The sequence below is a fragment of the Nonomuraea sp. NPDC050556 genome (assembly GCF_044457355.1).
Taxonomy (GTDB): Bacteria; Actinomycetota; Actinomycetes; order Streptosporangiales; family Streptosporangiaceae; genus Nonomuraea.
The window spans coordinates 353,996-465,023 of record NZ_JBITGU010000003.1 but is presented as its reverse complement, the minus strand read 5'-3'; the positions used below and the strand labels follow the sequence as shown (position 1 = coordinate 465,023).

At 70.2% G+C, this 111,028-nt stretch carries 113 protein-coding genes and 1 tRNA gene (2 of these 114 cut by a window edge); 45 read left to right on the top strand and 69 right to left on the bottom strand.

Going from position 1 to position 111,028, the window contains the following annotated elements; translation table 11 throughout:
* The 6 genes in view from ACIBG8_RS31310 to ACIBG8_RS31285 are tightly spaced (at most 49 nt apart) and all read left to right on the top strand, a layout consistent with a single transcriptional unit that may run on beyond the window.
* A protein-coding gene (locus tag ACIBG8_RS31310; protein WP_397346620.1) for a proteasome assembly chaperone family protein crosses the window boundary here: on the top strand, nt 1-669 show its 3' portion. It extends 237 nt beyond the left edge of the window; the window shows 669 of its 906 coding nt (coding positions 238-906); its start codon lies beyond the left edge, outside the window; the stop codon is at nt 667-669.
* A gap of 1 nt (nt 670) precedes the next feature.
* The gene (locus ACIBG8_RS31305; protein WP_397346619.1) at nt 671-1,684 is read left to right on the top strand and encodes a Gfo/Idh/MocA family oxidoreductase; all 1,014 of its coding nucleotides are present in this window, start codon (nt 671-673) and stop codon (nt 1,682-1,684) included.
* On the top strand, nt 1,662-2,144 hold the full coding sequence (locus ACIBG8_RS31300; RefSeq protein WP_397346618.1) for an SET domain-containing protein: 483 nt from the start codon (nt 1,662-1,664) through the stop codon (nt 2,142-2,144). Before ACIBG8_RS31305 ends, ACIBG8_RS31300 begins: the two co-directional genes overlap by 23 nt.
* A gap of 44 nt (nt 2,145-2,188) precedes the next feature.
* Nucleotides 2,189-3,313: a serine hydrolase domain-containing protein gene (locus ACIBG8_RS31295; protein WP_397346617.1), complete on the top strand. Its 1,125-nt coding sequence runs from the start codon at nt 2,189-2,191 to the stop codon at nt 3,311-3,313.
* Nucleotides 3,310-4,470 carry an AAA family ATPase gene (locus ACIBG8_RS31290; RefSeq protein ID WP_397346615.1) on the top strand — a complete coding sequence of 387 codons (1,161 nt, stop codon included), beginning with the start codon at nt 3,310-3,312 and terminating at the stop codon, nt 4,468-4,470. Before ACIBG8_RS31295 ends, ACIBG8_RS31290 begins: the two co-directional genes overlap by 4 nt.
* 49 nt (nt 4,471-4,519) lie before the next feature.
* Nucleotides 4,520-4,903 carry a RidA family protein gene (locus ACIBG8_RS31285; RefSeq protein WP_397346614.1) on the top strand — a complete coding sequence of 128 codons (384 nt, stop codon included), beginning with the start codon at nt 4,520-4,522 and terminating at the stop codon, nt 4,901-4,903.
* Between the two features lie 2 nt (nt 4,904-4,905).
* Here the strand turns inward: ACIBG8_RS31285 and ACIBG8_RS31280 are convergent, their stop codons facing one another.
* Nucleotides 4,906-5,250, bottom strand: coding sequence for a winged helix-turn-helix transcriptional regulator (locus ACIBG8_RS31280; protein ID WP_397346613.1), 345 nt, complete (start codon nt 5,248-5,250; stop codon nt 4,906-4,908).
* A 74-nt stretch (nt 5,251-5,324) separates the two neighbouring features.
* Here ACIBG8_RS31280 and ACIBG8_RS31275 point away from each other — a divergent pair, with 74 nt between their 5' ends.
* On the top strand, nt 5,325-5,954 hold the full coding sequence (locus tag ACIBG8_RS31275; RefSeq protein ID WP_397346612.1) for an NAD(P)-dependent oxidoreductase: 630 nt from the start codon (nt 5,325-5,327) through the stop codon (nt 5,952-5,954).
* Here ACIBG8_RS31275 and ACIBG8_RS31270 read toward each other — a convergent pair.
* Nucleotides 5,930-7,153 (bottom strand): erythromycin esterase family protein, encoded by a 1,224-nt coding sequence (locus ACIBG8_RS31270; RefSeq protein WP_397346611.1) that lies wholly within the window; start codon nt 7,151-7,153, stop codon nt 5,930-5,932. The genes ACIBG8_RS31275 and ACIBG8_RS31270 overlap by 25 nt on opposite strands.
* A gap of 65 nt (nt 7,154-7,218) precedes the next feature.
* Here ACIBG8_RS31270 and ACIBG8_RS31265 point away from each other — a divergent pair, with 65 nt between their 5' ends.
* A complete protein-coding gene (locus tag ACIBG8_RS31265; RefSeq protein WP_397346610.1) occupies nt 7,219-7,749 on the top strand; it encodes a helix-turn-helix domain-containing protein in 531 nt (176 codons plus the stop codon).
* Here ACIBG8_RS31265 and ACIBG8_RS31260 read toward each other — a convergent pair.
* Entirely contained in the window at nt 7,746-8,528 is a 783-nt protein-coding gene (locus ACIBG8_RS31260; protein ID WP_397346609.1) for a tyrosine-protein phosphatase, read from the bottom strand. The genes ACIBG8_RS31265 and ACIBG8_RS31260 overlap by 4 nt on opposite strands.
* A gap of 88 nt (nt 8,529-8,616) precedes the next feature.
* On the opposite strand from ACIBG8_RS31260, the gene ACIBG8_RS31255 reads away from it, so the two are divergent.
* Complete coding sequence (locus tag ACIBG8_RS31255; RefSeq protein ID WP_397346608.1) at nt 8,617-9,489, top strand: GIY-YIG nuclease family protein; 873 nt, start codon at nt 8,617-8,619, stop codon at nt 9,487-9,489.
* Here ACIBG8_RS31255 and ACIBG8_RS31250 read toward each other — a convergent pair.
* Both ACIBG8_RS31250 and ACIBG8_RS31245 read right to left on the bottom strand, forming a co-directional pair.
* Nucleotides 9,470-12,004, bottom strand: coding sequence for an ATP-binding protein (locus tag ACIBG8_RS31250; RefSeq protein WP_397346607.1), 2,535 nt, complete (start codon nt 12,002-12,004; stop codon nt 9,470-9,472). The two genes, ACIBG8_RS31255 and ACIBG8_RS31250, sit on opposite strands and share 20 nt — an antisense overlap.
* Nucleotides 12,005-12,303: 299 nt before the next feature.
* Nucleotides 12,304-14,415 carry a peptidase M6 gene (locus tag ACIBG8_RS31245; RefSeq protein ID WP_397346606.1) on the bottom strand — a complete coding sequence of 704 codons (2,112 nt, stop codon included), beginning with the start codon at nt 14,413-14,415 and terminating at the stop codon, nt 12,304-12,306.
* A 106-nt stretch (nt 14,416-14,521) separates the two neighbouring features.
* Here ACIBG8_RS31245 and ACIBG8_RS31240 point away from each other — a divergent pair, with 106 nt between their 5' ends.
* Together ACIBG8_RS31240 and ACIBG8_RS31235 are read left to right on the top strand one after the other, a co-directional pair.
* Nucleotides 14,522-15,688, top strand: a complete 1,167-nt coding sequence (locus ACIBG8_RS31240) for a PucR family transcriptional regulator (protein ID WP_397346605.1) — start codon at nt 14,522-14,524, stop codon at nt 15,686-15,688.
* Between the two features lie 17 nt (nt 15,689-15,705).
* Complete coding sequence (locus ACIBG8_RS31235; RefSeq protein WP_397346604.1) at nt 15,706-16,659, top strand: imidazolonepropionase-like domain-containing protein; 954 nt, start codon at nt 15,706-15,708, stop codon at nt 16,657-16,659.
* Here the strand turns inward: ACIBG8_RS31235 and ACIBG8_RS31230 are convergent.
* Nucleotides 16,647-17,063 carry a MarR family winged helix-turn-helix transcriptional regulator gene (locus tag ACIBG8_RS31230; protein ID WP_397346603.1) on the bottom strand — a complete coding sequence of 139 codons (417 nt, stop codon included), beginning with the start codon at nt 17,061-17,063 and terminating at the stop codon, nt 16,647-16,649. The two genes, ACIBG8_RS31235 and ACIBG8_RS31230, sit on opposite strands and share 13 nt — an antisense overlap.
* Before the next feature lie 77 nt (nt 17,064-17,140).
* Between ACIBG8_RS31230 and ACIBG8_RS31225 the strand changes: the two genes are divergently transcribed.
* Nucleotides 17,141-18,877: an ABC transporter ATP-binding protein gene (locus ACIBG8_RS31225; protein WP_397346602.1), complete on the top strand. Its 1,737-nt coding sequence runs from the start codon at nt 17,141-17,143 to the stop codon at nt 18,875-18,877.
* Here the strand turns inward: ACIBG8_RS31225 and ACIBG8_RS31220 are convergent.
* A complete protein-coding gene (locus ACIBG8_RS31220; RefSeq protein ID WP_397346601.1) occupies nt 18,829-19,509 on the bottom strand; it encodes a cytochrome P450 in 681 nt (226 codons plus the stop codon). The genes ACIBG8_RS31225 and ACIBG8_RS31220 overlap by 49 nt on opposite strands.
* Nucleotides 19,510-19,606: 97 nt before the next feature.
* Between ACIBG8_RS31220 and ACIBG8_RS31215 the strand changes: the two genes are divergently transcribed.
* Both ACIBG8_RS31215 and ACIBG8_RS31210 read left to right on the top strand, forming a co-directional pair.
* Nucleotides 19,607-21,145, top strand: a complete 1,539-nt coding sequence (locus ACIBG8_RS31215) for a gamma-glutamyltransferase family protein (RefSeq protein WP_397346600.1) — start codon at nt 19,607-19,609, stop codon at nt 21,143-21,145.
* Nucleotides 21,146-21,181: 36 nt separating this feature from the next.
* Nucleotides 21,182-21,481, top strand: a complete 300-nt coding sequence (locus ACIBG8_RS31210; protein WP_397346599.1) for a DUF5709 domain-containing protein — start codon at nt 21,182-21,184, stop codon at nt 21,479-21,481.
* Between the two features lie 3 nt (nt 21,482-21,484).
* On the opposite strand, the gene ACIBG8_RS31205 is transcribed toward ACIBG8_RS31210, so the two are convergent.
* Complete coding sequence (locus ACIBG8_RS31205; RefSeq protein WP_397346598.1) at nt 21,485-22,132, bottom strand: HAD family hydrolase; 648 nt, start codon at nt 22,130-22,132, stop codon at nt 21,485-21,487.
* A gap of 48 nt (nt 22,133-22,180) precedes the next feature.
* On the opposite strand from ACIBG8_RS31205, the gene ACIBG8_RS31200 reads away from it, so the two are divergent.
* Nucleotides 22,181-22,834 carry a M50 family metallopeptidase gene (locus ACIBG8_RS31200; protein WP_397346597.1) on the top strand — a complete coding sequence of 218 codons (654 nt, stop codon included), beginning with the start codon at nt 22,181-22,183 and terminating at the stop codon, nt 22,832-22,834.
* Here the strand turns inward: ACIBG8_RS31200 and ACIBG8_RS31195 are convergent.
* The 4 genes from ACIBG8_RS31195 to ACIBG8_RS31180 are packed head-to-tail and all read right to left on the bottom strand — an operon-like array spanning nt 22,783 to nt 25,472.
* Entirely contained in the window at nt 22,783-23,193 is a 411-nt protein-coding gene (locus tag ACIBG8_RS31195; RefSeq protein WP_397346596.1) for a DUF5360 family protein, read from the bottom strand. The two genes, ACIBG8_RS31200 and ACIBG8_RS31195, sit on opposite strands and share 52 nt — an antisense overlap.
* Nucleotides 23,177-23,719, bottom strand: a complete 543-nt coding sequence (locus ACIBG8_RS31190; protein WP_397346595.1) for a TetR/AcrR family transcriptional regulator — start codon at nt 23,717-23,719, stop codon at nt 23,177-23,179. The genes ACIBG8_RS31195 and ACIBG8_RS31190 overlap by 17 nt, the downstream gene beginning before the upstream one ends.
* Before the next feature lie 26 nt (nt 23,720-23,745).
* Entirely contained in the window at nt 23,746-24,378 is a 633-nt protein-coding gene (locus tag ACIBG8_RS31185) for a response regulator (protein WP_397346594.1), read from the bottom strand.
* Nucleotides 24,375-25,472, bottom strand: a complete 1,098-nt coding sequence (locus tag ACIBG8_RS31180; protein ID WP_397346593.1) for a sensor histidine kinase — start codon at nt 25,470-25,472, stop codon at nt 24,375-24,377. The genes ACIBG8_RS31185 and ACIBG8_RS31180 overlap by 4 nt, the downstream gene beginning before the upstream one ends.
* Before the next feature lie 107 nt (nt 25,473-25,579).
* On the opposite strand from ACIBG8_RS31180, the gene ACIBG8_RS31175 reads away from it, so the two are divergent.
* Nucleotides 25,580-26,170, top strand: coding sequence for a DUF998 domain-containing protein (locus ACIBG8_RS31175; protein ID WP_397346592.1), 591 nt, complete (start codon nt 25,580-25,582; stop codon nt 26,168-26,170).
* 296 nt (nt 26,171-26,466) lie between these two features.
* Here ACIBG8_RS31175 and hrpA read toward each other — a convergent pair whose 3' ends face one another.
* On the bottom strand, nt 26,467-30,336 hold the full coding sequence (gene hrpA / locus ACIBG8_RS31170) for an ATP-dependent RNA helicase HrpA (protein WP_397346591.1): 3,870 nt from the start codon (nt 30,334-30,336) through the stop codon (nt 26,467-26,469).
* A 117-nt stretch (nt 30,337-30,453) separates the two neighbouring features.
* On the bottom strand, nt 30,454-30,900 hold the full coding sequence (locus ACIBG8_RS31165; protein ID WP_397346590.1) for a MarR family winged helix-turn-helix transcriptional regulator: 447 nt from the start codon (nt 30,898-30,900) through the stop codon (nt 30,454-30,456).
* Nucleotides 30,901-30,958: 58 nt separating this feature from the next.
* On the opposite strand from ACIBG8_RS31165, the gene ACIBG8_RS31160 reads away from it, so the two are divergent.
* A complete protein-coding gene (locus ACIBG8_RS31160; protein WP_397346589.1) occupies nt 30,959-31,507 on the top strand; it encodes an isochorismatase family protein in 549 nt (182 codons plus the stop codon).
* A 379-nt stretch (nt 31,508-31,886) separates the two neighbouring features.
* Here the strand turns inward: ACIBG8_RS31160 and ppgK are convergent, their stop codons facing one another.
* On the bottom strand, nt 31,887-32,603 hold the full coding sequence (gene ppgK, locus ACIBG8_RS31155; RefSeq protein WP_397346588.1) for a polyphosphate--glucose phosphotransferase: 717 nt from the start codon (nt 32,601-32,603) through the stop codon (nt 31,887-31,889).
* Nucleotides 32,604-32,641: 38 nt separating this feature from the next.
* On the bottom strand, nt 32,642-32,944 hold the full coding sequence (locus ACIBG8_RS31150; RefSeq protein ID WP_397346587.1) for a hypothetical protein: 303 nt from the start codon (nt 32,942-32,944) through the stop codon (nt 32,642-32,644).
* 74 nt (nt 32,945-33,018) lie between these two features.
* Here ACIBG8_RS31150 and ACIBG8_RS31145 point away from each other — a divergent pair, with 74 nt between their 5' ends.
* The 3 genes from ACIBG8_RS31145 to ACIBG8_RS31135 are packed head-to-tail and all read left to right on the top strand — an operon-like array spanning nt 33,019 to nt 36,136.
* The gene (locus ACIBG8_RS31145) at nt 33,019-34,131 is read left to right on the top strand and encodes a TIGR03118 family protein (protein ID WP_397346586.1); all 1,113 of its coding nucleotides are present in this window, start codon (nt 33,019-33,021) and stop codon (nt 34,129-34,131) included.
* Nucleotides 34,132-34,180: 49 nt separating this feature from the next.
* Nucleotides 34,181-34,780, top strand: a complete 600-nt coding sequence (locus ACIBG8_RS31140) for a TenA family protein (RefSeq protein ID WP_397346585.1) — start codon at nt 34,181-34,183, stop codon at nt 34,778-34,780.
* Nucleotides 34,781-34,816: 36 nt separating this feature from the next.
* Nucleotides 34,817-36,136, top strand: a complete 1,320-nt coding sequence (locus ACIBG8_RS31135; protein WP_397346584.1) for an ATP-binding protein — start codon at nt 34,817-34,819, stop codon at nt 36,134-36,136.
* 58 nt (nt 36,137-36,194) lie between these two features.
* On the opposite strand, the gene ACIBG8_RS31130 is transcribed toward ACIBG8_RS31135, so the two are convergent.
* Genes ACIBG8_RS31130 through ACIBG8_RS31120 form a run of 3 tightly spaced genes read right to left on the bottom strand, consistent with a single transcriptional unit; the run spans nt 36,195 to nt 38,882 of the window.
* Nucleotides 36,195-36,767 carry an HAD-IA family hydrolase gene (locus tag ACIBG8_RS31130; RefSeq protein WP_397346582.1) on the bottom strand — a complete coding sequence of 191 codons (573 nt, stop codon included), beginning with the start codon at nt 36,765-36,767 and terminating at the stop codon, nt 36,195-36,197.
* Nucleotides 36,764-37,372: a response regulator gene (locus ACIBG8_RS31125; protein ID WP_397346581.1), complete on the bottom strand. Its 609-nt coding sequence runs from the start codon at nt 37,370-37,372 to the stop codon at nt 36,764-36,766. Before ACIBG8_RS31125 ends, ACIBG8_RS31130 begins: the two co-directional genes overlap by 4 nt.
* Nucleotides 37,373-37,382: 10 nt before the next feature.
* Nucleotides 37,383-38,882 (bottom strand): carboxylesterase/lipase family protein, encoded by a 1,500-nt coding sequence (locus ACIBG8_RS31120; protein WP_397346580.1) that lies wholly within the window; start codon nt 38,880-38,882, stop codon nt 37,383-37,385.
* A gap of 119 nt (nt 38,883-39,001) precedes the next feature.
* Between ACIBG8_RS31120 and ACIBG8_RS31115 the strand changes: the two genes are divergently transcribed.
* Both ACIBG8_RS31115 and ACIBG8_RS31110 read left to right on the top strand, forming a co-directional pair.
* Nucleotides 39,002-39,781: a DUF4253 domain-containing protein gene (locus ACIBG8_RS31115; protein WP_397346579.1), complete on the top strand. Its 780-nt coding sequence runs from the start codon at nt 39,002-39,004 to the stop codon at nt 39,779-39,781.
* Nucleotides 39,772-41,244, top strand: a complete 1,473-nt coding sequence (locus ACIBG8_RS31110) for an MFS transporter (protein ID WP_397346578.1) — start codon at nt 39,772-39,774, stop codon at nt 41,242-41,244. Before ACIBG8_RS31115 ends, ACIBG8_RS31110 begins: the two co-directional genes overlap by 10 nt.
* On the opposite strand, the gene ACIBG8_RS31105 is transcribed toward ACIBG8_RS31110, so the two are convergent.
* Nucleotides 41,216-42,796, bottom strand: a complete 1,581-nt coding sequence (locus tag ACIBG8_RS31105) for a TROVE domain-containing protein (protein ID WP_397346577.1) — start codon at nt 42,794-42,796, stop codon at nt 41,216-41,218. The genes ACIBG8_RS31110 and ACIBG8_RS31105 overlap by 29 nt on opposite strands.
* Before the next feature lie 265 nt (nt 42,797-43,061).
* Nucleotides 43,062-44,975 (bottom strand): Xaa-Pro dipeptidyl-peptidase, encoded by a 1,914-nt coding sequence (locus ACIBG8_RS31100; RefSeq protein ID WP_397346576.1) that lies wholly within the window; start codon nt 44,973-44,975, stop codon nt 43,062-43,064.
* A gap of 93 nt (nt 44,976-45,068) precedes the next feature.
* On the opposite strand from ACIBG8_RS31100, the gene ACIBG8_RS31095 reads away from it, so the two are divergent.
* Nucleotides 45,069-46,436 carry an ADP-ribosylglycohydrolase family protein gene (locus tag ACIBG8_RS31095; RefSeq protein WP_397346575.1) on the top strand — a complete coding sequence of 456 codons (1,368 nt, stop codon included), beginning with the start codon at nt 45,069-45,071 and terminating at the stop codon, nt 46,434-46,436.
* Here ACIBG8_RS31095 and ACIBG8_RS31090 read toward each other — a convergent pair.
* A complete protein-coding gene (locus tag ACIBG8_RS31090; RefSeq protein ID WP_397346574.1) occupies nt 46,414-46,812 on the bottom strand; it encodes a carboxymuconolactone decarboxylase family protein in 399 nt (132 codons plus the stop codon). The two genes, ACIBG8_RS31095 and ACIBG8_RS31090, sit on opposite strands and share 23 nt — an antisense overlap.
* 733 nt (nt 46,813-47,545) lie before the next feature.
* Between ACIBG8_RS31090 and ACIBG8_RS31085 the strand changes: the two genes are divergently transcribed.
* Nucleotides 47,546-48,283, top strand: coding sequence for a thermonuclease family protein (locus ACIBG8_RS31085; RefSeq protein WP_397346573.1), 738 nt, complete (start codon nt 47,546-47,548; stop codon nt 48,281-48,283).
* Between the two features lie 560 nt (nt 48,284-48,843).
* On the top strand, nt 48,844-50,163 hold the full coding sequence (locus tag ACIBG8_RS31080) for a GH1 family beta-glucosidase (protein WP_397346572.1): 1,320 nt from the start codon (nt 48,844-48,846) through the stop codon (nt 50,161-50,163).
* Nucleotides 50,164-50,247: 84 nt separating this feature from the next.
* Here the strand turns inward: ACIBG8_RS31080 and ACIBG8_RS31075 are convergent, their stop codons facing one another.
* The 3 genes from ACIBG8_RS31075 to ACIBG8_RS31065 all read right to left on the bottom strand — a co-directional run bounded on the left by ACIBG8_RS31075 (nt 50,248) and on the right by ACIBG8_RS31065 (nt 53,870).
* On the bottom strand, nt 50,248-50,925 hold the full coding sequence (locus tag ACIBG8_RS31075) for a class F sortase (RefSeq protein ID WP_397346571.1): 678 nt from the start codon (nt 50,923-50,925) through the stop codon (nt 50,248-50,250).
* On the bottom strand, nt 50,918-51,436 hold the full coding sequence (locus tag ACIBG8_RS31070) for a hypothetical protein (RefSeq protein WP_397346570.1): 519 nt from the start codon (nt 51,434-51,436) through the stop codon (nt 50,918-50,920). Before ACIBG8_RS31070 ends, ACIBG8_RS31075 begins: the two co-directional genes overlap by 8 nt.
* Before the next feature lie 133 nt (nt 51,437-51,569).
* Nucleotides 51,570-53,870, bottom strand: a complete 2,301-nt coding sequence (locus ACIBG8_RS31065) for a glycoside hydrolase family 2 protein (protein WP_397346569.1) — start codon at nt 53,868-53,870, stop codon at nt 51,570-51,572.
* Between the two features lie 558 nt (nt 53,871-54,428).
* Here ACIBG8_RS31065 and ACIBG8_RS31060 point away from each other — a divergent pair.
* The 3 genes from ACIBG8_RS31060 (at nt 54,429) to ACIBG8_RS31050 (ending at nt 58,181) form a co-directional block, all read left to right on the top strand.
* Nucleotides 54,429-55,001, top strand: a complete 573-nt coding sequence (locus ACIBG8_RS31060) for a TetR/AcrR family transcriptional regulator (protein ID WP_397346568.1) — start codon at nt 54,429-54,431, stop codon at nt 54,999-55,001.
* The gene (locus ACIBG8_RS31055) at nt 54,994-55,755 is read left to right on the top strand and encodes a (2Fe-2S)-binding protein (protein WP_397346567.1); all 762 of its coding nucleotides are present in this window, start codon (nt 54,994-54,996) and stop codon (nt 55,753-55,755) included. Before ACIBG8_RS31060 ends, ACIBG8_RS31055 begins: the two co-directional genes overlap by 8 nt.
* A gap of 569 nt (nt 55,756-56,324) precedes the next feature.
* Complete coding sequence (locus tag ACIBG8_RS31050) at nt 56,325-58,181, top strand: MFS transporter (RefSeq protein WP_397346566.1); 1,857 nt, start codon at nt 56,325-56,327, stop codon at nt 58,179-58,181.
* A 381-nt stretch (nt 58,182-58,562) separates the two neighbouring features.
* Here the strand turns inward: ACIBG8_RS31050 and ACIBG8_RS31045 are convergent, their stop codons facing one another.
* The 5 genes from ACIBG8_RS31045 to ACIBG8_RS31025 all read right to left on the bottom strand — a co-directional run bounded on the left by ACIBG8_RS31045 (nt 58,563) and on the right by ACIBG8_RS31025 (nt 64,208).
* A complete protein-coding gene (locus ACIBG8_RS31045) occupies nt 58,563-59,087 on the bottom strand; it encodes an AAA family ATPase (protein WP_397346565.1) in 525 nt (174 codons plus the stop codon).
* A gap of 10 nt (nt 59,088-59,097) precedes the next feature.
* Nucleotides 59,098-62,022, bottom strand: a complete 2,925-nt coding sequence (locus tag ACIBG8_RS31040) for an FtsX-like permease family protein (RefSeq protein ID WP_397346564.1) — start codon at nt 62,020-62,022, stop codon at nt 59,098-59,100.
* Nucleotides 62,019-62,867, bottom strand: coding sequence for an ABC transporter ATP-binding protein (locus ACIBG8_RS31035; RefSeq protein ID WP_397346563.1), 849 nt, complete (start codon nt 62,865-62,867; stop codon nt 62,019-62,021). The genes ACIBG8_RS31040 and ACIBG8_RS31035 overlap by 4 nt, the downstream gene beginning before the upstream one ends.
* Complete coding sequence (locus ACIBG8_RS31030) at nt 62,825-63,457, bottom strand: ATP-binding cassette domain-containing protein (RefSeq protein ID WP_397346562.1); 633 nt, start codon at nt 63,455-63,457, stop codon at nt 62,825-62,827. Before ACIBG8_RS31030 ends, ACIBG8_RS31035 begins: the two co-directional genes overlap by 43 nt.
* Nucleotides 63,458-63,530: 73 nt before the next feature.
* Nucleotides 63,531-64,208, bottom strand: coding sequence for a FadR/GntR family transcriptional regulator (locus tag ACIBG8_RS31025; RefSeq protein WP_397346561.1), 678 nt, complete (start codon nt 64,206-64,208; stop codon nt 63,531-63,533).
* A 70-nt stretch (nt 64,209-64,278) separates the two neighbouring features.
* On the opposite strand from ACIBG8_RS31025, the gene ACIBG8_RS31020 reads away from it, so the two are divergent.
* A complete protein-coding gene (locus ACIBG8_RS31020; RefSeq protein ID WP_397346560.1) occupies nt 64,279-65,445 on the top strand; it encodes a DUF4437 domain-containing protein in 1,167 nt (388 codons plus the stop codon).
* Here ACIBG8_RS31020 and ACIBG8_RS31015 read toward each other — a convergent pair.
* Nucleotides 65,389-66,204, bottom strand: a complete 816-nt coding sequence (locus tag ACIBG8_RS31015; protein WP_397346559.1) for a helix-turn-helix transcriptional regulator — start codon at nt 66,202-66,204, stop codon at nt 65,389-65,391. The two genes, ACIBG8_RS31020 and ACIBG8_RS31015, sit on opposite strands and share 57 nt — an antisense overlap.
* A gap of 101 nt (nt 66,205-66,305) precedes the next feature.
* Between ACIBG8_RS31015 and ACIBG8_RS31010 the strand changes: the two genes are divergently transcribed.
* A complete protein-coding gene (locus tag ACIBG8_RS31010) occupies nt 66,306-67,001 on the top strand; it encodes an SDR family NAD(P)-dependent oxidoreductase (protein ID WP_397346558.1) in 696 nt (231 codons plus the stop codon).
* Here the strand turns inward: ACIBG8_RS31010 and ACIBG8_RS31005 are convergent.
* The 10 genes from ACIBG8_RS31005 to ACIBG8_RS30960 all read right to left on the bottom strand — a co-directional run bounded on the left by ACIBG8_RS31005 (nt 66,970) and on the right by ACIBG8_RS30960 (nt 75,799).
* Nucleotides 66,970-67,332 (bottom strand): hypothetical protein, encoded by a 363-nt coding sequence (locus tag ACIBG8_RS31005; protein ID WP_397346557.1) that lies wholly within the window; start codon nt 67,330-67,332, stop codon nt 66,970-66,972. The two genes, ACIBG8_RS31010 and ACIBG8_RS31005, sit on opposite strands and share 32 nt — an antisense overlap.
* On the bottom strand, nt 67,329-67,682 hold the full coding sequence (locus ACIBG8_RS31000; protein WP_397346556.1) for a hypothetical protein: 354 nt from the start codon (nt 67,680-67,682) through the stop codon (nt 67,329-67,331). Before ACIBG8_RS31000 ends, ACIBG8_RS31005 begins: the two co-directional genes overlap by 4 nt.
* On the bottom strand, nt 67,679-68,827 hold the full coding sequence (locus ACIBG8_RS30995) for an acyl-CoA dehydrogenase family protein (protein ID WP_397346555.1): 1,149 nt from the start codon (nt 68,825-68,827) through the stop codon (nt 67,679-67,681). Before ACIBG8_RS30995 ends, ACIBG8_RS31000 begins: the two co-directional genes overlap by 4 nt.
* Nucleotides 68,827-69,144, bottom strand: coding sequence for a Zn-ribbon domain-containing OB-fold protein (locus ACIBG8_RS30990; RefSeq protein ID WP_397346554.1), 318 nt, complete (start codon nt 69,142-69,144; stop codon nt 68,827-68,829). The genes ACIBG8_RS30995 and ACIBG8_RS30990 overlap by 1 nt, the downstream gene beginning before the upstream one ends.
* On the bottom strand, nt 69,138-70,265 hold the full coding sequence (locus ACIBG8_RS30985; RefSeq protein ID WP_397346553.1) for an acetyl-CoA acetyltransferase: 1,128 nt from the start codon (nt 70,263-70,265) through the stop codon (nt 69,138-69,140). Before ACIBG8_RS30985 ends, ACIBG8_RS30990 begins: the two co-directional genes overlap by 7 nt.
* Nucleotides 70,262-71,032, bottom strand: a complete 771-nt coding sequence (locus ACIBG8_RS30980; RefSeq protein WP_397346552.1) for a MaoC family dehydratase N-terminal domain-containing protein — start codon at nt 71,030-71,032, stop codon at nt 70,262-70,264. Before ACIBG8_RS30980 ends, ACIBG8_RS30985 begins: the two co-directional genes overlap by 4 nt.
* The gene (locus ACIBG8_RS30975) at nt 71,029-71,973 is read right to left on the bottom strand and encodes a RidA family protein (RefSeq protein WP_397346551.1); all 945 of its coding nucleotides are present in this window, start codon (nt 71,971-71,973) and stop codon (nt 71,029-71,031) included. Before ACIBG8_RS30975 ends, ACIBG8_RS30980 begins: the two co-directional genes overlap by 4 nt.
* Nucleotides 71,970-73,574, bottom strand: coding sequence for an MmgE/PrpD family protein (locus ACIBG8_RS30970; RefSeq protein ID WP_397346550.1), 1,605 nt, complete (start codon nt 73,572-73,574; stop codon nt 71,970-71,972). The genes ACIBG8_RS30975 and ACIBG8_RS30970 overlap by 4 nt, the downstream gene beginning before the upstream one ends.
* A complete protein-coding gene (locus ACIBG8_RS30965; RefSeq protein ID WP_397346549.1) occupies nt 73,571-74,773 on the bottom strand; it encodes a CaiB/BaiF CoA transferase family protein in 1,203 nt (400 codons plus the stop codon). Before ACIBG8_RS30965 ends, ACIBG8_RS30970 begins: the two co-directional genes overlap by 4 nt.
* Before the next feature lie 507 nt (nt 74,774-75,280).
* Nucleotides 75,281-75,799, bottom strand: coding sequence for a MaoC family dehydratase (locus ACIBG8_RS30960; protein ID WP_397346548.1), 519 nt, complete (start codon nt 75,797-75,799; stop codon nt 75,281-75,283).
* A gap of 74 nt (nt 75,800-75,873) precedes the next feature.
* On the opposite strand from ACIBG8_RS30960, the gene ACIBG8_RS30955 reads away from it, so the two are divergent.
* Nucleotides 75,874-76,317, top strand: a complete 444-nt coding sequence (locus tag ACIBG8_RS30955) for a DUF3598 family protein (protein WP_397346547.1) — start codon at nt 75,874-75,876, stop codon at nt 76,315-76,317.
* Between the two features lie 362 nt (nt 76,318-76,679).
* On the opposite strand, the gene ACIBG8_RS30950 is transcribed toward ACIBG8_RS30955, so the two are convergent.
* Together ACIBG8_RS30950 and ACIBG8_RS30945 are read right to left on the bottom strand one after the other, a co-directional pair.
* On the bottom strand, nt 76,680-77,054 hold the full coding sequence (locus tag ACIBG8_RS30950; protein WP_397347808.1) for an HPP family protein: 375 nt from the start codon (nt 77,052-77,054) through the stop codon (nt 76,680-76,682).
* Between the two features lie 574 nt (nt 77,055-77,628).
* Nucleotides 77,629-78,102, bottom strand: a complete 474-nt coding sequence (locus ACIBG8_RS30945) for a carboxymuconolactone decarboxylase family protein (protein ID WP_397346546.1) — start codon at nt 78,100-78,102, stop codon at nt 77,629-77,631.
* A gap of 86 nt (nt 78,103-78,188) precedes the next feature.
* Between ACIBG8_RS30945 and ACIBG8_RS30940 the strand changes: the two genes are divergently transcribed.
* On the top strand, nt 78,189-78,746 hold the full coding sequence (locus ACIBG8_RS30940; protein ID WP_397346545.1) for a CGNR zinc finger domain-containing protein: 558 nt from the start codon (nt 78,189-78,191) through the stop codon (nt 78,744-78,746).
* Here ACIBG8_RS30940 and ACIBG8_RS30935 read toward each other — a convergent pair.
* Entirely contained in the window at nt 78,743-79,489 is a 747-nt protein-coding gene (locus ACIBG8_RS30935) for a thioesterase family protein (protein WP_397346544.1), read from the bottom strand. The genes ACIBG8_RS30940 and ACIBG8_RS30935 overlap by 4 nt on opposite strands.
* A gap of 6 nt (nt 79,490-79,495) precedes the next feature.
* The gene (locus ACIBG8_RS30930; protein ID WP_397346543.1) at nt 79,496-80,095 is read right to left on the bottom strand and encodes a TetR/AcrR family transcriptional regulator; all 600 of its coding nucleotides are present in this window, start codon (nt 80,093-80,095) and stop codon (nt 79,496-79,498) included.
* A 38-nt stretch (nt 80,096-80,133) separates the two neighbouring features.
* On the opposite strand from ACIBG8_RS30930, the gene ACIBG8_RS30925 reads away from it, so the two are divergent.
* Nucleotides 80,134-81,540: a carboxylesterase/lipase family protein gene (locus ACIBG8_RS30925; RefSeq protein ID WP_397346542.1), complete on the top strand. Its 1,407-nt coding sequence runs from the start codon at nt 80,134-80,136 to the stop codon at nt 81,538-81,540.
* Between the two features lie 147 nt (nt 81,541-81,687).
* Nucleotides 81,688-82,149, top strand: a complete 462-nt coding sequence (locus ACIBG8_RS30920; protein WP_397346541.1) for a GNAT family N-acetyltransferase — start codon at nt 81,688-81,690, stop codon at nt 82,147-82,149.
* A gap of 237 nt (nt 82,150-82,386) precedes the next feature.
* Here ACIBG8_RS30920 and ACIBG8_RS30915 read toward each other — a convergent pair whose 3' ends face one another.
* Nucleotides 82,387-82,632 carry a response regulator transcription factor gene (locus ACIBG8_RS30915; protein ID WP_397346540.1) on the bottom strand — a complete coding sequence of 82 codons (246 nt, stop codon included), beginning with the start codon at nt 82,630-82,632 and terminating at the stop codon, nt 82,387-82,389.
* Nucleotides 82,633-82,761: 129 nt separating this feature from the next.
* On the opposite strand from ACIBG8_RS30915, the gene ACIBG8_RS30910 reads away from it, so the two are divergent.
* Genes ACIBG8_RS30910 through ACIBG8_RS30895 form a run of 4 tightly spaced genes read left to right on the top strand, consistent with a single transcriptional unit; the run spans nt 82,762 to nt 86,813 of the window.
* On the top strand, nt 82,762-83,511 hold the full coding sequence (locus ACIBG8_RS30910) for an enoyl-CoA hydratase/isomerase family protein (protein ID WP_397346539.1): 750 nt from the start codon (nt 82,762-82,764) through the stop codon (nt 83,509-83,511).
* Nucleotides 83,508-84,791 (top strand): amino acid permease, encoded by a 1,284-nt coding sequence (locus ACIBG8_RS30905; protein WP_397346538.1) that lies wholly within the window; start codon nt 83,508-83,510, stop codon nt 84,789-84,791. Before ACIBG8_RS30910 ends, ACIBG8_RS30905 begins: the two co-directional genes overlap by 4 nt.
* Before the next feature lie 13 nt (nt 84,792-84,804).
* Entirely contained in the window at nt 84,805-85,920 is a 1,116-nt protein-coding gene (locus tag ACIBG8_RS30900) for a serine hydrolase domain-containing protein (RefSeq protein WP_397346537.1), read from the top strand.
* A gap of 47 nt (nt 85,921-85,967) precedes the next feature.
* Complete coding sequence (locus ACIBG8_RS30895; RefSeq protein WP_397346536.1) at nt 85,968-86,813, top strand: DUF4429 domain-containing protein; 846 nt, start codon at nt 85,968-85,970, stop codon at nt 86,811-86,813.
* Here ACIBG8_RS30895 and ACIBG8_RS30890 read toward each other — a convergent pair.
* From ACIBG8_RS30890 to ACIBG8_RS30865, 6 genes are all read right to left on the bottom strand, one after another.
* Nucleotides 86,779-88,035 carry a M14 family zinc carboxypeptidase gene (locus ACIBG8_RS30890; RefSeq protein WP_397346535.1) on the bottom strand — a complete coding sequence of 419 codons (1,257 nt, stop codon included), beginning with the start codon at nt 88,033-88,035 and terminating at the stop codon, nt 86,779-86,781. The genes ACIBG8_RS30895 and ACIBG8_RS30890 overlap by 35 nt on opposite strands.
* 183 nt (nt 88,036-88,218) lie before the next feature.
* Nucleotides 88,219-88,980, bottom strand: a complete 762-nt coding sequence (locus tag ACIBG8_RS30885; protein ID WP_397346534.1) for an alpha/beta fold hydrolase — start codon at nt 88,978-88,980, stop codon at nt 88,219-88,221.
* The gene (locus ACIBG8_RS30880) at nt 88,977-89,360 is read right to left on the bottom strand and encodes a VOC family protein (protein ID WP_397346533.1); all 384 of its coding nucleotides are present in this window, start codon (nt 89,358-89,360) and stop codon (nt 88,977-88,979) included. Before ACIBG8_RS30880 ends, ACIBG8_RS30885 begins: the two co-directional genes overlap by 4 nt.
* A 4-nt stretch (nt 89,361-89,364) precedes the next feature.
* A complete protein-coding gene (locus ACIBG8_RS30875; RefSeq protein ID WP_397346532.1) occupies nt 89,365-90,348 on the bottom strand; it encodes a helix-turn-helix domain-containing protein in 984 nt (327 codons plus the stop codon).
* Complete coding sequence (locus ACIBG8_RS30870) at nt 90,299-91,051, bottom strand: PIG-L deacetylase family protein (RefSeq protein ID WP_397346531.1); 753 nt, start codon at nt 91,049-91,051, stop codon at nt 90,299-90,301. The genes ACIBG8_RS30875 and ACIBG8_RS30870 overlap by 50 nt, the downstream gene beginning before the upstream one ends.
* Nucleotides 91,052-91,077: 26 nt before the next feature.
* Complete coding sequence (locus tag ACIBG8_RS30865; RefSeq protein WP_397346530.1) at nt 91,078-91,464, bottom strand: VOC family protein; 387 nt, start codon at nt 91,462-91,464, stop codon at nt 91,078-91,080.
* A gap of 161 nt (nt 91,465-91,625) precedes the next feature.
* Here ACIBG8_RS30865 and ACIBG8_RS30860 point away from each other — a divergent pair, with 161 nt between their 5' ends.
* Both ACIBG8_RS30860 and ACIBG8_RS30855 read left to right on the top strand, forming a co-directional pair.
* Nucleotides 91,626-92,174 (top strand): OsmC family protein, encoded by a 549-nt coding sequence (locus tag ACIBG8_RS30860; protein WP_397346529.1) that lies wholly within the window; start codon nt 91,626-91,628, stop codon nt 92,172-92,174.
* Between the two features lie 7 nt (nt 92,175-92,181).
* Nucleotides 92,182-94,716 (top strand): ATP-binding protein, encoded by a 2,535-nt coding sequence (locus ACIBG8_RS30855; protein ID WP_397346528.1) that lies wholly within the window; start codon nt 92,182-92,184, stop codon nt 94,714-94,716.
* Here the strand turns inward: ACIBG8_RS30855 and ACIBG8_RS30850 are convergent.
* Nucleotides 94,713-95,147 (bottom strand): hypothetical protein, encoded by a 435-nt coding sequence (locus ACIBG8_RS30850; RefSeq protein WP_397346527.1) that lies wholly within the window; start codon nt 95,145-95,147, stop codon nt 94,713-94,715. The genes ACIBG8_RS30855 and ACIBG8_RS30850 overlap by 4 nt on opposite strands.
* A 9-nt stretch (nt 95,148-95,156) precedes the next feature.
* Nucleotides 95,157-95,717, bottom strand: coding sequence for an NADAR family protein (locus ACIBG8_RS30845; RefSeq protein ID WP_397347807.1), 561 nt, complete (start codon nt 95,715-95,717; stop codon nt 95,157-95,159).
* Nucleotides 95,718-95,834: 117 nt separating this feature from the next.
* Between ACIBG8_RS30845 and ACIBG8_RS30840 the strand changes: the two genes are divergently transcribed.
* Nucleotides 95,835-95,888, top strand: coding sequence for an excalibur calcium-binding domain-containing protein (locus ACIBG8_RS30840; RefSeq protein WP_397347806.1), 54 nt, complete (start codon nt 95,835-95,837; stop codon nt 95,886-95,888).
* Here ACIBG8_RS30840 and ACIBG8_RS30835 read toward each other — a convergent pair.
* On the bottom strand, nt 95,885-96,256 hold the full coding sequence (locus ACIBG8_RS30835; protein ID WP_397346526.1) for a DUF5997 family protein: 372 nt from the start codon (nt 96,254-96,256) through the stop codon (nt 95,885-95,887). The two genes, ACIBG8_RS30840 and ACIBG8_RS30835, sit on opposite strands and share 4 nt — an antisense overlap.
* 55 nt (nt 96,257-96,311) lie before the next feature.
* Here ACIBG8_RS30835 and ACIBG8_RS30830 point away from each other — a divergent pair, with 55 nt between their 5' ends.
* Nucleotides 96,312-96,962, top strand: coding sequence for a LysR family substrate-binding domain-containing protein (locus ACIBG8_RS30830; RefSeq protein ID WP_397346525.1), 651 nt, complete (start codon nt 96,312-96,314; stop codon nt 96,960-96,962).
* Between the two features lie 136 nt (nt 96,963-97,098).
* On the opposite strand, the gene ACIBG8_RS30825 is transcribed toward ACIBG8_RS30830, so the two are convergent.
* The 11 genes from ACIBG8_RS30825 to ACIBG8_RS30775 form a co-directional block, all read right to left on the bottom strand.
* The gene (locus ACIBG8_RS30825; RefSeq protein ID WP_397346523.1) at nt 97,099-97,317 is read right to left on the bottom strand and encodes a hypothetical protein; all 219 of its coding nucleotides are present in this window, start codon (nt 97,315-97,317) and stop codon (nt 97,099-97,101) included.
* Nucleotides 97,318-97,330: 13 nt separating this feature from the next.
* Nucleotides 97,331-98,008 (bottom strand): DUF4386 domain-containing protein, encoded by a 678-nt coding sequence (locus tag ACIBG8_RS30820; protein ID WP_397346522.1) that lies wholly within the window; start codon nt 98,006-98,008, stop codon nt 97,331-97,333.
* Nucleotides 98,009-98,011: 3 nt separating this feature from the next.
* Entirely contained in the window at nt 98,012-98,230 is a 219-nt protein-coding gene (locus tag ACIBG8_RS30815) for a helix-turn-helix transcriptional regulator (protein WP_397346521.1), read from the bottom strand.
* A gap of 2 nt (nt 98,231-98,232) precedes the next feature.
* The gene (locus ACIBG8_RS30810; protein ID WP_397346520.1) at nt 98,233-98,634 is read right to left on the bottom strand and encodes a hypothetical protein; all 402 of its coding nucleotides are present in this window, start codon (nt 98,632-98,634) and stop codon (nt 98,233-98,235) included.
* A gap of 371 nt (nt 98,635-99,005) precedes the next feature.
* Nucleotides 99,006-99,077 (bottom strand) — tRNA-Val (locus ACIBG8_RS30805).
* 17 nt (nt 99,078-99,094) lie between these two features.
* On the bottom strand, nt 99,095-100,036 hold the full coding sequence (locus tag ACIBG8_RS30800; RefSeq protein WP_397346519.1) for an ROK family protein: 942 nt from the start codon (nt 100,034-100,036) through the stop codon (nt 99,095-99,097).
* 61 nt (nt 100,037-100,097) lie between these two features.
* On the bottom strand, nt 100,098-100,409 hold the full coding sequence (locus tag ACIBG8_RS30795) for a hypothetical protein (protein ID WP_397346518.1): 312 nt from the start codon (nt 100,407-100,409) through the stop codon (nt 100,098-100,100).
* Nucleotides 100,410-100,420: 11 nt separating this feature from the next.
* The gene (locus ACIBG8_RS30790; RefSeq protein WP_397346517.1) at nt 100,421-100,855 is read right to left on the bottom strand and encodes a peroxiredoxin; all 435 of its coding nucleotides are present in this window, start codon (nt 100,853-100,855) and stop codon (nt 100,421-100,423) included.
* A 6-nt stretch (nt 100,856-100,861) separates the two neighbouring features.
* Entirely contained in the window at nt 100,862-101,290 is a 429-nt protein-coding gene (locus tag ACIBG8_RS30785) for a DUF3052 domain-containing protein (protein WP_397346516.1), read from the bottom strand.
* A gap of 100 nt (nt 101,291-101,390) precedes the next feature.
* Nucleotides 101,391-101,795 carry a YjbQ family protein gene (locus tag ACIBG8_RS30780; RefSeq protein ID WP_397346515.1) on the bottom strand — a complete coding sequence of 135 codons (405 nt, stop codon included), beginning with the start codon at nt 101,793-101,795 and terminating at the stop codon, nt 101,391-101,393.
* A 9-nt stretch (nt 101,796-101,804) separates the two neighbouring features.
* Nucleotides 101,805-101,987 (bottom strand): DUF1918 domain-containing protein, encoded by a 183-nt coding sequence (locus ACIBG8_RS30775; RefSeq protein WP_397346514.1) that lies wholly within the window; start codon nt 101,985-101,987, stop codon nt 101,805-101,807.
* Between the two features lie 413 nt (nt 101,988-102,400).
* Here ACIBG8_RS30775 and aceE point away from each other — a divergent pair, with 413 nt between their 5' ends.
* Together aceE and ACIBG8_RS30765 are read left to right on the top strand one after the other, a co-directional pair.
* Nucleotides 102,401-105,148: a pyruvate dehydrogenase (acetyl-transferring), homodimeric type gene (gene aceE / locus ACIBG8_RS30770; RefSeq protein ID WP_397346513.1), complete on the top strand. Its 2,748-nt coding sequence runs from the start codon at nt 102,401-102,403 to the stop codon at nt 105,146-105,148.
* Between the two features lie 416 nt (nt 105,149-105,564).
* Nucleotides 105,565-107,067, top strand: a complete 1,503-nt coding sequence (locus ACIBG8_RS30765) for an alpha/beta hydrolase (RefSeq protein ID WP_397346512.1) — start codon at nt 105,565-105,567, stop codon at nt 107,065-107,067.
* Here ACIBG8_RS30765 and ACIBG8_RS30760 read toward each other — a convergent pair.
* From ACIBG8_RS30760 to ACIBG8_RS30750, 3 genes are read right to left on the bottom strand one after another with little or no spacing between them, the layout of a single operon-like run.
* Nucleotides 107,064-107,396, bottom strand: a complete 333-nt coding sequence (locus ACIBG8_RS30760) for a hypothetical protein (protein ID WP_397346511.1) — start codon at nt 107,394-107,396, stop codon at nt 107,064-107,066. The two genes, ACIBG8_RS30765 and ACIBG8_RS30760, sit on opposite strands and share 4 nt — an antisense overlap.
* A gap of 39 nt (nt 107,397-107,435) precedes the next feature.
* Complete coding sequence (locus tag ACIBG8_RS30755; RefSeq protein WP_397346510.1) at nt 107,436-108,671, bottom strand: tetratricopeptide repeat protein; 1,236 nt, start codon at nt 108,669-108,671, stop codon at nt 107,436-107,438.
* A gap of 55 nt (nt 108,672-108,726) precedes the next feature.
* Nucleotides 108,727-110,160 carry a DUF4331 domain-containing protein gene (locus ACIBG8_RS30750; RefSeq protein WP_397346509.1) on the bottom strand — a complete coding sequence of 478 codons (1,434 nt, stop codon included), beginning with the start codon at nt 110,158-110,160 and terminating at the stop codon, nt 108,727-108,729.
* A 78-nt stretch (nt 110,161-110,238) separates the two neighbouring features.
* Between ACIBG8_RS30750 and ACIBG8_RS30745 the strand changes: the two genes are divergently transcribed.
* Nucleotides 110,239-111,028: the start of a GMC family oxidoreductase gene (locus ACIBG8_RS30745; protein WP_397346508.1), read on the top strand. The gene runs 1,037 nt beyond the window's last position; only the first 790 of its 1,827 coding nucleotides appear in the window; the start codon lies at nt 110,239-110,241; its stop codon lies off the right edge, out of view.

Sequence of the window (111,028 nt, the reverse complement as noted above, 5' to 3'; positions counted from 1 at the left end):
TGCGAGAGCCCCGAGCTCGCCGTCTACGCCACGGAGGACGCGACAGGCACGCCGTTCCTCATCATGAGCGGTCCCGAGCCCGACCGGGAGTGGGAGCTGTTCACCTCGGCCGTCGGCTCGCTGGTCGACAGGCTCGGCGTGAGCAAGCTGATCACCGTGCACGGCATCCCGATGGCGGTGCCGCACACCCGCCCGCTGGGCGTCACCGCGCACGCCAGCCGCCCCGAGCTGATCAACGCGCAGACGAGCGCCTTCAGCAGGGTGCAGGTGCCGGGCAGCGCCGCCGCGCTGATCGAGCTGCGGCTGGGCGCGCAGGGCAAGGACGCGCTCGGCTACGCCGTACACGTGCCCCATTACCTGTCGCAGGCGGAGTATCCGCACGCCGCGGTGACGGCGCTGGAGGCGGTCACCAAGGGGACCGGGCTGGTGTTCCCGATGGAGACGCTGCACGACGCCGCCGAGCGGACCACGGCGGAGATCGAGGAGCAGATCCAGGCGTCGGAGGAGCTGTCGACCGCGATCAGCGGGCTGGAGCAGCAGTACGACGCGTTCGCCGCCGGGGCGGAGCGGGAGAGCCTGATGGCCGAGTCCGCGCCGATGCCCACGGGCGACGAGCTGGCCGCGCAGTTCGAACAGTTCCTGGCGGAGCGGGACGAGCGGGACAACTAGCATGACCATCAGGGTCGGTCTCATCGGGTACGGCGTGGCCGGGCAGTTCTTCCACGCGCCGCTGATCCACGCCACCCCCGGCCTCCGCCTGGCCGCGGTCGTCACGAACAACCCGGAGCGCGCTGCCGAGGTCGAGCGCGAATACGGCGCGCGAGCCGTACCCGGCGACGTCGAGAGCCTGTGCGACCTGGTGGTCATCGCCTCGCCGAACCGCACCCACGTCCCGCTGGCGAAGCGGGCGCTGGAGGCGGGCAAGGCCGTGGTGGTCGACAAACCCCTGGCCCGTACGGCGGAGCAGGCCCAGGAGCTCGTCGACCTGGCCCGCGACAGGGACCTCATGCTCACCGTCTTCCAGAACCGGCGCTGGGACGGCGACTTCCTCACCCTGCGCAGGCTCGTGGCCGACGAGGCGCTGGGCGACGTGCTCCGTTTCGAGTCGCGGTTCGAACGGTGGCGCCCCGAGCCCAAGGGCGGCTGGCGCGAGTCCGGCGGCGCCGACGAGGTCGGCGGCCTGCTCTACGACCTGGGCAGCCACCTGGTCGACCAGGCCATCCAGCTGCTCGGCCCGGTCGCGCACGTGTACGCCGAAAGTGACGTCAGGCGCGCTGGGGTGGAGTCCGACGACGACTCGTTCATCGCGCTGACCCACGTCTCAGGCGCCCGCTCGCACCTGTGGGTGAGCGCGATGGCCGCCCAGCTCGGGCCGCGCTTCCGTGTGCTCGGCTCGCGGGCCGCCTACGTGAAGTACGGCCTGGACGTGCAGGAGGAGCAGCTCCGCGCGGGGATCGACCCTGCCGCGCCCGGCTTCGGCGACGACCCTGAGGAGCGCTGGGGCGTACTCGGGGACGACACCGTCGCCACGGAACGCGGCGCCTACCTGGACTTCTACCGAGCGATCGCCGAGGGACGCACCCCGGTGGATCCGAACTCGGTCGTCGAGGCGCTGACCGTCATCGAGGCGGCCCGCCGTTCAGCCGAGGAAGGGACAGTCCGTGTGGTTACACCCCGGCGTTGAGGTGCGCCACTCCCCCATCGCCGGTGAGGGGCTGTTCGCGACCGAGGCCATCGCCGAGGGCACGATCGTGTCGCGGCTGGGCGGGCGGGAGGTCACCACCGCCGAGCTGGAGGAGCTGTTCGCCACCTCCGACACCTACGTGGACACGATCACCGTCGGGCCCGACCGGCACCTGGTGCTGCCGCCCGGCACGCCCAACGGCAAGGGCAACCACAGCTGCGACCCCAACCTCTGGTGGACCGACGCCGTCACCCTGGTCGCCCGGCGGGACATCGCGCCCGGCGAGGAGGTCACCAACGACTACGGGACCAGCACGGCGACGGCGGACTTCGCCATGGCCTGTGCCTGCGGCACGTCGCTCTGCAGGGGGCGGGTGACCGGCGACGACTGGCGCCGGGCCGACCTGCGCGAACGCTACGGGGACCACTGGGTGCCCGCGCTGCTCCTACTCCTCGGGTAGGAGACTCCACCGGCCCGGCAGGGGCGCGCCCGGGGATCACCCCGATGTCCAGCGGGCCGCCGGAGGACACGCTGGGGATCATGACCTTCATCGCGGTGGCAGTGGCCACCTCCCTGGCGCTCACCGGCACGACCGGCGCAGCAACGAACGGCACGACCAGCGTGGCGACGAACCCGCTTCGCCCCTACCTGGACAGGATCGTGGCCGCCGGGACGGCCGCGGCGGTGGCCGAGGTGCGGCGGGACGGCAGGACCTACCGGGCCGCGTCCGGCCGGATCGAGCTCGGCAGGAACACGCCGGCGACCCCCGGCGCCAGGTTCCGCATCGGCAGCGTGACCAAGGCCTTCACCGCCACCGTCGTCCTCCAGCTCGTCGCGGAGGGCAAGCTCAAGCTGGACGACCCGCTGAGCGCCCACCTCCCCGGCGTCGTCGAGCAGGCGGACACCGTGACGATCAAGGACCTGCTCGGCCACACCAGCGGCGTCCCCGAGCACACCGACGACCTGTTCGACAAGTGGGGCAGGATCGCCGAGCCGGAGCGCACCTGGACCGGGCAGGACCTGGTCGACGTGGCCAACAAGCACCCGCGCCTGTTCCCGGCCGGCACCAGGTTCGCCTACACCAACACGAACTTCATCCTGCTCGGCATGGTGATCGAGGCCGTGACCGGCCGGCCGTACACACAGGAGATCACCGAGCGGATCGTCAGGCCGCTCGGCCTGACCAGCACCACCACCCCGACCTCCTCGACCGCGATCAGGGGGAAGCACCTGCACGGCTACGTCATGGTCGACGGCAAACCGTACGACGTGACCAGGATCAACCCCACGATCGCCGGGGCGGCCGGCGGGATCATCTCGACGACGGCCGACCTCGACACGTTCTTCCGCGCCCTGTTCAGCGGCAGGCTGCTGCGCCCCGCGGAGCTCAAGGCGATGACGACGGTGGGGAAGGGCGACTACGGGCTCGGGCTGGAGACGGCCAAGCTGTCGTGCGGCATGGTCTACGGCCACGGCGGCGGCGTGCCCGGCTACTCGACGGTCACCTTCCACAGCGCGGACGGCAGGCGCCAGCTCAGCCTCAACGTCACCGCGTACGAGGGCGATCCGACGCCGGCGGTGAAGGCGCTGGTGGAGCGGGCGCTGTGCCTTCCTAGCATGGAGGGGTGATCCGAACCCTGGCCGTCGAGAACTACCGGTCGCTGCGCCACCTCGTGGTGCCGCTGACGGGGCTGAACGTGGTGACCGGCGCCAACGGCAGCGGCAAGTCGAGCCTCTACCGCGCGCTCCACCTGCTGGCCGACTCCTCGCGCAACGGCGCGGTGGCCGCGCTGGCCAGGGAGGGCGGGCTGCGCTCCACCTTGTGGGCGGGGCCGGAGACGATCAGCCGGGCCATGCGCGACGGCACCCACCCGATCCAGGGCACCCGCAGGTCGGGTCCGGTCAGCCTCAAGCTGGGCTTCTCCGCCGACGACTTCGGGTACGCCATGGACCTGGGGCTGCCGATCCCGGCGCTGTCGGAGTTCAACCAGGACCCGGAGATCAAGCGCGAGGTGTCGTGGAGCGGGCCGGTGATGCGGCCCGCGACGCTCCTGGCGGACAGGGGCGGGCCCGCCGTACGGCTGCGCGAGCCGGACGGCGGGTGGTTCTGGGTGCCGCACGAGCTGCAGAGCTTCGACAGCATGCTGAGCGAGGTCGCCGAGCCGCAGCGGTGCCCGGACCTGATGGCGCTGCGGGAGCGGATGCGGTCATGGCGTTTCTACCATCATGTCAGGACCGACATGGACGCTCCCGCGCGAGCCGTACAGATCGGGACCAGGACCCCGGTGCTCAGCCATGACGGGTCGGACGTGGCTGCCGCGCTGCAGACGATCAGGGAGATCGGCGACGCCAAAGGCATGGACGAGGCGGTCGACCGGGCCTTCCCCGGCAGCCGGGTGGAGATCGTGAACGCCGACGGGCGGTTCGAGCTCACGCTGCGCCAGCACGGGCTGCTGCGCGCGCTGGGCGGGGCCGAGCTGTCCGACGGGACGCTGCGGTACCTGCTGTGGGTGGCCGCGCTGCTGACGCCGCGGCCGCCGGAGCTGCTGGTGCTCAACGAGCCCGAGACGAGCCTGCACCCCGACCTGATCGAGCCGCTGGCCGAGCTGATCGTCAAGGCGGCCGGGCACACCCAGGTCGTGGTCGTCACGCACGCCAAGCCGCTGGCGGTCGCGCTGGCCAGGCGGGACGCGCAGACCATCGAGCTGGTGAAGGAGTTCGGCGAGACCACGGTCGCCGGGCGCGAGCCGCTCGACCAGCCCGCGTGGGCGTGGCCCAAGCGCTGAGGTCCAATTGGCTCTGGGAACCCGCCGGGCCCGCCGCTTCGATGGACGGATGATCGTCACGCACGACCCCGCGACCGGGGTATACGCCAGCACCGAGGACTACGTCCACGCCATCGAGGTCCGCGACCCGCGCCGCCTGCTGTTCGTCGCCGGGACCATGGGCCTGGACGCGGACGGCGTCGCGGGCGCCACCCTGCAGGAGCAGCTCGACCTCGTGTGGTCCAACATCCGCGCGATCCTGGCGAGCGCCGGGATGACGGTGGACGACATCGTGCGGCTCACCAGCTACCTGCGCGACCCCTCGTACGCCGAGGCGAATGCCGCGGCCAGGGTGGCGGCGCTGGGCGGGCGCCCGGTGCCGACGACGGCGATCGTGGCGCGGACGCTGGCCGACGACTGGCTGGTGGAGATCGAGGTGATCGCCGCCGCGTGAGCCTAGTTCTTGGCGTCGATGAGCTGGTCCCAGTGGTCCTCCGCCCACTCGCACACGGCGCGCATCGGCTCCAGCATGCTGCGGCCGAGCGGGGTGAGGGCGTACTCGACGTGGCGGACCCGCTCGTCGAGGACGGTCCGCGAGACCAGGCCGTCGCGCTCGAGGGCGCGCAGCGACTGGGTGAGGACCTTGGCAGTGACCCCTCTGAGCGGGACGCGCAGCTCGGAGAAGCGACGGGGACCATCTTCCAGGCAACGGATGATCATCCCGGCCCACTTGTCGCCGATGCGGATGGGTGACAGGTCAGAGGGACACACCGGGTCGAACATATCGGGATCGAGGGTCACGCCCACCAAGGTACCCCGGAGGTAACCACCCCCTCGGTTAGCGTCGGGGCACCTTCCGAGTTGAGGAGCACGACATGAGCGAGATCATCGTTTTCGGCGCAGGCGGCAGGGCGGGGCGCGCAGCCGTACAAGAAGCTCTCCTGCGCGGTCACCGGCTGACCGCCGTGGTCAGGGACCCGGCGGCGCACGGCGACCTGGCCGCTGCAGGGGTGCGGGTCGTGGCCGGGGACGTCACGGACGCCGGTACGGTCGCCGCCCTGGCCACCGGCGCGGACGCCGTGGTGCACGCGGCGGCCGACCTGACCGCGCCCGACTTCTTCGCCACCGCCGCCCGCTCGCTGCTCGACGGGATGGCGGCGGCCGGGGTGTCGCGGCTGGTGTCCGTCGGGCTGGCCTCGGTGCTGGAGACCGCGTCCGGCGCGCTGCTCATGGACACCGACGGGTACCCGCAGGAGTACCGCGGCTTCTACCTGAGCCACGCGGCGGGCACCGAGGTGCTGCGCGCGGCCGACCCGGCCGTGGACTGGGTGGTGGTCAGCCCGTCAGGCGACTTCGACCACGGCGGCCCGCGCACCGGCGGCTACGGCCTGGCCGCGGCCGACGCGGCGAGCCGCATCTCCTACGCCGACTTCGCGATCGCCCTGCTGGACGAGGTGGACACCCCCAAGCATCACCGCGATCACGTCGGCGTGAAGGCGGTCTGAACCTCGGCCGGAGCGCAGGCGAGCGCGCCCGCGTCGGGATCGGCCGCCGTCACGTGCGGGAGGTGGACGAGGACGTCGTAGGCGTCCAGCGCGCGCACCGGGCTGGTGACCGCGCCCAGCCGCTGCCGGTCGGCCGCCTCCACGAGCTTGGCGTCGGCGGGCGGCAACCGGCGCAGGTCGGTGGCGAAGGCGCCGTCGCGGCTCGCGGCCATCAGCGCGTCGAGCGTCCCCTCCTCCGGCGGCCCCAGCTCGGTGAAGAGCTTGCCGGTGTAGAAGTCAGGCCCGGTGTTGAGCGTCTCGCCCTCACCCGTGGTGGTGCCGATGACCACGTAGTCCGCGCCGAGGCGCTCGGCCAGGTGCATGCCGAGCGTCGTGGCGGGCGCGGTGCCCGGCATGGTGATGGGCCAGCGCTGCACATGCCCGTTGTGCGCGGCGAGCACGATGCGGCCCTCCTGGCGCAGGATCCACTCGACGCTGTCGGCCATGGCGACCTCGCGGATGCCGAACACCGCCCCGTCGGGGTTGCCGCGCACCATCTCGCGGATCATCGCGTCCAGGCTGGCGGTGAGGCGCAGCGACTGCACGGCGGGCTCGTCCTTCTGGTCGGCGGTCCGCTCGACCAGCTCGGCGAGCATCGCCGTCACCGCGTCCCTGCGCTCCTCCGGCAGCTCGGCGTAGTCGCCGATGGCCTGCATCACGGAGAACGGCGAAGCTGCCGCGTAGATCGCCGCCGTCTCGCGCAGGGCCGGGTCCACATCGCCGCCCAGGTAGGCCGTGATGGCGTCGATGCCGGGCAGCAGCGAGGCGTTCGAGCCCGGGTTGTCGACGCCGTAGTAGTGGACCCCGCTCCCGCGCATCCACTCCAGCTGGCCGCGCATCTGCGTCCAGAACCCCATGAGCGACGTCATCCCGACGCCCATGGCCTCGTCGACCGTGTGCTCGTCGCCGCCGCGCACCCAGCCGTCGGTCAGCCATCCCTCGGTGAACCCTGACTCCATGGCGTACGCGCTGAAGCCGTGCCGCTCCGCGAGGTAGCGCAGGACGCGGTGGCGCAGCAGGTAGGACTCGGCGTTGTAGTGGGCGCTCTCGCCGATCGCGACCACCCGGGCGTCGCCGACGACCTGGTCGAGCCAGGTGAGGTCGTCCAGCGGCGCCGCCGGGTCGAGCGTAGTGAGGGGGATGATTGCCGGTTCGCTCAAAGACATGTGCCCTCCAAGTGCTTTCCCAACTTTGGAAACGGTACCAGATATGGGATTGTATGGGCGTGGACACGATTGATCTGATCCTTCATCCGGTACGGCTGCGCATCGTGCACGCCATGTCAGGCGAGCGCACGCGCACCACCTCGGACCTGTGCGCGGCCATGCCCGACGTGCCGAAGACGACCGTCTACCGGCACGTCGCGCTGCTGGCCGAGGCAGGAGTGCTGGAGGTCGTGGATGAGCAGCGGGTGCACGGAGCGGTCGAGCGCCACTACCGGCTGCGCAGGCAGCGCGCGACGATCGACGCCGACGCCGCAGCCTCGATGACGAAGGACGACCACCGCCGGGGGTTCGCGGCGGCGATGGCCGTGTTGCTGGCCGAGTTCAACACCTACCTCGACAGGGAGGAGGCGGACCCGACGGCAGACTCGGTGTCCTACCGGCAGTTCCCGATGTGGCTGAGCGAGGAGGAGCTGGCCGAGATGCTCGGCGACCTGGTCAGGATCCTCAGGTCCAAGGCGGGCAGGGAACCCACGCCCGACCGCAGCCCCTACCTCCTGAGCACGATCATCTTCCCCGCCGAGGAGGGCTAGTCGAGCAGGCGGGCGCGCAGGGCCGCGGTGTCCGCCTCGGTCCAGCCGTTCGCCGCCAGCCACTCCATCGGCCCGCCGAACCGCTCGTCCAGGACGGAGAGGAACTGCTCCATGTAGGCGGCCAGCGGCATGTGGTCGGAGGCGGGCCGGGTGTCGAGGTCCGCCCGGTACGTCTCGCTGGCCCGCAGACGCCCCAGGATGCTCTCGAGCCGCTCGCCCGTCGCCACGTAGTCGGCGACGATCTCCGAGCGCTCCACGCCGGCCACGGAGAGCGCGAGCGCGCACAGCACGCCCGTGCGGTCCTTGCCCGCCGCGCAGTGGACCACGGCCGCGCCGTCGTCCATGGCCATGACGCGCAGCGCCTCGACCACGGAGTCCGGGCGCTCGCGCAGGTAGCCGTAGTAGAAGCCGGTCACCCGGAGCTCGGCGACGGCCTCCTCGGAACGCTCCTTCCACGGCAGCACCCGGTCGGCCTCGACGTCGGTGTGCGTGCCGCCCTCGGCGAAGAGCGTCAGGTGGTGCACGGTGACCTCGGGCACCGACACCAGCGGCCCCGGGCCCTCCAGCCGCACCTCGGGGCCAGAACGCAGGTCGACCACGCGGCGCAGCTTCAGCTCCCCGACAAGCTTGTCGACGTCTCCGGGGGTGAGTCCCTGCAGGTTGTCCGATCGCAGAATCCGGCCGAACCGCGTGACTCCGCCGTCCTTCGTGGCCAGTCCGCCCAGGTCGCGGACGTTGGCCGCGCCCTCCAGCTCGATCCATCTCGTCAGCTCGTTCATCGCTCTGAGCCTATATGTCGCCTCAAAAGTGTGCGGATGGGCAATTGATGACGCAGCATGAAGAAACACGAAACAGTAGGGAGGTCTGGTGGATCCGCGCGTGTTCCCCCCGCGGCTGGTCATCGATCCGTCGCTGCCTCCGGAGGTGTCGCTCCAGCTACGCGCGAGCCCGCACCTGCTCCGCGAGGCCAGGAGGGGCAAACGCCCCGCTCAGCCGTACCATCCGACGTTGTTGTTCGTCATTCCCGGCCTCCTGCTGCTGAGCTGGATGGTGGCCGACACCGAGGGCATGGTCGTCGCCGGCCTCGTCATGGCCCTGGCGGGCGTGCTGCGCTGGATCGCCGTCGGCGCGACCAACCGCGACACCAGGCGGCGGCTGGAGCTGGCCCACCAGCACCAGGCGCACTACATCCTGCCGACCGACCTCGACTACCCCTGCCAAGTGCTGCTGCGCCGCGCGCAGGACGCCACGGACACGATCCTGGCCTCCGAGGTCCACCGGGCGGGGCTGATCGACAGCGTGGCCAACAACGTGACGCTGCCCGAGGAGGTCTGGCAGATCTCCACCCGGCTGTCGCGCCTGGCCAGGATGCACCACGAGCACGGCAGGATCGTCCCGCGCGAGCTGCCGCCCGGCATGGACGAGGCGTTCAAGCCCTACACCAGCGCCCTCGACGCCGCCTGGACCTCGCTGTCCAAGCGGGTGCGCCAGCTGGAGAAGTACGCGACGCAGGTGGTGCACGCCGACGAGGTCTACCGCGCGCACCGGCGGCTGCAGGTGCTGGTCGACCGGACCCCCGACTACCAGCGGCTGGTGGCGGAGACCGTCCAGGACGAGCTGGCCCACACCCACATCAGGGAGCTGGCCCAGCAGGCGCAGCACATGCGCGAGCTGTTCGAGGAGAGCATCGACCAGGCCAGGCAGGCGGCCGGGCACCTGTTCAGGACCCCGCTCTCCTGAGCAGTTCGAGCGTGCGGCGCATGCCCGCCTCGTTGCCGAGGCTGCGGTAGAGCTCCCTTGCCTGCTCGAGAGGGGGTACGGCGGAGCCGCTGTCGCGCGCGTCGAGATGCGCCTCGCCCAGGTAGCGCAGCGACAGGGCCATCCACCACCGGTCGCCGAGCTCCTCGAAGGCGAGCTTGGCGCGCAGCAGCTCGCCCTCGGCCTCGTCGATCCTGCCGAGCCTGGCCAGCGCCCGCCCGGCGGACAGCGCGGTGCGCGCCACGCCCCAGGAGTCGCCGAGCGCCGAAAGGATCTCCTCGGCCCGCCGTACGAAAGCCAGCTCCTTCAGCCCGTTGGAGGGGTCGCCCACCTCGCCGGCGGCGCGCAGGCACCTGGCCTCCTCCCACAGCTCGCCGCGCTGCCTGAACATCTCGGCGGCCCGGTCGAGGTTGTAACCGGCCTTGGTGAAGCCGCCGTCGGCGGCGCGCAGGTCGCCCTCGGCGCGCATCCCGCGCGCCTGGGCCGCCAGGACCTCGCCGTAGGCGCGCAGCGTCTGCGCCTCGGAGTAGCGGTTGCCGTCGTTCTTGAACACCTCCAGGGCGTCCTCCAGCAACTCGCGCGCCTCCTCCGGGCGCCGCTCGGCCAGCCGCAGCTCGGCCAGGTTGCGCTGGGTGCGCGCCATCCACCACAGGTCCTCCTCGCCCTTGAACGAGGTGATCGCGCCGATGAGGTAGCCCTGCGCCCGGTCCAGGTGGCCGTCGCCGAACAGCGACATGCCGATCGTGCGCATCGCCCGCGCCGCCCACCACGACTCGCCCAGGTCGGTGAACAGCTCCAGCGCGCACTCCGCGTCGCCGCGCCCGCTCTCGTGCCCGCCCAGCCCGCCGATCACCGCGGCCCTGTCCAGCAGCGAGATGCCCTCGGCGCGGCGGTCGTCCATGCGCCTGGCGGCCTCGATGGCGATCTCGGCGACCTCGCCCCAGTCCGCCCAGTAGGCGCGCAGCGAGTGGCACAGCGAGCAGAACGCCCGCCCGAGTCCCCAGGTCAGCTCCCACAGCTCCAGCGACCTGGCCAGCTTGACCATCGCGACGAGGCTGAGCCGTTCCGCGTTGAGCCAGTCAGCCGCGTGCGACTGGCCGTCCGCGCTGGACCTGCGGCCGCCGCGGCTCCAGTCCTGCGGCCAGCGGTCCTGCGCGGCCGCCTCCGCCCTGCGGCGATAGCCGGACAGGACCCGTTCGATGGCGGCCGTCCTGCGCTCGTCCTCGCCCGCCAGCTCGACGGCGAACAGCCTGACCAGGTCGTGCAGCCGGTAACGCATCGCGCCGGTCGGGTCGGTGCCGGAACACTCGGCGAGCTGGGCGTCGATCAGCGCCTCCAGCTGGTCGGAACCGTCCAGTTCGGAGATGTCGAGCAGCTCCCCGGCCACCCAGCCGGGCACGTCCGGCGAGGTCAGGCCGGTCAGCAGGCGCAGCAGCCTGCGCTGGATGCCGGTGCAGTCGTCGTAGCTGAGCTGCACCGAGGCGCGCACGCTCTTGTCGACCGTGCGGGCCAGCTCCAGCTGGTCGAGGCGGCGGCGCTCGTCGGCCAGCCGTCCGGCCAGCTCGCGCAGCGACCAGTTCGTGCGGGTGGCCAGGCGGCCGCCGCAGATGGAGATCGCCAGCGGGAGGTAGTCGCAGATGCGGGCGATCTCCCTGGCGCTGGCCAGGTCGTCCACGACCCGCTCGCCGCCGGCCAGCCTGGCCAGCAGCTCGACGCCCTGCGCCTCGCTGAAGACGCTCAGCTGGGTGTCGTAGGTGTTCATCAGGAACAGCGGCTGGCGCGAGGTGACGATCACCGCGCAGCCGGGTTCCGCCGGGAGGAGGTGCTTGACCTGGTCGCCGTCGTGGGCGTTGTCGAGACCGATGAGGATCTTGCGGCCCTTGGTCCACGTGCGCCAGAGCTTGCGCAGCTCCTGCAGGCCGCCGGGGTCGGTGGTCAGGCGTACGCCGAGGGCGCGCAGGAAGCCGATCAGCACTTCCTCGGGGCTGACCGGGGCGTCCACGCCGCCGCGCAGGTCGGCGTAGAGGCGGCCGTCGGGGAACCAGTCGACGACCTCCTGGCCGAACCTGGCCATCAGCGCCGACTTCCCGACGCCGCCCCTGCCGTACACGGAGACGACCAGCGGCGGGGTGACCTCGTGGGACTTGCGGCGCTCGGCGAACACCTTGCGCAGCTCGCCGAGGGCCTCGCCGCGGCCGGTGAAGTGCTCGGGGACCGGTGGCCACTGGTCGGGCGGGCGCCAGGACGGCTCGGCGGCCGGGTCGGTCTCGCCCTGGGGTTTGGAGGTGAGGGTGGTGGCCCAGGTCGCCAGGCCCACGAGGATCGCGGCGGCCAGGCTCACGCCCACCTTGGCGGCTACCGGGATGTCCCATTCGAGGGAGGCGGCGAGGATGCTCGCTGCGGCGGCAGCCGTACCCGCTGCGACGGGCGCGGCGAGCGGAACCCTTCTGCGCCTGCGTGGAGGCTCGTCGTCCGGCAACGCTAACGGCCCCGTCATACACACCCCCTTGGGGGTGATTCAAACCGATCGGAGATGGCTCGCGCCAGACTCCTCGGCCACGGTCGTGTGAATGCTTCCGGTCAGCCGGATGACCCGAATCGATCATCCCAGAAAAGCCCCTGGTCAACCCCCGGCCCGGCAGTCCCTGATGAGAGGAGAGAGATCAGTTAAGAACACCTGACGAAGAGACCTCTCACATCTCCCTCACCTGCGTAAGCAAGCGCGGGGGAAAAAGGAAAGGTCTTTCTGCTAGGCGTGTGGCCGGGCGCGGAGGGCGCCCGGCCACGTGAGGGGTGCTACAGACCGACCGCGTGGCAGGTGGTGGTCATGGTCTTGCTGGGGTCGCTCTCCGAGGTGGCGGTCAGCGTGACCTTGCCCAGCCGGCTGCCGCCGTCCGCGCGCAGCGCGTTGACCTTCACCAGTGCGTGCTCGCCGAAGTTCACCGACGCCAGCGCGTTGGGAAGCTGCACCGACCAGCCGTTGCCGGAGACTTCCGCCTTGAGACGGTAGACGTCGCCGTTGAGGTAGGCGCTGACGTCCTCGGGGTGCGTCCCGGCGGCCGGAGCCGCCTTACCGGTGTTGAACAGCGGGAACGTGCACGTGGAGATCCCCTTGCCGACCGGGATCCCCGCCGCCGGAAGCAGCCTGACGCCGCGCTTCTGCGGCCCCGCCCCGTCCAGCGAACGGATGGCCACCGTGTACGACAGGATGCCCTTACGGTCGCGCTTCACGTCGGTGACGTAGAAGTGCAGCCGGTTGGCCTGGTCGACGTACTCGTACTCGCTGCCCGAGTCGGTCCCCGCGTGGAAGAGCGCGTCGGACAGCTGCCGGTAGTCCCCGATGGTGATCGGAACCTTGGTCCCGTCAGGCAGGACGTAGTCGGTCATGTTGATGTCCTGCGGGTTGGCGTCGATCACCCACTCGAAGGGCGCGTTGTCCTGGTTCTTCGTCTTGGCCAGCAGGACGCCCGAGTCAGGGGTGAACGAGTCGGTGCCCATCCGGTCGACGACCTCGACCGTGTAGTTCTCGTAGCCGCCGCCGTCGCACAGCGGGTCGGTCTGCCAGCGGCACGCCGCCGACTTGTCGCCGGTGTCGAACTGGATGTTGACCCCGGCCAGCCCCTTCTCGCCAGGGTTCACCTCGCGAGCGGTCACCCTGGCGGTCACCAGGCCGGACTCGTCGAGCGCCTCGCGCGACAGGCGCAGGACGTTCTTCTCGTCGACCATCTGCAGCTTGATCTTGTTGCGCAGCATGTGCTGGGCGCCCATGGACGCGCCCGAGGTCGGCGGGATCAGCCACCGGCTGTGCGGCCCGCCAGGCCCGTTGAAGGTGCCGCGGCTGAGCATCTCCCAGATGCCGGAGTACGCCCTGCGCACCGGGTTGGCGAACGGGTTGTTGTAGTTGTCGAACACGCCGAAGATGTGGCTGAGCTCGTGCGCGTAGACGGACATGCCGGAGCTCTCCGCCTGCACCGAGTCGACGCCCGGGTTGGCGTTGGGCCAGAAGGTGGAGCCGGACTGCCACGAGGTCCACGGCACGTAGCGGGTCTTGACCCAGTTGGGCAGAGCCGGGTCCTCGGGACCCCACTCGTCGGGCACGTCCTCCTTGGTGGGGAACTTCATCATCCCGAACTCCTGCCAGGTGGACGACTCGTCCTGACCGGCGCTGAGGTAGAAGATGAAGTCGTACTTGGCGGCCTCGTCAGGCGGGATCGCGCCGATCCAGGCGGCGTGGCCGTCCGCGCGGAGGTTCTTGTTGCAGGTGTCGCCGGCCGGGCAGCCGGTGCCGCCCTGGAACTCCATGGCGTACTCGTGGTCCTTGCCCGGCAGCGTGTACGGGCCGAATCCGGTCAGGTCGACGCCGATGCGGCCGTTGGAGTCCTCCATCCAGTACTCGTGGATGGTGTGGCCCTTGTTGAGGTCGCTCGGGGTGTTGAGGAAGTCCTGGTAGAACTTGGCGACCTGGTCGCGCGGGACGTCGTGCGCCTGCGCGCTGGGGTTCTTGAAGATCGTCGAACCCTGCGGCTGTGTCACCACGAACGGCTGGTTCGGGTAGTCGAGCAGCACGAGCGCGCCCTTGAACTGGCGCGTGGAGCCCTTGCGGCTGGGGTCGTTCCAGGTGGTGTCCGGCACCTTCTTGTAGTCGGCCCACGTCATGTGGTCGGGGTTCTTCCAGTTCTGCGGGTCGATCGGCGCGACCTCGGGGGCCGGCTTGCCGGTGCGCAGCGTCTGGGCGTCGGCGTCCTGGTCCTGCTGCCATGGCTGCGTCTGCGGCCACTGGTCGAGACGCCAGGGTGTTTCTGGATCCGGGGAGGAAGGATCGGCGGAGGCGGGGGTGGCCGAGAGGCCCAGCGGGATCAGCACCAGGGCTGCAAGCAGGCCTTTCAGCAGCTTCTTCGGGTAACTCACGATTCAGGACGCTATAGACGCTCTTGACGGAGATCACCGATCAGTTGTAGGGAAGACCCACCAGGCTTATTCCGACATTTGATGAAAAGTCCAGATGGGAGCGGCGGTGGTGGATCTGCAGCGCGCCGTCGACGAGCTCGCCGCGCGTCTGGGCAGGCCGATCCTCCTGGAGGACCGGCTGCAGCGGGTCGTCGCCTACAGCGAGCAGAGCGGCGCGCTCGACGACATCCGGCGCGACTCCATCCTGCGCAGGCACACCACGCCCGAGGTGCGCCAGTGGTTACGCCAGACGGGGATCTTCGAGTCCTCCGGCCCGCTCCGCACTCCGGGCAACCCCGAGCTCGGGCTGCTGGCGCGGGTCTGCGTCCCGGTCAGGCACTCGGGCGCGCTGCTGGGCTTCCTCTGGTTCATCGACGCCTCCCCTGCCATGTCAGCGGCGGACGTCGAGCTGGCCGCCGACGTGGCGCCCGCGCTGGCGCTGTCGCTCTTCCACGAGAGCCTGGCGATCGGCCTGGCCTCGCACCGGGAGCTGGAGGCGGTGACCGGGCTGCTGCTCGGCGAGCGGGACGCGGCGCGGCCGCTGATCGAGGCGGGGTTCCCTCAGGCGCAGCCGGTGACCGCGCTGGTGGCCATGCCATTGTCCGCGGAGCCTGGCGACGCGCTGCGGCTCTCCCTGGAGCAGGGCCTGCTCGCCGTACGGCGGCGCCTGGCCGGGCACCACCCGCTGCACCTGGTCCGCTACGACCACGCCGTGCTCCTCACCGCGGGCCCGGCGCTGCCCGACGACCTGCACGCGGCCATGCCGTTCCCCGTCGTGGTCGGCATCGGACGGCCGCGCCCCAGCCTGGCCGAGGCGGCGGACTCCTACACAGAGGCGCGGCACGCGGCCGAGGTGGCCGCGCGGGTGCCGGGACTCGGCAGGTCGGCGGAGTGGGCCAGGCTCGGGGTCTACCGGATGCTCACCCACCTCCCGCGCGGCGACCTGCACCCGGGGCTGGAGCGATTACTCGCCGACGAGCAGCACCTCCCGCTGCTGGAGACCCTGGAGGCGTATCTCGATCTGGCCGGCAGCGCCGTGGCCACGTCCCGCCTGCTCCGGCTGCACCGCACCTCCCTCTATTACCGGCTGCAACGCGTGGAGGAGCTGGCGCAGACCGACCTCAAGGACGGTGGCGAACGGCTCAGCCTTCACCTCAGCCTCAAGCTCGCCAGACTGTCGGGCAGATATCGACCCCGTGTCGCAATTGCACCGAGTCCTGGAGCTGCCGTTTAATGCCAGGGGGAGATCTCATGCGGTTTGCGGCGCGTACTGGGCAGGTTCTCCGTACCCGCGCGCCCGAACCCGTCGTGCTGCACTCCGCCCGCCTCGTCATGCCCGTCGCCACCGAGCCCGTCCGCGACGGCGCGGTGGTCGTGCGCGGCGACCGGGTACTCCAGGTGGGCAGGCGCGCCGACCTGCTGACCCACTTCCCCGTCCGCGAGGAGCGGCGTTGGGACGGCCTGATCGTGGCCGGGCTGGTCGACGCCTACGCCACCGCTCTTTCTCCCGGGGTCACGGCAGCCGCCTGCATGAACTTCGTGGCCCCCGGCGTCACCTACATCGAGGTGACCTGCGGGTCTGAGGAGGCGTGGGAGGACAGCGAGCGCGACGCGCTCATCACCGCGCTGCGCGAGGTCGACCATCCAGGCCCGGTGGGCATCGCGGCGCACGCGCGCGACCCGCACGTGCTGGAGGACGTGGCGGTGCTGGCCAGGACGTTCGGGATGCGGCTGCTGGCGGACCTGTCGCTGCGCTCGGCGCCCGCACTGGACGAGGCGGGCGTGCTCGGCCCCCACTGCCACGTCGTGTGCTCCGGCCCGCTGGACCCGGGCGAGCGCAAGCTGCTGCGGCTGCGGCAGACCGCTATCGCGGTCAGCCCCGGGCCGGGCGACGCGCTGGCGCTGCTGGAGGAGCGTGACCCGATCGCCCTGAGCCTGAGCGCGGCCGCGCGTGTCCGCGCGCAGGCTCGTGCGCTCGGGCTGCGGATGACCGGACTGGACCGGTTGCTGGTCGAGGCCGCCACGCTGGGCGGCGCTCGGGCGCTGGGCATGAACCAGGGGCCTGGCAGGATCGGCTCGCTCGGGCCTGGCAGCAGGGCCGACTTCGCGGTGTTCGCGGCCGGGGGCCGTTATCCGTACAGCTCCCTGCTGGACGACGCGCCCTGCCTGGCGACGGTCGTCGGGGGCGCTACCTACCAGGGCTGAGCGTCGACGATCGCGAGCAGCGCGCGCAGCTGCTCCTGTTGCTCTTCCGAGAGTACGGAGAACAGCTCGCGGGCCGCCTCGCCACGCGCCTCGACCACCTGCCCGTAGACCTGCCTGCCGCGCTCGGTCAGCACCAGCAGGGTGGAGCGCCGGTTGGCCGGGTCGACCTCCCTGCGTACCAGCCCCGCCTCCTCCAAGGCGTCGACCACGGGCGTCACCGAGCGCGGGACGATGCGCAACGACTCGGCGAGCCTGCCCATCCGCAGCGGCCCGTCGGCCTCGGCGAGCACCCTCAGCGCGCGGCCCTGACCTGGGCTGAGGCCCAGCGGTTCGAGCACGCGGCGGTAGCCGTGCTTCAGCCGGTGGCCGGTGCGGTGCACCAGCTCTGACAGTTCGGTCTCCACAGTCAGAGTTTATCTCATTGTTCTCGGGAATGATTATGAGGTAACCTCTGTTTGAGTCAACATCTGAAAGGACGTCTATGACAGAGGAACCCCGCGCGCCGATGCGGCGCATCGTCAAGCTCTTCCGCCCCTATCGCGGGCGCCTGGCCGTCGTTCTCGGCCTCATCGCACTGTCGTCACTGGTCTCGCTGGCCTCGCCGTTCCTCCTGCGCGAGGTCCTCGACGTGGCGATCCCCCAGGGAAGGACCGGGCTGCTCACCCTCCTGGCGCTCGGCATGATCGCGGTCGCGGTCACGACCAGCGTGTTCGACGTGATGCAGACCTTCATCTCCACCACCGTCGGGCAGCGGGTCATGCACGACCTGCGCACCAGCGTCTACAGCCACCTCCAGCGCATGTCGCTGGCGTTCTTCACCCGCACCCGCACCGGCGAGGTGCAGTCGCGCCTGGCCAACGACATCGGCGGCATGCAGTCGGTGGTCACCTCCACGGCCACCTCGATCGTCTCCAACCTGACCACCGTGCTGGCCACCATCGTGGCGATGCTGGTGCTCGACTGGCGGCTGACGCTGGTGTCGCTCCTGCTGCTGCCCGTCTTCGTGGGCATCAGCCGCAAGGTCGGCAAGGAGCGCAAGAAGATCACCGCCCAGCGGCAGACGAAGCTGGCCGCGATGTCGTCGATGGTCCAGGAGTCGCTGTCGGTCAGCGGCATCCTGCTCGGCCGGACGATGGGCCAGTCGCCCGAGCTCACCCGGCGTTTCAGCGGCGCCTCCGACGAGCTGGCCGACCTCGAGGTGCGCTCCAGCATGGCCGGCCGGTGGCGGCAGTCGTCGATCCAGATCATCATGGCGGCGATGCCCGCGGTCATCTACTGGGCCTCCGGCATGACGTCGCTGGTCTCGATCGGCACCGTCGTGGCGTTCACCACGCTGCAGATGAGCCTGTTCCGCCCGACCGTGTCGCTGCTGCGTACGGGGGTGGAGGTGCAGAGCTCGCTGGCGTTGTTCGGCCGCATCTTCGAGTACCTCGACCTGCCCGTCGACATCACCCCGGGCTCGCGTTCGCTGGACCGGCCGCGAGGCGACGTCCGCCTCTCCAACGTCTCCTTCTCCTACGGGGAGGCGCCGACGTTGTCCGACGTCTCCCTGACGGTTCCCGCGGGAACCAGCCTCGCCATCGTCGGCGAGACCGGCTCGGGCAAGACCACCCTCAGCTACCTGCTCCCCCGCCTCTACGACGTGGGCGAGGGTCAGGTCACCATCGACGGCGTCGACGTGCGCGACCTGACGTTCTCCTCGCTCGCCGAGACCGTCGGCGTGGTGTCGCAGGAGACCTATCTCTTCCACGCCTCCATCGCCGACAACCTCCGCTTCGCCAAGCCCTCGGCGTCCGACGAGGAGCTCGTCGAGGCGGCCCGCGCCGCCCGCATCCACGACCACATCTCCGGGCTCCCCGACGGGTACGACACCGTGGTCGGCGAGCGGGGCTACCGCTTCTCAGGCGGGGAGAAGCAGCGCCTGGCCATCGCCCGCACGCTGCTGCGCAACCCGCCGATCCTCGTCCTCGACGAGGCAACCAGCGCCCTGGACACGCAGACGGAACGCGCCGTCCAGGAGGCCCTGGAGACGCTGGCGCGGGGCCGTACCACGATCACCATCGCGCACCGCCTGTCCACGGTCCGCGACGCCGACCAGATCGCCGTGCTCGACCACGGCAAGGTCGTCGAACTGGGCACCCACGAGGAACTGCTGGCCCTGGACGGCCACTACGCGTCACTCGTGAGCCGCGACACCCTCGAACTCACCGCCGCCTGAGCGTTCTCGCGCTGGCGGGGGACGGTGGGGTGGGCGGGTCTGGGGACGGCTCGGCCCACGCGGTGGACGGCGAAGCGAAGGCGGGACGGGTCCAGCTTCGCGGGCACCGGGTCCAGGAGTTCGTAGCCACGTTCCGGAAGCAAGGACGCCAGCGCCGCCTGGCCCAACGTGAGGGTTTCCTCGGCGCACAGGTCGGCTGGGGTTCCCGCGCTGAGCCAGTGCCAAGGGGAGAAGGCCTGCACTGGGGCCAGTAGGTGGACGGGGATGGTGATGGTGGTGCCCGCCGGCAGGCGGATGCCCTGCCACGCCACGGGGGCGGTGGTCACCCGGGTCAGGAACGGGGCTCTGGGCCACAGGCGCAGGGCCTCCACGAGGCAGCCACGTAGGAACGGGGTCGGACCGCCCACGGCGAGCTCCTTGACGGCGGTCGCGCAGGCGTGGGCGTCGCGGGCCAGCAATGCCAGCGTACGGACCACGTCCGGGCCGACCAGCACGCGCAGGCGTCCGCCCGAGAGCACCCCCTCGCCCACGTTCGGCGCTTCGCCGATGGGGAGGGGTGCGGGGATCGGTCCCGGGCCGGTGATGGCAAGGGCGCGTCTGGCGTCATCGTGCGACTGGATGGTCAGCTGCATACCTGTCTCTCCCCCGAAAGACTCGCATCATTACCGACATCCCTCCCCAAAGCCCCTCAATCCCATGCGCGAGGTAAGCAAGCCGTACCCTCTTAAGGTGCAGAACACCAGATATGCCCGGTCCGGCATGGTATGTAGCGTTGACCATCTGGCGTCCAACGCCGGGGTCGTCATGCTGGATCGCGGCGGTTCAGCGGCCGATGCGGCCATCGCCACCAACGCGGTGCTCGCCGTCACCGCGCCCCACATGTGCGGGCTGGGCGGCGACCTGTTCGCCCTGGTTCACGATGGTTCGGTGCGGGCGCTCAACTCCTCCGGCCGCGCGGGCTCCGGAGCGGACCCGGCCCGGCTGCGCGCCGAGGGCCACACCCGCATGCCGTTCCTGCGCGACATCAGGTCCGTGACCGTGCCCGGCTGCGTGGACGGCTGGCTGGCCCTTCACGAGCAGTACGGCAAGCTGCCCCTGGCCGAGCTCTTCGAACCGGCGATCAGGCTGGCCGCCGGCGGGTTCGCCGCCTCCGTGCTGGCCCTCGGCGCGCCGAGGGTGGCCGCCGAGCCGGGCGCCGGCGACTTCGCCGGGGTGACCAAGGCGGGCGACGTGATGCGGCGTCCCGGGGTGGCGCGCACGCTGGCCGCCATCGCCGCGCTCGGCCGCGACGGGTTCTACCTGGGCGAGTTCGGCGAGGGCCTGATCGAGCTCGGAGCGGGCGAGTACGCGGAGGCCGACCTGGCGAAGCCGGGGGCCACCTGGGTGACGCCGCTGAGCGTCCGCGCCTTCGGCCACGACGTCTGGACGATCCCGCCGAACTCCCAGGGCTACCTGACGCTGCTGTCGCTGGCCATCCTCGACGGCCTCGACCTGCCCTCCTCTCCGGCCCACGCCGCGTGGGCGCACCTGCTGGTCGAGTCGGCGCGGATAGCCGGGCACGACCGGCTCGCCGCGCTCCACGAGAACGCGGCCGACCTGCTCGCCCCCGCCGAGATCGAGCGGCGCAGGGCGCTCATCGACTCCCGGGCCAGGATCAAGGTCAGTACGCCGGTGGCCGAGGGCGACACGACGTACCTGTGCGCGGTCGACGAGGACGGCATGGGCGTCTCGCTCATCCAGTCCAACGCGTCCGGGTTCGGCAGCCTGCTGTTCGAGCCGCGCACCGGCATCAACCTGCACAACAGGGGCATCGGCTTCTCGCTGGTCGAGGGGCACCCCGCCGAGTACGGCCCCGGCCGCCGCCCGCCGCACACGCTGGCCCCCGCGCTCATCACCCGGCCGGACGGCTCGCTGCGCTCGGTCGTGGGGACGCAGGGGGGCGACGCGCAGCCGCAGATCCTGCTGCAGGTGATCACCAGGCTGCTCAAGTACGGCCAGGCCCCGGGCGAGGCCATCGCGGCGCCGCGGTGGCGGCTCGGGACGGGCGGCACCGGCTTCGACACCTGGGACGCCCCGGACGAGACGACGGTCGAGATCGAGGAGGGCGCGACGTGGGCGGACGGCCTGGGCGCGCTCGGCCATCCCGTCGAGGTCAAGCCGTCCAGCTCGGCGTTCGGGCACGCGCACCTCATCGACCTGCTGCCGGACGGCGTGCTCGCCGGTGCGGCTGACCCGCGCTCGATCATCGGGGCGGCCGCCGGGCGTTGAGGGGGTTTTGGGCGGTTCGCTGGGTAGGGACGGGATATGACCGAAACTCCAGCGGACCGCTACGGGATCGAAGACGACGAGCAGCAGGTCGAGGTGGACGAGTGGAACGACGACCTCGGCCGCGACCACGTGATCGCCGAGGACGACCCGGAGCACCGCGACACGATAGCCGAACGCATGTGGCGCGAGGCGCCGGAGCGCGAGCGCGCGCCGCGCGAGGACTTCCGCCTGGTGGGGGTGGACGGGGACGGCGAGGAGCTCGCCGACGACGTCGGGGAGGACTCGGGCGGGTTCTCGGCGGAGGAACGCGCCATGCACATCGAGCCCGACGCCTAGGCCCTAATCCGCCAGAAGCCGGGGAAGCGACAAGAGGTCGTCGATCACATAGTCCGCCTGAGCCGCCTCGGGCCGGTCCGCGTGGAGGTACCCCCACGGGCCGCGGCGGAGCAGCGCCGTGCGCATGCCCGCCCGATTCGCCGGCAGGATGTCGTTGTCCAGCCGGTCCCCCACATAGAGGATCTCCTCCGGCGCCCGCCCGGCCACAGCGGCCACCTTCGCGAAGAACTCCGGCGCCGGCTTGGACACCCCCCACCCGTCCGAGGTGTGGATCGAGTCCACCGGCAGGTCCATCGCCGCCAGCGCGTCGAACGCCTGCACCGGCTGGTTGCCCGCCACCACGACCTGGAAACCGGCTTCACGCAGCGCCGTGAAGGCGGGCCGTACGTCCGGATAGAGGTCGTCGGCGTCGAAGTTCTCCCGCAGCCCGTCGGGGTCGTCCCGGCGCCACGCCTCGACCTCGGCCCACACGTCCAGCCCCGGCCGCAGGATCTCGAACGCGTCGCGGTGCGAGCGGTCCAGCGCGGCCACCCCGCCCAGCACGCCCATGAAGGTCAGCCGCGTGACACCCAGCCGGTCCGCCCACCGCGACCAGATGCGCGTCTCGTCGATCAGCGTCTCGCCGACGTCGAACACCAAAGCCTTGATCACACGCTCGATCCTATCCACTGTCAGGGGAAAGTCCTTTAGTGTGCGCGTGTGGACAGGTACGGCTTCGCCACCGGCGTGGTGGCGCTGGTCCTGGTGGGGTTCCCGATCACCTGGGCGCTGGTCGGGCCGCTCGTCGCCGCCGTGCACGAGGCGGGACACGCGGTCGTGGGCATCCTGTGCGGCCGGAAGGTGAAGAAGATCAGGATCGAGCCCGAGCACCGGGGCTCCACCGAGTTCGACCGCAACGTCAACACGCTGATGACGATGGCCGGGTACCTCAGCCCGCCGTTCGCCGGGCTCGCCGCAGCGCACGCGGTCAAGTCCGGCTACGCCGACCTGGTGTTGTGGGTCCTCGTCTTCGTGCTCGGCTCAGGGCTGGTGCTCCTGGTGCGCAACCTCTTCGGCGCCCTCGCCGTCGCGCTGACGGCGGTCGTGTTGTGGATCGTCGCGGCCAAGGTGGGCGCCCCGGCGCGCGAGGCGGTCGCCCACGTGGTGGCGTGGGTGCTGATGCTCGGCGGGGTCAGGTCGGCGTTCACGATCCAGGGCATGAACGTCGAGGGGCGGGCGGACGGCTCGGACCCGGTGGTTTTGCAGTCGCTCACCGGGCTGCCCGCCGTTCTGTGGTCGATGCTCCTGGCGGGAGCCGGATGTTATGCCCTGTATTCGGGAGCCGTGGTGCTGATCCCGTCCTGGGCTCCCTGAGTGACCAGGCAGGCGATCGCGGGGATCGGGAAGAGCAGCAGGTAGAGGTTCGGGATCCACCACATCAGCGAGAAGTCGCCGCGCAGGGTCCAGAACGCGATCGCCATCAGCCCCGAAGCCATGGTCAGCACCAGCGAGACGAGCATCAGCGGCTGGTTCCTGCGCAGCAGGCTCACCAGGCCGGTGAAGCTCGCGACCATGTCGATCCAGAGGAACGACCAGTTCCAGTCGGCCATCAGCGGGTTCGCGTAGTCGGCGAAGGCCCACTCGGGCGGGATCACCCGTAATCCGGTGATCGTGAAGTAGGCGATGAAGCCCAGGTCGGTGATCAGCATCAGCGTCTTAGTGGTGCGCAGCACGGTCGATCATCTCCATCAGTCGGGCGCGGGTCTGCTCGTGCAGCCCCGGGGACGGCTCGCCCAGGCCGAGCAGGCGCGCCGCCCACCAGCCGTCCACGGCGAGCCTGATCACGGTGGCCACGGCCGGGTCGACGCCGTCGGCGGTGAGCCGCTCCTGCCAGGCGGCGAACCGCTGCCTGAGCGGCTCCAGCCCGGCCGGGTCGATGAGCACTCCGGCCAGCAGCGCGGCGGTGACGCGGTCGGCGTACGGCGTGTGCCGCTCGGGGATCGTGGCGGCCACGTAGGCGCGCAGGAAGTCGCCGGGACGGTCGCCCGCCTGGTCGAGCGCCTCGTCGAAGGCGCCGATCAGCCGGTCGACCATGGCGGCGACCAGCGCCTGTTTGGTCGGGAAGTGGTAGAACAGGCCGCCCTTGGAGACGCCGGCGCGGGTGGCGACGGCCTCCAGCGTGAGCGACTCGGCCCCGTCGGACAGCAACACCTCGGCGGCGGCGTCGAGCAGCCGCTCCTTCGAACTCGGTCGTGGCACCCTTGAAACTATACCGGCCAGCCGGTTTACTTCAACCCCGCCTCGAACGCCAGAAGTCCGGCCTGGGTGCGGTTGGCGCAGTGCAGCTTGACGAGGATGTGCGACACGTGGCCCTTCACCGTGGTCTCGCTGAGGTGCAGGAGGCGGCCGATCTGCGCGTTCGTCATCCCCCTCCCCAGGCAGCCGAGCACGTCGCGCTCGCGCTCGGTCAGCGACCGCAGCCTGGCGGTGGCCTCATGCCGCCTGGACGCGGTCGCCACCAGGTGCGCCGCTGCCGGGCGCGACATCACCGTGTGCCCGTTGGCCGCCGCCTTGACCAGCGTGATCAGGTCGGCGGGCGGCGTCGACTTCAGCAGGTAGCCGGTCGCCCCGGCACCCAGCGCCCGCAGCACGTGGTCGTCGGCGTCGAACGTGGTCAGCACCAGGATCACCGGCGGCCTGGCGAGCGCCGTGATACGCGCGATCGCCGCCAGCCCGTCCACGCCCGGCATGCGCAAGTCCATGATCACCAGGTCGGGGCGGTGCCTGATGACGGCCTCGACCCCGGCGGCGCCGTCCTGCGCCTCCCCCACGACGGCCAGGTCGGGCGAGGAGCCGAGGATCGTCCGCAGGTGGGCGCAGACCATCGGCTCGTCGTCGACCACCACGATCCTGATCATGACGCTGCCCTCCCCGGCAGGGTGACCTCGACACGGAACCCGCCCTCCTCCGACGGGCCAGCCGTCAGCGATCCGTCCACGAGGGAGACCCGCTCGCGCAGGCCGAGCAGCCCGGTCCCCGATCCGGCCGCCGCCAGCTCCGGGTCCCCCGGACCGTCAGGAGCCGTGTTGGTGATCGTCAGCCTGGCCGTCGCGCCGGCGCTGCGCAGCCTGACGGTGGTGACCGCGCCTGGCGCGTGCTTGCGCACGTTCGTCAGGGACTCCTGTACGGCCCGCCGCGCCGTACGGAGCACGACGGGCGAGACGAGGGCGTCGCCGTCCGCCTCCAGGCTGGCGGGCAGGCCCGCCGCGGCGACCAGCTCCTCCAGCGCCGGGAGCAGCGGCTGCTCCTCGACCGGCTCCACCTTCTGCGCGGAGGGGGCGCGCAGAACGCCGACCAGCTCGCGCAGCTCGTCCAGGGCCTGGCAGCCGGTGGCGCGCAGGGTCTCGGCCGCCTGCCTGGTCGACGGGTCGTCGGTGGTGAGGCCGAGCGCGCCCGCCTGGAGCACCATCAGGCTCACCCGGTGCGTGACGAGGTCGTGGATGTCGGCTGCCAGCCGTACCCGCTCCTCGCCTCTGGCCTGCTCGGCGAGCAGGTGCTGCTCGCGCTCGGCGCGTTCCGCCCGGTCGGTGAGGGCGCGCAGCAGGCCGTGCCTGGCGGAGAGATACAGCCCGAGCAGCGCGGCGGCCGCGGTGAGGAGCCCGGTGCGGATGCCGAACTCCAGCGTCGGCGCCCACCACAGTCCCAGCGCCGTGAAGACCACAACCGGCGCCGCGGCGGCCAGCCTCGGCGAGCCGTGTCGCATGGCGAGGTATGCGGCGAAGGGCGCGGCCGGCGGCACCCAGAGCAGCACGTCCCCGCTGCCCGGCAGCACGAGCAGGTGGACGGCCGCCGCGCCGACCGTCACCCAGGCGACGACGAGCGGCGCCCGGACCATCGGCGCCAGCGCCGCGGCCAGGAGCACGGCGCTCACCGGCCAGGACGGGTCGAGCACGTCGATCACGTGGAACGTCAACGCCAGGGCGGCCGCGGTCATCGCCAGTCGAACCAGCACGCCCCAACCCTAGGCGGGGCCTTCCGGTGGGACACCCTACGAAAGTCGGATATATCCGCACCTTCCGCGGTTCTGCCTGCGGCGGGTCCGGCGGTGCAATCGGGGCCATGAGAAGAAAGCTCCTGTTAGCGGGCACCGTCGCGCCGGTGGTGTCGCTGCTGATATTCCACCTCGACATGATCACCAGGCCCGGCTACGACGCGCTGTACCACGGCCCCAGCCTGCTGATGCTGGGTGGACGCGGCTGGCTGCAGATCGCCAACTTCGTCGTCACCGGCGCCGTGATGCTCGCCTGCGGGCTGGCCGACCGCCGCAGGCTCATGGCGGTGTACGGCCTGGCCATGATCTGCACCGGCGTGTTCGTCACCGACCCGCAGCTCGGCTACCCGCCCGGCACCCCGCTCGACCTGCTGCCCGGCGTCAACGCGCCGTCCACCTGGCACGGCACGCTGCACTGGATCTCGGTGTTCTTCCTGTACGGCGCGGCCGTCGCCGCCTGCCTCGTGTCGCGGTCGCGGCTGCTGATCGCGTTCGGCGTCGCGATGCCCGTGGTGCTGCTCCTGGGCACGCTCGTCTTCCAGGAGCGCGGCATCACCAGCGAGGTCTACGCGGTGCTCGACGGGGTGTGCGGGCGGCTGATCATCCCGTTGGGCTGGCTCTGGGCCTCGATCGCCAACCACAGGGCGGCACGCGCATGATCACCTTGTCGGGTCTCACCAAGCGGTACGGCTCCGCCACAGCGGGCTCGGCGCTCGTCAACGGGCGTCGCTACCAGGACCTGCGTGTGCCCCTGCGCGAGGTCCGCGCGCTCCTGAACGCGCGCCCCCGATGTAAGGCCCGCGACCACCTGCGGGCGCTCGCGGCGAGCAATGGCATCCCGGACCGCCGGGTCGGGGAGGTGGCGCGGCCGTGGTCCACGCTCGCCGGGATGCAGGTGATCGTTCCCGGCGCATCGTGGGGTGGTTTCGGGATCTACGTGGCTTTCGTGGCAACGTCAGGCCGTGATCTTTTCCATGGCCTTCGTGATGCGTTTCTCCGAGACCGGGGTGGGGGTGCCGAGGGTCTGGGCGAAGAAGCTGACCCTCAGCTCCTCGATCATCCAGCGGATGTCGGTGACGTCCCGGTCGCTCCGCCGTACGGGAGGAAGCTTGTCGAGCAGGTCGTGGTAGTCGTCCTCGACCTTGTGGATCTTGTCCATCCACTCGACGTCGCGCCACGGCTCCTCGGGGAGCTTGGTGAGACGTCGCTCGATCGCCCGGACGTACCGCGAAATGTCGGACAGGCGGCTGGAGCCGGTCGCGGTGATGAAGCCCTTGAAGACGAGCTTGTCCAGCTGGTCGCGGATGTCGTCGGTCGAGGCGGACTGCCGCGCCGCGCCCAGCTGGACGCCCACGGCGTGCCAGGCCGTCAGGATCTGCTCCACCCGGCCCAGCACCTCCTCGGCCGTGTCGTACAGGTGGGCCCGCACGTGCTGGTAGAGACGGTCGAAGGCGACCGGCTCCCACGCGGGCCCGCCCACGTCGGCCATCAGCTTGTCCACCGAGGCATAGACGACGTCGTCGAAGAGCGCCACGGCGCCGCCGTGCGGGCTGCGGGACAGGGCCAGCTTGGCCTGGTTCGACAGCCTGCCGAGCAGTGACTTGGCCGGGTTCGTCACGTTGAGCAGCAGCAGCCTGCGGGTGCCCGTCCACATGGACCGGCGCTGCTCGGCCTGCGTCTCGAAGATGCGCACCCCGACGCTGGAACCCTCGTCGACCAGCGCCGGATAACCCTTCATCCGGCCCTGCTCGAACACCTTGGGCAGGGTGCCCAGGCTCCAGGTGTGCAGGCCCGACTGCTCCAGGTCGTCCCCGGCCGCCGACAGCGTCCTGCGCAGGCGCGGGGCCAGGCGCTTCTTCAGCGCGTCGAGGTCCTTGTCCTCGGCGATGGTCTTCTTGCGCTCGTCGACCACCCGGTAGGTCACCCGCAGGTGGTCGGGCAGCAGGTCGAGCTGCCACGCCTCGCGCGGCACCCGTACCCCGGTCAGCCGCAGCAGCTCCCGCTCCACCGCGGCCAGCAGCGGCTCGTCGCCCGGCTGGGCGGCGGCGAGCACCTGCTTGGCGAAGTTGGGAGCCGGGACGAAGTTGCGCCTGATGTGCTTGGGCAGCGACCTGATCAGCGCGGTCACCAGCTCCTCGCGCAGGCCGGGGATCTGCCAGTCGAAACCGTCGGCGTTGACCTGGTTGAGCATCTGCAGCGGCACGTGCACGGTCACGCCGTCCGCCTCGGTGCCCGGCTCGAACTGGTAGGTCAGCTTCATCCGCTGGCCGAGCTGGCGCCAGGTGTCCGGGTAGTCGTGCGTGCTGACGTCGGCGTTCTCGTTGACCAGCATCTCGGGGGTGAAGGTCAGCAGGGTCTTGTCTTCCTGCTTCTTCCACCACGAGTCGAAGTGGCGCGCGGACACCACGTCGGCGGGGACGCGCTGGTCGTAGAAGTCGTACAGCGCCTCGTCGTCGACCATGATGTCGCGGCGGCGCGCCCGGTTCTCCAGCTCCTCGACCTCGCCGAGCAGCTTGCGGTTCTCCTTGAGGAAGGCGTGGTGGCTGTCCCAGTCGCCCTCGACCAGGGCGTGCCTGATGAACAGCTCGCGCGACAGCTCGGCGTCGATGCGGCCATAGTTGACCTTGCGGCCGACCACGAGCGGCACGCCGTACAGCGTGACCTTCTCCAGGGCGATGACGGCGCCCTGGTTCTTCTCCCAGTGCGGCTCGGAGTAGGTGCGCTTGACCAGGTGCTGCGCGATCGGCTCGACCCAGTCCGGCTCGATCTTGGCGTTGACCCGCGCCCACAACCTGGACGTCTCGACCAGCTCCGCCGACATCACCCACTGCGGCTGCTTCCTGGCCAGAGCCGACCCGGGGAAGATCGCGAAGCGGGCGTTGCGCGCGCCGATGTACTCCTGGATCGGCCTGCGCCCCCCTTCAACCGGCTTCTGCTTGTCCACGACGTCCTTGACGCCGATGTGGCTGAGCAGGCCGCTGAGCAGGGAGACGTGGATCTGGTACGGCTCGCCGGGCGTGCTGTTGGGCGGGGCGCCGAGGGAGTGCCTGAGCTGGCTGAAGATGTCCTGCCACTCGCGCACGCGCAGGTAGTTGAGGAACTCCGTCTTGCACAGGCGGCGGAAGGCGCTGGACGACAGCTCCTTCTGCTTCTCCTTGACGTAGTTCCAGAGGTTCAGGTAGCTGAGGAAGTCGGACTCGGGGTCGGCGAAGCGGCGGTGCTTCTCGTCGGCCGCCTGCTGCTTCTCCGAGGGGCGCTCGCGCGGGTCCTGGATCGACAGGGCCGAGGCGATCACCATGACCTCGCGCAGGCAGCCGTTCTTCTCCGCCTCCAGCACCATGCGGGCGAGCCTGGGGTCGACGGGCAGCTGGGCCAGCTTGCGCCCGACGCCGGTGAGCGCGCCGTGCGCGTCGAACGCGCCGAGCTCCTGCAGAAGGTTGACGCCGTCGCGCACCTGGCGCTTGTCCGGCGGCTCCACGAACGGGAACGCCTCGATGTCGCCGAGCCCGATCGTGGTCATCTGCAGGATGACGCTGGCCAGGTTGGTGCGCAGGATCTCCGGGTCGGTGAACTCGGGCCTGCCGGCGAAGTCGTCCTCCTCGTAGAGGCGGATGCAGATGCCGTCGCTGGTGCGTCCGCATCGGCCCTTGCGCTGGTTGGCGCTGGCCTGGGAGATGGCCTCGATGGGCAGGCGCTGGACCTTGGTGCGGTGGCTGTAGCGGGAGATGCGCGCGAACCCGGGGTCCACGACGTACTTGATGCCGGGGACGGTCAGGGACGTCTCGGCCACGTTGGTGGCCAGGACGATGCGGCGGCCGGTGTGGCGCTGGAAGACGCGGTGCTGCTCGGCGCTCGACAGGCGGGCGTAGAGGGGGAGGACCTCGGTGTTCCTGAACTCGGCCTTGGTCAGGACGTCGGCCGTGTCGCGGATCTCGCGCTCGCCGGAGAGGAACACCAGGATGTCGCCCTGGCCCTCGGTCATCAGCTCGCGGCAGGCGTCGAGGATGCCCTGGGCCTGGTCGTCGTCCTCGCCGAGCGGCCTGTAGCGGACCTCCACCGGGTACGTGCGGCCGGAGACCTCGATGATCGGGGCGTCGTCGAAATGCTTGGAGAAGCGCTCGGGGTCGATGGTGGCGCTGGTGATGATGACCTTGAGGTCGGGGCGCTTGGGGAGGAGCTGCTTGACGTAGCCGAGGATGAAGTCGATGTTGAGGCTGCGCTCGTGGGCCTCGTCGATGATCAGCGTGTCGTACTGGTCGAGCAGGCGGTCGTTCTGCAGCTCGGCCAGGAGGATGCCGTCGGTCATGAGCTTGACGAGGGTCTTGTCGCCGGCCTGGTCGGTGAAGCGGACCTTGTAGCCGACGACCTCGCCGAGGGTGGTGCCTAGCTCTTCCGCGACACGTTCGGCGACGGTGCGGGCGGCGATGCGGCGTGGCTGGGTATGCCCGATGAGCCCCCTGACCCCGCGCCCGAGTTCAAGGCAGATCTTGGGAATCTGCGTGGTCTTCCCGGAGCCGGTCTCCCCCGCGATGATCACAACCTGGTTGTCGCGAATGGCAGCCAGGATGTCGTCGCGTCGCTGGGAAACCGGCAGATTTTCCGGATATTTCACGACCGGTACGGCTTCGCGGCGTTTCGCGAGGCGTTTTTCGGCTCGTTCGATGTCACCGAGGATCTCGGTCGTGATCTTGTCGCGGGCCTCGCGGCTCTTGACACGGCGCACGCCATCGAGCCTGCGCCGAAGCCGCCGCTGGTCGCGCGGCATGAGCTCGGGCAGGCGAGACTGGATCTCGGTGAGTGGTGAGGTCAAGGAAGGCGTTCCCATACTGCTTTCAGGATACGTAGGGCAGTCCGCAACGCTGCCAACCGCCCATCGTGCCCGACCATTCCCCTCCCCGCATCCCAATATCCCCCCACCCGGGTTACGGACGGCCCGGGCGGGTTACTCCGGCAGCCCCTCCGCAGAGGCCAGCCGACGCAGCACGTTGCGCAGCCCCGCCTCCTCCTCCGGCGCGAGACCCCCCACGAGCTCCTCATCCATGGCCCGAGCCAGCGCCGTACACCGAGCGAGCAACCCCCGCCCCTCCTCCGTCAACGCCAGCACCTGCCGCCGCCGATCCTCAGGATCCCGCTCCCGCCGTACGGCCCCCAACCCCTCCAGGTGATCCGCCAGGGACACCACCAGACTCGGCGCCACCCGCATGATCTTGGCGACCTCCAGCTGCGACGCCGCCATCCCCGACTCCAGCACGCTGAGCATCGCCACGTGCTTGGGCTTCACATCATGTACGGCCAGCCGCTCGGCGAAGCGGTCACCCACGATCGTCCCCAGCACGCCCATGCGGAAAGCCACGGTGGAGGTCAGCTTGACATCGTTCACAGTCAGCATGCTACCGTCCTTACATCGTTCAGCTACTGAATGATTCTCCCTAGGAACGGATAACGTCATGCTCGACCCCCGCACCGTGCAGATCGTCCTCGCCGACCTCCAGGACGGCATCGTCGACGCCAGCCGTACCAACCCCCCAGCAGCCATCAAGCGCGCGGTGACCACCCTCACCGCCATCGCCGGGAACCTCGGCCTCCCCCTCACCGTCTCCGCGGCCCCCCGCCCCGGCGGCCCCGCCAACATCGCCGAGATCCCCGAGGACGCACCCGTCTTCGTCCGAACGGGCCCGAGCTGCTGGGACGACCCCAAGGGCCGCGCCGCCATCGACGCCCACAACCGCCCGGTGCTGGCGCTTTGCGGCGTGACCTCAGAAATCGTCATCGTCCGCACGGCACTGGACGCGCTGGCGTCCGGCTACCAGGTGATCGTGCTGGTCGACGCCTGCGGCGGCATCACCGACCGAACGGAGGCCGCGGCTTTCCGCCAGATCGAAGCCGCGGGGGGCACGGTGAGCTCGGTGGCGGGCTTCGCCTCCGACATGGTCCGCGACTTCACCACCCCCCAGGGCCGCGCCACCATAGCCGCCCTGCACTCCCTGATCGCCTGACCCCATCGACTCGCAGACTCCCCGCCGCCCGCCGTAACGGCCCCTTGCCCCACGCTCCAAGAACCGCAAGGAGGGGAGGAACAGAGATGCGATGGTCTCCGCCCCCGATGCGAGGCGTCACTCTGCCAGCCGCTCTGAGGGGACCCCACGCCTCGGCCGGACCCCGCAGGCACCGCGCCCTCACGGCTCCACACATTGGCGCCCTCCGCGCCTTGGCGAGCCCCGCGCGAAAGGGAGAGCACGAGTTGCGAGGTGAATCGGCACCCCGGCGGCCAGGGGCCCGGCTCCGTGTTGGGCGCTGGGGCGGGCGGGAGTGCCCCAGGCCCAGGCGGGGTGGGGAGAGGGTGTTGCGGGCGTGCCTGGGTCGGGGGTTGAGGGGTCAGGAGGTGGTGGTTTGGGCGGCGCCGATTATGCCTGCTTCGTTCTGGAGCTTGGCGGGCACGACCTCCGTGTCCACGGAGATGTGGGGGAGGAACTTGTCGGACTTCTTGCTTACTCCGCCGCCGATGATGATCAGGGAAGGGGAGAAGAGCATGTCTACGTGGCGCAGATACTCCTCCACCCGTTCTGCCCACTTCCCCCAGCTCAGGTCGTGGTCTTCGCGGGCCTTGTCGGAGGCGCGGTGTTCTGCGTCCTTTCCGTCCAGCTCCAGGTGGCCCAGCTCGGTGTTCGGGACCAGCGTGCCGTCGATGAAGAGGGCGCTGCCTATCCCGGTTCCGAAGGTCAGCATCAGGACGGTTCCTCGCCGCCCCCGGCCCGCGCCGAAGGTCATCTCGGCGATACCTGCCGCGTCGGCGTCGTTCAACACGGTCGCGTCGCCGAACAGCTTGCTCGCGTCGACACCGATCCACGACTCGTGCACGTTAGCCGCGGACCTGACGACGCCGTCCACGACCACGCCGGGAAAGGTGACCCCGACAGGACCGGTCCAGGCGAAATGGTCGACGATCTCGGCAACCACCTCGGCGACCGCTGCGGGCTTGGCCGGGTGAGGAGTGGGGATGCGCAGGCGTTCCTGCGTGAGCTCGCCGGTTTCAGTGTCGACCGGCGCGCCCTTGATGCCCGAGCCGCCGATGTCGATGCCCAGTACGTCCATGTCTGGGATCTGCCCTGAGAGGGGTAAAGAAACGCTGCTCAGGTCCCATGGTTTTCGCGGCTGCTGAGCGTTTTGGCGGACTCTCGCATGTTTTTCGCGGTCGTGCGATAGGCCTCCGGATATTTCTTGATCTCGCGGGTGATGCCGGAGGGGCCGTTGAATTCGGTCTCCCAGTTGTCGGCGGCCGGGCCCGACCAGATGTCGCTGCCGCCCTGCTGGCGGGTGATCCCGGCGACCAGCGCGGCCGCGTTCTCGGCCCAGGCGTCGAACTTCGCGGCGTATTGGCGCTTGGCTGCCGCCTCGTCGGCTGACGTGTTGAACATGACCGGTTCTGGACTCATATTTCCGACCCTACTGAACCCGTCCAGAACCCCTCGCGTATCTCGCGTCACAAGCGCATACCAAGGAGGCACGGATGCGGCATCCCCCATACATGGTCGTGCTCTGTACGGCAGCCCTCGTCCTGGGAGCGACCCCCGCGCCCACGAACGCCGCGGGAGCGGGCGCCACGCGCGGCAGGTTCGACGTGGTCAATCTCGTCTCCGACGTCAAAGGCCGCGCGGCCGTCACCGATCCCAAGCTGGTGAACCCCTGGGGCCTGGCCATGGGCAAGACCCTGTGGGTCTCCGCCACCGGCACGGGCACGGCCACCGTCTACTCCGGCCAGGGCAAGAAGGAGACCACGGAGGTGGTCATTCCCGGCGGCGCCCCCACCGGCCAGGTCTTCAACCCCACGGAAGGCTTCACCGTGAAGGGTAAGCCGGCCACATTCATCTTCTCCAGCCCGAGCGGCGCCATCACCGGCTGGAACGCCGAGGCGGACCCGGGCAACGCGATCATCGCCGCCTTCACCAGAGGCGCCGACTACAAGGGCCTGGCCCTCATGCGTACGGAGGACGACGGCGACTTCCTGCTCGCCGCCGACTTCGCCCACGGCAGGATCCACGCCTTCGACGACGACTTCCAGCGCGTACGGCTGGCCCGCTGGCAGTTCAGGGACCCGGCGGTCCCGTCCCGCTACGCGCCCTTCAACGTCTCGGTGGCCAACGGCTCCGTCTGGGTGTCCTACGCCCAGCGCGACCCGGCGACCGGCAAGTCGGTGTCCGGCCAGGGCAAGGGGTTCGTCAGCAGGTTCAGCGCCGAGGGCAGGCTGACCGGCCGGATCAGCAGGGGCGCGCTCAACGCCCCCTGGGCCGTGACCACCGCGCCGAGCTCCTTCGGCCCGTACGCGGGCGCGCTGCTGGTCGGCAACTTCGGCGACGGCACGATCCAGGCGTACAAGCACAGCCGCCACCTCGGCCCGCTGCGCGACGCGTCAGGGCGGCCCGTCGTGCTGCCGGGACTGTGGGACCTGGAGCCGGGCACGGCGGAGAACGGCGGCGAGAACGCCCTGTGGTTCGCCGCCGGAATCGACGGTGCCACCCACGGCCTGCTCGGCCTCATCCGCCCAGCGGGCGCACGCGCCCCTGCGAGCCCTCAGCCGACGACCCCCGCGCCCACGCCGACGAAGTCCGGCTACGACTACTGAGGAGCGACTCCGGTACGGCCTGGCGCGGGCCGTACCGGAGACTTCTCGTATGACTTTCTCCGAGTGGCTCCGTGAGCAGTGTGAACCCGAGTGGACCGCCGTCGTGACCCACCCCTTCGCGATGGCGATCAACCGGGGTGAGGCCGACATGCGCCACTATCTCGTGCAGGACTTCCAGTTCGTCGACGCCTTCACCGCCCTCCTGGGCGCAGCCGTCGCGAACGCGGACACCTTCGAGGCCCGCGTGCCGTACGGAAAGTTCCTGGGCCAGGTGGCCACCACGGAGGAGAAGACCTACTTCCACCGCGCCATCGAGGAGCTGGGCGCGGAAGAAGAGCCACCCACGCAGGTCACCAGGGACTTCCAGGACCTCATGGCCGAGGTCCGCACGAGCCAGGACTACGGCAAGATCGTCGCCGTCCTGTGCGTCGCCGAGTGGACCTACCTCGGCTGGGCCAGCAGAGCCGAGCATCCCCTGCCGGACAGTTGGGTGCACAGGGAGTGGATCGAGCTGCACGAGGGCCCGGAGTTCCGCGCCTGGGTGGATTTCCTCCGCGGAGAGCTCGACAGGCAAGAGCCGAGGGATGAATTGCTCGAAGTCTTCCGCCGCGCGGTGGAACTCGAGCGCCGGTTCTTCGACGAGGCGTGACCAGCGGTTTGTACGCTACGTGACAGAGTCGTGCGCATGCCTCGTTCCATCAGGGGTCGCATGACGGTCGCGGCCGTGTCGGTGTTCGCCGTGATCCTGCTGATCGGCTCCGTCGCCATCGCGCTCACCGTCCCCGCCTGGGTGCGCGCCCAGCTCACCGACCGCGCCGACCGGGCGAGCCGCCAGGTCACCACGCTGATCGACACCGACCCGATCGTCGGCGCCATCCCGCCGCAGTCCGACGTTCTGCTCCTGCAGGTCGTCGATGACACGGGCGAGGTGGTGGCGGCGAGCGCGGCGCTGCGCGGCCGTCCGCCGATGACGGAGGCGAAGCCGAAGGACGGCGACTCGCGGGTCGCCGTCCGGGTCTGCCCGCCGTACGCGGAGTCGTGCCTGATCGTCGTGGGCACCAGCAACAGGGCGACCGCGTACGGCCCGGCCATGGCGTACGCGGCGGTGCGCGAGAACGCCGTGCTCGACTCGCCCGTCCTGCTGCTCAGCCTGATCGCCGTCTCCCTGGTGCTGCTCGCCCTGGTCGGATGGGGTGCGTGGATCCTGGTCGGCCGGGTCCTCGCCCCGGTGGAGCGCATCAGGTCGGGCCTGGAGCAGATCAGCGCCACCGACCTCAGCGAGCGCATGCCGGTCCCGGACACGGGTGACGAGGTCGCCGAGCTGGCGGTGACCGTCAACGACACGCTGTCGCGCCTGGAGGACGCGGTGGACCGCCACCGCAGGTTCGTCTCCGACGCCTCGCACGAGCTGCGCACCCCGCTCACCGCCATGCTGATCCGCCTGGAGGCGGGCGTCGCGCATCCGGACGAGGACACCGTCAAGGGCGCGCTCGACGACGCCAACCGGCTGTCGGCGATCGTCCAGGATCTGCTGCTGATGGCGCGCCTAGATGCGGGGGTGCGGCCGCCGGACGAGGTGATCGACCTGGGCGAGCTGGTCGCCGAGGAGCTCGACCGGCGCCCGTCACGGCTGCCCGTCGACCTGGAGGCAGAGCCCGGCGTGCGGGTGCTGGGCAACCGGCTCAGGCTGTCGCGGGTGCTCACCAACCTGCTGTCCAACGCCGACAGGTACGGCGAGAGCCGGGTCGGCGTCGCGGTCACCGTGGACGGCGACCGGGCGGTGGTGGAGGTGAGCGACGACGGGCCAGGCATCCCCGAGGACATGCGCGAGCAGATCTTCCAGCGGTTCACCCGCCTGGACAGGGGCCGCTCGCGCGACACCGGCGGCAGCGGCCTCGGCCTGCCGATCGCGCGCGACATCGCCACGGCCCACGACGGCACCCTCCACGTGGCGGACGCCCCGGGCGGCGCCCGGATGATCCTCCGGCTCCCCCTGCACACTTGACCTTGTCCCTGGGGGAGACCACACGCTCGTGGTGACCAGGACGGGGGGACGACGGCCGCTACCCCAGGGCTAGCTCCAGGTCGGAGAGCTGCGTGTAGTGCACGCCCGCCATGCCCAGCGCCCGAGCCGCCTCGACGTTCTCCAGCCGGTCGTCGACGAACAGGCACCGCTCGGGCGCGACCCCGGCCCGCTCGGCCGCGATCAGGTAGATGCGCGGGTCCGGCTTGGCCACGCCGACCAGCGCGCTGCTGACCACGTCGTCGGCGAAATGGGTGAGCCCGAGCAGGTCGAGGTCGTCCTCCAGGTTGCTCATGGCGTTGGTGACCAGCACCACGGGCACCCGCTCCTGCGCCTTGGCCAGCAGCGCCCGCACGTCCTCGTCCACCCGGAAGGGCACCTCGGCGAACTCCCGCGCGACCTCCTCCCCCAGCACCTCGGCGACGGCGGCCATCCAGTCGTCGCGCGAGGTGTGGCCGAGCAGCGCCGGGGTGAAGATGTCCGGCTCGAAGGCGGTCTTCAGGAGGGTGCCGGGCGCGAGGCCGTGCCGTACCTCGATGCCGGCCTGGGCGGAGTGGTCGAAGAGGCGAAGCACGCCGTCGAGGTCGCAGAGCACCGCGTCGTAGGAGGTCACAGCCAGCCATTGTGGCGGGCGAGCCGCGCGGCCTCAATGCGGTTCCTGGTGTGCGTCTTGCCGATCGCCGACGACAGGTAGTTGCGCACGGTGCTCTCGGACAGGTGCAGCCGTCCCGCGATGTCGGCGATCGTCGCGCCGTCGCTGGCGGCGGCGAGCACGTCCCGCTCGCGTTCGGTGAGCGGGCTGGGCCCGCCGCTCAGCGCGGCAGCCGCCAGCGCCGGGTCGAGGACCCGCTCCCCCGCGTGCGCCCGCCTGATCGCCACCGCCAGCTCCTCCACCGGCCCGTCCTTGACCATGAACCCGGCCGCGCCGGACTCCATGGCCCTGCGCAGGTAGCCGGGCCTGGCGAACGTGGTGAGGACGAGCACCGCGCACGACGGCAGCGCCGCGCGGAGCGCGGGCAGGACGTCCAGTCCGGTACGGCCGGGCAGCTCGATGTCGAGCAGCGCGACGTCGGGCCGGTGCTCCAGCGCCGCAGGGAGGATCGCGTCGCCGTCCCGCACCTGGGCGACGATCTCGAGATCCTCCTCGAGGCCGAGGAGCAGGGCGAGCGCGTCGCGCATCATCCCCTGGTCCTCGGCCATCAGCACGCGGATGGTCATGGAAGCAACGCTACTTCCAGAAGGAAAGGCGGTGCTCGGCGGCGTAGTCGATCGGCTTGACCGCCCCGGGGGCCAGCGACAGGGTCCCGCCGGACAGCTGCGGCCAGTACAGCAGGCCGGAGCCGTTGGGGTTCCCGGTGCGGGCGAACCGGGTCCAGTAGCCGATCATCTGGTCGGACAGCTCGCGCTGACCGGCGTCGAGCTGCCCCTTCGGGTCGTCGAAGAGGTAGGACAGGTCTCCGGCGTGGAAGGCGCCCCAGTCGAAGTCCACCTTGTACGGCAGGAACATCGGCGCCTTCCTGTCGGCGAACTCGTACCCGTAGACGGGCACGTGCTGGGCGAGGGTGGTGTTCTGGGCGTGGGTGCCGCGCGCCCACATGCGGTCGGTCAACACCTGCGCCCACGCCAGCTCAGGGGAGGGCTTGGGCGGATACTCCCGCAGGATCCGAGGGGCGTCCTCGCCGAAGGCCGTCCGCAGCGCCGCCGGGTAGTCGAGCTTCACCCCGGGAACCACGTAACTCATCCCCACGAAGATCCTGTGCTCGTCCTTCGTGGCACCGGCCAGCACGGGCACCCGGTGGAACCGTCCGGCCTTCAGCGCCTCCGACGGCAGCGTGGGCAGCACCCCGTTGCCGTAGGCGTACACCTGGAAGGCGTTCATGATCTGCGGCACCGCGAGGATCTTCTTCACCGGCAGCGCACGCAGGCAGGCGAGGTCGGCGCAGCCCAGTTGCTTGCCGTACATCTGACCGACGGCCACGGTGTCGGCCGCGCTGCGCCAGGCGAACGTGGGCAGCGCGGGCACCCCGGGTCCGAGGGCGCCGGCCGGCATGTCCATCATGGTCTCGCCGCTCTGCATGATCGCCCGCTGGAACAGCCCCTTCGAGCCGGGCGAGGTCAGGTGGCCGCCGATGGCGAACGCGCCGAAGGAGACGCCGAAGACGGTGACGTTGGACGGGTCGCCGCCGAACGCCGCCGCGTTGCGCTTCACCCAGCGCAGCGACTCCTGCTGGTCCTGCAGGCCGTACGTGCCCGAGTCCTTGAGGCCCGGGTAGCCGAAGCCGTTGAACACCCCGAGCCGGTAGTTGACCGTCACCAGGACGGCGTCGCCCTGCTTGGCGAGCCTGCGCGCGTCGGACAGGTTGCCCGCGCCGACCGCGCCGTCCCCGTGGAACCACACCATGACCGGGCGTTTCCCCCCGGCCTTGGCGGGGGTGGTGACGTTGAGGAACAGGCAGTCCTCCTCCAGGCTGGCGGTCTTGGCGTACTCCGTGCCGACCTGCGGGCACATCGCGCCCGGCTTGGTGGCGTCGCGCACGCCCTTCCACGAGGGGGTCGCGCGAGGCGACTCCCACCGGCCCGCCGTCGCGTAGCGGATTCCCTGGAACATCCGGACGTCGCGGGAGATCGTTCCGCGCACCTCGCCCCTGTCCGTGGTGACGACGGCACCGGGATCGTCGGCATTGGCGCACCCGCTGAGCAGCAGCGCCAAGGTCACAAGCGTTCTCATGCCTCCACGGTCCCGTCCGGCGGGCCGTACGCAGAAGATTCATCGATCCGGGATCGCCCGGGACAAAAGTCCTGGAGGGACGCTCCGCACTACCATCTCCGAGACGGGAAGGTAGGGTCATGAACGATCACCAGCTGCCACAGGTGCTGTGCCAGCTGTTCGCCGACGGCGGCAGAGGGCGCAGCCTGTTCCTCACGCTGCCCGAGGGCGACGTCGTGCAGTCGGCCTTCTGGATGAGCGACGAGCACGTCACGGGCGAGGAGTGGACCAGGTTCCGCGCCGAGCACCCCAGGTCAGGTCTGTGGCCCGTCCTGCTCGACGAGTCCGCCCAGCCCTGGGAGTCCGGCCACTTCCAGCCCGACGACCCGGCGCTGATCAGCCACTTCACCGCCGAGGGGTTCATGACCGAGGTGTGGCAGGAGTGGGTGGCGCAGGTCCCGGTCGAGGCGCTCGACGAGCTCGACCCGTTCGGTGCGTTCTGCCCCGGTCTGGCCCCGCCCGGCACGTTGCTCGCCGCCCCCGACGCCGTGGCCGACTGGTGCGCGGGCGAGCTGGCCAAGCGCGGCACCCCGCTGGGGCTCGCCGCCGCGACGCGCGGCGCCGACGCGCTCGCGGTCATGGGCTGGCAGGGCGCGTTACACCACAATGAATGGATGGTGCCGCTGGCGGCTGTGGTCCGCAGCTGGGAAGAGAGGTTCGGCGCGCGGGTGGTCGGGATGGGGTTCAACACCCTCGACCTCAGCGTGGCCGGGCCGCCGACGGATCTGGGCCACGCGCTGCACGTCGCGGCCGAGCACTGGGCGTTCTGCCCGGACAACATCGTCCAGGGGGCCGGCGATCTGAAGGGGTACGCCGAGCAGATCGTCGACAGCCACCATTGGTCGTTCTGGTGGGACTGAGGGTGTTCTGGCTGGGCTTCCTGCTGTGTGTCACCGGTGTGGCGCTGCATTTCCCGATGTACCTGATGGCGGCGGACATGGGCTACCACCTGGCCGGGATGCCGATGGACACCCCGATGACCGTCGGGATGGTCCTCATCGTCGCCGGGCTCGCGGTGAGCGGCTACGGGCTGGTCCCGCGCGGGCCTCGAACCAGCCCGGAAGGGGACGTACGGGTGGTCGACGGCACCCGACTGCGGCCCGCGCACCTCGGGCTGATCGCCGTGATGTCGGTCGCGATCGTCATCGACGCGATGAAGCCCATCACGCTCGGGTTCGTGGCGCCGGGCATGGGCAAGGAGTACGGGCTGAAGTCCGCGCTCAACCCCGGCGGCGACCTGCCCGTCGCGCTGCTGCCGCTGGCCGGGCTGACCGGGACGGTGCTGGGCTCGCTGCTGTGGGGGTGGATGGGCGACCGGATCGGGCGCAGGCCGTCCATCCTGTTCGCCGGGGTCGTCTTCGTCGCGACCGCCGTGTGCGGGGCGATGCCGGACTTCGGGTGGAACCTGGTCATGTGCCTGGTCATGGGGCTCGGCGCGGGCGGCATGCTGCCGATCGCGTTCTCGCTGCTGGCCGAGACGATCCCCGGGCGGCACAGGGGCTGGGTGATGGTGCTCATCGGCGGCAACCTGGCCGTGGCGTACCTGGTGGCGAGCTGGCTGTCAGCGGCGCTCGCGCCCACCTACTCCTGGCGCGCCCTCTGGCTGGTGGGCCTGCCGACCGGGGTGCTGCTCATCCTGCTGAACCGGTGGATCCCCGAGTCGCCCCGCTTCCTGCTGGCGCACGGGCGCGACGCCGAGGCCAGGCGGGTTCTGGCGAGGTACGGCGCGGCCCTGGAGAAGGGCGCACCCGCGACCGAGCAGTCCGCCGGGCTGTTCCTGACGGTCGCCGTGGTGACGCTCGGGCTGAGCATCGGGCTCGTGACGTACGGTTTCCAGCTGTGGATCCCGTCGAACCTGCGCAGTCTCGGCCTCGACCAGGTCACCGCCGACCGGGCGCTGCGCGACTCGACGCTGCTCGGGCTGCCGCTGATCTTCATCTCGGCGGCGATGTACGGGCTGTGGAGCGCCAGGAAGACCATCATCACGCTGGCCGCGCTGGTCGGCGCTGCGCTGGCGCTGCTCGCCCTCGCCGGGGAGTCGCTGGCCACGGACAGGACGTGGCTCTACGTGGTGCTGGCAGGGCCGATCGTCGGCACCGCCGCGATCGCCGCCGTCCTGGCCGCCTACAGCTCGGAGATCTACCCGACCCGGGTCCGCTCACGCGGCTCCGGCCTGTCGGCGGGCGTCGGCAAGTTCGGCGGGGTCGCGGTCACCACCGTGCTGGTCGCCGGGGCCGCCGCGCCGTCGATCGGCGCGACGGCCCTGCTCGGCGCCATCTCGCTGGCGGCAGCCGTCACCCTGTTCTGCGTGGTGCCTGCCTGATGTATGCGTTGACGATCATCGGCAGCGACGCGTCGAGACCCGCCACGTTGAGCACGCCCGCGTCCTTCGGGTCGCCGATCGTGTGGCCCATCGGGGTCAGCGACGCGACGACCACGCGGGTGTCCTGGTTGACCTCCCTGCGGTAGGTGGTCAGCGCCTGCGACGGGTGCCTGGTCCCGGCCCACGTCTCGTTGTCGGTGAACACCACGACGCCGTCCACGTCGAGCCGCTCCTTCCGCGCCCAGGTGAACGGCAGCGACAGGTCGGTGCCGCCGCCGGACGGCTGCCACGAGGCGATCTCGCGCAGGCTCGTGCGCCGCGTCACCCGCGACGGGTGGACGATGGTGTCGACGTCGATGAGGTGCACGTTGTCGCCCTCGATCCTGGCGAGCATGACGGCCATGGCGCACGCGACCTCGTAGACCGTGCCCACCGGGACGCCGCCCAGGGTGACCTGGGTGAAGCTCATCGACCCCGAGGAGTCGACGGCGACCAGCAGCCGCCTGCCCGAGGGCTCGACCGTACCGAAGGAGTTCTCGTACGCCTCCTCCAGCGCGTCCATGATCTCCGGCACCGGCTCGCCCGCGGCGTACACGCGCATGGCCAGGAACACGTCCATGGGGTGGACGCGGCCCAGGTCGCCGCGCAGCCGCTCGGCGGCCCTGCGGGTGGCGGGCTTGAGCGGCTTGAGCGTGCCGATGCTCGTCATCCTGGCCAGGTTGCGCAGCAGCGCGTTCGGGCCGATCGTGTCGATCAGCGCCGCCCAGACGCGCGGATCGGTGAGCATGGCGTCGGGCAGGAACTCCCACGGCACGCGCTTCTCGGTGACGAGCCTGACCGCCTGGGCGCGGTGCACGACGGCCTTGGCCGACAGGAACCGGTCGATCGCGGGCAGCGCTCGGCGCGCCTCGTCGTCGGTGACGTTCCCGGCGATCCACCCGAACAGCGCCTTGCGCCGCTCGTCGTCCGGCACCGGGTGCGCGATGCGCAGGGCGTCGCGCAGCGAGAACGTCTCGCCCATGGGGGTACGGCGCTGCATCGCCTTGCACGCCTTGAACGCGACGTCGTCGGCGTCGCCGTACAGGAACCAGGAACCGATCGCGGTGCGCAGGCTGCGGCCGATCGTCGGGGCGATGCCCCGCTCGGTGGGCTTGCCGCCGAGGTTCTTGTAGTAGCCGAAGAACGTCGAGAGGTGGTCGGTCGTGCGGGCCACCCTGGGCAGGGCCAGCTTGGCCGCCTGCCGGGTGTCCGCGTCGCCCTCGGCGTACGCGGCGGCGAGCGCGAACAGGGCGGGCCGGTTCTTCGGGGCGCGGCCGTTGGACGCCTCGGTGAGCAGCGCCACCACGCGCGGGCCGTCCTCGGCCAGCGCGTCGAACAGCACGGTCGCGTTCTTCCTGGTCAGGTCGTCCTGGTCGACGTAGTAGGTGCCGCCGGTGGTGCCCAGGATGAGGAAGTCCTGCAACTGCGTCCACAGATCCTTGGCGTATCCGTACCCGCCTGCGGCGTTCATGATCTGGTCGGGGCGGATGGGCAGGGTCTGTGGGGTGTTCATGGGGTGTGCCTCCTGGATCGGGCCGTCCGAAGGCGCGGATGTGGGGACGCGGACCGGGATCAAGGTGTCCTGGGCCACTAGACGACGGGCCGGCGACGTCGACCCGGCGGGATTCGAACCCGCGTTGCCCGCTTGGAAGGCGGTAACCGATCAGCTTCGACCCGCACCTTCGGACTGATCACCAGCGTAGACACCATTTATCGGCATCTCACCTGATTTATCACGACGAAGGGGTACGGCAAGCGCCGTACCCCTTCGTTGCCCTTTAGAAGAACGTGTTCTCCGGCTCAGGCAGATCGACCTCGGCGGGGCCGATCCACTGGGAACGGTTCTGCGGGACGTCCGCCGTGGTCAGCGGCTCGGTGATGACCAGCGGCACGGTGATCTTGCTGCGCGCCAGGTCGACGGTCACCGCCGCGCCCGTCGCGGTCTCGGCCGAGGTGTAGGTCGCGTCGGTGCCCGCGAGCACCAGCGCCATCCTGTGGCCCTTCTTGAAGACGTAGTCCTGCGGCAGCGTCTTCCACCGCACCTGCGCCGCCGTACCCACGGGCAACGGCGTCCCCTGCGCCAGCGAGTCGCGGTTGGCGACGTCGATCCAGCCCCTGGCGACGATCTCCAGCGGTCTCGTGGCCAGGTTGGTGACGACCTTCCTGTAGCAGGAGTCGTCGGCGGCCGTGCTCTCGCCGTGGCAGTCCTCCTCGGTCAGCAGCGAGATGCCCTGGCCGCGGCGCCAGTCGACGCGAGTGTCCTCGCCGATGTCCACCAGCAGGGCGGTCAGGTTCGAGGTCGGCTTGTCCAGGGTGACCCGCAGGTCGACGACCGGCGTGCCGGACAGGCGCAGGTCCAGCGGCAGCGGGCCGGTGGTGAACGCCGAGCGCCCCGGCGCCGCCGTACCCAGGTCGGCCGTCATCTGCGTCTCGGACAGGCGGGTGTCGGTGAATGTCGCTGTCGTCCCGTGCCTGGCCGGGAGCAGGCCGAGCTGGCCGTCCGCCGACGGGCGCAGCGGCACCGGCAGGGCGAACGGCGCAGGCCAGTCGCGCTGGGTGATCCACTGGGACGGCGTGAGCTGCACGTCGGCGCGGGGCTCCTGCATGATCCCGTTGCGCACGCCGAGGAGCCAGAAGTCGAACCAGCGGTGCAGCGTGTCGACCCACAGGTCGCGCCTGCCCTCGAAGTCGAACGGGTCGACGTGCTGGTACTGCCCGACCCACACCTTGCGCGGCACGCCGCGCTTGGCCAGGGCGTCCCACCAGGTGGAGAAGGTGTCCGGCTTGACGTTCAGGTCGTTGACGGTGTGGACGGCGAAGACGCTGGCCCTGACCTTGGCGGCGTCATAGGCCCTTTCCTCCCAGAACGGCGTGAAGTCTCCGGTCTCGTCGGCGTCCTCCGCGTCCAGCCTCGCCCGTACGGCGGCGCACTTGGCGTCGGGGTCGGTGTCGACGACGTTGCTGAGCCACGAGGCGTAGTTGACGCTGTAGATCATGCCGTTGGAGCGCTGGTACTGGTACCAGGAGCTGATGGCCGAGATCGGGACGATCGTCTCCAGCCCCTTCACGCCGGTCGCGGCGACCGCGTTGGCGAGGGTGCCGTCGTAGGACTTGCCGATCATCGCGGCCTTGCCGGTGGTCCAGTCGGCCTTGACCTCGGTGCCGTCGGCCTTTGTCGCCTTGGCTCTGCCGTTCAGCCAGTCGATGACGGCCTTGCCGCCGATCACGTCGGCTTTGCCGCCGGTGTCGGGGCAGCCGTCGGACCTGGTGGTGCCGATCATGTCGACGTTGAGTACGGCGTAGCCGCGGGGGACGAAGAAGTTGTCGTAGAACAGAGGGAACTTCACCGGGTTGCCGGACGCGTCGTAGACCTTGCGCTCGGCTTCGCTGCCTCGGCCGGAGTTGTCGTAGTACGGGCTCTCGTCGATGATCACCGGGACCTTGAGCCCCGGGCCGGACTCCTTGGGTCTGATGATGTCGACGCGCACGCGGTCGAGGGCGCCGTCGGCGTCGCTGTCGATGGGGGCCTCGACGTAGACGTACTCGCGGATGGCGTCGGCGTAGGAGAAGACGGGCTGGGTGCGGCCGTCTTTGATGGTGATGGCCGGGTCTGCGGCGGCTTGGGCGGGGGTTGCCACTGCGGTCGCGAGGATGAGGGCGACGGCGGTGAGGGCAGGGCGTAATGGTGTCACGCGGGTCCTCCGGGACATATGGGGACAAGCTCCCGCAATGTCTCAGAGCTGGGTGCGGACGATCAACCCTTGGTGGGTTTTATCGTGAAGTTCATGGAATATGGGGACAGGGTGCGGGGATGCTTGCTGGGCGGGGCGATCGGGGACGCGTTGGGGGCGCCGATCGAGTTCTCCTCCTTGAGGGAGATCCGCAAGCACCACGGAGTCACCGGCATTTCCGGATATATCGCCGACTGGCGGGGGAAGACCGGACTTATCACCGACGACACCCAGATGACCCTCTTCACCATAGAAGGCCTCCTCTCCGGGGACTTCACCAGAGAAGGCCCCCTCTCCGGGGACTTCACCACGGAGGGCCCCCTCGTCGGGGATCCCGTCCTTTCCGTACGGCAGGCGTATCTGCGGTGGCTCGACACCCAGGACCACAAGGCGCCCCCACCCGCCGACCAGCCGTGGCGCACCGGGACGTTGCGTCAGGAGGCCTGGCTCTATTCGCGCCGGGCGCCGGGCAACGCCTGCCTGTCCGGCCTGCACCAGCCCTTCCCTGGGCCGGTCGCGATGGGCGCGCCGGGGCCGGTGAACCCGGCGTCCAAGGGGTGCGGCACCGTGATGCGCTCGGCTCCCTTCGGGCTGGTCAGCCGTTCTCCCCGGGAGGCGTTCACGCTGGCTGCGGAGTGCGCGCAGATCACCCACGGGCATCCCACCGGCTACCTGGCGGCGGGCGCGTTCGCCGCCATCGTGCACCAGCTGGTCGCGGGCGCCGACCTGCTGCCCGCCGTACAGGACGCTCTGGACCTCCTGGCCAGCCACCCGGCCCACGAGGAGACCACGGCAGCCCTGTCGGCGGCCCTGTCCGCAGCCTCCCGCACCCACCCGCCAGACAGCCCCCACACGCCCACCACCCCACACCGACCGGTCGACCCGCACACGCCAGAGGGCTCCCGCACGCCGGGCAACCCCCACACACCCACCGACCCACGCACGCCAGACGATCCGCACACGCCCACCGACCTGCGCGCGCCAAACAACCCGCACACGCCAGACGATCCGCACACGCCCACCAACCCACGCACGCCCACCGACCTGCGTATGCCAGACGATCCGCGCACACCAGACCGGCCACCCATGCCTGAGAAGCCGGGCAAACCAAACAGGGTGCCCAGAACCAGTCCAGCCATGGCCGCGCCAGAAGCCGTAGAAGCACTGGGTGGAGCGTGGGTCGCCGAGGAAGCCCTCGCCATCGGCATCTACTGCGCCCTCGCCGAACCCTCCCCAGAACGCGCACTCCTGCTGTCCGTCAACCACTCAGGCGACAGCGACTCCACCGGTTCGGTATGCGGCAACCTCATCGGCGCCTGGCGAGGCGAGTCCGCCCTGCCCTCCATCTGGCTACGCGACCTGGAGGGCAGAGACACGATCACCCGCCTGGCCGACGAGCTCACAGCCCGGCGACCAGATTGAACGCCCCAGTCATCACATTGATCGCAACCACCCCGACCACATCCGCGATCTCCCGCTCGCTGTAACCGAATGACCTGAGCTCATTCATCTGCTCATCCGTGATGCTCGCCGGCTCCGTGTACACCAGATACCCGAACGCCACCATCGCCGCGATCTTGGGATCCGCCGAGGTCCCCTTCTTGGCGAGCGCGATCTCGTCCTCGCTCACCCCGAGCGACCGCGCCGCATCGGCGTGCGCGTTGAGGCACAGGTCGCACCCTTGACGCTCCTGTACGGCCAGCGAGATCCGCTCACTGACGCGCCGATCGAGCTTGGCACGCTTGAGCGCCCGATTGAGCTCCAGATACCCGCCGAGAACCGCAGGGGAGTGCGCCATCCTCGACAGCATCGGGCTCGCACTGCCATGCCTGGCCACGATCCCAGCAAGCAGATCCTTGGACGCGCCCTTGGCGGTCTCGGGGGTGAGAGCTTCTATGCGAGTCATACCCACCCCAACCACATACCGGGAGGGGGTATTCCCACCCCCCCAAGCCCCCACCAAACCCCCGCCACCACCCACCCACACCTCACCCCCCTCTCCCCACCCACACCTCACCACCTCTCCCCGCCCGACACCTCACCACCGCGCCCAGCACTCCACCCCGGTCACCACCCCACCCCATCCCACATCCCCCACCCCACATCCCCCGCCACCCGGTCCCCCAAGCCACCCGCACCGCACCCCCGGAGCCCCCACCTGGCCACCCGCACCGCACGCCCACACCCCAGCCCGGCCGCCTGCACCACACCTCCCGGCCCTAGCCGGGCCGTATCGCACGCCCGCACCGCATCTCCCCGGATATCCCACCCCCACCCATCGCCACTCTCCCCGCCGAGCCTCGTGCCCCTATCTACGCCTCCCCTGCACCGCCCCACCGCCGCCCCCGGTCTCACCGCGCACGCCCCTCCCGCGCCCGCTTCTGCCACCGCCCTCCCCTTCACCTCGCCCACACATCTGCGATCACCCACCGGGGTTCATTGAGGGTGTGTTTCCTGTCCAGATCAGGCCAGGGTGTGCTCCGGCGTCTCCGGCGACGCGTCCCCCAGTGTCAGCAATCACGGGAGGACTCATGCGCATCACCCTTCTCGCCGCAGCCGCCCTGCTCGCCGTACCCCTCACAGCCGCCTCCCCCGCCGGAGCCGCCGCACGCCCGCCCGGTGTGCCCACGAACGCGACGGGAGTGCGGATAGCCAGGATCGTGAACGGCGACACCCTCGACGTCACCACCAGCAAGGGCGAGAAGCTACGCGTCATGCTCCTGGAGTCGGACACCCCGGAACCCGGCAAATGCTGGGGCGGCGCAGCAACCCGCCGCACAGCCACGCTCCTCCCGGTCGGCAAGGTCGCCTATGTCCTCAAAGACAAGTCCCCCAAGGACGGCTACGGCCGATGGCTGTTCTACGTCTGGAACGCCAAGGGCGTACACGTCAACCGCACCCTCATCAGGAACGGCCTCGCCAAGGCAGTGCTCATCAAGCCCAACGACCTGTACATCAAGGCGATGCGCGCCGAGGAGTCCAAAGCCAGGCAGGAGAAGCTGGGCATCTGGTCAGGCAGCTGCGACAAGTCCCCCCAACCAACCCCCACACCCACCCCGACGGTCAAACCCACCGTGAAGCCGACCGTCAAGCCCACGGTGAAGCCCACCCCATCGCCCTCGCCCTCCTCCTCGGACAAGACAGACCCCAGGTACCCGACCTGCGCCGAAGCCAACGCCCACGGCTACGGCCCGTACCGCAGGGGCGTGGACCCCGAATACGCCTGGTACCAGGACCGCGACGGCGACGGCCTCGTCTGCGAACGCTAGGACAACCCCGCTCCCAGACCCCGCCCCGCACGACCGGGCGCCCTAAAGCCACGTGCCCGCCCCGCACGGCCAGGCACCCCCCACCCCGCACGACCAGGCACCCCCACCCCGCACGACCAGGCACCCTGAGCCACGCGCCGCGCCGCGTGGCCGGGCGCTTTGAGACACATGCCCGCGCCGCACGGCGGGGCGCCCTGAGCTACGCGCCTGCGCCGCGTGACCGAGGCCCAGAGACACGCGCCCGCGCCCCATAGTCGGGCGCCTTGCGACACGCGCCGCGTGGGCCACCAAACCCCTTCACCGCCACGCCCCCGCCAAGACCCCCTGCCAGCGACCGCGTCAGCAGGCCGTCACGACCTCTCGTCCGTCCGACGCTCCCTACTAGGTGCGACTGATCACCTGACGCTCCCGAAGCACGGGTCCACCGCTGGGTTCGCCGTGGTTCGTACAACACTGGATTCTCAGCCCAAGGCTCCTTGTGCCGGGCGAACCGGTGCAAATACGCTTTGCCAGCGTGGAGGCCTTTGGGAGCGCTCCCAATAGTGAAGGGATTCGTCGGAATGAATTTTCTCTGGGGGGCCGCCACCTCGAGCTACCAGATCGAAGGAGCCGCCACCGCCGACGGCAGGACCCCCTCCATCTGGGACACCTTCAGCCGCACCCCAGGCAAGGTGAAAAACGGCGAGACCGGCGACGTCGCCTGCGACCACTACCACCGCTACCCCGACGACATCCGCCTGATGTCCGAGCTCGGCCTCCGCGCCTACCGCTTCTCCGTAGCCTGGCCCCGCATCGTCCCCGAGCCGGGCACCGTCAACCCCAAGGGCCTCGACTTCTACAGCCACCTGGTCGACACCCTGCTGGAACGTGACATCACCCCCTGGCCCACCCTCTACCACTGGGACCTCCCCCAATACCTGGAGGACGCAGGAGGCTGGCCCAACAGGGACACCGCGTACCGCTTCGCCGAGTACGCCGCCCTCGTGCACGACAGGCTCAGCGACCGCGTCACCAACTGGACGACGCTCAACGAGCCGTGGTGCTCCTCCCTCCTGGGGTACGCAGCAGGGGAACACGCACCGGGACGCACCGAGCCAGGCAAGGCCATCGAGGCGGTCCACCACCTGCTGCTCGGGCACGGCCTCGCCGTACAGAACCTGTCGGGCAAGGTCGGGATCACCCTGAACATGACCCACGTGACCCCGGCCACCGGCTCCCCCGAGGACGCGGACGCCGCGCGGCGCATCGACGGCCTCCAGAACCGGCTGTTCATCGACCCGGTGCTGCTCGGCTCCTACCCCGAGGACGTCGTCAAGGATCTGGCCCACCTGAGCGACTTCGGGCACGTCCGGGAGGGTGACCTGGACACGATCTCCCTGCCGATCGACATGCTGGGCATCAACTACTACTCCCCCGCCCTGGTCGCCGCGGGGAATGAATCCGGCGGACTCACCCCGTGGATCGGCGCGGAGGACGTGCGCTGGGTGGACGGCGGCCGGGCGCGGACCACGATGAACTGGGAGATCGACGAGCAGGGGCTGCTCGACCTGCTGCGGCGGATCCAGAAGGACTATCCGGCCGTGGATCTGTACATCACCGAGAACGGGGCCGCCTTCGCCGACGAGGTGAGCGCGGACGGCGGCGTGCACGACGCCGGGCGGGTCGACTACCTGTCGCGCCACATCGAGGCGTGTGCGGAGGCGGTGCGGGACGGGGTGCAGCTCAAGGGGTATTTCGCCTGGTCGTTGCTGGACAACTTCGAGTGGGCGCACGGGTACGGCCAGCGGTTCGGGATCGTGCACGTGGACTTCGAGACGCAGAAGCGCACCCCCAAGGACAGCGCCCTCTGGTACGCCTCACGCATCAAGCGCCCCCTGTGACCTCATGCCCGGACCAGGCCGGGGCAGGCTTCACCCGAGCTGCGTGAAGCAGTTCCCCGCTCGGAGATGAGGAATGACCTGGCCTCAGGTCATTCCGTCAGCACCGGGTGGGCCGAGGGCGCGTTTGGGGGCGGCCAGGTCGGTGACGCGGTAGGTCGCGACCTGCTCGCCGTACACGATGAGATTGTCCTCGTAGGAGTGCTTCGCCCGGTCGAAGCGCCCACCGCACGTCACCAGCCTGATCCCCGGCTTGGCAGCGTCCCCGAAGACCTTGCGCACCGGGAAGTCGCTCTTGCCCACCTGCTCCACCGCCGTGGCCCGGAACACGACCACCCGGTCGTCCGACCGCACGACCGCGACCGTGTCCCCCTTCTTCACCGCGCTGAGGCGGGCGAAGACGGCGGGTCCTGTCTTGGTGTCGAGGTGCCCGACGAGTACGGCGGAGCCGTCCTCACCCGGGGCCGGACCTGTCCTGTCCCAGCCGACGACCGTGGGCTCGGCGAGCGGCGGGGCGCTGAGCTTGCCGCCCTTTTCTGTGGAGATCGACACGACGGGCGCGTCGACGCCCGCCCTGGGCACGACGACGCGCAGGGGTCTGGCGGACCCCTCGATGGAATGCACGGGTTTGGGCCAGCCCGCGGCTTTGACGGTCGTCGGAACGGCGATCCTGGTCGGCGTCCCTTCGACCTTGCACCCGCTCACCCCGCCCACCAGCAACAGGGCCACGACGGCGAACCGCAGTGGCCCGGGGCGGTCAGCCACGCAGGTGGGTGCGTCGCCTGACCACGACGGCCCCGGCGGCGAGCGCGCCGACGAGGGCCACTCCGCCCAGCCCCCAGACCCACGGCGACGTGCCCTCTGACGCGGCGACCGCCGCGCGTTCCGCCTGGGTCAGCGCGAGGCCGCCCCCGCCGGTGTCCGGACCCCAGCCGCCGACCACCAGGAACGTCCCCGACAGCGCGTCGGCCTCGTCGTCGCAGCTCACGTCCACGTCGTACGAGCCCGGGTCGGCGTCCCACGAGATGTCCGCGTCGCCGATCCACCGGTTGCCGTCGGGCTCCAGGTCGACCGGCTCGTCGAAGGCGTCGGACGTGGCGACCATGTCGTCGGCCTTCGGGCAGCCGCTCGTGGTGAGTTGCACGGAATCACCCGGTTCCACGCGGTAGGGCGACACCTTCACGTCGTCGGAGCCCGCCAGCACCGGCCCCGCCGTACCCGCCATCAGGACCACAGCCGCTCCGGCCACCGCGCCGACGCGCCACAGATACCCCATCGTGCCTCCCCAAGTGCTCTGTGCGGCTTCTTACCCGGCAACACCCGTCACACCAGCACCAGAAATGGCAAAGCTTTTCAGGCGACCGGCTCGCACCAAAGCCTCAACGAGGCACTCAGCAGTCAGCCGTAGGTCACTCGTTGACGCATCTCAGCACCGGATGGCTGGTCAGCAATCCGGGGTCGAGGTCGGCCCGAGTCGAGATGTGGAAGGTGACGCTCTGCCCGGGGAGCAGCGTGACCAGCTGGTCGTCGACCCTCGCCGCCGGGTCGAGCCGGTCGGGAAAGACGGCCAGCTCGCGCACCACGGTGTGTGCGGTCACGTGCAGCAGGACCCCGTCGTTCACGCGTTCAACGACGGTGTCGTAGGAGGCCCGAGGCAAGGTGCTCTCGTCCTGGACGCGCAACGCGGGGGCGGCGCCGTACGCGCTGACCGAGAGCAATTCACCCTCCGACGGCAACGGAAGACGGGTCACGCCGCGCGGAGGAACGGAGAGGCCGAGGGAATCTTTCGCGAGCACCTCACCCGTGGACGTCATCGCGACCACCGCCACCTCGCCACTCCAGACCTCATCGGTGTCGTTGACCGCGGCCAATTCATCCCCCTGGAAAGTCAGAAGCCGAGGCGCGTAAGCGCGGCGCAGGCCGTACCAGAGGGGTTTCTTCCTGCCGTCACCATCCACGGCCGCCCACGACGTCACCGGCCAGCAGTCGTTGAGCTGCCAGACGATCGTCCCCATGCAGTACGGCCCGAGCGCACGGAACCGCTCGATCCCGTACGCCATGGCACGCGCCTGGTTGAGCTGGGTGCGGTAATGCCAGTCGTCGAACGTGTCCGGGCTCGGCAGATGCCCGGCGAGGCCGTTGATCAGCTTCGCCTGGCCGTCCACCGCCTTCTGGTGGGAGGAGTCGGGGGTCAACGGCTCGTCGGACGAGGCCCGGCGCAGGGTCGCGTACGCCGGAGGCCCCTGGAAGCCGAACTCGGCGACGAAACGCGGCGAGTAGGTGTCGTAGAACGTGTAGTCGTGGGTGTTCCACACCGTCCAGATGTGAATGGTGCCGCGCGCCGGGTCGAGCGGGTCGGCATCCGGAGAGCCGGAATAGGGGCTTCCCGGCCAGTATGGGCGGCTGGGGTCGAGTTCGGCGACGATCCTCGGTAGTAGGTCGAAGTAGAAACCCGCGCCCCAACTACGATCCTGCAGCTCATCGCGCCAGCCCCAGTGCCGTTCGCCCTCGATGTTCTCGTTGTTGCCGCACCACAGCACCAGCGACGGGTGGCTCATCAGCCTGGCCACGTTCTCTCTGGCCTCGGCCTCCACCTCGCTCGCGAACGGTTCCTCCTCGGGATAGGCGGCGCAGGCGAACGGGAAGTCCTGCCAGACGAGCAGGCCGAGTTCATCGGCGAGTTCGTAGAAGTCCGCCGACTCGTACAGCCCACCTCCCCACACGCGTAGGAGGTTCGCCCCAGCGTCGATCGCCTGGCCGAAGCGCTCGGCGAGGTCGTCGCGGGTGATCCGGGCGGGGAAGCAGTCGTCGGGGATCCAGTTGAAGCCCTTGGCGAACACCTTCCGCCCGTTGATCACCAGCGCGAAGGCGTCCCGCTCCAGCTCCACGCTGCGGAAACCGATGCGCTTCGACCAGGTGGACGCGCCCGCGCGCACGGTCAGCTCGTAGAGCGGCTGCTCGCCGTACCCGCGTGGCCACCACAGCTCGGGCGACGGCACGTCGAGGGTGATCACGCCCTCGCAGGCGCCCGGCGCCAGCCGTACAGCTCCGGAAATCCCGGCGACCTCGGCGGTGACCAGCACCGGGAGCTGCGACGCGCGCTCGACGCGCACGCACACGTCCACGCGGCCGTTCGACGACACCAGCGGGCGCACCTCGGCCAGCCGCGCGCCGCTCCACGCGTCGAGCCCGATCGGCCGCCAGATGCCGGAGGTGACCAGCGTCGGGCCCCAGTCCCAGCCGAAGTTACAGGCCATTTTCCTGATGAAGTTGTACGGTTCCACATACGCGCCGGGCCGTAGACCGAGCGCGGCCTTCTGCGCCTCCGCATAGTAGTAGGGCGAGGCGAAGACGACGGTCAGGGCGTTGTCGCCCTCGCGCAGCAGTTCCCGCACCTCGAAGCGGTACGAACGGTGCATGTTGGCCGTCTCGCCGACCCTGACGCCGTTGACGAGGACGGTCGCCACGGTGTCCAAACCCTCACACACCAGGTCGACCCGGTCGTGGCCGTCGTCGGTCCAGGTGAAGGTGGTGTCGTAGCGCCATTCCTGGCGGCCGATCCACGCCAGGCGTTGCTCGTTGTCGTCGAGGTAGGGGTCGTCGATCAGGCCGGCGGCCAGCAGATCGGTGTGCACGCAACCCGGCACGGAGGCGGGGACCGGGGGGTGATCTGCGGCCGAGAGGGTCCAGCCGGCATGCAGGGGGCGCAAGTCTTCTCCTCAGCTATGACAACGATGTCAGAGCCTATCCGAGAGGGCCGTAACGATCTCCTCCGGAGGACCAGTCCTTTCGGTACGGCGAGCGACCCTTCTCCCGTCACGAGCACCTCCCTCCCCGGTGCGCCACCGCCCACTGGGTCCATCGGCGATAGGTAACCGGGCGAGTGAGGGAATGTGGGCGGGCGGGCCACGAGAGAGAGACCGCACAGGCCCACGGGCGGCGCACGGGCGGACGGCACACCGGGGGCGGCGCGAGCGGAGCGGAGCGGGGCGGGGCGGGGCGGGGCGGGGCGGGGCGCGGTGCAGCGACTGGTCGGTGCAGCGGACCAACACGCTCAGCGGAAGCGCTCGTGCGAGACCCCACATGCGAGACCGCGAGGGAAAGGGCGAGGTCGCGGGCGGGACGTGGGCGTGTGGGAGATCGCGTGGCATGATCGCCCACCTTCGCCCACCTTCGCCCACCTTCGTCCGCTCTTGCCCGCGCGACGTGGTGCGTGGGCGGGGTGTCCGGTCGGATTGTCGGGCAGGGGGGTCGGATAGGCTCGCGGGGTGGTGACGACTCGTCGGGCTGACGCGGAGCGGAACATCGCCGCGATCATCGCGGCGGGAACGCGCCTGCTCAGCGCCGATCCCAACGCCAGCGTCGCGGAGATCGCCAAGGCCGCCGGGGTGGGCAGAGTGACCCTTTACGGGCATTTCGCCACCCGGGAAGCGCTCGTCGACGCGGTGATGGACCACGCGATCGAGGTGACGCTGCCGCTGATCGAGAACCCCGCCCTGGAGGAGATGCCAGCCCCCGAGGCGATGGCCACACTTATCGCGACATCGTGGGAAATCCTGGCCCGCCACAGCAGCCTGTTCCTCGCGGCATCACAGACCATGCCCATGGAACGCATCCGGCGCCACCACGAACGCCCCCTGCTCACCGTCGAGCGCTTGATCGCACGCGGGCGGGACGACGGGGATTTCCGTACAGACCTGCCGTTGTCCTGGCTTGTCAGCACGTTCTTCGGGGTGTTGCACAGCGCGGCGCAGGAGGTGGAGGCGGGGCGGCTGGAGCGGTCGTCCGCCGAGTCCGTGCTGAGCAAGACGATTCTCCCCCTACTCTCCTATGGTGCATAGTTTCTTCGCCAAGCTCGCCTCCTATGGAGAGCGGTACGAGGTCACCGAGCTCCCCTCGCCCACGGACGACGAGTGGATCGGGTGTGATCGGCTGCTCGACCCGTGGTCGCCGGAGATGGAGCGGGTGCTGGAGGCCGAGCGGGTGGCCAGCGGCCAGGTGTCCGACCATGCGACGGCGCTGACGGTGATGGCGGTCTATGCAGGTACGGTCACCGCATCCGCCCTGCTCGCGTGGGCCCTGGAGGGCAAGGTCGTCGACGTGCGACCGGCGAACACCGCCATCAGACTGTCGGCGCATCACGGCTTCGAGGCCGTGGGGTTGCGCTCTTTGTCGGTGGTGGAGGGGTCTGTAGAGACTGCGGTGTCGTGGGTGCTGACCGAGCATTTGCTGCCGCTGGCGCAGGCTATGAGGGTACGCACCAGGGCGGGGTTGCGGCAGTTGCACGGCGGGGTGGCCTTCGGCTGCGCGGCGGCGTTCTGCGCGGCCGGGCGGCGGGGGGCGCCGCTGGATCGACTGGAGGCGGCGTACAAGGAGTTCATGGCGGTGGCGCCTGGCGGGCTCGACCGGCTCGGCGAGGTGGTGCGCCTCGCGGAGGGCGAGCGCGAGGGGCTGTTCTACCTGCGTAACACGTGTTGTTTGTATTACACGTCTGCGGAGGCGGTGAAGTGCGCGAGCTGCTGCCTGGACAGCGTCGACGCCCGCCTCACCGCCTACCGCCGCACCCTGACCACCCCACCTGTAGCCCACCACTGACGTCGCAGGCCTTCTTACTACCGACACTAGTAGCTACCTAGCCACCGCACAGTCCCGACCGATCAGGCTTCGCCACACGGGCGCCCGCCGTAGGCAAGAACACACCACACGCCCGGCGCGGGCGCGAGGCACGCGGCGCCGCAAGCGCGGCTCGTACGGCATAGCACGCCAAACACCCACACGACGGCGCCGGGCGAGCACAGGGCGCAGGGCGCGGCGCAGGACGCGGGGGTGGCGGGGGGGCGTGGCGCGTGGCGCGGCGCGCGGGGCGGCGCGGGGTGCGGGGCGGCGCGGCACGGGGCGGCGCGGCACGGGGCGGCGCGACGCGCGGGGCGGGGGTCGAGCGCAGGGCAAGGCGCGGAGCGGGGCGTGGGTGCGGGGCGGGGCGTGGGTGCGGGGCGTGGGTGCGGGGCGGGGCGTGGGTGCGGGGCGGGGCGTGGGTGTGGCTATGACTTTCGCGTTGCCCAGGGGCGGTATACCCCTTTGTGGTATTTGGGCTGGGGGTCGACACAGGGTGGGACTTCGTGGTTCCATAACTCGAACATCAGTGTACGAGTTAGGGAGTGATCGTGAAACATCGTGGAGTGCTGGCGCTGCTTGCGTTGGCGCAGTTCATGTTGATCGTCGACATCACCGTTGTGCAGGTTGCGCTGCCTGCGATCGGTGTCGACCTCGCGCTCGACCGCACGTCGCTCACCTGGGTGGTCACCACCTACACGCTGTGTTTCGGCGGGTTGATGGTGTTCGGTGGGCGGCTGGTGGATGTGTTCGGGAGTCGACGGGTCCTCACCGTCGGGCTGGCGGTGTTCACAGTCGCGTCCCTGGTTTGTGGGGTCGCGGCGAGCGCTTCGGTGCTCATCGCTGGGCGTGCGCTTCAGGGTGTCGGTGCTGCGTTGCTCTCACCTGCGGCGTTGGCGACCATCACCAGCCTCTTCCACGGCCGGGACCGTACCCGGGCGCTGGGTGTCTGGGCGGCGATCGGCGGCACGGGGGCGGCGCTTGGTGTGCTGATCGGTGGGTTGTTGACGGCTGGGCCGGGGTGGAGCTGGATCTTCTTCGTCAACGTTCCTGTCGGGGTGGCTGTCCTGCTGTCCCTTCCCCGTCTTCTTCCGTACGGCCCAGCCAGTACGGCACGCACCGCGCTCGTCGGCCACGCGTCGCCCCACGAGCATGAGGTCGGCGCCGCCCAGGGCAGCCACGATGCGAAGGATGACTCGGTCCACGGTCTCGGCGCTGCCCACGCGGCGGGTGGTGGGCACGGCACCGGTGGCGGTCATGGTGCGGGGGGTGACTTGGCGCACGGTCATGGGGGCGAGCATCACGCGTCGCCTCATGAGGTTGTCGACGCTCTTGGGGTGAGTGGTGGTCCCGGGGCCGGTGACGGGCATGGCGCGGTGGGTCGCTTGGCACATGGTCACGCGGACGGTGGCGAACGGGTCGCGGTGGGTGGCTCGGCGCGCGGTCACAGGGACGGTGGCGAGCGGGTCGCGGTGGAAGGCTCCTCGCGCGGTCACGGAGACGGTGGCGAGGGCGAGGCAGTGGATGGCTCGGCGCATGGTCACGGGGACCGTGGTGGGCGGGGGCGTGTGGGGTGGCGGGGGTTGGATGTGCCTGGGGCCGTGGCGGTTACGGCGGCTACTGCGTTGCTCATCTACGGGCTGGTGGCCGCCGGGGATGTCGGGTGGGGGGATCTGGTCACGCTGGCCACGCTTGGCGGTGCCGTACTGCTTTATGGGGGGTTCTTTCTCATCGAGCGGGGGGCCAGTGCTCCGTTGATGCGGGCTTCGACGATGGTGCGGCGGCCGGTGTTGTCGGGGGCGTTTGTCATGTTGCTGGCTACTGGGCTGCTGTTGGGGCTGTTCTTTACCAGTTCGCTCTATCTTCAGCATGTTCTGCGGTTCACGGCGTTGGAGACTGGGCTGCTGTTTCTGCCTGTGGCGGTTGCGATCACGGTGGGGGCGCAGGTCGGTGGGATGTTGATCGGGCGGGTTGGTGGGCGGCCTGTGGTGGTGGGGGCGTTCTTGCTGGTGGCGGCGGGGGCGGCGTTGATGACGGGGATCTCGGTGGGGGGCAACGCCTACGTCTCGTTGCTGCCTGGGTTCGTGTTGGCGGCTTTTGGAGTTGGGCCTGCGTTTGTTGCGGCGACCACTACGACGATGGCCAATGTTCCGGCTGCGGAGGCGGGGGTGGCTTCAGGGGTCGTGAATACCTTCCATGAGCTGGGTGGGTCTGTCGGGGTTGCGGTTGTTTCGACTGTCGCGGCTGCGAGTCTTGTTCCTGGGGTGGTGGGGGTTGGGGGGTTCATTTCTGCGCTGACTGCTTGTGCTGTGGCGGCGGGGGTTGCTGCGGTGGTGGCGGTGGTGTTGGTTCCGGGGGGAAAGCCTGCTGGGGGCTTTGTTGGGCACGGGCATGGGCACGGGCACTGACTGCGGGGCCTGCTGAGGCGTGGCGTGGCTGGGGGTCGTGGGGTGGGCGCCGGGCCGCGCCGTACCTCGTCCCGCCGACGCGGCGCCTCGGGAGGGCCGGGGAAGGTGAAGAGGCCGGGGGGCCGGAGGCGCAGGCGCGAGAGAGGGGGAGGTGGACCCAGAGGGTGAGGCTCTTGTGATGCGGGGCGAGCGGAGATGGCGGGAGTGCGGGCCGGGAGGAGAGGCCCGGGGTGCGGGCCGAGCGAAGAGACGGGCCTCACGGGGAGGGCCGGGATGTGCGGACCGGAAAGAGATCCAGGGTGCGGGCGAGCGAGAGGTCCGGCAGGCAAGAGAGGTCAGGGGGGTGAGGGCGGGGTGGAGAGGTCCGGGAGGTAAGAGGGGTTAGGGGGTGAGGTGGTTGGTGATTTGGGTGGTGCGGGCCGTGATCGGGGCGGCTGGGATGTCGATCAAGGTGTACCCGAACGCCCGGTAACTCTCCTCGTGGATGCGCTCGAACACCAACGACTCCTCGAAGCTGATCCGCCGAGCCGCACTGGGCTCCACAAATCCCAAATTACGCACGAAAAACACTTCCTTCTCGTACAAACCCTCCACCCGATCCAGCTCCAAAGCCAACGCCCGAGAAACCGGAAACCCCAGGTAAACAGCCAACGCATATGTACAAACCGGCGACCGGTCGTACACCTGCACCTCCCCAGAAGCCGCCTCCTGCCGAGCCCGCTGCAAAGCCACGATCTCGTCAATGAACGAAGCCTCAGCCCAAGGCTCCGCCGTCCCCCGAGACTGAGCGCACGCGATCACGGACGTCGCAGCCTCGGGAACGGTCGTGTACCCCATCTCACCGAGCCGGGAAAGCAACGACGTCTTCCCCGCCCCCGGCGCCCCTGTCAGGATAAATCGCTTCATAGCGCCTACCCTACGTAGGCGCCTCCCGCAGGCGATCAACGGTGATCCCGCGGATCAACACCTCAGAAAGGACCGAAGCGGCCACCAACCCCGCCACCAACGCCCCTCCCCCCACGACCACCACAGGCGTCAGGCTCACCTCGTACACCAGCGGCGGCGACAGAGGCAGCACCGTGAACTCCGGCACCCGCGACAGCGCCACCCGCGCCCCCAGCACCCCGGCGAGCAACCCGCCCACCACCCCCGCCCCCAGCGTCAACGCCTGTTCCAGCAGCAAAGCCACCCGCAAAGCCCGCCCACGCGCCCCAGCCGCCTCAAGCGCCGCCAGCTCGTAACCACGCCGCCGAGCAGCCGAGTAGAGCGCGAGTACGGCCCGCCCCAGCGCGAGCACCGCCGCCGCCACCGCGGACACCAGCATCAGCGCCAGCGCCGCACCCGGCCCCTCGGTGGCGAACCGCGAGCGCAGCTCGGACGCGTGCCGTACGCCGAGGACCTGGAGCCCCTCCACCTGCAGCGCCCTGACCACGTCAGGACCGTGCCCGGCAGCCACCCACACCTCGTAGGTGGCGTTGGGGGAGATCGCGAGCGCCGCCCGGTCGGCCAGGTCGAGGTCGACGACGACGCCGAGCCGGTCCAGTCCTGGCGCGGCGGTGCCCGAGGCGACGGACTGCATGCCGACGGTGTAGTTCTCGTCGAGGCCAGGCAGCTTCAGCGTGCCGTCCAGGTGCCCGTTGGCGATCACGGGGACGGTGTCCGGGTAGGTCATCGGCCGCGCGTTCCCCTGCTCGTAGGCGCGCGCCACCAGCGTGAGCCCGCCCTGGAACATCAGCCCGACCCCGGACCAGGCCTGGGAGTCGGTGAGCCGCGCCTCGACCGGGTTCCAGCCGCCGTCCCGCTTCACTTCCAGCTCGGTGATCGTGAAGTCGAAGCTGTGGTCCTCGTTGGCGACCTCGATGCTGGGGCCGTAGTAGTCGAAGCTCCCGACGAACCCGCGCAGCTCGCACCGGGCCTTGCGGCAGGGAGCCGGCAGGTTCCACTCGCCGATCCCGGGTCCGACGGGGATCCGGCCGCCCCGGGCCATCCCGGGAACGCGCAGCAGCGCGAAGATGTGCACTTCCCAGTTCTTGGGCACCTTGGCGTGCTTCGCGCGCACGCGCAGCCGTTCCCCCGTCAGCCAGATGCGCGGCGCGACCTCGTGCCCCAGCTTGGCGGTCTGCGCGGCCAGCCCCGGCTGCCAGTGGCCGACGCCTGCCAGCCGGGCGGGGTCGGCGGCGACCATCGGCAGCCGGCCCGGCATGCGGATGACGGGGGCGGCCAGCCGCCCGCTGGGGTCGGCGTCCTGTACGGCCCTGCGGAACTCGTCCACGTCCGTCCTGACCACGTCGACCACGGTGTCCGCTCCGGTGTGGACGGCGGCGACCTCGCGGTAGTTGGCGGTGGTGACCGTCCAGGTGGCCGCTGCGAAGGCGGCGACGCCGACGGCCGTCGCGACGACGGTCACGCTGCCGACGGTCACCGCGCCCCTGGCCACCTGCCTGATCGCCAGGAAAGCCCCGAGCCCGCCGCGCCGCCTGGTCAGCCTGAACAACGTCCTGGCCAGCAGCGGCAACAGCCGGGCCGTGAGCAGCGCGACCGCCAGGGCGATCAGTCCAGGTACGGCGAGAGCCGCGGCGTAACGCCCCGACGACTCGGTGATCGCCCCCGTGGCCAGCAGCTCGAACAGCCCCGCCCCGGCCAGCGCCAGGACGATCGCGTCCAGCATCCAGCCGCGCGCGCTCCTGCGCGGGGTGCGGCGCCACTCCTCGGTGACCGGCCGCACCGCCATCCGGTACGCCAGGAATCCGGCCGCCACGACCCCGCCCAGAACGGCGGCGGCCCCCGTGAACACCGCGGACACCGGCGTCGGGACCGGCACCCCGGGCGGCGCGATCATGTGCGCGGCCACCCCGGCCAGCGCGACGCCCGCGACCAGGGCCGCGGCCAGCACGACGAGCGGCTCGGCGAGCCCGAACCGCCACACCTGCCACCGGCTCTGCCCGCGCAACCTGGCCAGCGCGATCTCCGGCCCGCGCGCCGCGACCAGGTCGGCGACGGTCTGGAAGAGCAGCAACCAGCCCAGCGCGGCGAGCTGCGTGATGACGAGGATCAGCGGGACGCTCAGCGCGTCGACCTGCTTGACCATGGCGGCGATGGTCTCGCCGATGCCGGTGCTGACCGTCCCGCCGCGCTCGCGGCTGAGCGCCAGGGTGCCGTCGTGGACGGCGCGCAGCGCGGGCAGGTCGCTGCCGACGAGCCGGTGGACGTCGACGGTGAGGACGGCGAAGTCCTGCCACGTCGACTGGGGTTCCTCCAGGTTGGCGTAGGTCTGCTCCCGCGTCGAAGGCACGGTGAACATGGGCGCGGACCTGGCCTCGTTGCTCTCGAAGAGCTGCCGGTTGAACCAGTAGGGGTCGGCCACGTTCGTCGGCCGGTAGATCCCGACGACCTTGAGCGTCGCGCGCCTGGACGAGCCCGCCCGCTCCAGCAGGATGGGCAGCGACACCTTGCCGCCGACCGGCTTCCCCGAGGAGACGGCGACGGCCACCTCCTTCGCCGCGTTCGGGCAGCGCCCCTTGAGCATCGTGAGGTGCGCGCACTGGCCGTCCTGCCACATCAGCGTGTCGCGCGGCGCACCGGCCACCGACGGGCCGGTGAGCTGCGCGCCCTTGACCGGCGGGCTGAGGAAGGTCGCGTTCGCGAAGGGGACGTCCGAGCCGCCCTGGTAGAACCAGCCCCTGCCCTCGGTGGGCGCGGCGGTGAGGGTGTTGCGCAGGATCGCGGTCTCGGCCGCGCCCTGGTAGATGGGCCCGAGCGCGGCGGCGGTCACCGGCACGAGCGCGACGATCAGCACGATGAGCGACAACCAGCGCCGCTCCCACAGCCCCGACCAGATCACGGTTCGATCCTCCTGAGGATGACGCCGTCGTCGAGCGGCTCGATCCTGGCCATCGAACCCGCCGGCAGGATGCCGTGGTACTCGGGCGGCAGTTGCAGCGAGCCCTCGCGGCCGACGACCACGTAGTTCTCGCCGTGCCTGCCCTCGGCGCCGACCCTGCCGTCCCTGATGGTGACCGTACGGCCGAGCGCCCTGCTGACGACGTGGTCGTGCGTGACGACGACGGCCGTCGTGCCCTCCTCCTCCGAGGTGGACTTGATCAGGTCGATCACGGTCCTGCCGGTGGCGCCGTCGAGCTGGCTGGTGGGCTCGTCGGCCAGCAGCAGCCGGGGCTTGTTGGCCAGCGCCACCGCGACGGCCACCCGTTGCTGCTCACCGCCGGACAGCCTGCCGACCGGGGTCTTCACGCCGCCCAGGCCGACCCGGTCGAGCAGCCGGGTGATCCTGCGCCGGTCCCTGCGGACGCCGCGCTGGGCGAAGGCGACGTTCTGCGCGGGACTGGCATAGGGGATGAGGTTGCGCGCCGGGTTCTGCAGGACGACGCCGATGTGCTGGGCGCGCAGCCGGTCGAGGCGGCTCTGGCCGAGGCGGTTCACCTCGACGCCGTTCAGCCATAATCGCCCGGCGCTGGGCCGGACGAGCCCGGCGAGCAGCCACAACAGGGTCGACTTGCCCGCGCCTGAGGGGCCGAGCAGGGCGACGGTCTCGCCCTCCTCGATCACCAGGTCGACGTCGCGCAGCGCCACGACCTCGAGCTCCTGCGCCTTGTAGATCTGCACGACCCCGTCGCACCGTACGGCCGTCATCGCAGCGCCGCCGTGCGCAGCTCGACCACGCGGTCGCACCGCTCGGCCACCTCCGGGTCGTGGGTGGCGATGATCAGCGCGGCCTCCGAGCCGAGGAGCGCGTCGAGGACCAGCTCGCGGTGGTCGGCGTCCTGCTCGGCCGTCGGCTCGTCGGCCAGGAGTACGGCAGGCCGCAGCGCGAGCGCCCTGGCGACGGCGACACGTTGCTGCTGGCCGCCGGACAGCTCCTCGACCAGGTGGTCGGCGAACTTGGCCACGCGCAGCCGTTCCAGCATGTCCGCCGTGGCCGCCATCGCGTCCTTGGCCGTACGGCCGGCCGCCCGCAGCGCGACCTCCACGTTCTCGGCGGCGGTCAGCAGCGTGAGCAGGCCGTACGACTGGAACACCAGCGCCACGCGGGCGCGCAGGTCGGGCCGCTCGACCAGCGGCACCCCGCCGACCAGCACGCGGCCGGAGCTCGGCGGGAGCAGCCCGGCCAGCGTGGTGAGCAGCGTGGTCTTGCCCGACCCCGACGGGCCCATGAGGGCGACCCGCTCCCCCGCGGTCAGGTTGAAGCTGAACTCGCGGATGATCTCCCGCTCGCCCGCGTGGCAGCTCAGCGCGTGACAGGACAGTGCAGAATCCGGCATATCCGGCGCCTCCGTACGTCTTGTGGCGCTCAGCATATAGTCAGTCAGGCGAAGTATGGAGCGCGATTCGATCTCACTTCTCGATCGCCAGGTAGGTGCCGCGCAGGTGGCCGAGGTGGGCGTGGGCGGCCTCGCGAGCCCCCGCCTCGTCGCCCGCCTCCACCAGGGCGAGGATCTCGCGGTGGTCACGGTCGACGTCGTTCCAGAACGTGCCGGGAGCGCGCTCGCGCAGGAACCGCTCATCGAGCACCTGGAAGATCGGCCGGGCCACCACCTCCAGCAGCGGGTTCCCCGAGGCGCGCAGGAGCACGGCGTGGAAGCGCTTGTTCTGCTCGTACCGCTCGCCCGGCACGTCGAACAGGGTGCCGCGCAGCTCGTCGAGGTCCGCCTCGCTCCTGCGTACCGCCGCCAGCCCCGTCGCGGGCACCTCCAGCAGGTCGCGGATCTCCAGGAGCTGGTCCACGGTGATCTGGGTGTCCGCGGCCAGCAGCCCGAACCCGGTGCGCAGGTAGTCGCTGATCTGCTCGGGGCGCGGCGCCACCACGAAGCTCCCGCCGGACACGCCGCGCACGGTCGAGATGAGGTTCTGGCTGGCCAGCAGGCGCAGCGCCTCCCGCACGGTGCTACGGCTCACGCCGTACCTGGTCGACAGCTCGGGCTCGACGGGCAGCCGGTCACCGGGGCGCAACTCCCCGGCCACGATGCGGTCGCGCAGGTCGGCGGCGAGGTTCTCGTACGCGGGGACGGCCACACGGAGATGGTACGTGAAAACGTCAGACTTTCCATTGACGATCACCCGGGGCGGGAGCCAGCATGAGGAAATGCGGCCTCATGTCGAACTCATCCACCAGGGCGACTACGTCTGGCACGGCGCGGAACTCGTCGGCGGCGAGGGCAGGGCGAGCGAGCGCCGCCTCTCGGTCGACGAGGAGGACGGCTCCTCGTCCTTACGCGTCGGCTTCCACACCGGCTGGGGGCGCGGCCCCGGCGTGCATCACGCGGACACCGAGTTCTACGTGCTCGAAGGCTCGATGACGTACGGCGGGCGGCGCATGGGCAAGGGCGGCTACGTCTTCGCCCCCAAGGGCGTGCCCGTCGAGGCGATCACGTTCGACGAGGGCACGCAGATCCTGCACTATCGCGAGTACGGCGACGCCGGGTTCGACCCGGGCGCGGCGCGGTGGCCGGACGCGCGCGGGGACGTCATCGTGATCGACTCCGAGGCGATGCAGTGGGACGCGGTGCCGAAGGCAGGCCCCATGCCCGGACTTTTCATCAAATATCTCCACGTGGACCCTGTGACCGGGTTCTACACCCGGCTGATCCACTCCCAGGAGGGCTGGTCCGACCACCGGCTGGCGCATCACCCCTGCTACGAGGAGGCGTACACGCTGCAGGGACACATGGAGTACAACTTCGGCACCCTCACCGAGGGCACGTACTTCTTCCGCCCGGCGCGCATCAAGCACGGCCACTTCACCACGATGGAGGGCGGCACGACGTGGCTGATGCGCTCCGACGGCGAGCTGTTCAACTGGTACACCGAGAACGAGTGGGTGCGCTGGGGCGGCGAGGCGATCAACTACGGCGCGGGCGGCGACCGGATGCGCTGGTCGCAGTCCACCCACGACCTGGGCCGCGGTTCCCACCGGCGCAGCGAGCGCGACCTGGCCGACCTGCGCGCCTCGCTGGCGTTCGCCAGGGAGCAGGGCGCGACGGACGCCGACGTGATCCCGCACGGCCACACGGACAAGAGCCTCCTGGCCATCGCGAAGGCCCGCGACGCCGCGCGCTTGCAGGAGGGGCACTCCCACTCCCATGACTGGGGCGCGGACCCCGCTTCGCTGGAGCACCCGGAGGAGCGCCACTCGCACAACTGGGGCGAAGGCCGCGTGTGGAAGCCCGGCGACCCCATCCCGGCGCCGATCCTGTCAAGCCTGCCCGTCCGCAGCCGCTCCCGCGGCCGCTGGGACGGCGACGGCATGTGAGACCGGCGTGTAGAAGACGACCCACTGGTCGCCCTCGGGCACGTGCAGCGTCTCGCAGTCGAGCTCCAGCCACCCCGACCGCGGGTGGCGCAGCCGCTTGCGCGCCGATCTCCGTACGGTGACGTCGTGCCCGGCCCACAGCCGGACGAACTCCTCACTCGCGGCGGCGAGCCTGGCGACCAGGTCCTTGATGCCCGGGTCGTCCGGGTAGCGGGCGGCTGCCGCGCGCAGGTCGGCGACGGACTCGGCGGCGAAGCGCCACGCGCCCTCCTCGTCGTGCCGCTCGCGGGCGCGCGGGTCGGTGAAGAAGCGCCAGATGAGGTTGCGCTCGCCGCTGAAATCGGTGAGCAGCGCGGCTGCCCCCTGGTTCCAGGCGAGCACGTCGTACTTGGCGTCGACGACCATGGCCGGGGTGTCTCCCAGGCGTTCCAGCAGGTGCAGGATGCCCGGCCGTACCTCCTGGGGCGGGCTCACGGGCGGCCCGGCCACCTCGCCGGTCAGGGAGAACAGGTAGGCCCGCTCGTCGGGGGACAGCCTCAGCGCCGCGGCGACCGCGTCGAGCATCTGCCTGGACGGCCGCGGCCCCCTGGCCTGCTCCAGGCGGCTGTAGTAGTCGACCGACATGCTCGCGAGCCTGGCCACCTCCTCCCTGCGCAACCCGGGGGTACGGCGGCGCGGCCCGGCCTCCAGCCCGACGTCGGACGGCTGGACCCGCGCGCGGCGGCTGCGCAGGAACCCGGCCAGCTCTGCCCTGTTCACCCCTCCAGCATGCCGAACCGGCGCGGCGCCAACCAGGGATCGCCGATCCCTGGTTGGGCAGGTCCCTCCCGGTATCGCGCGGTCTCGGCGAGCCTGGGGGCATGAAGATCGTTCTCATCACCGGGGCCAACAAGGGCATCGGCTACGCGACGGCCCGCGAACTCACCGAGGCGGGGCACGTGGTCTACCTGGGCGCGCGCGACGCGGCCAGGGGGTCGAAGGCGGCGGCCGAGCTCGGCGCCAGGTTCGTCCTGCTCGACGTCACCGACCAGGCCACCGTGGACGCGGCCGCCGCCACGATCGGCGCGGAGTCCGGCCGCCTCGACATCCTCGTCAACAACGCCGGGATCTCCCTCGGCAACACCCTGCGGCCGAGCGAGCTGCCGGTCGCGACGTTGCGCGAGGTCTACGAGACCAACGTGTTCGGCGTCGTCGCGGTCACCAACGCGATGCTGCCCCTGCTGCGCCGCTCGCCGGCCGGGCGCGTCGCCAACGTGTCGAGCGGGCTGGGCACGGTCGCGTTCCTGACCGCCGGCGGCTCGCCGTACTCCCGCCTGCTCGCCTACAACACCTCCAAGGCCGCGCTCAACGCGGTCACCCTGGTGTACGCCGAGGAGCTGCGGGACACGCCGGTCACGGTCACGGCGGTGTCGCCCGGGTTCTGCGCGACCGACCTCAACGGCCACCGGGGCGTGCTGAGCGCGGACGAGGGCGGCGCGCACGTCGCCAGGCTGGTCCTGGCCGACGCGCCGACCGGCGTCTTCCTCAGCGAGGCGGGCGGGACGTATCCCTGGTGAACCCCACGGGGACGGGCGGGTCGGTGACGATCCTGGTGTCGAGGAAGTCCCACCACTCCTCCTGGGAGACGCGCTGCGACTCCCAGGAGTCGTCGACCTTGAGCGTCGTCAGTGCCCTGCGGTACTCGCCCCAGGCGGCCTCGTCGTCGAACGCCGCCCAGTTCTCCAGCGTGTAGACGTCGCCGATCACGCTGTAGTACCAGCGCACCTCCCTGACCATCGGCAGGTCGCGGTAGAACCAGCGCTCCCTGTCCTCCAGCCAGGACCAGAACTCCTTCATGTTCCTGCGCGAGCGCTCGCTGAGCCGCATGCGGTAGACGAGGTAGATCATGTCTCTCCCAGATGTCCGCGTCGCGTGGGTTCCGCCGGTGTTCCTTCGCCAGCCACCCAGGTGGGCGGGCCGTCGAAGACGGCCAGGGCGAGCGCGCCCTCCTCGGTGGCGCAGTCCCAGCGGGTGGTCCCGGCGGGCAGCCACGCCCAGTCGTCCTTGGCGTAGACGTCCCCGCTGACGCGCAGCGAGCCGTCCAGGACGGTGAACTGCTCGCCGGCCAGGTAGTGACCGCGCTCCGGACGCGCCCAGCCGGGCGGGAAGCGCACCAGCGTCACCTCGCGCGCCACCCTGACCAGGCGCACGGGCGCGGTCGAGCCCGGCATGACGAAGTCGTGCTCGCGCGGGATCACCAGCCGACCTTGGCGGCCCCGCCGATCAGGGCGCGCGCGATGACCATGCGCTGGACGTCGTTGGTGCCCTCGCCGATCGCCATCAGCGGTGCGTCGCGGTAGAGGCGCTCGACCACGAACTCCTGGCTGTAGCCGTAGCCGCCGTGCACCCGCATCGCCTCCATCGTGGCCTTCAGCGCCACCTCGGAGGCGAAGTACTTGGCCATCGCCGCCTCCGCGTTGGAGTCGCGGGTCGCCGCCCAGTAGGTCATCAGCCTGGCCGCCTGGATCTCGGTCGCCATGTCGGCCAGCTTGAGCTGGATCGCCTGGAAGTCGGCGATCGGGCGGCCGAACGCCTGCCGTTCCCGCGCGTAGGTCAGCGCCGCGTCGTAGGCGCACTGCGCGACGCCGACGGCGCGCGCGGCGATGTTGACCCGGCCCAGCTCCAGCGCCGACAGCGCCTGCTGCATGCCGCGCCCCTCGACGCCGCCGAGCAGGTGACTCTCGTGAACCCTCACGTCTTCGAGGACCACCTCGCACGTCTCCGTGCCCTTGTAGCCGAGCTTGGGGAGGTCACGACTGACGGTGTAACCGGGGGTGTCGGCAGCGATGAGGAACATCGACATGCCCCGGTGCGCGGGCGTCTCCATGGAGGTCTTCACGAGCACCGGCATGGGGTCGGCGTAGCGGGCGTTGGTGATCCACGTCTTGGCGCCGTTGATCACGTAGTGGTCGCCGTCCTTGACGGCTCTGGTCTGGATCCCCTGCAGGTCCGTGCCCGCGCCGGGCTCGGTGAGGGCGATGCCGGTACGGCGGGCGCCGGTCGCCAGGTCGGGCAGGTAGGCGTTCTTCTGCTCGGCCGTGCCGTACTTGGCGATCATCCACGCGGACAGGGAGTGGGAGCCGAGCACGCCCGCCACGCCCATCCAGCCGCGCGCGATCTCCTCGAAGACCAGGGCGAAGGAGACGCGGTCCAGGTCCAGCCCGCCGTACTCCTCGGGGATGGTCATCCCGAACAGGCCCATCGCCTTGAACCCGTCGACGATCTCGGTCGGGTAGCGCCCGGTGCGCTCCCACTCCGAGGCGACCGGGACGATCTCCTTGTCCACGTACGCGCGCAGCGTCTCGCGGAAGGCCCGCTGGTCGTCGGTCAGCTCGAAATCCATCACTGCTCCTTCTCGAAGACGGCCAGCCCGCCTGACCAGGTCAGCCTGACGCGCTCGTCGCACGCCCATTCCGCTGCTTTGTCCGCGCTGACCAGCCTGGTCAGGAGGATCGGGCCCTCGTCCAGGCGGACGCGGGCGATCACGTAGGGGGTCTCGAAGTCGGCGGACGGCGCGCGGTGCACGACCGTGTAGGAGTCGACGACGCCGCCGCCGGACGCCTCCAGCCAGGTGAACTCGGTCGCGCCGCAGCTCGTGCAGAGCGCCCTGGGGTAGTGCTGCGGGCGGGCGCAGGCGGTGCAGTACTGGAGGATCAGCACCGGTCCACCCCCAGCAGGACGGTGGCGTGGGTGGAGAAGATGCCGCCGGTGCCGTGCGCCAGGGCGATCTCGGCGCCGGGTACCTGCCTTTCCCCGCATTCGCCGCGAAGCTGGCGCACCGCCTCCACCAGGAGGAGCAGGCCGTACATGCCGGGGTGGCAGTAGGACAGGCCGCCGCCGTTGGTGTTGAAGGGGAGGGTACGGCTTCGCACGAGCTCACCTGCTTCTCCCGGCTTGCAGAAGCCGAGGCCTTCGAGGGTCATGAGCACGGTGATGGTGAAGGAGTCGTAGACCTGGGCCACGTCGACGTCCTGCGGGGTGAGCCCGGCCATGGCGAACGCCCTGCTGCCCGAGTCCTCCGCGCCGGTGCTGAGCAGGTCCTTGGCGTGGGCCATGGTGTCGTTGGTGGTGGCTTCGCCGTACCCGAGGACCGTGACCGGGCGTTGGGGCAGGTCGCGGGCGCGGTCGAGGCTGGTGAGGACGATCGCGCCGCCGCCGTCGGTGACCAGGCAGCAGTCGGCGACGGTGAGCGGGGAGGAGACCATCTCGGCGGCGAGCACGTCTTCCGTGGTGAGGGGCCCCGCGTTGTGGCGGTACGCCTTGGGGTTGAGCAGCGCCCACTCCCGGGCCGCCACGGCCACCTCGGCGAGCGCCTCCCTTTTCTGTTGATATACGTGCATATAGCGCTGCGCGACCATCGCGTAGTAGGACAGTGGGTACAGCGGGCCATAGGGCGCCTCGTATCGGGCGTACGGCGTGTGGTCCTCTGCTATTGCATTTAGTGATCTTGATCTGGCGCTGCGCTGGTTGCTGCCGTAGGAGATCAGGACCGTGGTGCACTGTCCCGCCTCGATCGCCTGTACGGCACGCGCCACGTACATCTCGAACGCCGAGCCTCCGGCGAACGTGGAGTCCGTCCACTTCGGCTGCAGTCCCAGGTATTCGGCCATGAGCGTGGCGGAGAAGCGGGACACGCCCGTCGTGGCGAGTCCGTCCACATCTTTGAGCGTCAGGCCCGCGTCGGCGAGCGCTCTGGTGATCGCCTGGGTCTGGAGTTCGAGAACGGACTTGCCGGTCACGCCGAGGTCGGACTCGGCGGCGCCGACGATGGCGACGGTCATGGGACGATCACCGCCGTTCCCCTCGCGACCAGGCGGCCCGCTGCGGTGACCTGCTGCTCGACGTCGGTGTCCGAGACCATCCTGGCGGTGCAGCGGACGGTCTCGCCCGCGTGGACCGCGCTGGTGAGGCGGAAGCGCAGGGACCTGAGCCTGGCCCCCTCGTCCTGGAGCTGCTCTGCCATCAGGGCGCCGAAGAGCTGGCCGTCCACGACGGGGTCGCCCTCGTAGTGGAGGCGGTGCCAGTCCCAGGTGGCTCCGGCGTAGGCGATCATGTCGGGGAGTTCGATGGTGCGCTCCAGGGGCTCTAGGCCTTCGAGGTCTTCTGCTGTCGTTTGTCTTGGGGGTTTGGGGGCCTTGATGTGGATGAGGGTTTCCTCGTTGGCGCCCAGGCGGTCGCCGTGCTGGTTGGTGTAGTCGGCGGTGGAGGTGACGATGGTCATGCCCGCCTTCTCCTCGATGCCGGCGATGCGCCAGGTGGCGGTGATGATGTCGCTGGGCCGTACGGGCTGGTGGAAGGTGTAGGCGTTGCCGCCGCGCACGTTCGTCTTCAGGTCCCAGGTGTGGCCGGCGTAGCCGTCCTCGTCTCTGGGGAGGCCGGTGTACTGGTTGGTCTCGAAGATCAGCGTGGGTGGGGCGATGACGCCGTCGTACCCGTGGGCTCTGGCGTACTCGTCGTCGGTGTAGAGCGGGTTGTGGTCGCCCACGGCCTGGGCGAAGTAACGAATCGCGGCCCTGCCCAGCTCTTCCGGGGCTGTGTAGACCTTCATGCGCGCACCGCCGTGGGGATGACTTCGATGAGGAATTCCGGACGCAGGAGCGCGGTGCAGACCACCGAGGTGAGCGCCACCTCGCCGGGGAAGTACTTCGCCCGCAGGTCTTTCAGGCCGTCATACCCCTCCCGGCCCTCCGGGGTGACGTACTCGACGAGCCTGACGACGCGGAATTCCTTCCCCGCCTCTCGCAGGACGGTCGCGATGGCGGCGTAGGTGAACTCGGCCTGCGCCAGGAGGTCGCCGTCGAAGATGGCGCGCTGGGTGGCGGGTTCCAGGGCGCCGAAGCCGGACATGAACAGGGTGTCTCCGGCCAGGACGCCCGGACGGTAGGTGAGCGTCTCGTAGCGGCGCCAGCCCGGGTTGACCGTACGCAGCGGGGCCGTGGACGCCACCGCGTCCAGCGTCACCTTCTGCTCCCCCTTGTCCACGAGGATGCCCGCCGCGCCGGGGAAGACCGGCGCGCCGTCTGTGCCCGTGCCGCCCAGCAGGTCCTTCCTCGGGCGGCCGCAGCGGGGGTAGTCGGCGCGGGTGGCGGTGGCCGTGTAGTCGGTGGTCTGGACGAGCGCGTCCAGGCCGAGTCCCGCGTCCTTGAGCAGGTCGGCTGCGGTCTCCAGGCAGGAGCGGTATTGCGTGCGGAAGTCGGCGGTCAGGTCCTGGGGGAGGATCGTGGGCAGGTAGACGATCCCGTCGGCCACGGTGACCCGGTTCCTGCGCTCGCCGCCGCCGGGGTGGGCGGTCAGCTCGACGGCGACCGCCATCTCCGCCTCCAGCAGCCCCTCGACGGGGATCATCCGCTCGGCCGCATCCTTCGCATACCAGACGGCCTGCACGATGTCGCGCTCGTCGAGCCCTCTGTCCCTGAGGTCCCGGACGGCTCCCGCGTAGGCGTCGTCCGCCGTACGTCCTGCCACCGCGCTCAGCCGGACGGTGTTCACAACGCCTCCCCACACGCGGCCATCAGGGGCCGCAGGCTGCTCAGTGACTCGATCCCCATGGCCAGCTCGACCGCGTGATCGGACAGCCCGTTGGCCCGCGCCTTACGCCTGACCAGGCCGTCGAGGTCAGGATCGTCCGGCCCGCCCGAGCTGCGCCCCACCCGCCCCACGACCTCGCTCCCATCCGCGAACCGCACTCGTACGACCCCCGGCTGATCAGCCGCGACCCCAGGAAGGTCAACGACTTCATGCCGGACTTTCCCCGCCAGCTCAGCGAGATCCTCTCGCCCCATATCGGCATATGTCCCCACAGTGACCTCGCCGTCGACCAGCATCGCGGCCACGCTCCAGGGCAGGCTGAACTTCGCGTCGTACGGCGTCCGCGGCCTGTCCTTCCCCTCCCCGCAGACGATCGCCGCCGCGTCCGCATGCACCTCGACCACCACCTCCGTCACGATCCCCGCCGGCACGACCTGGGCGGCCGCGTCCAGCGCGGCGTGCAGCAACTGGCAGGCGGGATAGGGCTTGATCGTGATCCGAGAGGTTTCCCACCGCTCCCCCAGCCCGCCCCCGGGATCCACCCCGGCCCGCCCGAGCAGCGCCCCGTAGAGCCCGAACCGCCCCTCGATCACGCTGTCCGGCCCTGTCGCCCCCGCCCTGGCCAGCCGGGCAGCCAGAATCCCGCCCTGGGCGGCGAACCCGGGATGCAGTTGCTTGGTCGACGACCCGGTGTGGAGGAACTCCAGCAACCCACCGGCCTGGCTTCCCGACACCCCGAGGGCGTCAACGGCCCGCTCGTACGGCAGGCCGTACAGCCTGGCGGCGACCAGCGCGGCGGCTATTACGCCGCAGATGGAGGTGGCGTGCAGGCCGCGTGCATGGAACCCATGGGGAACCGCGGCGCCCAGGCGGCAGATCACCTCCAGCCCCACGACCGCCGCCAGCAGAACCTCCTCCCCACAGGCCCCCACCTCCTCCCCAACCGCCAACGCTGTCGCCCAGACGGGGGCACTGGCGTGGACCAGGGCGGCGGCATGCGTGTCATCAAAGTCCAACGTGTGCATCAACACCCCATTGGCCAGCGCCGCCCCCAAACCCCCAACCCGCCCCCCACCAACCCCCACCCCACCCGAGGGCTCCCCCGGACCCACCCCACCCGAGGGCACCCCCGCCCCCAGCCCCACACCGCCCTTAGGCGCCCAGGCCGCCACACCAGATCCCCCCGAATCCGCCCCACCCTCCGCGACACCGCCTTGGCCACCCAGCCCCACCATCTCGGCCCCGCCCAGACCCGCCGCCCCCGACTCCGCCCCGCGGTCCTTGTCCCCTGCGCCCGTTCTACTGTCCGCCAGGCCGCTGCGGTGGCTGCCCAGGATCGTCGCCTCCGGTGGGCCACCGAGGCCGCGCGCCACCTCGACCGCAGGCACCCGCGTGGAGGCAGCCGCCATCGCACACCCGAGCGCGTCGACCAGGTGCCGCTTGGCCGCCTCCCGCACCACCTCAGGCACGTCCTCCAACCGCAACCCCAGCCCCCACTCCACAAACCGCCCCGCCACCGTCCCCCGGCCCGGTGAGTCCTCGAGACGGTCGGAGTCGGTCATCGGGGCGTCCCGAAGGCGCCCGCAGCTTCGAGGGAGGCGATGTGTTCCGCGGTGTATCCCAGCAGGCCAGTCACGATCTCCTCCGTGTGTTCCCCCCGCAGCGGAGCCCGGCGATAGGCCACGTCCTCAGACCCCACCCGCACCGGCGAAGCCAGTTGCCGCAGCGTGCCGTACCGGGGATGGTCCGTCGACACCACCAGCCCCCGCGCCCGCGTGTGCTCCTCCTCCAACGCCTGCCGCACGTCGTTGACCGGCCCGCACGGGATCCCCGCCGGATAGAGCACCGCCAACCACTCCTCCACCGTCCGCCCGGCGAAGATGTCCGCCAGCAACGGCAGAAGCGTGTCCGCGTTGCGCCGCCGATCAGCGAAGGTGGCATAGCGAGGATCGCCCGCCAGCTCCTCCCGCCCGATGACCACGGTGAGCCGCTGCCAGAACTTCTCCTTCGCGCACCCCACCACCAGCCACCCGTCCCGGGCGCGGAAGTTCTGGAACGGCACGAGCGAAGGATGCGCCGAGCTGGCCGTACGCACAGGCTCGAACGTGGTGTTCAACGCCCACGTCCCGATATACGTCAACATCCCGATCGCCGTGTCATACAGCGACAGGTCACAATCCATCCCCACCCCGTCGCGCCGCGCCGCATGCACCCCCGCCAGCAACGCCATCCCCGCCACGAGCCCACCCGAGTAGTCGACCAGCGACAACCCCGACTTGGCCGGCGGCCCGGACGGCTCACCCGTCATCTCCATCCACCCGGCCAGGCCCTGGAGGATGTAGTCGTACCCCGGCTCCGATGACCTCGGCCCATTCATTCCGAACCCAGTGAGCGAACAGCACACCACCCTGGGGTTGAGGTGCTTCAGAGCCTCGTAATTGATACGCATCTTTTCCGGGACGTCGCCACGCAGGTTCGAGTAAACGGCATCGGCCCGCCGTACAAGATCCTCAAAAACCTCCCGCCCGGCAGCGGTGGACAGGTCGAGGGAGAGCGACTTCTTGTTCCTGTTGAAGGTCTCGAAGAACAGCGAGTCCTCCCCCTCGGCGTACGGCGGGACGTAACGCCCCACATCACCGCCGACCCGAGGGTCCTCAATCTTGATCACCTCAGCACCGAGGTCAGCGAGATGCACGCTGCCAAAGGGCCCGGCCCCATACTGCTCCAGGCTGATGATGCGAACATCCTCCAAAGGCCTCACATCAACCCCCCACACCCCTCAGCAACCCCTTGAGCGCCGACATCCCGCACACACCCGCCCCTCACAGGAACGCCACCCCACGTGCATGGTCGCCCAGCCCACTCGTTCCACCCCAGGCCCGACCTCGGCTTCCCACATGGGCCAACCGGTCATGTGAGCCACCGTCGCGCCAGGCGACTGCGGCAACCCGTGGCGCTCGTCGCCATCCAGCCGTACGGCTGCGCCCATCTTTTGCGCGAGCCACCATCTCGCCAACCGGCCGCGCCTGCCCATCGCCCTTGCCACCAACCGGCCGCGCCAGCCCATCGCCACTGCCGCCCACCGGCGCTGCCGACCCGCCGCGCGGGACGCCGTGTTGCCGCGCGCTTGGGCGACCGGCGGCAGACGCCCCACCGTCGCCCATGTCGGCCCATACGCGAACGTCGGTCATCGCGGCACCTGCGCGACCCCGTCGCCGATCCGTGCGCCGGGCTATGTCCATATGTGTGAGGGGCGATAAGGGGGTGTTCATGGCGCCAGCGGGCCGTTCTTGGCCTGCGGGAAGTAGTCCTTGTCGTGGGGTGCGTCCCGCTTGTAGACCATCACCGAGCGCTTCCACGACATGATCTCGTCGCCGTCCTGGTTGAGCCCGCGGGTGCGGCACGTGACGATCCCGGCGTACGGCCGCGACTTCGACTCCCGCGCCTCCAGCACCAGCGACTCCGCGTAGATGGTGTCGCCAATGAACACCGGGTGGCTGAGCTTGATCTCCTCCCAGCCCAGGTTCATCAGCGCCGTCTGGCTGACGTCGATCACCGACAGTCCGAGCACGATGGCCACCGTCAGCCCGGAGTTCACGATGATCTTCCCCACCGGGGCCTTCGCGGCGAAGTGGGCGTTGAAGTGGTTCTGGTTCGTGTTCATCGTCAGCAGGGTGAACCAGGTGTTGTCGGCCTCGGAGATGGTCCGGCCGAGCGGGTGCTGGTAGACGTCGCCGACCACGAAGTCCTCGAAGTAGCGGCCGATACCGGCCTCGTGCACGCTCACAGGCTTGCTCCCTTAAAGGTCAGACTTTAGGCTAATGATCTGACATTTCAGGGGTCAACCTCTGGAGGCAACGGATGGATATCCGCCGGGAGATGCCGCTCCTCGCCAGGCACGAGGGCGAGTGGGACGGCACGTACACATACGTCGCAGCCGACGGCACCATCACCGATCGCCACAGGTCCCACGTGCGTTGTTCCCTGTCTTCTGAAGGGAATGATTACTACCAGGTCAACACCTACACCTGGGACGACGGCCGCACCGAGGAGCACCGGTTCCCCGGGGTGTACCTGGGGGGTGGACGGTGCCGCTTCGACACCGAACGGATCCGCGGGGAGTTCTTCGAGGTGGACTCGGCGGTGATCTATTTGCAGTGGGTGTACAAGGCGGCTGAGGACATCCGGTTGTACGAGCTGATCGTGCTCAGCGAGGACGGGAAGCACCGCAACCGCACGTGGCAGTGGCACCGGGACGGCATCTGCTTCCAACGCACCCTGATCACCGAAACCCGCACCCTCTAACCTCCCGGCCTCTATCGCCGCCGCCCACCCCATCCTCGGCCCCGCCTGCGGCCCCTCCAACCCCGTGGCGCCTCCGCCCGCAGCCTCTCCGCCCTTGGCCTCTCCACCCCCGACCTCTACCACCGCCGCCCACACCACCCTCGGCCACTCCAACCCCGCGACCTCGCCACCCTCGGCCCCGCCCGCGGCCCCTCCAACCCCGTGGCGCCTCCGCCCCTGGTCTCTCCGCCCTTGGCCTCCCTGCCGCGCTCCGCACAACTCGCGACGCCTTCGTCCACCCCCGCCACCCGTGTGAATCGGGCGCGCCCCATTGCGAGGTCGGGCCGTGATGGGAGATTTCAGGGGCAGGAAGGGCTCGGGGGTTAGGGGCGGGGGTTGGAGGTTGGCTGTTGGGCGGGCCAGGGAGCGGCGGCCAGGAGAGTGATGGTGGCTGCACCGGCCAGCAAGGCCAGGGCTGGGATCCAGGCGCCGGTCGCTCCGATGAGTACGGCGGATGCGGCTGCTGGGGCATGGAAGCGGCCCGTCGCAACCATCGCGGCAACGCTCAACCCTGCGGCCACGGTCGCAGCCACGGGGCCTGGGCCGATGACGAAGGCTGTTGCGAGGGCGGCGGCCACTGCCATCAGGTGGCTAAGGAGCACGGTCCAAGGGCGAGCGGCTGGCGTACCGGGGGCCACGGCTACCAGGGCGGCTGAGGCAGCGATGGGAGGTGCCAGCGTCGGCTCACCAGCCACCATCTGGACGACGGCAAGCGGGGCGAGGAAGACCAGCGTCACCCATGCTGGGCGCAGCCTTGCCAGCGTTCCCGCAGGTAGGCGGACTGACCATCGTCTACCTGCCGGGCGTGATGTCGCCATCACCTCCCCCCTCCGACGGTTGGGCGGTGGAGATTGGCTGCAGACGTCGCAGGGAGGGGTGGGGTCGCACGGAGGGGCGGGGTTGCGTGGAGTGCTGACCTCGGGAGGTGGGCTGGTGGTGGCGGGGAGGTGCACGCTTGGCCGGGCGCGGAGTCGGGGCCAAGAGCGAGGGCATGGCCGGGCGCGAGGGCAGAGCCAAGCATTGAGCCGAAGCCAAGCGCAGCCGCGAGGGCGAGACCGGATGCAGGGGCAAAACCGTGCGCGAGAGGAAGGCCAAGCGTTGGGCCGGGGCCAGGGCCAGGCGCGGCCGCGAGGGCGAGCGCAGGAGTGAGGGTGGGCGCGGGAGTGAGGGCGAGCGCGGGAGTGAGGGTGGGCGCGGGAGTGAGGGCGAGCGCGGGAGTGAAGACAAGCGCGGGAGCGGGAGCGGGTGACGGGGTTGGGTGGGGGGTGGGGGTCATGCGGTTGGCCAGTCGTTTTCGGTTTCGGCGACCTTGTTGACGTAGTTGGTCAGGGTCTGCAGCGCCACCCAGGCGATGATCTCCAGGATCTGCTCGTCGCTCCACCCCGCCGCGCGAGCCCCCGCCGGGTCGGCATTCCCGCGGGACTCCGTCAGCGCACGGGCGAATTCCACGGCTGCGGCGTTCTTGGGGTCGATGGCCGTCCCGTGCTTGGCTTCCGCAATGTCAGTGTCGGTCAGCCCCGCGGAGGTCTTGCCCATATACGTGTGCGCGGCGACGCAATACGAGCACCCGTTGGCCGTCCCGATCGTCAAAGCCAGCAGCTCCGTGGTGGCGGCCGGGAGCGTGCCCTTCTTCAAAGCGCGGGACAACCCCTGGTAGCCCTCAAGCACGGCAGGCGAGTTCGCCATGACCCGGACCATGTTGGGCACGTTGTCCAGCTTCGGGTCCCCCTGCACAGCTTTGATCATGATAAAAGCCCCTTCTAACGGATAAATCCGGAACAGGGCGTTACGTTATCACGGGCAAAGTTGGATATGTCCGTTAGGATGGCAGCATGGATGATCCGCTCGCACTTCGCCTGGCCAGTACGATTCGCGCCAGACGTTCCGGCCTCACCGACGCCTTCGCGACCGTCGAAGGGCTGACGACCTGGGTGCGAGACCAGGACCTGGGACGGTTCCTCGACACGTCCACGTTCACCGCCGACGAAGCCACCAGGGTCAGAACCGTCGCCCTCCGGCAAGCCGTACGCGCCCTGTTCGCCAAAGCAGTAGCCCCCGCCCCGCCCAGCTCAGCCGACCCCGCCGCCCTCCCCCCGCTCCCCGAGGCCCTGGCGCTGGTCAACCGTTCAGCCGCCCCCCTGCGCAGGAGCCTTAACTGGACCGACACCCCAGAAGAACACCTCGACGTCCAAGGCGACCACCTGGCCGCCGCCCTGGCCGCCGCCGCGATCGACTTCTTCGCCGGACCCGACCTGGAGCTGGTCAGGGTGTGCCCGGCACCGCGATGCGTCCTCTACTTCATCAAGCGCCACCACCGCCAGGAGTGGTGCTCGGTCGCGTGCGGCAACCGCGCCCGCGCCGCCCGCCATTACCGGGCCAAGGAAGCCTAAGCGCGCGGCCCCACGAAGAGCGTCTGCATCGACGCGCCCACCTCGCCCTCGGCGTCGAACAACCGGGTCCTCGCCAGCCCCCGCCCCGCCGGACCGATCGAGGTCGACGCCTCCATGCACATCCACTCCCCCACCGGCTCGCGGAACAGCGAGATCGACAGATCCACGTTGGCGAACAGGTAAGCGCCGAAGTCGAGCACGTTGCTGACCCCGTTCCCGCTGTCGGCGAGGATCACCAGCCGTTCCAGCGGCGTGATCTCCTCGCCCTCGACCAGCGGCACCCCGACCCGCCCCCACACCGTGGCAGGCCCGGGAGTCATCGCCGACCCGGAGGTGAAGCGCCACTCCATGGCTCTGCCGTACCCGAAACCGGTCGCCAGCCACGACGTCGTGTCCAGCGAGCCCTCGGCCGGCGGCGGCGCGACGGTGGTCGCCTCGGTCACGGACTCCCTGATCCGCCACGCGGTCAGATGCACCAGCTCGCGCCCCTCGGCGGACAGCACGACCGACGCGCACTGCACCCGCTTGCCGTCCTTGACCAACCGGGTGGTCACGTCGAGCACGCCCACCGGCACGGGCGCGAACACGTCGACCGCGATCTTGGCCACCGGCAGCCCCGGCGGCAGCGCGTGCACCATCAGCGCGGTGACCGGCCCCAGGTGCTGGTGACGCGGGTCCCACGGCCCCTGCGTGTGCTCAGTCGCCTGGTAGCGGCCCGGACCGAGGGGGAGGTACATAGCCATAGAACATTATTCTACCCCGGCGATCCGCAGGGCCATGTCCGCATAGGCCTCCGCGACTTCTTCAGGGCTGTACGGCACGGCCGGGCCGTACCAGGAAGCCACCCGCATCCCCATCCCGCTGATCGCCGTCATCGCCAGGAACGGGTCGGCCACGTCGAGCTCCCCCAGCAGGTCGACCAGCAACTGCCTGCCGTCCGCGCGCAGCAGCAGCGTCGTCCCGGCCAGCTCGTCGGACAGCGCGTGCAGCTCGTTGTTGGCGACCGTGGCGAGCAGCGGGTATTCGGCATGCGCGAGGACGTGCTCGCGCACGACGTTGCGCAGCCGTTCGACCGGCCCTTCTCCACCCGCCGCGAGCAGCCTGTCGTGGTGTACGGCGTGCCCCAGGTACACCAGCTCGGCCAGGACGTTCTCCTTGGCCGGAAAATGCGCATAAAGCGTGGCGGAACGGATGCCGCACGCCTGCGCCAGGTCCCTGATGGAGGTGCCGTGGAAGCCACGCTCCGCGAGCAGCCGCAGCGCCTCGCGCAGGATCGTGCCTCTGGTGCCGTCCAGCGTCACGTGCGGTGGAAGCCTTACCTCGTCGGCAGCGATACGCCTCTGGTTCATGGTTTATGGTGACCCTATCGATCGATCGGTAGGTGCATATGGACACGATAGCCGTCACCCAGTACGGCAAGGTCCGCGGCAGCCTCGACCACGGGGTCGCGCGCTACCTGGGCATCCCTTACGCCAGGCCGCCCTTCGGCCCGCATCGCTTCGGCAAGCCGGTGGAGCCCGAGCCGTGGGAGGGGGTGCGCGACGCCCTGGAGTTCGGGCCGACCGCCCCGAAGCGCCCGTACAAGCCGCCGCTCGACCGCATCCTCCCCGACCCGGACATCCCCGGCGACGACTGCCTCAACCTGAACATCTGGGCACCGCCTGCGGCGTCGAACGCCCCCGTCATGGTGTGGATCCACGGCGGCTCGCTGCGCAACGGCTCGACGCTCGTCGACATCTACGACGGCACCGCGTTCGCCCGCGACGGCGTGGTGCTGGTGACGATCAACTACCGGCTCGGCGTCGAGGGTTTCGCGGTCTTTCCCGACGCACCGAGCAACCGCGGGCTGCTCGACCAGATCGCCGCGTTGCGCTGGGTACGTGACAACATCGCGGCCTTCGGCGGCGATCCGGGCAACGTGACGGTGTTCGGGGAGTCGGCGGGGGCGATCAGCATCGGCGCGCTGGCGGCGAGCTCGCTGGCGAAGGGGTTGTTCCAGCGCGCGATCCTGCAAAGCGGCCCCCCACACGCCGTGCCGCCTGAGCGGGGCGCGAAGGTCACCCAGGCCATGGCCAAGATCCTCAGCATCGAACCGACAGCGGCGGCCTTCGCCCAGATCGACCGCGAACGCCTGCTGGACGCGCAGGTAGAGGCAACCGGAAAGGGCACGCCTTTGACCGGGGGCGTCGGTTTCGACATCGTCCTGGACGGCTCCGCCGTACCCGCGCCGCCGCTGGAGAACCTGGATCCCGACATCGCCTTGATGGTCGGCTCCAACACCGACGAATGGCGACTGTGGTTCATCCCCACCGGAATCGCCGACCGCATCAGTGGCCTGACCCTGCGCCTGGCGATGTTGAAGGTCAAGATCAAGGGCAAGGTCGCCAAGGCCTACCGCGCCAACCGCCCGAACGCGAGACCGGGCGAACTCCTCGGCGCGATGGCCACCGACCTACTCCTCCGCGCCCCCTTGGCCAAACTCGCCGACTCCCGGGACACCTGGGTGTACGAGTTCGCCTGGGGGACGGAGGTCGAACGGCTCGGTGCGTGCCATGCGCTGGAGATCGGCTTCGTCTTCGACAACCTGAACAAGAACGGCCAGCAAACCCTGACCGGCCCTAACGCCCCGCAGGAGCTGGCCGACGTGATGCACAGCGCCTGGATATCCTTCGCGACCACCGGCGACCCCGGCTGGCCCATGTGGGGCAGGGACAGAACCGTCATGATCTTCAACCACCCCACCAGCGCCCCAGGCCCCGTCCCGAGAGCCGACGAACTCGACCAGTGGGCCTGACCTGTACGGCCAACGCCCTCCCGATCGGGCGACAGCGCCGGCCGCACTACCTGCGGTCGAGGCCATAGGAGACGTGCGTAGCCAAAGGCTGACCGGCTTCCTGATACGCGCCCAAGGCAGCCCCGATGGTGGGACAGGATGGGCTTCATGATGGAGATCGACTTCCTGGCCGAATCCGACCGTGACCGTTGGGAACTGTTGGCCCGCGGCAAGGACACGTACTTCGAGGTCGAACGCGGCGACGACGACTACGAACGGACCTGGCGACGCCTGCTCGATGACCCGCGGATACGCGGGATCGGTGCCCGGCTGGACGGCAAGATGGTCGGCATCGCGCACTATCTGTTCCACGCCAGCGTCTGGTACGCCGGGAGATGCTACCTGGCGGACCTGTTCGTGGACCCTGACGTCCGGCGGCGGGGCGTCGCGACGGCCGTGATCGAGTGGGTGGCGCGGGACGCCAAGGAGCACGGCTACCCGGGCCTCTACTGGAACACGTTGGAAGACGCCCCTGCCCGCGCGCTGTACGACAAGGTGGGCAAGTTCCACAAGGGACTCATCCACTACGCCTACCGCCGCGACACGAACCAGACCTCCAGCCCGCACTGACTCGACCGGGCCGACACTCGGCGGCATAACGGTCCTCTTGACCGCTCGGGACGGGCATCGAGTCCGAAGAAGGTCTTTCGCAGGGCTGGCTCATTGGCGACGGCGTGCGCGCAACCAACTGGCCCGTCCCGACCACGCTTCTAGGCACCACGTGCGGCGGGAAGCTGCCAGAGGTGGCCCGCCCGAGCGGGACCGGGGGCGGGCGGGTGGGGGTGAGGTGGGTAGGCCGGTGGGGGGTCAGGTGGGTAGGCGGGTGGGTGGGGGTGTCTTGGGTGGGCGGGTGGGTTGGGTGGTGGACAGGTAGTTGAGGACGGCTAGGACTCGGCGGTTGCCGGGGGGTAGGGCGAGTTTGGTGAAGATGGCGGAGATCGCGCGCTCCACCGAGGCCAAGGACAAGTGCGTGCGGCCGGCTATGTCGGCGTTGGAGCGGCCCTCGGCCATCAGGGCGAGGATTTCCTGTTCGCGTGGTGTCAGCTCCTTCATCCCCACTCCCAAACCCTGAGGGAAAACCACATGTCGTGATTTGTACCACGCTGCTTAGATTCTGGTCATGAGGCCAAAAGTTCAACATCGTGGTCCAAAAGATGCGGCTGGCGTGCGGATATGTCCAGCATGAACGTCGATCTGCAGGTCACCAGGGTCGGCGCTGCGATGGTGGTTCGGTTCAATCGGCCCGAGGTGCTCAACGCCTTCCGTGACCGGAGCTACCACGAGCTCGTCCAAGCCCTCGACACCGCCGCCACCGACGACACGGTCAAGGTCGTCGTCCTCACCGGCACGGGCCGGGCCTTCTCCTCCGGCACCGATCTCAAGGAGCTTCAGGGCCACCTGGACCAACCTGAGGTGTTCAGAAGCCACGTCGACGCCCTGCAAGAGCTCACGACGCGGCTCACCCGGCACCCCAAGGTGATCATCTCGGCGGTGAACGGCATAGCCGTCGGAGTGGGTGTCGAGCTGGCGATCGCCAGTGACATCCGGATCGCCGCCGAGCAGGCCACCTTCGCCTTCAAGGAGGTCCACCGAGGCGTCTTCCCCAGCAACGGCGTCCTCTACCTGCTCCCCCGGATGATCGGTCACGGCCGAGCCGTGGATCTGCTGCTCTCCGGCGACACCATCGACGCCGCCGAGGCGCACCGCGCGGGGCTCGTCAGCCGCCTGGTCCCCGACGCGCTCGCCGAGGCCCTCGTCCTGGCGGAACGCATCGCCGCGGCCGCCCCCACCCCCGTCCGGCTGATCAAGCGCGCGATGACCCAGGTCTGGGAGCTGGACCTCCAGGAGGTGCTCGCGCTCGAGACCGACGGCCTGCTCGCCTGCCTGGACACCCCCGACCTGGCCCGGCGCGTGGCCGACTTCAACCGATGAGCCTGCACCGCGGCCTCAAGCGCCGCCACATGACCATGATCGGATTAGGCGGCGTCATCAGCGCGGGCCTGTTCGTCAGCAGCGTCAAGGTGATCGCCGACACCGGCCCTGCCGCCCTCGTCGCGTACGTGCTCGGCGGCGTGATCGTCGTCCTGGTGATGCGGATGCTCGGCGAGATGGCCGCCGCCCGCCCGTCGTCCGGCTCGTTCGCCGACTACGCCAGGCTGGCGCTGGGCGAGCGCGCCGGGTTCGTCACCGGCTGGATGTACTGGCTGTTCGCCGTCGTGGTCGTCGCCTTCGAGGCGGTCGCGGGCGCGCAGTTGCTGCAGTCGCTGGTGCCCGCCCTGCCGGTGCTGCCCGTCGCGGTCACGCTCGTGGTGGCGATCACCGCGGCGAACCTGGTGTCGGTGCGGCTGTTCGGCGAGACGGAGTTCTGGCTGGCCACCGTCAAGGTCGTGGTCATCGTGGCGTTCATCGCCGGCGGCCTGGCCTTCGTGCTGTTCAGCGACCCCGGCCTGTCCACGATGGCGGACTTCGCGCCGAAGGGCTGGGGCGCGGTCGGCGCGGCGCTGGTCACGGTGCTGTTCTCCTACTTCGGCGCGGAGATCGTCACCATCGCCGCCGCCGAGTCGGAGGAGCCGGCCAAGGAGGTGGCCAGGGCGACGGTCCGGGTGGTGTGGCGGGTGCTGATCTTCTACGTGGGCTCGGTGTTCGTGATCGTCGCGATCCTGCCGTGGGACCGGGTTCCTGCGGGCAGCCCGTTCGCCGCCGCGCTCGACCGCATCGGCGTGCCCGGCGCGCCGACGCTGATGACGGTGGTCATCCTGGTCGCGGTCCTGTCGGTGATGAACGCGGCGATGTACGGCGCTTCGCGCATCCTCACGGCGATGGCCGGTCGCTCGGACGCGCCCGGGCGGCTCGCCGCGGTCAACGCCAGGGGTGTGCCGTCCGGTGCGGTGCTGACGGGGTCGGCGCTGGGGCTGGTGCTGATGCTCGTCGCGTTCGCGGGCGACGCGTTCACCCTGCTGATCAACGTGGCTGGGCTGCTCGTCCTGGTCCTCTACATCGTCGTCGCCCTCAGCCAGCTACGCCTGCGCAAGCTCGCCACGGAGCCCCTGCCGCTGCGCATGTGGGGTCACCCCTGGCTCACGTGGCTGGTGATCGTCCTGCTCGTCCTGGCCTTCGTGGCCGTGGCCGCCTCCCCCGGCACGCTCCCCGTGGTGGCGGGCGTCGCGCTGGTGCTCGGCGGCCTGGTCATTGCCCATCTAGCGAAGAGCTGAGTGAAAGGCTGACATGCGCACCCTGATCACCGCGTCCTGCACGGCCCTGCTGCTGTTAACGACCCAAACAGCCCACGCGGGCCAAGCGGTTCCCGCCGCAGCAGCGCCCGACACCTACCAGTGCCTGCTCGACACAGCGGCCAAGCCCCCCGTCCCCGGCGCCCTGATGGAGGTGCGCGGACCAGGCGTGCGTTTCGCCGGAGCCAGCGGTGTCTTCCGTGTCGGCGGCAGGAAGCTCAAAGTCGCAGACCCCTTCCGTACGGCCAGCGTCACCAAGACCATGACCGCCGCGACCGCGCTGCGCCTGGTAGAACAGGGCAGCCTGGACGTCGACGCCCCCGTCTCCCGCTACCTGCCCGCCAAGCTCGTGGCCCGCCTCCCGCACGGCGCCCAGATCACCGTCAAGCAGCTCATCACCCACACCTCAGGCCTGGTCGACTACGTCGGCGACGACTGGATCGCCTACGTCGTCAAACACCCGCACAAAACCTGGAAGCCGGTAGAGCTGGTCGAGTGGGCGATCGCCCACGGCAAGCCGTACGGCAGGCCAGGCGCGGTCTACCACTACTCCGACACCGGCTACACGCTGCTCGGCATGGTGATGGAGGCGGCGTCGGGCAAACCCCTGCACCGCCTCTACCGCACCCTCCTGCTGAACCCCCTCGGCATGCGCGACACCTACCTGGAGTGGTGGGAACGCTCGCGCGGGGCGGTCGCCCACTCCTACCTCGGCGACGTCGACCTGCACGGCTTCAACCCGACGTTCGACACGTTCGGCGGCGGCGGCCTGGTGAGCACCGCGGCCGACCTGACCCGCTTCGTCCGCGCGCTGTTCGAAGGGAAGGTCTTCGACCGCCCGGAGACGCTGGAGGCGATGATGACCGTCACGCCGCAGAGCAGGAAGGCGGGCGAGCCGTACGGCATGGGGGTCGAGGCCCTGAGCATTGGTAAGGAGACCGTCTGGGGCCACGGCGGGCACCTGGGCGCCTTCCAGTACTACTCGGTCCAGAAGAAGGTCTCGGTCACCGGCACGCTCACGCAGGACCTGACGGTGTCGATGAAGCAGTGGGAGCAGCTGGTCGGCCGCAGCTTCCTCAGGGCGTTCGGCACCGAGGTCCCCTGTCCGTAGACCTTGGTAGCTGGTCCGCTCCTGACAAATCATCCTAGGCTGGTCAGATGGCCGAAATGATCACACCGGACGGTTCGTGGGCGTTCAACGGGGAGGTGCTGCGCATCGTCCCCGGGAGCGGGCGCGACGTGCACGAGGTACGCAAGGTGCTCGGCGAGGTGGCCATCCCGCTGGAGGCCATCGCGACGGCGACCTTCGAGCCCGCGCGCAAGGGCGGTCACCTGCGGCTGCGCCTGCGCAAGGGCGCCGACCCGCTCACGGACGCGGTCGCCGGGGCCCTCACCGCCCCGGCCGACCCGTACCGCCTGGCCGTGCCCAAGGGCAGCACCGGCGCCGCCGAGTACTTCGCCGACGAGGTGCGCGACACGCTGCAGCTCTGGCAGACGCCGGGCGGGCCGTGCGAGACGTACCTGCTGCCCGGCCCGTCGGCGCCGGTCTCGGCGACCGCGGGCGACGGAACGGTGACCTTCGACGGCGAGCGGGTGCGCCTGGAGTGGACGCTGTTCGCCAGCTCGGCCAAGGAGAAGGCGGGCCCGCAGGAGTTCGCGATCGCCGACCTGACCGGGGTGGAGTGGACGCCTCTCGCCGGGGCCGGTTATGGCAGCCTGCGTTTCCGGGTCAAGGGCGAGGGAGCGGCCAAGCAGGCGCAGGAGGACCCGCACTGCCTGTCGTGGGGCATCCAGAAGTTCGGCGGCACCACCGCGCTGGTCGCCGCCGCCGTGCTCGCCCGCCTGCCCAAGGACAAGGACCAACCCGCGGTGGAGGCTGCACCTCAGGCGGACCAGGACGTGATCATCCGCAGGCTGGGCGAACTCGGCGAGTTGCACCGCTCCGGCGTCCTCACCGACGAGGAGTTCGTCAACGCCAAACAGGCCATCCTGCGGCGCCTGTAGCCGCGGCCAGCACCGCGCCCAGCTGCACGGCGGCCAGGGTGCGCAGGGGCAGGCGGCGCGGCGCGATCTGCGCGACCGCCTCGGCGCACCAAGCGTCGAACAGCCCACCACCAGCCCGCCCACGAAAAAGCAAACCACGCGACAGCGAGAGCGACGGAGAAAACGAAAGTGGCCGCGATCGCGAGCCAACCCCCGGCTGCCCGCGCAACAGCAGGCCGAGCGCCCGCAGCCGGGTGCTGTGCCTGGCGTGCGCCAGCGCCGCCACCTCGGCCACCGTGATCACCGACGGCCCCTCCCCGGCCAGCCGTTCCCACCCCGACGCGAACCACCGCCCGATCGCGACCGTGTCGGCGAACGCCGCCATGATCGCCTCATCCCCACCTTCACCGCAAAGCCCCTCCAGCCGATCCATGTCCGCACCGATCGCCCGAGCCGCCGTCAACAACGCCCTGTCGTACGGCACGCCGTACGCGAGCCCACACGCACTCCGCAGATCCGCCCAGACCGGTACCTCCGGCACGAACGACAACGTCCCGTACCGCTGCGCATAAGCACTGAGATGCGTCCGGGAAGCCGCGGAAGGCCGGACATACACCCCGAGCCCAGGAGACGGCCATCCGAACGTGTCCGCGTGGCTCCGGCTGAGCGGCATCCCCCAGGCAGCGGTGAGCCGCTGCAACACCGTCGGCAACCCGAACGACGCCCGGTTCAGGATGAAGAACGCCCCGCCGAAGTCGGCGTTGTGCAGCGAGCACATCACCGCAGGCCGCAGCTCGCGCAGGAGCGTCTTGAGCGCGACCGTCCCCGCTGGCTGCTCGTCGCGCCCGAAAGCCGCCTCCGGGTGCTGCGCCATCGGCGGCCGGTAGAAGCCCCGGTGATAGGCGCGCAACGCGTACGGCCCGCCGTACCAGTGAGTGATCATGCGGGCAGCGCCGTCGGGATCGAGGCAGGGCAGCAGGTGCCAGGTCCGTCCCTCGCGCAGCGCCGGGCGCTCGGCCAGCAGCCTGGCCAGGTGCAACATCGTCAGGAACCCGATCGGCTCGTTGGCGTGCGGCCCGCCGATCACCAGGACGTGCCGCGCCCCGCTGCCGATGGACAGCACCCGCAGCGGCCGCCCGCCCGCCGAAGCGCCCACGCGCTCGACCCGCCACGCCCGCCGGTCGGCGCGCGCCAGCCGGAGTAACGCGTCGTCGAGCTCGGCGGGGGTCGGAATCCTGGTCATGCGGGGCAAAGAGCGCAGGTACGTCAGGACATCCGGCACTTTTCCAGGAAGCCACACGGGCGGGGAAAGTCAAGCGACAACCTTTCGCCGCTCACCTGCGTCAAACCCTGTCGAGATCACCGGCCTGCGTGCGGCGGGCGGGCTCTCCTCCGCGGAGCCGCCGCCCCGGCCAGGGGCGGCGGCTCATCTGCAGAAGAACTCCAGCAGCTCGGGAGCGAGCGCGGCCGGATCGACGTTGTGTGCCTGGCGCTCCAGGATTCGGTGGGTGGAGCCCCCGATGCCCGCTGCCACGGCCTTCCCCGCGTTGGCCATCCAGGCCGGGCTGCGGTCGCCGTTCAGCACGAGCGTGGGCTGGGTGATCGCGGCGAGCAGGCCGGACGGCAGGGCGTTGCCCGGCCCCACGACCGCGGCCTCGTAGGCGAGGGTGTGCGCCAGCGGCTCCAGCCCGGCCCCCGAGCCGGGCGGCGCCTCGGCCGCCTCGACCATGAACCGCTCGGCCGCCTCGGTCCGCCGCCCGCGCCTGACCAGGCCGGCCAGCTGCTCGGCGAAGTCGTCGGGGATCGGCGGCGCCGAGGGGTCGACGTGGTAGGGCGGCTCCCACAGCGCGAGCCTGGTGATCGCCGGGTTCCCCGCCGCCGCCCTGATCGCCAGCGCGGCGCCGGACGAGCCGCCGAACACCATCGCCGAACCGCCCACCGCCTCGATCAGCGCGGCCAGGTCCTCGACCTCCCGCTCGGCGGCGTAGGGCTGGGTGTCGCCGCTGTCGCCGCGCCCGCGCCTGTCGTAGTTCACCACGGTGAACCAGGGGGCGAGCGCGGTGGCCACGCCGTACAGGATGGGGTGGGTCCTGCCGGTGAAGGCGCCGTGGACCAGCACGACCGCCGGGCCCTCGCCCGAGCGGTCGTAGGCGATCAGGGTGCCGTCGGCCGAGCGGACCGTGTTCATTTGACGAGGCAAAGGGCCGACCACTGGTGGCCGTCGAGGTCGGCGAAGCCGCGCTGGTAGCGGACACCGTCGTTGATGGGCTCGCCGATCGCCGTGGCGCCGGCCGCGAGCGCCTTCTCTGCCATCTCGTCGACCTCGGCCGGGTTGTCGAGGCCGAACACCAGGATGACCTGGGTGGCCGCCGAGGGGTCCGCCACCTGGTTCCTGGCGTATCCGGCAAAGGTGGGCTCGGCCAGCAGCATGACCTGGGTGCGCTCGTTGATCACGACGGAGGCCATGTCGTCGGCCATGCCGAAGAGCTGGAAGCCGAGGGCGCCGAAGAAGTTCTTCGACTGGTCGAGGTCCTTGACGGGCAGGTTCACGAAGAGTGTGGTTGACATGCCTTCAGTGTGGCGAAGGGGCACGTGCGTGGCTTGTGTCCGCGTGCCACCCGCTTGACTTTCCGCGCCGGTATTCCACGGGCGGCGTGCCGTACGTCCTGCTGAACAACCGGCTGAAGTGGGCCGAGTCGACCAGCCCCCACCGTGCGGCGATCGTGCTCACGCTGGTGGCGTAGTGGACGGGGTCGGCCAGGTCCCTGCGGATGCGTTCGAGCCTGCGGTGCCTGATCCAGGCGGCCACGCCCGTCTGCTCGGCGGCGAAGAGCCGGTGGAGCTGGCGCAGCGACACGTGGTTGGCCGCTGCGACCGTGGCCGGGTCGAGGCCCGGATCGCCCAGGTTGGCCTCGATGAAGGCGTGGATGGCCACCATGAGCGTCCTGGCCTGGGCGTCGCCGCCCGGCTGCCCTGACCGCTCGGCGACCGTGGTCACGATCAGGTCGGTCACCACCCCGGCCAGCCTGGCCGCGCTGGCCGGCTCGTAGGTTTCCAGGTCGGTCGCCACCCTGGCCAGGAGGGGCGCGGCCAGCGCCGCTGCGCCGCCGTCCGTCCCGATGGCCACCGCGTTCAGATGGGCGGGTACGGCGAGCAGCTCGCGCGGCAGCGAGAACACCGCCAGCCGCACCGCCTCGTCGTAGGCGATCTCGTAGGGCCTGGTGAAGTCGTAGACCGCCAGCTCGCCCTTGCCCAGCCTGGTGGCCCTGCCGTCCTGCACCAGGTGCAGGCTGCCGGAAAGGGGCAGCAGCACCCGGTACAGCTCCGGGCTGCCGCCCCTGATCAGGCCCGGAGTGCGGTGCACGCTGTGCGGCGTCGAGGTCTGCACCATGCCGACGCCCAGCTCCCCCAGGCGGCCCGCGTCGATCTGCCCGCGCAGCGGCACATCGGGGTCGGCGCGGAAGTCGAGCGGGCCGAGGGTGTCGCAGACGATCTCGCGCCAGGCGTCATACCGGCGTGCGGACGGCACGTCCCTGGTGCGAATCAGGACTGCCATCCTCACATCCTAGGGCGAAGGCCTCTTCGGCCCACCAGACCCGATATTTCTCCGGCCCCATCGCCACCCGCAGGGCCTCGGTCTGGCTGCGCTGGGCGAGCAGCGCCGCGTGCTTCCTGTCGAGCACCTCCCCCGTGCAGGTCATCACGTAGGCGAGCCGCCCCGGCTCGGCGGGAAGGGGCGGCCCCGCGGCGCCCCACACGCCGATGCGCGCGTTGAGCGCGCCCCACCGCAGGTGGAAGCCGACCGTGGTGGTGGCGTACCAGAGGCGGCCCGGCCGTCCGGCGACCTGCCAGGCGGCGGTGGTCCAGTCGGAGACGGCCCGGTGGTCCGGGTGGCCCGTCATCCCGTCGGGGCCGAAGGTGAGCACGGTGTCCGGCCGCACCTCGTCCATGATCTGCGCGATCCTGGCGACGGCCGCCGCCCGTGGCACGTCGGCGCACCCGCCGTCGGCGTACCCCAGGAACCTGTGCTCTGCCACCCCCAGCGCGGCCAGGCTCTCGTCCAGCTCGGTACGGCGCAGCGGGCCGAGGACGTGCGGCGGCCACCGCGCCGGGTCGTCGGTGCCCCGCTCGCCCTCGGTCGCGGTGATCACCACGACGCGGCTGCCTGCCGTACGGGCCTGGGCCATCAGCCCGGCGGACAGGTAGGCCTCGTCGTCGGGGTGGGCCCACACCCCGAGGACGGTGCCTAAGTGGCTCACGCCGGAGGTGCTCAGGCCTGGGGAGCTCATGCGGGCGGGGCGAAGAACTCGAGGGCGATGCCGTCGGGGTCGCGTACGGCCATGCCCGAACCGTAGTGCGCGTCGACGATCTCGCCCCGCGAGATGCCGAGGTCATCCAGATGCTGACGCCATTTGTCGAGCTCGGCGCGGTCCGCGCAGCCGAACGCCACGTGGTCGAGCCCCGGGCTGCGCTCGTCGAACTGCCCCGGCTTGGGGTCGGGGAAGGCGTGCAGGCCGAGCAGCGTCCCGTTGTCGAGCGCGAACACCACGTGATGGAACGGCCCGGTGTCCTCGTCCAGGACGGGGTCGGCGCCGAGCAGCCTGCGGTACCAGGCGACACTGACCGGCAGGTCGGAGACGGTGAGCGCGACGTGGGTGATGGATGGGAACATGGCGAGGATCCTCCTTGGATCGGTCGCCCCCGAACATAGTTCTGCTCACCTGGCCACGACATCGGTAACTCCTACGCATCCCGGGTGCGCCGGATACCTAAGTCGGGATTACGACCACATTTGAGTAACCACGATGGCATTCGCGCCGTCACGCTCAAGTCATGAAACCCTCATGCAACGGCATCGACACCGCCACCCTGCAGGCGACCGTGGATGCGGTGCGGTCCAGACCGTCGCTGGCCCGGTTCCGTTTCCGCGTGCGCAACCGCTGGGTGTCCGGGTCGCGCAGCCAGGGCTGGATCACCGAGTTCTTCGGCGCCGGGCAGGAGCACCTGCACCGCCGGGGCGACATGGTCCTGCACGCCGACCAGCCGGCCGTCCTGGTCGGCGGCGACGAGGCCCCGGCCCCGATCGAGCACCTGCTCAACGCGCTCGCCGCGTGCCTGACGTCGTCCCTGGTCCAGGCGGCTGCGAGGGAGGGGATCAGCCTGACCGCGGTCGAATCCGCCGTGGAATGCGACGTGGACCTGCTGGCCAGTATGGGGCTGCCGCGCGGCGCCACCCCGAAGATCAGGGTGATGATGCGAGTCAAGGGCGAGGCTGCGGCTGCCGAGTTGGAAGCCCTCGTGGATGGTTCCAGGAACGCATCGCCCGTCTATGACATCATCACCAACGGGGTACCGGTCACCATTGCCATCAACACGGGATGATCCTGGCGTGAGTCGCCCGCTTCTGGAGCGCGAGGGAGAACTCGCTACGCTCGCCGACGCCGCGCGCGAGGCGGGCGCCGGGCGCGGCTGCCTGGCCCTGGTGTACGGCGAGGCCGGCATCGGCAAGTCGAGCCTGGTCGAGGCGTTGCGCCAGAGCCTGCCCGGCGACATCCGGGTGCTGGTCGGCTACTGCGACGACCTGGCGACCCCGCGCGCGCTCGGGCCCATCCGCGACCTGATCGGCAGCACCGGGCCGGAGCTGGCGCGTGCCGTACGGCAGGGCGCCGACCGCGACCGGGTGCTGGCCGCCCTGCACGCCGAGCTGAGCCAGACCGCCACGGTCCTGGTCGTCGAGGACGTGCACTGGGCCGACGACGCGACCCTCGACGTGCTGCGTTACCTGGTCAGGCGGGTCGCCTCGCTGCCCGCCGTACTCGTGCTGACCTATCGCGACGAGGCGGTGAGCAGGGAGCACCCGCTGCAGCACCTGCTCGGCTACGCCAGCGGCGCGCCCAGGCTGCACCGGCTGCCGCTGCGCCCGCTGTCCAGGCACGCGGTGCGCCAGCTGAGCGCGGGCACCATGGTCGACGCGGGCGAGCTGCACGCGGCCACGTCGGGCAACCCGTTCTTCGTCAGCGAGGTGCTGTCGTACGGCGAGGGCGGCGGGGTGCCGCCGACCGTGGTCGACGCGGTCCTGTCGCGCACGCACCTGCTGGGCGGGGCTGTCACCGACGCGCTGGAGCAGCTCGCCGTCGTGCCGACCGCGGTCGAGCGGTGGCTGGCCGACGCGCTGCTGCCGGACGGCCTGTCGGTGCTTGCTCCCGCTGAACGGCGCGGCCTGATCGGGGTCTCGGCGGCGCGGGTCGCCTTCCGGCACGAGCTGACCAGGCGGGCGATCGCCGACTCCCTGCCGGGGGCGCGGCGGGTGGAGCTCAACAAGCGCGTGCTGGCCGCCCTGCGGGCCTCCCCTGGCCGGGATCTCGCCCAGCTCGTCCACCATGCGGCTGAGGCGGGGGATCTGGCGGCGATCGACCACTTCGCCCCCGAGGCGGCCCGCGAGGCCTCGCGCGCGGGCGCGCACCGCGAGGCGGCCGCCCACTACCGGCTCGCGCTGACCAGGCAGTCCACGCCCGAGCTCCTGGAGGGGTACGCCATCGAGTGCTACACGCTCGGTGACGCCTCAGCGGCCGTGACCGCGCAGGCGGCCGCCGTCGAGCTGCGCCGCAAGCTCGACGACCAGGTCGCGCTCGGGGCGGGGTTGCGCTGGTTGTCGCGGATCAACTGGTGGGCCGGGCTGCGCCGTCCCGCGGAGACAGCGGCGCGGGAGGCCATCCAGGTGCTGGCCGGGGCGGGCGACCGCAGGCTGCTCGCCCTGGCGTACAGCAACCAGGCCCAGCTCGACGCGCTCGCCCACCGCAACCACGAGGCCATCGAGTACGGCGAGCGGGCCGTCGCGCTGTCCCGCGAGGTCGGCGACAGGGCGACCCTGTCGCACGCGCTGAACAACGTGGCGCTGGCCCGCTGGCACCTCGGCCAGGCGGCAGGGCGCGCCACGCTGGAGGACAGCCTGCGCGTCGCACTGGCGGCGGGCGAGGACGAGCACGCCTGCCGCGCCTACTGCAACCTCGTCTGGGAGCTGCTCAACGAACTGGACGTGGGCGAGGCCCGCCGCTACGTCACCGAGGGCATCGACCTGGCCGAGGGCTCGGAACACCTGGGCTTCCTCGGCTACCTCTACGTGGAGCGCGCCCTGGTCGGCTTCGCCAGCGGCCACTGGGACGAGGCCGTCGACGACGCCGAGGTCAAGCTCGACCGGCAGCTCCAGGTCACCCGCTGCGCGGCCCTGACCGTACTGGGCCGGATCCGGGTACGGCGCGGCCTGCCTGGCGGCGACGAGCTGCTCGCGACGGCCCTGCCCATCGCCGAGTCCATCGAGGAGATCGACCGGGTCGGCATGATCGCCACCGGCCGGGCGGAGGCGGCCTGGCTGCGCGGCGACCTGGTCGCGGCCGTACGGCACGCGTCTCCCGTGTACGCCTGGGCGTGCCGGGTGGGCCACACACGGCTGCGCGCGGAACTCGGCTACTGGCTGAACCGCTCGGGTTCCCCGGTCGACATCGGCCTTCCCCACCCTTTCGCTGAAAAGTGGCCGGCGGCCGCCTCGGCCTGGCACACGCTCGGCTACCCGTACGAGGAGGCCAGCGCTCTGGCGGACTCCAACGAGCCCGACCACATGCTGACCGCGCTCGGCATCCTGGACGGTCTGGGCGCCGAGCCGTTGGCCAGGATCGTGCGCGCGCGGCTGCGTGGGCACGGCGTCTCCCGCATCCCCCGCGGTCCCGCCGCTTCCACCCGCAGGAACCCGGCGGGGCTGACCGCGCGCCAGGTGGACGTGGCGCGGTTGCTGAGCCAGGGACTGACGAACGCGGAGATCGCCGAACGCCTCGTGTTGTCCGTACGGACCGTCGACAACCACGTCGCCGCGGTGCTGGCCAAGCTCGGCGCCGCGACGCGGCGCGACCTCCTGGGTTTCGACCTCTAGCTGCGCCAGCGCTGGGTACGGAACCCGCCGGTGCGCTGGAGCAGGTAGGCCAGCCTGGCGGCGGTCTCCCTGACGTCGTCATCCTGCCGACGCCGCTTGGCCGGGGCGAGGCGGGCACGGGCGTCCAGCAGCTTGGCGAGCTGCTCCGCGACCTCGGAGATGATCCGGTACCGCATGCCGAACGCGTGCAACTCCCCGTGCACGTTCTCCACCGCGTCCTCGTCGACGTGCCGCAGGAGAGGTTTGACCTTGGTGAGAAGCTGGGCATCCATGCTGGCCACAGGCGCCTTACGGCGGGCATCCCCTTCGGGGACCGCGACGAGCGCCCGGATCCGCGCGAACGCCAGTGCCCGCTCCGCCTCGTTGGTGGAGGGATGTTCGGCGAGGTCAAGCAGTCGGCGCAGCGTCTCCTGCGTTTTGTCGTCGAACATCCCGCCAGTCTATTGACCCGGATCGAGCGCCTCGCGCGCCGCCATCAACGCGAAGCCGAGCAGGTTGAGCCCTTGCCAGGTCGAGGGGGAGGCGGCGCGCTCGTCCGCGGCGGTCAGCCCGATGCCCCAGATCCGGTCCACAGGACTGGCCTCGACCAGCACCCTGTTGCGGGTGGCGAGCAGGAACTCTTTGAGCTCGGGGTGCTGTCCGAACTTGGCAACGTTGCCACGGACCACGATGTCGAAGCGCCGCGCATCCCAGACGCTCTCGTCAAAGCCCTGTACGGCCCGGCCCAGCGCTTTGGCCTCACCCGGGTGACGCGCACCGAGGATCTTGGCGGCCGTCTCGTGATCGTCGAACAGCCAGGCTTTGTGCGCCATCATGTAGTGCTCGGCGGACGCGAAAACGTGCCCGTCCTCGCTGAACTCCACGGGCCACCACTGCGACAGACACCCCGCACCGACGCGCCCGTCGTGGGTGGGCTGGTGCCCCCAGAAGAACAGATACCGCAGAGCCTGCCCCGCCCGCTCAGCGGCAACCACCTCATCCAGGGTGCCCGGAAGTCGCATATCCACCCCCGCACCGTACTGGCCGCCCGCACTCAGCCCAACCCGACCTGGGCGATCATTCAGGTGACCTCGGCTGTCTGGACCTCGCCACCCAGCAGGAAGCTCAGGACCATATGAATCGATGACCTCGACCGTGACGGCGACGGCATCGCGTGCGAGGAGCTTCCCTAGCGCTGCTTGAGGCGGAGGGCTTCCTTGCGGACCTCGGCCTGGATCGAGCGCTCGTGTTCCAACCACGCCGGGTTCTCCGACTTCAGCGCGTCGATCTCCGCCGTCGTCAACGGCCCCGTGATCCCGCCCCGCGTCAGCCCCGACACCGACACGCCCAGCTTCGCCGCCACCACCTGCTTCGGGTGCGGCCCGTTGCGGCGCAGGTCGGCGAGCCACTCGGGCGGCGACGCCTGCAGTTCGTTCAGCTCGCTCCTGGAAACCACGCCCTCCTGGAACTCGGCCGGGGTCGCCGACAGGAGCACACCCAGCTTCTTGGCCGCCGTGGCGGGCTTCATCGTCTGGGTCGTCTTCGGTTTGAGCGAGGTCATGACGTCAAGGGTAGTCAGTCGCGACCGGTTCCCCCGACATCGCTACCCTCAAGAGGTGACTGATGTGTTCCGGCTGGCGTACGCGCCCGGAGTGACCCCGGCAAAATGGGCCGCCGTCTGGGCAGAAAGGGTGCCGGAAACGCCACTCACCCTGATGACCGTCCCCGCGGCCGATATACCCGGTCTGCTGCGTACCGGCGAGGCCGAGGCGGGTTTCGTACGGCTGCCGCTCGACCGCGAAGGCCTCAACGCGATCCCGCTCTACGTGGAGACCACCGTCGTGGTGGTGCCGAAGGACCACGCTGTGACGGCCGCAGACGAGGTGACCGTAGCCGACCTGGCCGAAGAGGACGTCTTCCACCCGCTGGACGACACCATCGACTGGACGGCCAGACCAGGCCAGCCCGCCTTCGAACGCCCAGAGACAACGGCGGAGGCGATCGAGCTGGTCGCGGCGGGCGCAGGGCTGCTCGTGGTCCCGCAGTCGCTGGCCCGCCTCCACCACCGCAAGGACCTGACCTACCGCCCGGTGACGGACGCCCCGCAGTCGCAGGTGGCGCTGGCCTGGCCGGCGGGCGAGACGAGCGACCTGATGGAGGAGTTCATCGGCATCGTCCGCGGCCGGACGGCGAACAGCTCGCGCGGCCGTACCCCCACACCACCGACCAAGAAGAAACCGGCCAAGAAGGCCCGCAGACCCCGCTGACGGCACGTCCGGGAGTGCGAGCAACGGCTCCCTCTGCCGCACGACCCCAGTCTCGTCCCGACGGGCGGAAGGCCACGCGGGCGATGCCCTGGCGGTCGCCGAACGCGGTGAGGAGCCTGCCCGTCCTCGCCGCCGCCTAGGAGCGCCGCCGCTCGCGGACCCCCGCCTCGATCCGCAACCCCACACCGACCAGCGCCAGGACCCACAGCCCGACGAGCCACGGCCACGGAGGGGGGCCGCTGCCGAAGACCAGGATCCCGAACGAAAAGATGACACCGGCGACCATGCCCAGAGTTCCGACGAATCGAACCGACTCAAAGTTCTCGGGGATGGAGGGGTCCTCGGATTCCGTCATGACCGCGAGCATCTCATGCGATCGCCACACGGAACCTGGCCGGTGACTTCACGAGGAGATACCCCACCATCCAGAACTCCGCCACCGTGGCAGGAATGATGGCGAACGGGGCGATCGTCGGGGCGATGTCAGGCACGAGGAAGCGAGCCAGCATGTCGACGATGTACCCCGCGCACCCGACGACAAGCAGAACGGCAAGCGCTTTCGGGAACCGCCCCGACTTGTAGGCGAGATACCCGAGCGGCAGCAGCCAGAGCCCGAAGAACACCTGGGCGACCAGATACCCGTTGACCCGCAGGTTGAGGAACAGCAGGACCAGGGTCTCCGACCCCACCTGCCCCAACCCCGCAGCGTAGGACCCGTCCATGGCGACCAGCAGCGCCGCGAAGTAGTTGATCAGCGCCGCTCCCATGATCGCCGCCCCGGTCCCGACGAAGAGGACCATCACCCCGGCCACCCACTTCCCCACGTGCGCGAGCAGCCGGTAGAACGCGACCCCGAGCAGCACCCAGCAGGTGAGCCCCAGGATCTCGCCGACGAACCCGACCCTGGCCAGCGTCTCGTTGGCGAGGAGATTCCTGGTGGTGGCGACCGCGTCACCGGTCACCATGACCCTTTCGGTCAGCAGAAGGAACGGCAGGCCGCTGAACACGGCGAGTAAGAGGTACAGCACTCCGGTGATTCTGGACACGATTCACTCCTCGGGATATTGGAAGACGGCGTCGAGAGGGACGCCGAAGACTCTGGCGATCTGGAAGGCGACTTCCAGGGAGGGCGAGTAGCGGCCCTGTTCGATGGCGATGACGGTCTGCCTGGTGACGTCGAGCCGCCGAGCCAGGTCTGCCTGGGTCATCTCGCCGTGGGCGAACCTGAGCGCCCTGATCGAGTTGGTGACCTTGGTCGGCTTCCCCATACCTAGAGCCCCCGCCGATAGGCGACGATCTTCAGCACGGTCCCGACACAGGTGGAGAGGGTAAGCGCCGCATAGATGGCACTGGCTATCCAGAACGACGCAGCGTCCACCATCGCCAGCCCCAGCGGCACCACCATGCAAACCCCGAGAACAACCCCCCCGACGTACTCCCCGAACCGATGGATCTCCCGATCCCGGGCATCCCCCTTGTGGGTCTCACTCGGTTTAGCGATCTCCAGAAGGATCCGCCCGACGATCGACGCCCCGATCGCGATCCCGATGCACCAGAGCATCGGCGCCACGAACCCGGAGGCCGGCCGCCCCAGCATGACCACGACATAGCCCGCGAAGGCCCCAACCGTGGCCAGCAGGTAGACCCACGTGCCCTTCTCTTCGTACGACATAGTGGCAATGTAAAAGAAACCAGACACCACGTCAAGAATTTTTAACACCAGCATGGCAGACGGGCAGATCGAGTACGCCGACCTGACCGCCTTGATTCACACCATGGCAAAATGCCCAGCCAGGCGTACTGCTCGCACCTGGCGATCAGTTGATCGATGAGGAGTCAGGCGATGTTCTTGATCGCCAGAGTCGGCGAGGACCTGCTCGTCTCTGCCAGGTGGCTGGCGCTGGCGCAACCGAGTCAGGTCAATGCCTCAGGTTCGATGACTCACTACCGTCCACGCGGACGAGACGACCTACCCAAGACCTGATGGCACGTAAATGGCACGAAGCCCGGTAGCAAGATCGCTACCGGGCTTCTGAGTGCAGGTGGGCGGTACTGGTTTCGAACCAGTGACCCCTCGCTTGTAAGGCGAGTGCTCTACCCCTGAGCTAACCGCCCCTGATCGGCACTACACCTTACGACACCGCAGGCGCCGATCGCACATCCAAATCCCACCCAGGCCCCAACTCCGGACGCCCCGCCGCGCGCCAGCCCAGCAACGACGCCCCCAACATCCCCGCGTCCACCCCCAACGCCGCCGGAACCAGCGGCGGCGCGTCACGGAACGCCAGGCGCTTCACCAACCGCGTACGCACCGGGTCGAACAAGGCAGGACCGGCTTCGGCCAGGCCGCCGCCGAGGACGATCACCGAGGGGTCCAGCAACAGCGTGTACGTGGCCAGGGCCAAGGAGAGGGCCTCTACGGCTTCGTCCCATACCTCTACGGCGATCGGGTCGTCCGAGGAGACCACCTGCTCGGCGCGTACGCCCTCCAGGCCTGCGCGGAGGCTGTAACGGCGGCCTACCGAGGCGGCCGACGCGTACGTCTCCAGGCAGCCGAACTGCCCGCACGCGCACTCCTCCCCGTCAGGAAAGACCGGGATGTGGCCGATCTCGCCGCCCCACCCCGAGGCTCCGCCGTACGGAGCACCGTTCAGGACCATCGCTCCCGCGATGCCCGTCCCGATGGGCAGGAAAAGGAAGTCCGAGACCCCGCGACCAGCCCCGAGCACGCTCTCGGCGAGCCCGCCGGTCTGCACGTCGTGTCCCAGCATGACGGGTACGTCCAGCGTGGTGAACTCCGAGGCGGGCACGTCGCGCCACCCGATGTTGGCCGAGTAGACCGCCGTCGAGGGCGAGACCAGCCCGGGTACGGCCAGCCCGACCCCGTCAGGGGTGCCGCCGCCCAGCGAGGCCAGGTGCGTGATGAAGTCGCGGATCGTCGCCACGACCGCCCCAGGACCTTCGGACCTGGGGGTGGGACGCCGCTCGGTGAGCAACACGGTGCCTGCCGAGTCGACGAGGCCGCCCTTCATGGACGTGCCACCGACGTCGAGCGCTACGACGTAAGAACTCATGGCATCCCCTCGCTGGTGAACGGCACAGAACGATAGCGCAGGATGCCGATAAATCAGCACATCAGGTACGGCCGAGCACCCGATTCAGCGCTGCTTCCACCTCGGCGGACAGCCCGGGCGGCGCCCCCGAGGTCACCAGCTCCCGGGAAGCCTGCGCCAGCCGTACAGATCCGCAGGCACGGCACTCGACCTCGCCCAGCCGGCAGATCAGCGCCGTGGACGCGCACGAGGCGCACGCGTCGAGGTCGAGGTCATGCTCCCGTTGGCAGTCCGGGCAGATCAGCACCTGGGTCTCGGCGCGCACCCCGCGCTTCCACGGGCTCGCGCCGCGCACCGGGTCGGTCTGCCGGGCCCCGCAGCGATAGCAGGGCATCGCTTCCTCCGTTAAGAAAGGGCTTTGAGGTAGTCGGCGACGTCACGCGGCTGGGAGATCGGGTTCACGATCGACCACTGGATCACGCCGTCGCCATCGAGGATGAAGGTTCCGCGGAGCGCGAACCCTCTTTCCTCGTCGAAGACACCGTACGCCCGAGCGACCTGTCCGTGTGGCCAGAAATCGGAGAGCAGTGGGAACGAAAAATGCTCCTGGTCCGCCCAGGCACGCTGGGTGAAAACGGAGTCCACTGAGACGGCGAGGACTTCGGCGGGCAACCGCGCGGAAGACAGCGCCGCCAGCTCACTGGTGCACACGCCGCTGAAGGCGAGCGGGAAGAAGACCAGCACGACGCGCCGCCCCCGCAGGCCGGAGAGCCTGACGGGGACGCCGTGCTGGTCCTTCAGCTCGAAATCCGGAGCCAAGGAGCCCTGAGGAACAGCCATGGATCGCTAGCGTCGCCCCTTGGGTGCGACGAGTCTGGTCCCCGACCAGTCGGACGTGGCGGAGATGCTGCTGGTCTGGGAGAGGCCGGCCGTAGTGGCGTCCTCACCGATGTCGCTGGGCTCCACATGGCCGTCACGGCCGGCCTTGGGAGTCAGCAGCCAGATCTGGCCGCCCTCAGCGAGTGAACGCAGGGCGTCGCTCAGCGCGTCGAAGAGATCTCCGTCGCCGTCGCGCCACCACATGAGCACCACGTCGACGACGTCGTAGCTCTCCTCGTCCAGCATCTCGTTACCGGTCAGGTCCTCGATGGACTCGCGAAGCTCCTGATCGGAGTCCTCGTCCCAACCGATCTCCTGCACCACCTGACCTGGCTTGAGGCCAAGTCGTTCGGCCAGGCCGCGTTCGCCTTGCGCCTGACCCGCGGTCGCGCTCACTTGTATCCCTCCTGGTATGGGTTATCGCTTCGGGACAGTCCACACGCTGTGACCCTCAGTCGTCAACGGTCGCCACGGGGTCAGCCGCGGTCGACAAGAATCAATCAGACAAAAACGACAGGCGAACCTGGCGTTCACGGTTGTCGACGTTCAGGTCGACGATGGCGATGGACTGCCACGTGCCCAGCGCGAGCTTCCCACTGATGACGGGGATAGTCGCGTAGGGCGGTATGAGACCGGGCATCACATGTGACCGGCCGTGGCCGCGCGATCCGTGCGCGTGCCGCCAGCGGTCGTCTGCGGGCAGAAGGTCACCGAGCGCTGCGAGCAGGTCGTCGTCGCTGCCCGCGCCGAGTTCGATGATCGCCACGCCCGCTGTCGCGTGCGGGACGAAGACGTGCAGCAGACCGTCGCCCTGCGTGCGCGCGAAGGCCTCGCACTCGGAGGTGATGTCGTACACCCGCTCCTTCGAACCCGTCGTCACCTCGATGACCTGTGATCTCACACGGAAATCCTACTTCGGCACGACCACCGCGTCAGGTCCGGGAAACACCAGGCGGGTGTGCCCGTCGTCGAAACGGACCACGTACGGTGGCCCGCCCCCGGCGCCTTTCACCTCGATGATCTCGCCGCGCCGGTCCGCGTCGCCAACGGTCTTGCCGTGCACGAGCAGCCGGTCTCCCACGGTCGCGTTCATATCCCCACACTCGTACGGCACGGCCCGCAAGGAAAGCCCCTCCCCCAAAGAGGGGTGGGGCAATCAACGCCAAAACGTTACGGGCCCAGGGCCGGGGTGACCGTCACACCATCTTCCCTATAGCGGCCGGGGAGATCCTCGAAGGCGGGGCGACGGTATATTCGCGAAGCCTCCCGGCGGCCCTCCGAAGGGCGCCCGGAAATTTCGTGGCTTTTCTAGTCTTGATAAATCGTCGCCCCAGGGTAACCTTTGGTGGCGATTCGTCCTACCATCGGTGGTCTAGGCCACTTGTGGTGGCCTGCCAGCAGGGACGTTCTGGTTACCGGTGAGTAGAGATGCACTTTCCGGAGTTAGCGACCAGGATGGAAGGCGACCCAGACCAGACATCAGTCCACCTCGGAAGGCGAGACCCAGTGGCTTCCGGACGCCAGCGTTTCTCGATCATCAGCGACGGCCTACCCAGCCAGCTGCCTGATGTCGACCCCAGCGAGACCAACGAGTGGCTCGAGTCGCTCGACAACGTCGTCAAGACGGAGGGCCGTACCCGGGCCCGCTATCTGATGCTCCGCATGCTGGAGCGCGCCCGCGAGCACCAGGTCGGTGTGCCCGGTCTGCGCAGCACCGACTACATCAACACCATCCCGCCGGAGCGCGAGCCCTGGTTCCCCGGTGACGAGCACGTCGAGCGGCGCATCCGCGCCTACATCCGGTGGAACGCGGCCGTCATGGTCTCCCGCGCCAACGCGCGCACCAACGTCGGCGGTCACATCGCGACCTACGCCTCGGCCGCCTCCCTCTACGAAGTGGGCTTCAACCACTTCTTCCGCGGCAAGGACCACGGCGAGTCGGGCGACCAGGTCTTCTTCCAGGGTCACGCGGCTCCGGGCATCTACGCCCGCGCCTTCCTGGAGGGCCGTCTCAACGAGGCGCAGCTCGACGCGTTCCGCCAGGAGCTGAGCCACGGCTTCCACGGGCTGCCCAGCTACCCGCACCCGCGGCTCATGCCCGACTTCTGGGAGTTCCCGACCGTCTCCATGGGCCTGGGCCCGATCGGCGCGATCTACCAGGCGCGGTTCAACCGCTACCTGCTCAACCGCCAGATCAAGGACACGTCGAGAAGCCACGTATGGGCCTTCCTCGGCGACGGCGAGATGGACGAGCCCGAGTCGCTCGGCGCGATCGGCCTGGCCTCGCGCGAGGAGCTCGACAACCTCACCTTCGTCATCAACTGCAACCTGCAGCGGCTCGACGGTCCGGTGCGCGGCAACGGCAAGATCATCCAGGAGCTGGAGTCCTACTTCCGCGGCGCCGGATGGAACGTCATCAAGGTCGTCTGGGGCCGTGACTGGGACCCGCTGCTGGCGGCCGACGTCGACGGCGTGCTGGTCAACCAGATGAACACCACGCCAGACGGGCAGTTCCAGACCTACTCCGTGGAGTCCGGCGGCTACATCCGCGACAACTTCTTCGGCGGCGACCCGCGCCTGCGCAAGATGGTCGAGCACCTGACCGACGACGACATCCGCAAGCTGTCGCGCGGCGGCCACGACTACCGCAAGGTCTACGCGGCGTTCAAGGCGGCCCGCGAGCACGTCGGCCAGCCGACGGTCATCCTGGCCCAGACCATCAAGGGCTGGACGCTCGGCAAGGACTTCGAGGCGCGCAACGCGACGCACCAGATGAAGAAGATGTCCAAGGCCGAGCTGAAGGAGTTCCGCGACCGGCTCTACCTGCCGATCCCCGACTCCGCGCTCGAAGGCGACCTCCCTCCGTACTTCCACCCCGGGGAGAACGACGAGGAGATCGCCTACATGAAGGAGCGGCGCGCGGCCCTCGGCGGCGTGCTGCCCAAGCGCGTGCTCCGCGCCAAGCCCGTCAAGCTGCCCGGCGACGACGTCTACAAGCAGTTCGCCAAGGGCTCGGGCAAGCAGCAGGTCGCCACGACGATGGGCTTCGTCCGGCTGCTCAAGGACCTCATGCGCGACAAGGAGATCGGCCACCGCTTCGTGCCGATCATCCCGGACGAGGCGCGCACGTTCGGTCTCGACGCGATGTTCCCGACCGCGAAGATCTACAACCCGCACGGCCAGACGTACGAGGCCGTGGACCGCGAGCTCCTGCTGTCCTACAAGGAGTCGGTCACCGGGCAGATCCTGCACGAGGGCATCAACGAGGCCGGTTCCATGGCCTCGACCACGGCCGTCGGCACGTCGTACGCGACGCACGGCGAGCACATGATCCCGATCTACATCTTCTACTCGATGTTCGGCTGGCAGCGCACCGGCGACCAGATGTGGCAGATGGCCGACCAGATGACCCGCGGGTTCCTGGTGGGCGCCACGGCCGGCCGTACGACGCTGAACGGCGAGGGGCTGCAGCACGAGGACGGGCACACGCCGCTCATCGCCTCGACGAACCCGGCGGCCGTCTCCTACGACCCGAGCTGGGCCTACGAGACCGCCTACATCGTCAAGGACGGCCTGCGCCGCATGTACGGCGAGCAGCAGGAGAACGTGTTCTACTACCTCACCGTCTACAACGAGCCGTACATCCAGCCCGCCGAGCCGGCGAACCTCGACGTCGGGGGGCTGCTCAAGGGGCTGTACAAGTTCGCCGACGCTCCTTCGGCCGAGGGCCCGAAGGCCAACATCCTCTCGTCGGGTGTGGCCGGGCCGTGGGCGGTCGAGGCGCAGCGGCTGCTGGCCCAGGACTGGGGCGTGTCGGCCACGCTGTGGTCGGCGACGTCGTGGTCGGAGCTGCGGCGCGAGGCGCTGGCGTGCGAGGAGCACAACCTGCTCAACCCGGAGTCGGAGCAGCGCGTCCCCTACGTCACGACGGCCCTGAAGGACGCCCAGGGGCCGTTCGTCGGGGTCAGCGACTACATGAAGGCCGTGCAGGACCAGATCGCGCAGTGGGTGCCGGGTGACTGGTCGTCGCTGGGGACCGACGGGTTCGGGCTGTCGGACACGCGGTCGGCGCTGCGGCGCCACTTCCACGTGGACGCGGCGTCGATCACGCTGGCGGTGCTCACGCAGCTGGTGCGGCGGGGTGAGCTGGGCGCTGACGTGCTGCGCGAGGCGATCGCGAAGTACCACCTGAAGAACGGCGTCACCGAGGCAGGCGGCGCCGAGAGCAACGACACCCAGTCAATGGGCGTCTGAGAAGAAGCTCGGGCTGGGGCCAGTAAGGCCCAGCCCGTTCTTCTTTTGGTACGGCGAAGCCAGGAGACGCCCAGTCGCCGCACGGGGCTGAGGGCCTCCAGGGACACGCGACGACGACCGTGCACGGCTGGCCGCCGTAACGCCGCCACAGGGACGCCGTGACGGCGGCCCGCCACGTCCGCTCGGTGAGCGTCACCCTCCCGACGGGGCCCGCCACCTGCGGCGGGTGGCGCGTCCCACGGCTCCGCCGTACAAGATCTGAAGTTCTTTGAAAAAGGCGCGTCATAGTTTCGGGTGCGCACCGTGAGACGTATTGAGGCGGCGCGTTCAGGAGGGGTACGTGCCGCCTCACCCTCTTTCCTGGCGCTTCACGTAGAGTGATCGCATCTCCCCTGATCATCACGAAGGGGACGACCATGCGCCGCCTGCTCGCCGCAGCCGCACTGATGACGATGGCCGCCGCGTGCGGGACCACTCAGAACGCCCAGCCGCCCGCCGCCGATCCGAGCCCGGCCGCGGTCCAGCCGCTCGCCTGGGGCGCGTGCACGGATCTCCAGCGGCCCGACGGAGAACCGCCCGAGGCCAAGTCCACCGAGGTGTGCGCGACGCTGCCGGTCCCGCTCGACTACGCCAAGCCCGGCGGCGAGAAGCTGAACCTGGCGCTCATCAAGATCCCGGCCACCGGCAAGTCAGGCAAGCTCGGGTCGCTGGTGTTCAACTTCGGCGGGCCGGGCGGTTCCGGCGTGGACACGCTGGCCCAGGCGGGCAAGGCGTTCAGCGTCCTCAACGCGCGTTACGACCTGGTCAGCTTCGACCCGCGCGGCGTCGAGCGCAGCGCGGGTGTGCGGTGCGGCGACGGCGCCGAGATGGACGCCTTCTCCGCCCTCGACACCCAGCCGGACGACGCGCAGACGCAGGCGGAGACCGACGCGGCGAACAAGAAGTTCGCCGGGCTGTGTGAGAAGGACTCGGGCAAGGTCCTCCCCTACGTCGGCACCGTGAACGCCGCCCAGGACATGGACCGCATCAGGGCCGCCGTCGGCGACCCCAAACTCAACTACTTCGGCATGTCGTACGGCACGCAACTCGGCGCGGTCTATGCCACGAAATTTCCGGCGAACGTGGGACGCATGGTCCTCGACGCCCCCCTCGACCCCACGGTCACCTTCGAGCAGCGCACCCTCGTCCAGACCGCCGGGTTCCAGCAGGCCTACGAGAGCTTCCTCAGAGCCTGCGTGAAGGAGAAGTGCGCGCTCGGCGACGACGTCCCCACCGCCAACCGCAACGTGGACAAGCTCCTCTCCCGCCTCACCACCGACCCGATCAAGGTCGGCGACCGCGAGCTCACCCAGGGCCTGGCCTCCACGGGCGTCGCAGCAGCGCTGTACTCCGAGCTGTCCTGGCCGCTGCTGGAGACCGGCCTGGCCGAGGCGATGAAGGACAACGGCGAGATCCTCCTGTACCTCGCGGACTCCTACGCGGGCCGCAACCCCAACGGCACCTACAACACCCAGATGTCCAGCTTCCCGGCGATCACCTGCGTGGACAACGCCGAGCGCCCAGGCGCGGCCGAGCTCGAACGCACCGAGGACGCGGCGCTGAAGATCTCCCCGCTGTTCGGCAACGCGGGGTCGGGGTCGCTGTGCTCGGTGTGGCCGGTGCCGGGGAGCGACGAGGCCAAGCACGTGGACGCGACGGGTTCCGGCCCGATCGTCGTGGTGGGCGGCAAGGGCGACCCGGCGACGCCGTACGAGTGGGCGCCCAAGCTGACGGCCCAGCTCAAGACCGCGGTGCTGGTCACCTACAAGGGCGAGGGCCACGGCGCCTACATGTCGGGCGACAGGTGCGTCCAGAAGACCGTCGACGCCTACCTCAACGACGGCAAGGTCCCCGCGGAGGGCACCACCTGCCCCGCCTAGGCGCAGGCTCCGAAGTCGGCCAGGTCGTGGAGCGTCAGCACCATCGGCCCGGCGAAGGAGACGGCCACCGTGAGGGCGAGCGCGACCGGGCGCGCCCACCCCCACGGCAACCGCGCGAGCTGCGCGAAGGGCAGGGCGAACGCCGCCGAGGCCACGGAGATCGAGGGAAACAGCGCGAACCTGGACAGCACCCAGATGCCGCCGGCGAAACCGTCATCGCCCAGGCAGGTCGCGTGCATGACCACGACGAGCCTGGTCTCCAGCATCGTGCCGACGGTCGCGCACAGCGCGGCGATCACCACGGGGACGCCCCAATAGGGTTCTGTCACGCCAGCCAGCAAAGCAGGCCGATGTAGGGGCGCTGCGTACTACCTGTGAGGGTTCTGTGCAGGAATGTAGGGGTTGGCCGCACGGGCGGCGTCGCGCTCGCGGCGGGCGGCAGCGGCGTGCCCCAGCGCGTCCTGGATCTCGGCCCGGTGGTAGGCGAACAACGCGTCCCGCGTGCCGAGCCGCGCCGCCTTCGCCGCGAAGCCCAGCGCCTCCTTGGAACGCCCCGCCTTGTGCAGCGCCCACGCCAGCGCGTCGGCGACCTCGACGCTGTCGCGCGCCTCGAACTCCTGGCGCAGCAGCCGCACTCCCCGGGCGGCGTCCCCGTGCGCGGCCTCGTAGGTGCCGAGCCCCAGCCGGTCGCCCGACAGCTTCAGCACCGAGGCGGCCAGCGAGAACTGGCGTGTGGCCGCGGCCTCGTCGCCCAGCCGCCGGTGCAGCTCGCCGAGCTCCACGATCACGGACGGGTTCGGGTAGCGGGCGATCGAGGCGGTGTAGTCCTTGACGGCGGCGGACGTGTCGCCCTGCGCCGCCGACACCCTGGCGCGCGCGGCCAGCCCGGGGGCGAACCCGGGCACGATGGCCAGGGTCTGCGCGTAGGCCTCGGCGGCGTCCTTCAGGAGGCCCCGGTGCCAGGCCAGCTCCCCGCGCCTGAACCAGGTCAGCGCCACGTCCGTGGGCATGACCGCGGCGTCCATCGCCAGGGACATCGCCTCGTCGGCGCGCGACGGGCGGCCGGTCAGCTCGAAGAAGTGCGCGGCGCGCAGGAACGAGGCGACGTTGGGGCCGAGGTCGAGCATGCGTTGCAGCGCGCTCTCCGCCTGCTTGTAGTCGCCCAGGTTGAGGTAGGCGTCGCTCAGCACGCCGTACAGGGGGACGTGGGTGCCGTCGATCGCGCGCGCTGCCAGGGCGTGGTCCCTGGCCTGGGCGAACTCGTGTTTCGCCAGCGCCAGGGCGCCCTTGCCGACCAGCGCGGCCAGGTTGCCCTCCGGCTGGAGCCTGAGCGAGGTGGCGAAGGCGCCGTCGGCCTTGCCGTACAGCGCGGGGTCAGCGGTGAACCTGGCCTCCTCGACGTAGGCGGTCCCGAGCTGCGCCCACGCGGCCGGGTCCTGCGGCGCGGTGCGGGTCTTCCGCTGGGCCGCGTCGACGACGGTGTTGAGGCCGAAGGACGGCGCTGGGGCTGGGGGGCGGTCGGCGGCACGCAGCGGGCCGAAGGCGACGACGGTCCCGCCCGCCACGAGCGTGGCCAGACCCAGGGTCAGAAGTGCACGGCGCATAGGGGTTTCTCCAGGTAGACCGGCGGGGCGCCATCGCTGACGCCCCGCCGTACTGTCAGCGGATGTCCGGGTAGGCCTCGTACGGGAAGGTCGCCCTGATCGGCTTGGCCGGGCCCGTGACCGGGCTGAACCAGGTCGGCAGCAGGCTGCCCCGCGTCATAGGCTCACCCATGGCCAGCCGCATGAACGACACGGTCACGTCGTCGGTGAGCCTGCGGCCGTTCGGCCAGCCCTGCAGGTCGCCGCCGATGACGCCGAACCTGTTGGGCTTGGCGGTCACCGGGATCGCCATGTTCAGCCGCGTCATCTCGGCGGGCACGACCTTGGCCGGGTCGACGTCCGCGTTGAGCACGTGCGAGTTCAGGTCGATCTTGATCGGCCCGGTCTGCTTGGCGATCCCGCGCAGGAAGACCTGCTCGAAGTCGAGGCGCGGTCCGGGCGGCGGCAGGTGCAGCAGGCCAGGCGCGAGCAGCGCCGACGCGTACGGGTAGCGGATCCCGGCCTGCATGAGCTTGTTGTTCTGGTCGCTCACCGGCTCCGACGCGTGGTAGAAGTCACGCAGCGGGTGCGGGTTGACGCTGTCGCCGAACATCGACAGCCCCTGCCTGGAGACCTGCCGGTAGGCCGGCTTGCCGTCCCCGCTCAGGTTGAGCGTCCTGCGCGAGGAGGTCGCCCAGATGCCGGTGACCGGATTGCGCTCGACGTCGCCCTTGAGCGCCAGCTCGCTCTTCGGCAGCTGGATGGCGATCGTGTGCACGTTGAACGGCGCGAAGAAGTCGAACGGCGGCGCGACCGGGTTGCCGATCCTGGTGAGGCTGATCGTGCGCAGGTCGAAGAAGAACGGGTCCTTGACCGGCCCGGAGAACGTCTTGCCGCCGTTCGGCAGCGGGACGATCGCCTCCTCGAACTTGTTCCTGTAGTCGAGGCCGAGCGGCCACGGCGACACCGGCGCGGAGTCGAGCAGCACCTGGGTCGGCTTGCCCGGCCTGAGCAGCTCCAGCTTGTAGGTCTGCGGGATGAAGGTCCTGCGCGTCGGCGTCGCGTCGACACCCTGACCGTTGTACGGAGCGTCCCTCGGGTCGTCGACCTCCCCCTCGGCGGGGAAGTCCGGGTAGCCCTTGCTCGGCGGCGCCTTCGGGTCGCCGCTGCCGTCGCCGTTGCGGTACCACCAGCGGTAGGTGAGGTCGGCCTTGGCGTCGCCGTCCTTGTCGATGTGCAGGTCGTAGTAGCCCTGGGTGGCGAACCGGTACCACGGCAGCGGCACCACGGGCAGCTCGAACGGGATGTAGTTCCAGATGACCGTCACCGTGTCCGGACGGTCCGGGCTGGTGAAGGCGTACAGGTCGGTGACGTCCATCTGCGGATCGAGGATCTGCGTGGGCGAGTCGACGTGGTTGGAGGCCTCGCTCACCTGAGTGCCGGGCCCCGCGACTATGGCCAGCGCCAGCAGCGAGCATGTTGCGCCCGCCGCGACGACAGTTCTTCTCATAACCATCTCCTAGTTACTCTGTGTGATTGAATCACGACACAAGGTGAATCCCCCCGGATATTTCGGAGGGATTCTGTGATGACGGGAATGGACCGGCGCGCGCTTCTCAAAGTGGGCGCACTCACAGCGGGCGGGCTCGCGCTCGGCGTGTCGGCGGCGGACGCCGCAGCGGCCGACGAGGCGGACTACGTGATCATCGGCTCGGGGCCCGGCGGCGCGCCGCTGGCAGCCCGCCTGGCCGCCGCCGGATACAGCGTGATCGTGCTGGAGGCGGGCCCGCCGCAGGGCAACCGCACCTGGTACCAGACGCCCGCGCTGCACAACAAGGCGTCCGGCTCCGACACGGCGATCCGCTGGGACTACTTCGTCCAGCAGTACTCGGACACCGCGCTCAACCGCACCAACAGCCAGTGGGTGCCGGGGCGCGGCGTGCTCTACCCGCGCGCCTCCACCCTCGGCGGCTGCACCGCGCACAACGCGCTGATCACGATGTACCCCGACCCGTCGGACTGGGCGTTCGTCGAGCGGCTCACCGGTGACTCCTCGTGGTCACCCGACCGGATGTGGGAGCACTGGCAGAGCGTGCTCGGCTGGCAGCCCGTCGAGGTGCCCGCCCTCATCGAGGCGGCCGAGATCGACCCGCAGCTCGGCGCGCTCATGCGGGCCGCGCGGGACGAGGCGGCCCACCTGCCGGGCGGCAACGTGATCAACGACCCGCTCGCCGTCAACGACCCGCGCAACATCCACGGCGCCCAGGGGTTCGTCAGGACGCCGCAGATGACGCGCAACGGCGTCAGGTACGGCGTGCGCGACATGCTCATCGCCGCCTCCACCCGCTACGCGAGCAGGCTCACGCTGCTGACCGACA

Bases quoted from the DNA above. Each gene is read 5' to 3' on its own strand.
- ACIBG8_RS30950 (WP_397347808.1), bottom strand. From the start codon at position 77,054: ATGGTGGCTGGTGAGCCGACGCTGGCACCTCCCATCGCTGCCTCAGCC.
- ACIBG8_RS30800 (WP_397346519.1), bottom strand. From the start codon at position 100,036: ATGAGTTCTTACGTCGTAGCGCTCGACGTCGGTGGCACGTCCATGAAG.
- ACIBG8_RS31225 (WP_397346602.1), top strand. From the start codon at position 17,141: ATGACAGAGGAACCCCGCGCGCCGATGCGGCGCATCGTCAAGCTCTTC.
- ACIBG8_RS31030 (WP_397346562.1), bottom strand. From the start codon at position 63,457: ATGCCGGATTCTGCACTGTCCTGTCACGCGCTGAGCTGCCACGCGGGC.
- ACIBG8_RS30810 (WP_397346520.1), bottom strand. From the start codon at position 98,634: ATGTCGTACGAAGAGAAGGGCACGTGGGTCTACCTGCTGGCCACGGTT.
- ACIBG8_RS31260 (WP_397346609.1), bottom strand. From the start codon at position 8,528: ATGAACGAGCTGACGAGATGGATCGAGCTGGAGGGCGCGGCCAACGTC.
- ACIBG8_RS31135 (WP_397346584.1), top strand. From the start codon at position 34,817: ATGCCTCGTTCCATCAGGGGTCGCATGACGGTCGCGGCCGTGTCGGTG.
- ACIBG8_RS31070 (WP_397346570.1), bottom strand. From the start codon at position 51,436: ATGGGGTATCTGTGGCGCGTCGGCGCGGTGGCCGGAGCGGCTGTGGTC.
- ACIBG8_RS31140 (WP_397346585.1), top strand. From the start codon at position 34,181: ATGACTTTCTCCGAGTGGCTCCGTGAGCAGTGTGAACCCGAGTGGACC.
- ACIBG8_RS30890 (WP_397346535.1), bottom strand. From the start codon at position 88,035: ATGACCAGGATTCCGACCCCCGCCGAGCTCGACGACGCGTTACTCCGG.
- ACIBG8_RS31220 (WP_397346601.1), bottom strand. From the start codon at position 19,509: ATGCAGCTGACCATCCAGTCGCACGATGACGCCAGACGCGCCCTTGCC.
- ACIBG8_RS30825 (WP_397346523.1), bottom strand. From the start codon at position 97,317: ATGACGGAATCCGAGGACCCCTCCATCCCCGAGAACTTTGAGTCGGTT.
- ACIBG8_RS31120 (WP_397346580.1), bottom strand. From the start codon at position 38,882: ATGAGAACGCTTGTGACCTTGGCGCTGCTGCTCAGCGGGTGCGCCAAT.
- ACIBG8_RS30915 (WP_397346540.1), bottom strand. From the start codon at position 82,632: ATGAAGGAGCTGACACCACGCGAACAGGAAATCCTCGCCCTGATGGCC.
- ACIBG8_RS30835 (WP_397346526.1), bottom strand. From the start codon at position 96,256: ATGACCTCGCTCAAACCGAAGACGACCCAGACGATGAAGCCCGCCACG.
- ACIBG8_RS31165 (WP_397346590.1), bottom strand. From the start codon at position 30,900: ATGCTGACTGTGAACGATGTCAAGCTGACCTCCACCGTGGCTTTCCGC.
- ACIBG8_RS30910 (WP_397346539.1), top strand. From the start codon at position 82,762: ATGAACGTCGATCTGCAGGTCACCAGGGTCGGCGCTGCGATGGTGGTT.
- hrpA (WP_397346591.1), bottom strand. From the start codon at position 30,336: ATGGGAACGCCTTCCTTGACCTCACCACTCACCGAGATCCAGTCTCGC.
- ACIBG8_RS30885 (WP_397346534.1), bottom strand. From the start codon at position 88,980: ATGAACACGGTCCGCTCGGCCGACGGCACCCTGATCGCCTACGACCGC.
- ACIBG8_RS30795 (WP_397346518.1), bottom strand. From the start codon at position 100,409: ATGCCCTGCTATCGCTGCGGGGCCCGGCAGACCGACCCGGTGCGCGGC.
- ACIBG8_RS31145 (WP_397346586.1), top strand. From the start codon at position 33,019: ATGCGGCATCCCCCATACATGGTCGTGCTCTGTACGGCAGCCCTCGTC.
- ACIBG8_RS31185 (WP_397346594.1), bottom strand. From the start codon at position 24,378: ATGATCAGGATCGTGGTGGTCGACGACGAGCCGATGGTCTGCGCCCAC.
- ACIBG8_RS30925 (WP_397346542.1), top strand. From the start codon at position 80,134: ATGGACACGATAGCCGTCACCCAGTACGGCAAGGTCCGCGGCAGCCTC.
- ACIBG8_RS30790 (WP_397346517.1), bottom strand. From the start codon at position 100,855: ATGGCTGTTCCTCAGGGCTCCTTGGCTCCGGATTTCGAGCTGAAGGAC.
- ACIBG8_RS31115 (WP_397346579.1), top strand. From the start codon at position 39,002: ATGAACGATCACCAGCTGCCACAGGTGCTGTGCCAGCTGTTCGCCGAC.
- ACIBG8_RS31275 (WP_397346612.1), top strand. From the start codon at position 5,325: ATGAGCGAGATCATCGTTTTCGGCGCAGGCGGCAGGGCGGGGCGCGCA.
- ACIBG8_RS30905 (WP_397346538.1), top strand. From the start codon at position 83,508: ATGAGCCTGCACCGCGGCCTCAAGCGCCGCCACATGACCATGATCGGA.
- ACIBG8_RS31210 (WP_397346599.1), top strand. From the start codon at position 21,182: ATGACCGAAACTCCAGCGGACCGCTACGGGATCGAAGACGACGAGCAG.
- ACIBG8_RS30985 (WP_397346553.1), bottom strand. From the start codon at position 70,265: ATGACCGTCGCCATCGTCGGCGCCGCCGAGTCCGACCTCGGCGTGACC.
- ACIBG8_RS31020 (WP_397346560.1), top strand. From the start codon at position 64,279: ATGCGGCCTCATGTCGAACTCATCCACCAGGGCGACTACGTCTGGCAC.
- ACIBG8_RS31175 (WP_397346592.1), top strand. From the start codon at position 25,580: ATGAGAAGAAAGCTCCTGTTAGCGGGCACCGTCGCGCCGGTGGTGTCG.
- ACIBG8_RS30995 (WP_397346555.1), bottom strand. From the start codon at position 68,827: ATGGATTTCGAGCTGACCGACGACCAGCGGGCCTTCCGCGAGACGCTG.
- ACIBG8_RS30750 (WP_397346509.1), bottom strand. From the start codon at position 110,160: ATGAGAAGAACTGTCGTCGCGGCGGGCGCAACATGCTCGCTGCTGGCG.
- ACIBG8_RS30895 (WP_397346536.1), top strand. From the start codon at position 85,968: ATGGCCGAAATGATCACACCGGACGGTTCGTGGGCGTTCAACGGGGAG.
- ACIBG8_RS31010 (WP_397346558.1), top strand. From the start codon at position 66,306: ATGAAGATCGTTCTCATCACCGGGGCCAACAAGGGCATCGGCTACGCG.
- ACIBG8_RS30940 (WP_397346545.1), top strand. From the start codon at position 78,189: ATGGATGATCCGCTCGCACTTCGCCTGGCCAGTACGATTCGCGCCAGA.
- ACIBG8_RS30945 (WP_397346546.1), bottom strand. From the start codon at position 78,102: ATGATCAAAGCTGTGCAGGGGGACCCGAAGCTGGACAACGTGCCCAAC.
- ACIBG8_RS31125 (WP_397346581.1), bottom strand. From the start codon at position 37,372: ATGACCATCCGCGTGCTGATGGCCGAGGACCAGGGGATGATGCGCGAC.
- ppgK (WP_397346588.1), bottom strand. From the start codon at position 32,603: ATGGACGTACTGGGCATCGACATCGGCGGCTCGGGCATCAAGGGCGCG.
- ACIBG8_RS31090 (WP_397346574.1), bottom strand. From the start codon at position 46,812: ATGGCGCACTCCCCTGCGGTTCTCGGCGGGTATCTGGAGCTCAATCGG.
- ACIBG8_RS30900 (WP_397346537.1), top strand. From the start codon at position 84,805: ATGCGCACCCTGATCACCGCGTCCTGCACGGCCCTGCTGCTGTTAACG.
- ACIBG8_RS30880 (WP_397346533.1), bottom strand. From the start codon at position 89,360: ATGTCAACCACACTCTTCGTGAACCTGCCCGTCAAGGACCTCGACCAG.
- ACIBG8_RS30930 (WP_397346543.1), bottom strand. From the start codon at position 80,095: ATGAACCAGAGGCGTATCGCTGCCGACGAGGTAAGGCTTCCACCGCAC.
- ACIBG8_RS30980 (WP_397346552.1), bottom strand. From the start codon at position 71,032: ATGAAGGTCTACACAGCCCCGGAAGAGCTGGGCAGGGCCGCGATTCGT.
- ACIBG8_RS31005 (WP_397346557.1), bottom strand. From the start codon at position 67,332: ATGATCTACCTCGTCTACCGCATGCGGCTCAGCGAGCGCTCGCGCAGG.
- ACIBG8_RS31095 (WP_397346575.1), top strand. From the start codon at position 45,069: ATGGAATATGGGGACAGGGTGCGGGGATGCTTGCTGGGCGGGGCGATC.
- ACIBG8_RS31080 (WP_397346572.1), top strand. From the start codon at position 48,844: ATGAATTTTCTCTGGGGGGCCGCCACCTCGAGCTACCAGATCGAAGGA.
- ACIBG8_RS31150 (WP_397346587.1), bottom strand. From the start codon at position 32,944: ATGAGTCCAGAACCGGTCATGTTCAACACGTCAGCCGACGAGGCGGCA.
- ACIBG8_RS30815 (WP_397346521.1), bottom strand. From the start codon at position 98,230: ATGGGGAAGCCGACCAAGGTCACCAACTCGATCAGGGCGCTCAGGTTC.
- ACIBG8_RS30755 (WP_397346510.1), bottom strand. From the start codon at position 108,671: ATGCGCCGTGCACTTCTGACCCTGGGTCTGGCCACGCTCGTGGCGGGC.
- ACIBG8_RS31285 (WP_397346614.1), top strand. From the start codon at position 4,520: ATGATCGTCACGCACGACCCCGCGACCGGGGTATACGCCAGCACCGAG.
- ACIBG8_RS30765 (WP_397346512.1), top strand. From the start codon at position 105,565: ATGCGCCGCCTGCTCGCCGCAGCCGCACTGATGACGATGGCCGCCGCG.
- ACIBG8_RS30850 (WP_397346527.1), bottom strand. From the start codon at position 95,147: ATGTTCGACGACAAAACGCAGGAGACGCTGCGCCGACTGCTTGACCTC.
- ACIBG8_RS31085 (WP_397346573.1), top strand. From the start codon at position 47,546: ATGCGCATCACCCTTCTCGCCGCAGCCGCCCTGCTCGCCGTACCCCTC.
- ACIBG8_RS30935 (WP_397346544.1), bottom strand. From the start codon at position 79,489: ATGGCTATGTACCTCCCCCTCGGTCCGGGCCGCTACCAGGCGACTGAG.
- ACIBG8_RS30955 (WP_397346547.1), top strand. From the start codon at position 75,874: ATGGATATCCGCCGGGAGATGCCGCTCCTCGCCAGGCACGAGGGCGAG.
- ACIBG8_RS30970 (WP_397346550.1), bottom strand. From the start codon at position 73,574: ATGACCGACTCCGACCGTCTCGAGGACTCACCGGGCCGGGGGACGGTG.
- ACIBG8_RS31105 (WP_397346577.1), bottom strand. From the start codon at position 42,796: ATGAACACCCCACAGACCCTGCCCATCCGCCCCGACCAGATCATGAAC.
- ACIBG8_RS30875 (WP_397346532.1), bottom strand. From the start codon at position 90,348: ATGGCAGTCCTGATTCGCACCAGGGACGTGCCGTCCGCACGCCGGTAT.
- ACIBG8_RS30920 (WP_397346541.1), top strand. From the start codon at position 81,688: ATGATGGAGATCGACTTCCTGGCCGAATCCGACCGTGACCGTTGGGAA.
- ACIBG8_RS31295 (WP_397346617.1), top strand. From the start codon at position 2,189: ATGTCCAGCGGGCCGCCGGAGGACACGCTGGGGATCATGACCTTCATC.
- ACIBG8_RS30775 (WP_397346514.1), bottom strand. From the start codon at position 101,987: ATGAACGCGACCGTGGGAGACCGGCTGCTCGTGCACGGCAAGACCGTT.
- ACIBG8_RS31160 (WP_397346589.1), top strand. From the start codon at position 30,959: ATGCTCGACCCCCGCACCGTGCAGATCGTCCTCGCCGACCTCCAGGAC.
- ACIBG8_RS31305 (WP_397346619.1), top strand. From the start codon at position 671: ATGACCATCAGGGTCGGTCTCATCGGGTACGGCGTGGCCGGGCAGTTC.
- ACIBG8_RS30845 (WP_397347807.1), bottom strand. From the start codon at position 95,717: ATGCGACTTCCGGGCACCCTGGATGAGGTGGTTGCCGCTGAGCGGGCG.
- ACIBG8_RS31250 (WP_397346607.1), bottom strand. From the start codon at position 12,004: ATGACGGGGCCGTTAGCGTTGCCGGACGACGAGCCTCCACGCAGGCGC.
- ACIBG8_RS31045 (WP_397346565.1), bottom strand. From the start codon at position 59,087: ATGAAGCGATTTATCCTGACAGGGGCGCCGGGGGCGGGGAAGACGTCG.
- ACIBG8_RS31235 (WP_397346604.1), top strand. From the start codon at position 15,706: ATGCGGTTTGCGGCGCGTACTGGGCAGGTTCTCCGTACCCGCGCGCCC.
- ACIBG8_RS30860 (WP_397346529.1), top strand. From the start codon at position 91,626: ATGAAACCCTCATGCAACGGCATCGACACCGCCACCCTGCAGGCGACC.
- ACIBG8_RS30865 (WP_397346530.1), bottom strand. From the start codon at position 91,464: ATGTTCCCATCCATCACCCACGTCGCGCTCACCGTCTCCGACCTGCCG.